At 58.5% G+C, this 98292-nt stretch carries 93 protein-coding genes, 5 tRNA genes and 1 pseudogene; 29 read left to right on the top strand and 70 right to left on the bottom strand.

The annotated features are described in order from the left end of the window. Positions 1-2: 2 nt before the first annotated feature. From ABEA08_RS17335 to recA, 9 genes are all read right to left on the bottom strand, one after another. Positions 3-76 (bottom strand) — tRNA-Arg (locus ABEA08_RS17335). Between the two features lie 72 nt (positions 77-148). Continuing rightward, positions 149-225, bottom strand: a tRNA-Arg gene (locus ABEA08_RS17330). 72 nt (positions 226-297) lie between these two features. Further along, positions 298-374, bottom strand: a tRNA-Arg gene (locus ABEA08_RS17325). A 12-nt stretch (positions 375-386) separates the two neighbouring features. After that, positions 387-476, bottom strand: a tRNA-Ser gene (locus ABEA08_RS17320). Positions 477-697: 221 nt separating this feature from the next. Beyond that, positions 698-895: a carbon storage regulator CsrA gene (gene csrA, locus ABEA08_RS17315; RefSeq protein ID WP_345336635.1), complete on the bottom strand. Its 198-nt coding sequence runs from the start codon at positions 893-895 to the stop codon at positions 698-700. Between the two features lie 101 nt (positions 896-996). Then, entirely contained in the window at positions 997-2217 is a 1221-nt protein-coding gene (locus ABEA08_RS17310; RefSeq protein ID WP_345336634.1) for an aspartate kinase, read from the bottom strand. A 267-nt stretch (positions 2218-2484) separates the two neighbouring features. After that, positions 2485-5106, bottom strand: a complete 2622-nt coding sequence (gene alaS / locus ABEA08_RS17305) for an alanine--tRNA ligase (protein WP_345336633.1) — start codon at positions 5104-5106, stop codon at positions 2485-2487. A gap of 130 nt (positions 5107-5236) precedes the next feature. Then, on the bottom strand, positions 5237-5698 hold the full coding sequence (locus ABEA08_RS17300; protein ID WP_345336632.1) for a regulatory protein RecX: 462 nt from the start codon (positions 5696-5698) through the stop codon (positions 5237-5239). Between the two features lie 4 nt (positions 5699-5702). Next, a complete protein-coding gene (gene recA / locus ABEA08_RS17295) occupies positions 5703-6740 on the bottom strand; it encodes a recombinase RecA (protein WP_345336631.1) in 1038 nt (345 codons plus the stop codon). Positions 6741-6889: 149 nt separating this feature from the next. On the opposite strand from recA, the gene mutS reads away from it, so the two are divergent. Continuing rightward, positions 6890-9469 (top strand): DNA mismatch repair protein MutS, encoded by a 2580-nt coding sequence (gene mutS, locus ABEA08_RS17290; RefSeq protein WP_425557382.1) that lies wholly within the window; start codon positions 6890-6892, stop codon positions 9467-9469. Between the two features lie 65 nt (positions 9470-9534). Here the strand turns inward: mutS and rpoS are convergent, their stop codons facing one another. From rpoS to rlmD, 13 genes and pseudogenes are all read right to left on the bottom strand, one after another. Then, complete coding sequence (rpoS, locus tag ABEA08_RS17285; protein WP_345336630.1) at positions 9535-10530, bottom strand: RNA polymerase sigma factor RpoS; 996 nt, start codon at positions 10528-10530, stop codon at positions 9535-9537. Between the two features lie 78 nt (positions 10531-10608). After that, entirely contained in the window at positions 10609-11511 is a 903-nt protein-coding gene (locus ABEA08_RS17280; RefSeq protein ID WP_345336629.1) for a peptidoglycan DD-metalloendopeptidase family protein, read from the bottom strand. Between the two features lie 19 nt (positions 11512-11530). Further along, complete coding sequence (locus ABEA08_RS17275; RefSeq protein ID WP_345336628.1) at positions 11531-12169, bottom strand: protein-L-isoaspartate(D-aspartate) O-methyltransferase; 639 nt, start codon at positions 12167-12169, stop codon at positions 11531-11533. Then, positions 12166-12912 carry a 5'/3'-nucleotidase SurE gene (gene surE, locus ABEA08_RS17270; protein ID WP_345336638.1) on the bottom strand — a complete coding sequence of 249 codons (747 nt, stop codon included), beginning with the start codon at positions 12910-12912 and terminating at the stop codon, positions 12166-12168. The genes ABEA08_RS17275 and surE overlap by 4 nt, the downstream gene beginning before the upstream one ends. 213 nt (positions 12913-13125) lie before the next feature. Further along, positions 13126-14115, bottom strand: a pseudogene (truD, locus tag ABEA08_RS17265) (tRNA pseudouridine(13) synthase TruD); the annotation flags it as partial. After that, on the bottom strand, positions 14108-14584 hold the full coding sequence (gene ispF, locus ABEA08_RS17260; RefSeq protein ID WP_345336627.1) for a 2-C-methyl-D-erythritol 2,4-cyclodiphosphate synthase: 477 nt from the start codon (positions 14582-14584) through the stop codon (positions 14108-14110). The pseudogene truD and the gene ispF, both read right to left, overlap by 8 nt. An 11-nt stretch (positions 14585-14595) precedes the next feature. Continuing rightward, complete coding sequence (ispD, locus tag ABEA08_RS17255; RefSeq protein ID WP_345336626.1) at positions 14596-15279, bottom strand: 2-C-methyl-D-erythritol 4-phosphate cytidylyltransferase; 684 nt, start codon at positions 15277-15279, stop codon at positions 14596-14598. Between the two features lie 18 nt (positions 15280-15297). Further along, positions 15298-15582, bottom strand: coding sequence for a cell division protein FtsB (gene ftsB / locus ABEA08_RS17250; RefSeq protein ID WP_345336625.1), 285 nt, complete (start codon positions 15580-15582; stop codon positions 15298-15300). Positions 15583-15758: 176 nt separating this feature from the next. Further along, positions 15759-17054, bottom strand: a complete 1296-nt coding sequence (gene eno, locus ABEA08_RS17245) for a phosphopyruvate hydratase (protein ID WP_345336624.1) — start codon at positions 17052-17054, stop codon at positions 15759-15761. A gap of 70 nt (positions 17055-17124) precedes the next feature. Continuing rightward, entirely contained in the window at positions 17125-18762 is a 1638-nt protein-coding gene (gene pyrG / locus ABEA08_RS17240) for a CTP synthase (RefSeq protein WP_345336623.1), read from the bottom strand. Positions 18763-18893: 131 nt separating this feature from the next. Further along, positions 18894-19703: a nucleoside triphosphate pyrophosphohydrolase gene (gene mazG / locus ABEA08_RS17235; RefSeq protein ID WP_345336622.1), complete on the bottom strand. Its 810-nt coding sequence runs from the start codon at positions 19701-19703 to the stop codon at positions 18894-18896. 1 nt (position 19704) lies between these two features. Continuing rightward, positions 19705-21906 (bottom strand): GTP diphosphokinase, encoded by a 2202-nt coding sequence (relA, locus tag ABEA08_RS17230; RefSeq protein ID WP_345336621.1) that lies wholly within the window; start codon positions 21904-21906, stop codon positions 19705-19707. Between the two features lie 33 nt (positions 21907-21939). Continuing rightward, positions 21940-23277 (bottom strand): 23S rRNA (uracil(1939)-C(5))-methyltransferase RlmD, encoded by a 1338-nt coding sequence (gene rlmD, locus ABEA08_RS17225; RefSeq protein WP_345336620.1) that lies wholly within the window; start codon positions 23275-23277, stop codon positions 21940-21942. 77 nt (positions 23278-23354) lie between these two features. On the opposite strand from rlmD, the gene barA reads away from it, so the two are divergent. Then, positions 23355-26075 carry a two-component sensor histidine kinase BarA gene (gene barA, locus ABEA08_RS17220; protein ID WP_345336618.1) on the top strand — a complete coding sequence of 907 codons (2721 nt, stop codon included), beginning with the start codon at positions 23355-23357 and terminating at the stop codon, positions 26073-26075. An 11-nt stretch (positions 26076-26086) separates the two neighbouring features. Next, positions 26087-26695, top strand: a complete 609-nt coding sequence (locus tag ABEA08_RS17215; RefSeq protein WP_345336617.1) for a YjaG family protein — start codon at positions 26087-26089, stop codon at positions 26693-26695. A gap of 96 nt (positions 26696-26791) precedes the next feature. Here ABEA08_RS17215 and ABEA08_RS17210 read toward each other — a convergent pair whose 3' ends face one another. Next, positions 26792-28048 (bottom strand): amino acid permease, encoded by a 1257-nt coding sequence (locus ABEA08_RS17210; protein ID WP_345336616.1) that lies wholly within the window; start codon positions 28046-28048, stop codon positions 26792-26794. A gap of 33 nt (positions 28049-28081) precedes the next feature. Further along, a complete protein-coding gene (gene trpR, locus ABEA08_RS17205) occupies positions 28082-28459 on the bottom strand; it encodes a trp operon repressor (RefSeq protein ID WP_345336615.1) in 378 nt (125 codons plus the stop codon). 103 nt (positions 28460-28562) lie between these two features. Between trpR and ABEA08_RS17200 the strand changes: the two genes are divergently transcribed. Both ABEA08_RS17200 and ABEA08_RS17195 read left to right on the top strand, forming a co-directional pair. Further along, positions 28563-29012, top strand: a complete 450-nt coding sequence (locus ABEA08_RS17200) for a c-type cytochrome (RefSeq protein WP_345336614.1) — start codon at positions 28563-28565, stop codon at positions 29010-29012. Between the two features lie 78 nt (positions 29013-29090). Continuing rightward, on the top strand, positions 29091-29843 hold the full coding sequence (locus ABEA08_RS17195) for a phosphatase (RefSeq protein ID WP_345336613.1): 753 nt from the start codon (positions 29091-29093) through the stop codon (positions 29841-29843). A gap of 31 nt (positions 29844-29874) precedes the next feature. Here the strand turns inward: ABEA08_RS17195 and ABEA08_RS17190 are convergent, their stop codons facing one another. Then, positions 29875-30516, bottom strand: a complete 642-nt coding sequence (locus tag ABEA08_RS17190; protein ID WP_345336612.1) for a cytochrome b/b6 domain-containing protein — start codon at positions 30514-30516, stop codon at positions 29875-29877. A gap of 217 nt (positions 30517-30733) precedes the next feature. On the opposite strand from ABEA08_RS17190, the gene hpf reads away from it, so the two are divergent. The 5 genes from hpf (at position 30734) to ABEA08_RS17165 (ending at position 36513) form a co-directional block, all read left to right on the top strand. Then, positions 30734-31072, top strand: a complete 339-nt coding sequence (gene hpf, locus ABEA08_RS17185; protein WP_345336611.1) for a ribosome hibernation-promoting factor, HPF/YfiA family — start codon at positions 30734-30736, stop codon at positions 31070-31072. A gap of 248 nt (positions 31073-31320) precedes the next feature. Beyond that, entirely contained in the window at positions 31321-33210 is a 1890-nt protein-coding gene (locus ABEA08_RS17180) for a chorismate mutase (protein WP_345336610.1), read from the top strand. Positions 33211-33420: 210 nt separating this feature from the next. After that, the gene (locus tag ABEA08_RS17175) at positions 33421-35400 is read left to right on the top strand and encodes an SDR family oxidoreductase (RefSeq protein WP_345336609.1); all 1980 of its coding nucleotides are present in this window, start codon (positions 33421-33423) and stop codon (positions 35398-35400) included. Positions 35401-35412: 12 nt separating this feature from the next. Beyond that, the gene (locus ABEA08_RS17170; RefSeq protein WP_345336608.1) at positions 35413-35910 is read left to right on the top strand and encodes a DUF2505 domain-containing protein; all 498 of its coding nucleotides are present in this window, start codon (positions 35413-35415) and stop codon (positions 35908-35910) included. Further along, on the top strand, positions 35911-36513 hold the full coding sequence (locus ABEA08_RS17165) for a TetR/AcrR family transcriptional regulator (protein ID WP_345336607.1): 603 nt from the start codon (positions 35911-35913) through the stop codon (positions 36511-36513). Between the two features lie 12 nt (positions 36514-36525). On the opposite strand, the gene ABEA08_RS17160 is transcribed toward ABEA08_RS17165, so the two are convergent. The 12 genes from ABEA08_RS17160 to ffh all read right to left on the bottom strand — a co-directional run bounded on the left by ABEA08_RS17160 (position 36526) and on the right by ffh (position 46137). Next, positions 36526-37434: an alpha/beta hydrolase gene (locus ABEA08_RS17160; RefSeq protein ID WP_345336606.1), complete on the bottom strand. Its 909-nt coding sequence runs from the start codon at positions 37432-37434 to the stop codon at positions 36526-36528. Between the two features lie 25 nt (positions 37435-37459). Further along, on the bottom strand, positions 37460-38872 hold the full coding sequence (locus ABEA08_RS17155) for a wax ester/triacylglycerol synthase family O-acyltransferase (protein WP_345336605.1): 1413 nt from the start codon (positions 38870-38872) through the stop codon (positions 37460-37462). Between the two features lie 32 nt (positions 38873-38904). Further along, the gene (locus tag ABEA08_RS17150; protein ID WP_345336604.1) at positions 38905-39273 is read right to left on the bottom strand and encodes a phasin family protein; all 369 of its coding nucleotides are present in this window, start codon (positions 39271-39273) and stop codon (positions 38905-38907) included. 37 nt (positions 39274-39310) lie between these two features. After that, positions 39311-39739 (bottom strand): phasin-related domain-containing protein, encoded by a 429-nt coding sequence (locus ABEA08_RS17145; protein ID WP_345336603.1) that lies wholly within the window; start codon positions 39737-39739, stop codon positions 39311-39313. A 137-nt stretch (positions 39740-39876) separates the two neighbouring features. Next, positions 39877-40155, bottom strand: coding sequence for a polyhydroxyalkanoic acid system family protein (locus ABEA08_RS17140; RefSeq protein WP_345336602.1), 279 nt, complete (start codon positions 40153-40155; stop codon positions 39877-39879). 36 nt (positions 40156-40191) lie between these two features. Then, positions 40192-41328, bottom strand: coding sequence for a bifunctional chorismate mutase/prephenate dehydrogenase (tyrA, locus tag ABEA08_RS17135; RefSeq protein ID WP_345336600.1), 1137 nt, complete (start codon positions 41326-41328; stop codon positions 40192-40194). Next, the gene (locus ABEA08_RS17130; RefSeq protein ID WP_345336599.1) at positions 41328-42404 is read right to left on the bottom strand and encodes a 3-deoxy-7-phosphoheptulonate synthase; all 1077 of its coding nucleotides are present in this window, start codon (positions 42402-42404) and stop codon (positions 41328-41330) included. The genes tyrA and ABEA08_RS17130 overlap by 1 nt, the downstream gene beginning before the upstream one ends. 249 nt (positions 42405-42653) lie before the next feature. After that, positions 42654-43001, bottom strand: coding sequence for a 50S ribosomal protein L19 (rplS, locus tag ABEA08_RS17125; protein ID WP_345336598.1), 348 nt, complete (start codon positions 42999-43001; stop codon positions 42654-42656). Positions 43002-43032: 31 nt separating this feature from the next. Then, positions 43033-43779, bottom strand: a complete 747-nt coding sequence (gene trmD, locus ABEA08_RS17120; RefSeq protein WP_345336597.1) for a tRNA (guanosine(37)-N1)-methyltransferase TrmD — start codon at positions 43777-43779, stop codon at positions 43033-43035. Between the two features lie 16 nt (positions 43780-43795). Further along, positions 43796-44326, bottom strand: a complete 531-nt coding sequence (gene rimM / locus ABEA08_RS17115) for a ribosome maturation factor RimM (protein ID WP_345336596.1) — start codon at positions 44324-44326, stop codon at positions 43796-43798. 23 nt (positions 44327-44349) lie between these two features. Next, entirely contained in the window at positions 44350-44601 is a 252-nt protein-coding gene (rpsP, locus tag ABEA08_RS17110; protein WP_345336595.1) for a 30S ribosomal protein S16, read from the bottom strand. Between the two features lie 168 nt (positions 44602-44769). Continuing rightward, complete coding sequence (gene ffh, locus ABEA08_RS17105) at positions 44770-46137, bottom strand: signal recognition particle protein (protein ID WP_345336594.1); 1368 nt, start codon at positions 46135-46137, stop codon at positions 44770-44772. Between the two features lie 191 nt (positions 46138-46328). Between ffh and ABEA08_RS17100 the strand changes: the two genes are divergently transcribed. The 3 genes from ABEA08_RS17100 (at position 46329) to ABEA08_RS17090 (ending at position 48903) form a co-directional block, all read left to right on the top strand. Next, complete coding sequence (locus ABEA08_RS17100) at positions 46329-47117, top strand: cytochrome C assembly family protein (protein ID WP_345336593.1); 789 nt, start codon at positions 46329-46331, stop codon at positions 47115-47117. A gap of 84 nt (positions 47118-47201) precedes the next feature. Further along, complete coding sequence (locus tag ABEA08_RS17095; RefSeq protein ID WP_345336592.1) at positions 47202-48470, top strand: HlyC/CorC family transporter; 1269 nt, start codon at positions 47202-47204, stop codon at positions 48468-48470. A gap of 43 nt (positions 48471-48513) precedes the next feature. After that, the gene (locus ABEA08_RS17090) at positions 48514-48903 is read left to right on the top strand and encodes a hypothetical protein (RefSeq protein ID WP_345336591.1); all 390 of its coding nucleotides are present in this window, start codon (positions 48514-48516) and stop codon (positions 48901-48903) included. Between the two features lie 93 nt (positions 48904-48996). Here the strand turns inward: ABEA08_RS17090 and acpS are convergent, their stop codons facing one another. The 11 genes from acpS to rpoE form a co-directional block, all read right to left on the bottom strand. After that, positions 48997-49389, bottom strand: a complete 393-nt coding sequence (gene acpS, locus ABEA08_RS17085; protein WP_345336590.1) for a holo-ACP synthase — start codon at positions 49387-49389, stop codon at positions 48997-48999. Next, positions 49389-50123, bottom strand: coding sequence for a pyridoxine 5'-phosphate synthase (gene pdxJ / locus ABEA08_RS17080; protein WP_345336589.1), 735 nt, complete (start codon positions 50121-50123; stop codon positions 49389-49391). Before pdxJ ends, acpS begins: the two co-directional genes overlap by 1 nt. Continuing rightward, the gene (gene recO / locus ABEA08_RS17075; protein WP_345336588.1) at positions 50101-50820 is read right to left on the bottom strand and encodes a DNA repair protein RecO; all 720 of its coding nucleotides are present in this window, start codon (positions 50818-50820) and stop codon (positions 50101-50103) included. Before recO ends, pdxJ begins: the two co-directional genes overlap by 23 nt. Further along, complete coding sequence (gene era / locus ABEA08_RS17070) at positions 50807-51712, bottom strand: GTPase Era (RefSeq protein ID WP_345336587.1); 906 nt, start codon at positions 51710-51712, stop codon at positions 50807-50809. The genes recO and era overlap by 14 nt, the downstream gene beginning before the upstream one ends. Next, positions 51709-52383 (bottom strand): ribonuclease III, encoded by a 675-nt coding sequence (gene rnc, locus ABEA08_RS17065; RefSeq protein WP_345336637.1) that lies wholly within the window; start codon positions 52381-52383, stop codon positions 51709-51711. The genes era and rnc overlap by 4 nt, the downstream gene beginning before the upstream one ends. Continuing rightward, a complete protein-coding gene (lepB, locus tag ABEA08_RS17060; RefSeq protein ID WP_345336585.1) occupies positions 52383-53312 on the bottom strand; it encodes a signal peptidase I in 930 nt (309 codons plus the stop codon). Before lepB ends, rnc begins: the two co-directional genes overlap by 1 nt. Before the next feature lie 6 nt (positions 53313-53318). After that, entirely contained in the window at positions 53319-55109 is a 1791-nt protein-coding gene (lepA, locus tag ABEA08_RS17055; protein WP_345336584.1) for a translation elongation factor 4, read from the bottom strand. Positions 55110-55319: 210 nt separating this feature from the next. Further along, positions 55320-55757: a SoxR reducing system RseC family protein gene (locus ABEA08_RS17050; protein WP_345336582.1), complete on the bottom strand. Its 438-nt coding sequence runs from the start codon at positions 55755-55757 to the stop codon at positions 55320-55322. A 7-nt stretch (positions 55758-55764) separates the two neighbouring features. Next, positions 55765-56706 carry a MucB/RseB C-terminal domain-containing protein gene (locus tag ABEA08_RS17045; RefSeq protein WP_345336581.1) on the bottom strand — a complete coding sequence of 314 codons (942 nt, stop codon included), beginning with the start codon at positions 56704-56706 and terminating at the stop codon, positions 55765-55767. A gap of 3 nt (positions 56707-56709) precedes the next feature. Next, positions 56710-57288: a sigma-E factor negative regulatory protein gene (locus tag ABEA08_RS17040; protein WP_345336580.1), complete on the bottom strand. Its 579-nt coding sequence runs from the start codon at positions 57286-57288 to the stop codon at positions 56710-56712. A 22-nt stretch (positions 57289-57310) separates the two neighbouring features. Further along, positions 57311-57889, bottom strand: a complete 579-nt coding sequence (gene rpoE, locus ABEA08_RS17035; RefSeq protein ID WP_345336579.1) for an RNA polymerase sigma factor RpoE — start codon at positions 57887-57889, stop codon at positions 57311-57313. Between the two features lie 199 nt (positions 57890-58088). Here rpoE and nadB point away from each other — a divergent pair, with 199 nt between their 5' ends. Beyond that, positions 58089-59699 carry an L-aspartate oxidase gene (gene nadB, locus ABEA08_RS17030; protein WP_345336578.1) on the top strand — a complete coding sequence of 537 codons (1611 nt, stop codon included), beginning with the start codon at positions 58089-58091 and terminating at the stop codon, positions 59697-59699. Here the strand turns inward: nadB and ABEA08_RS17025 are convergent. From ABEA08_RS17025 to nhaA, 6 genes are all read right to left on the bottom strand, one after another. Beyond that, positions 59648-60100 carry a protein YgfX gene (locus ABEA08_RS17025; protein ID WP_345336577.1) on the bottom strand — a complete coding sequence of 151 codons (453 nt, stop codon included), beginning with the start codon at positions 60098-60100 and terminating at the stop codon, positions 59648-59650. The two genes, nadB and ABEA08_RS17025, sit on opposite strands and share 52 nt — an antisense overlap. Further along, a complete protein-coding gene (locus tag ABEA08_RS17020) occupies positions 60081-60350 on the bottom strand; it encodes an FAD assembly factor SdhE (protein ID WP_345336576.1) in 270 nt (89 codons plus the stop codon). Before ABEA08_RS17020 ends, ABEA08_RS17025 begins: the two co-directional genes overlap by 20 nt. Before the next feature lie 30 nt (positions 60351-60380). Next, positions 60381-61574 carry a Bcr/CflA family multidrug efflux MFS transporter gene (locus ABEA08_RS17015; protein ID WP_345336575.1) on the bottom strand — a complete coding sequence of 398 codons (1194 nt, stop codon included), beginning with the start codon at positions 61572-61574 and terminating at the stop codon, positions 60381-60383. Positions 61575-61641: 67 nt separating this feature from the next. Further along, positions 61642-62553, bottom strand: coding sequence for a transcriptional activator NhaR (gene nhaR, locus ABEA08_RS17010; RefSeq protein WP_345336574.1), 912 nt, complete (start codon positions 62551-62553; stop codon positions 61642-61644). 11 nt (positions 62554-62564) lie between these two features. Then, complete coding sequence (locus tag ABEA08_RS17005) at positions 62565-62945, bottom strand: hypothetical protein (RefSeq protein WP_345336573.1); 381 nt, start codon at positions 62943-62945, stop codon at positions 62565-62567. A 23-nt stretch (positions 62946-62968) separates the two neighbouring features. Continuing rightward, complete coding sequence (gene nhaA, locus ABEA08_RS17000; RefSeq protein ID WP_345336572.1) at positions 62969-64138, bottom strand: Na+/H+ antiporter NhaA; 1170 nt, start codon at positions 64136-64138, stop codon at positions 62969-62971. A gap of 452 nt (positions 64139-64590) precedes the next feature. Between nhaA and ABEA08_RS16995 the strand changes: the two genes are divergently transcribed. Next, positions 64591-65442, top strand: coding sequence for a thymidylate synthase (locus tag ABEA08_RS16995; RefSeq protein ID WP_345336571.1), 852 nt, complete (start codon positions 64591-64593; stop codon positions 65440-65442). A gap of 64 nt (positions 65443-65506) precedes the next feature. Here the strand turns inward: ABEA08_RS16995 and lgt are convergent, their stop codons facing one another. The 3 genes from lgt to rppH all read right to left on the bottom strand — a co-directional run bounded on the left by lgt (position 65507) and on the right by rppH (position 69150). Then, positions 65507-66289 (bottom strand): prolipoprotein diacylglyceryl transferase, encoded by a 783-nt coding sequence (lgt, locus tag ABEA08_RS16990; protein WP_345336570.1) that lies wholly within the window; start codon positions 66287-66289, stop codon positions 65507-65509. A gap of 75 nt (positions 66290-66364) precedes the next feature. Next, the gene (gene ptsP / locus ABEA08_RS16985) at positions 66365-68614 is read right to left on the bottom strand and encodes a phosphoenolpyruvate--protein phosphotransferase (protein WP_345336569.1); all 2250 of its coding nucleotides are present in this window, start codon (positions 68612-68614) and stop codon (positions 66365-66367) included. Then, positions 68611-69150: an RNA pyrophosphohydrolase gene (rppH, locus tag ABEA08_RS16980; protein ID WP_345336568.1), complete on the bottom strand. Its 540-nt coding sequence runs from the start codon at positions 69148-69150 to the stop codon at positions 68611-68613. Before rppH ends, ptsP begins: the two co-directional genes overlap by 4 nt. A 651-nt stretch (positions 69151-69801) precedes the next feature. Here rppH and mutH point away from each other — a divergent pair. Next, a complete protein-coding gene (gene mutH / locus ABEA08_RS16975) occupies positions 69802-70470 on the top strand; it encodes a DNA mismatch repair endonuclease MutH (RefSeq protein WP_345336567.1) in 669 nt (222 codons plus the stop codon). A 185-nt stretch (positions 70471-70655) separates the two neighbouring features. Then, positions 70656-71702 (top strand): adenylate/guanylate cyclase domain-containing protein, encoded by a 1047-nt coding sequence (locus ABEA08_RS16970; protein WP_345336566.1) that lies wholly within the window; start codon positions 70656-70658, stop codon positions 71700-71702. On the opposite strand, the gene ABEA08_RS16965 is transcribed toward ABEA08_RS16970, so the two are convergent. Beyond that, positions 71650-72555 (bottom strand): hydrogen peroxide-inducible genes activator, encoded by a 906-nt coding sequence (locus tag ABEA08_RS16965; protein ID WP_345336565.1) that lies wholly within the window; start codon positions 72553-72555, stop codon positions 71650-71652. The two genes, ABEA08_RS16970 and ABEA08_RS16965, sit on opposite strands and share 53 nt — an antisense overlap. Before the next feature lie 83 nt (positions 72556-72638). Next, complete coding sequence (gene yfbR, locus ABEA08_RS16960) at positions 72639-73256, bottom strand: 5'-deoxynucleotidase (protein WP_345336564.1); 618 nt, start codon at positions 73254-73256, stop codon at positions 72639-72641. Between the two features lie 97 nt (positions 73257-73353). Between yfbR and ABEA08_RS16955 the strand changes: the two genes are divergently transcribed. Beyond that, positions 73354-74856, top strand: a complete 1503-nt coding sequence (locus tag ABEA08_RS16955; RefSeq protein WP_345336563.1) for a GGDEF domain-containing protein — start codon at positions 73354-73356, stop codon at positions 74854-74856. Here ABEA08_RS16955 and ABEA08_RS16950 read toward each other — a convergent pair. Continuing rightward, positions 74840-76195, bottom strand: coding sequence for a histidine kinase (locus ABEA08_RS16950; RefSeq protein ID WP_345336562.1), 1356 nt, complete (start codon positions 76193-76195; stop codon positions 74840-74842). The two genes, ABEA08_RS16955 and ABEA08_RS16950, sit on opposite strands and share 17 nt — an antisense overlap. 198 nt (positions 76196-76393) lie before the next feature. On the opposite strand from ABEA08_RS16950, the gene ABEA08_RS16945 reads away from it, so the two are divergent. The 6 genes from ABEA08_RS16945 (at position 76394) to ABEA08_RS16920 (ending at position 81304) form a co-directional block, all read left to right on the top strand. After that, positions 76394-76924, top strand: a complete 531-nt coding sequence (locus ABEA08_RS16945; RefSeq protein WP_425557379.1) for an RNA polymerase sigma factor — start codon at positions 76394-76396, stop codon at positions 76922-76924. Continuing rightward, positions 76924-77397, top strand: a complete 474-nt coding sequence (locus ABEA08_RS16940; RefSeq protein WP_345336561.1) for a hypothetical protein — start codon at positions 76924-76926, stop codon at positions 77395-77397. Before ABEA08_RS16945 ends, ABEA08_RS16940 begins: the two co-directional genes overlap by 1 nt. 9 nt (positions 77398-77406) lie before the next feature. Continuing rightward, entirely contained in the window at positions 77407-78351 is a 945-nt protein-coding gene (locus ABEA08_RS16935; RefSeq protein WP_345336560.1) for a DUF4097 family beta strand repeat-containing protein, read from the top strand. Between the two features lie 68 nt (positions 78352-78419). After that, a complete protein-coding gene (gene queG / locus ABEA08_RS16930; protein WP_345336559.1) occupies positions 78420-79550 on the top strand; it encodes a tRNA epoxyqueuosine(34) reductase QueG in 1131 nt (376 codons plus the stop codon). Positions 79551-79913: 363 nt separating this feature from the next. After that, a complete protein-coding gene (locus ABEA08_RS16925; protein ID WP_345336558.1) occupies positions 79914-80318 on the top strand; it encodes a (deoxy)nucleoside triphosphate pyrophosphohydrolase in 405 nt (134 codons plus the stop codon). An 86-nt stretch (positions 80319-80404) separates the two neighbouring features. Continuing rightward, positions 80405-81304, top strand: coding sequence for a 1,4-dihydroxy-2-naphthoyl-CoA synthase (locus tag ABEA08_RS16920; RefSeq protein WP_345336557.1), 900 nt, complete (start codon positions 80405-80407; stop codon positions 81302-81304). Positions 81305-81346: 42 nt separating this feature from the next. On the opposite strand, the gene ABEA08_RS16915 is transcribed toward ABEA08_RS16920, so the two are convergent. The 5 genes from ABEA08_RS16915 to ABEA08_RS16895 all read right to left on the bottom strand — a co-directional run bounded on the left by ABEA08_RS16915 (position 81347) and on the right by ABEA08_RS16895 (position 87138). After that, a complete protein-coding gene (locus ABEA08_RS16915) occupies positions 81347-82492 on the bottom strand; it encodes a PilT/PilU family type 4a pilus ATPase (protein ID WP_345336556.1) in 1146 nt (381 codons plus the stop codon). A 113-nt stretch (positions 82493-82605) separates the two neighbouring features. Continuing rightward, a complete protein-coding gene (locus tag ABEA08_RS16910; RefSeq protein ID WP_345336555.1) occupies positions 82606-83310 on the bottom strand; it encodes a hypothetical protein in 705 nt (234 codons plus the stop codon). A gap of 215 nt (positions 83311-83525) precedes the next feature. Then, positions 83526-83599, bottom strand: a tRNA-Gly gene (locus ABEA08_RS16905). Between the two features lie 92 nt (positions 83600-83691). Continuing rightward, positions 83692-85857 carry a S46 family peptidase gene (locus ABEA08_RS16900; protein WP_345336554.1) on the bottom strand — a complete coding sequence of 722 codons (2166 nt, stop codon included), beginning with the start codon at positions 85855-85857 and terminating at the stop codon, positions 83692-83694. 90 nt (positions 85858-85947) lie between these two features. Further along, positions 85948-87138: an aromatic amino acid transport family protein gene (locus ABEA08_RS16895; protein ID WP_345336553.1), complete on the bottom strand. Its 1191-nt coding sequence runs from the start codon at positions 87136-87138 to the stop codon at positions 85948-85950. A gap of 404 nt (positions 87139-87542) precedes the next feature. Here ABEA08_RS16895 and ABEA08_RS16890 point away from each other — a divergent pair, with 404 nt between their 5' ends. Next, positions 87543-88169 carry an esterase/lipase family protein gene (locus ABEA08_RS16890; protein WP_345336552.1) on the top strand — a complete coding sequence of 209 codons (627 nt, stop codon included), beginning with the start codon at positions 87543-87545 and terminating at the stop codon, positions 88167-88169. Here ABEA08_RS16890 and ABEA08_RS16885 read toward each other — a convergent pair. Beyond that, positions 88148-88387, bottom strand: a complete 240-nt coding sequence (locus ABEA08_RS16885; protein ID WP_345336551.1) for a YgjV family protein — start codon at positions 88385-88387, stop codon at positions 88148-88150. The genes ABEA08_RS16890 and ABEA08_RS16885 overlap by 22 nt on opposite strands. A 129-nt stretch (positions 88388-88516) precedes the next feature. Here ABEA08_RS16885 and ABEA08_RS16880 point away from each other — a divergent pair, with 129 nt between their 5' ends. Then, positions 88517-89308 carry an NRDE family protein gene (locus ABEA08_RS16880; RefSeq protein ID WP_345336550.1) on the top strand — a complete coding sequence of 264 codons (792 nt, stop codon included), beginning with the start codon at positions 88517-88519 and terminating at the stop codon, positions 89306-89308. Here the strand turns inward: ABEA08_RS16880 and ABEA08_RS16875 are convergent. The 4 genes from ABEA08_RS16875 to ABEA08_RS16860 all read right to left on the bottom strand — a co-directional run bounded on the left by ABEA08_RS16875 (position 89301) and on the right by ABEA08_RS16860 (position 93384). Beyond that, positions 89301-89771, bottom strand: coding sequence for a YbjN domain-containing protein (locus tag ABEA08_RS16875; protein ID WP_345336549.1), 471 nt, complete (start codon positions 89769-89771; stop codon positions 89301-89303). The genes ABEA08_RS16880 and ABEA08_RS16875 overlap by 8 nt on opposite strands. Positions 89772-89854: 83 nt before the next feature. Continuing rightward, positions 89855-90544 carry a pseudouridine synthase gene (locus tag ABEA08_RS16870; RefSeq protein WP_345336548.1) on the bottom strand — a complete coding sequence of 230 codons (690 nt, stop codon included), beginning with the start codon at positions 90542-90544 and terminating at the stop codon, positions 89855-89857. A gap of 154 nt (positions 90545-90698) precedes the next feature. Next, the gene (locus tag ABEA08_RS16865; protein ID WP_345336547.1) at positions 90699-92009 is read right to left on the bottom strand and encodes a sensor histidine kinase; all 1311 of its coding nucleotides are present in this window, start codon (positions 92007-92009) and stop codon (positions 90699-90701) included. Further along, the gene (locus ABEA08_RS16860) at positions 91999-93384 is read right to left on the bottom strand and encodes a sigma-54-dependent transcriptional regulator (protein WP_345336546.1); all 1386 of its coding nucleotides are present in this window, start codon (positions 93382-93384) and stop codon (positions 91999-92001) included. Before ABEA08_RS16860 ends, ABEA08_RS16865 begins: the two co-directional genes overlap by 11 nt. Before the next feature lie 220 nt (positions 93385-93604). Between ABEA08_RS16860 and ABEA08_RS16855 the strand changes: the two genes are divergently transcribed. The 3 genes from ABEA08_RS16855 to ABEA08_RS16845 are packed head-to-tail and all read left to right on the top strand — an operon-like array spanning position 93605 to position 97991. Continuing rightward, complete coding sequence (locus ABEA08_RS16855; RefSeq protein ID WP_345336545.1) at positions 93605-94894, top strand: efflux RND transporter periplasmic adaptor subunit; 1290 nt, start codon at positions 93605-93607, stop codon at positions 94892-94894. A 12-nt stretch (positions 94895-94906) separates the two neighbouring features. After that, positions 94907-95599: an ABC transporter ATP-binding protein gene (locus ABEA08_RS16850; RefSeq protein WP_345336544.1), complete on the top strand. Its 693-nt coding sequence runs from the start codon at positions 94907-94909 to the stop codon at positions 95597-95599. Then, positions 95592-97991, top strand: coding sequence for an FtsX-like permease family protein (locus tag ABEA08_RS16845; RefSeq protein ID WP_345336543.1), 2400 nt, complete (start codon positions 95592-95594; stop codon positions 97989-97991). The genes ABEA08_RS16850 and ABEA08_RS16845 overlap by 8 nt, the downstream gene beginning before the upstream one ends. Positions 97992-98292 lie beyond the last annotated feature (301 nt).

The following is a 98292-nucleotide window of genomic DNA, read 5'->3' as shown; positions in this document are numbered from 1 at the left end:
GGCGCGTCCGGGAGGATTCGAACCTCCGACCGCCTGGTTCGTAGCCAGGTACTCTATCCAGCTGAGCTACGGACGCGCAGGCTTAACAGTTTAGCTCGGTTAAACGAGCCGCTGATACACAGCGATATCTCTTTTTACAAAGAGAAGATGGCGCGTCCGGGAGGATTCGAACCTCCGACCGCCTGGTTCGTAGCCAGGTACTCTATCCAGCTGAGCTACGGACGCGCAGAAACTTGCTTTTGGGGGCTTCATCCGTTGAAGACTAAGAGGCCGCGCTAGGCGCGGCCTCTCAAAATATGGCGCATCCGGGAGGATTCGAACCTCCGACCGCTCGGTTCGTAGCCGAGTACTCTATCCAGCTGAGCTACGGATGCACAGGGAAACAATGGCGGTGAGGGAGGGATTCGAACCCTCGATAGGTTTTAGCCTATACGCCCTTAGCAGGGGCGCGCCTTCAGCCACTCGGCCACCTCACCGTTGTTTCGGGGCGTATATTAAGGCCTGGCAGAAATATGTCAAACCCTTTTCTAAGCCCAGTTCACTGTCCGCACGGTTTTTCGCCGATCCGCAGAACAAAACAACACTCAAGAGGGAAGCTGTTGGATATCTAGCCACTTTTTCTTATTTGAGCCGCGATCGCTAAGGCTTCAAAAGGTCGGGGCAAAAAAAACCGACGCAAATGCGCCGGTCTTTCGGATCAGAAGTTGCCACTCGGGGCATTACCGCCTTCTTTCTCCGCTTGGATCCGCATATAGATCTCTTCACGGTGAACGGAAACCTCTTTTGGTGCATTAACGCCAATGCGCACCTGGTTACCTTTCACACCCAAAACAGTCACGGTGACTTCGTCACCGATCATCAAAGTTTCGCCCACACGGCGAGTCAAAATCAGCATTCGTTGCTCCTCTCTCTCTAACTCATTCCGCAGCGGCGGTAGAATCTTTTAGCGGTATTATAAAGTTAGACCAGATTAAATCTATAGCCACCCGTGAGGATTTACTCACCTTTGGCTAAATCAAAAGCGTTATGGAGACTGCGCACAGCCAGTTCCAAGTATTTTTCGTCCAGCGCAACGGAGATCTTGATCTCCGAAGTCGAGATCAGCTGGACGCTGATCCCCTCCTGTCCTAACGTCTGGAACATACGGCTGGCCACTCCAGTATGGTTCTTCATTCCCACCCCGACAACAGAGACTTTACATAAGTCTTCGTTTGTTCGGAGCGAATTCACCCCCAAGGTCTTCACCACAGGGGCCAATAGAGCACTGGCCTGAGCGAGATCCTGCCGCGACACGGTAAAGGTAAAATCCGCTTTACCCGCCCCGGTCGTGGTATGGACGATCATATCAACATCGATGCCCGCGTCGCTGATCGGCGTCAGGATCTGGGCCGCCACATTGGCCTCATCCGGTACGCCGACCAACGTAAGACTGGCCTCATCGCGGCGAAACGCCACGCCGGAAACCAAAGGTGCATCCATCGCCGGATCCTCATAGGTGATCAAAGTACCGCTGCCATCCTGAAAACTGGATAACACACGCAGAGGCACATTGTAGCGTCCAGCGTACTCCACCGAACGGATCTGCAACACCTTAGCCCCCAGACTCGACAGCTCCAGCATCTCCTCAAAGGTGATGCTGTCCATCTTGCGGGCACGAGGCTCGACGCGTGGATCCGTGGTGTAGACCCCGTCCACATCGGTGTAGATCTGACACTCATCAGCCTGGAGCGCGGCCGCCAATGCCACTGCTGTGGTATCCGAGCCGCCCCGACCCAACGTCGTCAAAGCCCCGGCATCGCAGCGGCCCTGAAAACCGGCCACCACGGGCACGATCCCTTGCGCCAGCAGGTCGATGAGGCGCTCGGCCTCAACCGTCTGGATCCGCGCCCGGCTATGACGGCCATCGGTCACCACACCCGCCTGATCGCCCAGCATTGCCTGCGCAGCGATCCCGCGCTTATGCAATGCCATCGCCATCAACGAGATGGAGATCTGCTCTCCGGTCGCCAGTAGCATATCCAATTCACGGCTGGCCGGCTCCGCCGACACCTGCTTGGCCAGGCCCAGCAGGCGGTTGGTTTCACCGGCCATGGCAGACAGCACCACAACGAGCCGATCGCCCCTACGCACGGCACGGGCGATCTTATCGGCCACCGCCTCGATCCGCTCAAATGAGCCAACCGAGGTGCCACCATATTTTTGAACCAATAGTGCCACTTAGGCTCCTTATACCAATCGCACTCAGCATGGGCTCAGCCCGCACCAGTACAGGCTCTCGCCGTGATGGTGAAGGAATGTAAGACCCCTTTCGAACGATCACAACAACGAGCAGCTGTCGGTGCGGACTTGCCGAAGGGCTGACGAATACCGGCTGTAGACTGCGTTGGCCAAACTCACTGTAGCGCGACTAGAGCTTCGCTTGGCTGCCTTCTCTAAAACCGGTTTTCATTCAGCTGAATGCACAGATACTGAGTTTGATTGGTATCACAACTGTTCGGTCAGCCAGTCTTTGGCAGACGCCAAGGCAGCAGGCAGAGCAGCGACATCGGTACCACCGGCCATCGCCATATCCGGACGGCCGCCACCTTTGCCACCCACCTGCTGGGCGACGCGGTTGACCAACTCACCGGCTTTGACTTTGCCGGTCACGTCTTTGGTGACACCGGCGATCAAGCCGACCTTACCACCAGCCACATTCCCCAGCAGCACAATGCCACTGCCCAGCTGGTTTTTCAGATCGTCCACCATGCCGCGCAGGGCTTTGCTGTCCGCGTTCTCTAGCTGGCTGATCAAGACCTTCACGCCACCGATCTCTTGCGCCTGATCGATCAGGTTCGCACTGGCGGCGGAGGCCAACTTTTGTTTCAGCTGCTCCAGCTCTTTCTCAAGCTGACGATTGCGATCAAGCAACCCTTTCACCTTAGAGGCGACCGAAGCCACGTCACCTTTAACCAATGAGGCGGTTTGCTGCAGCTGAGACTCTTGTTGGTTGGTGTGTGCTAACGCACCGACACCAGTCACCGCTTCAATACGGCGCACGCCAGCGGCGATCCCGGCCTCAGAGACGATCTTCATAAAGCCGATGTCACCGGTGCGCTTGGCGTGAATACCACCACACAGCTCAATGGAGTAATCCCCCATCGCCAACACCCGGACTTCATCGTCATACTTCTCACCAAACAGCGCCATGGCCCCCCGGGTCTTCGCCGCTTCGATGTCCATCAACTCGGTATCGACGCTGTGGTTAGCGCGGATCTGCTCGTTGACCTGAGCTTCAACCGTTGCCAGCTCTTCTGCGGTCACGCCCTCTAAGTGAGAGAAGTCAAAACGCAGACGATCGGCCATGACCAGCGAGCCTTTCTGATTGACGTGATCACCCAACACGTTGCGCAGCGCAGCGTGCAGCAGGTGCGTCGCCGAGTGATTGAGGCGAATGGCATCACGGCGCTCGGCATCCACTTGCGCTTGCGCCGCGTCCCCGATGGCAACCGCCCCCGAAACCAGCTTACCTTTGTGCGCGAACGCTTGGCCGATCTTGCTGGTGTCGACCACCAGGAAGCGACCGGCGTCCGTAACGATCTCGCCGGTATCACCGGTTTGACCGCCGGACTCGGCGTAGAATGGGGTTTGATCCAGGATCAACAGCGCCTCACGATCGTCGGCCAACTGCTCGGTCGCTTCGCCGTCGACATAGATCCCGACGATGCTGCCAGTGCCGCTTGTCGCGTCGTAGCCGGTAAATTGGGTTTCGCTGTCAATGGTCAGGACCTTGGAGTAATCAACGCCAAAGTTACCCGCCTCGCGGGCGCGCTGGCGCTGGGCTTCCATCTGCACCTCAAAGCCCGCTTCATCGATGGTAAAGCCGCGCTCGCGCGCCACATCGTTGGTCAGATCCGCAGGGAAACCAAAGGTATCGTACAGCTTGAAGACGGTCTCGCCATCCAGCTCTTTTCCGTCCAGATTGTCCAGAGCCTCGCCCAACAAGGCGATACCGCGATCCAGGGTGCGGGCGAAGTTCTCTTCTTCGATCTTCAGCACCTTCTCGACCATGGCTTGCTGCTTTTTCAGCTCTTCGCCGGCGCAACCCATGGTCTCGGCCAACTCGCCCACCAACTTGTAGAAGAAGGTGTCGGTCGCGCCCATTTTACGACCATGACGGATCGCGCGGCGGATAATACGGCGCAGCACGTAGCCACGGCCTTCGTTGGAGGGCATCACCCCGTCGACGATCAAAAAGGCGCAGGAGCGGATGTGATCCGCCACGACGCGCAAGGATTTGTTGTCCAGATCGGTGGCACCGGTTGCGTCCGCTGCGGCCTTGATCAGGCGCTGGAAGATGTCGATGTCGTAATTGGAATGACCGCCTTGCATGATCGCCGCAATGCGCTCAATGCCCATGCCGGTATCCACCGCAGGCTTTGGCAGCGGCTCCATGGTACCGTCGGCGAAACGGTTGAACTGCATGAACACGATGTTCCAGATCTCGATGAAACGATCGCCATCCTCTTCCGGCGTCCCAGGACGACCGCCCCAGATATGTTCACCGTGATCGTAGAAGATCTCGGTACACGGCCCGCACGGGCCGGTGTCGCCCATGGTCCAGAAGTTATCCGACGCGTACGGCGCACCTTTGTTATCGCCGATGCGGATCAGGTTCTCTTCTGGAACCCCCATCTCTTTGGTCCAGATCTCGAACGCTTCATCATCGGTTTCATAGATGGTGACGCACAGCTTCTCTTTTGGCAGCTGCAGTACTTCGGTCAAGAAGGTCCAGGCATACTTAATGGCGTCTTGCTTGAAATAATCGCCAAAGCTGAAGTTACCCAGCATTTCGAAGAAGGTGTGGTGACGGGCAGTGAAGCCCACGTTTTCCAGATCGTTGTGCTTACCACCGGCTCGAACACAGCGCTGTGCGGTCGCGGCGCGGGTGTAGCTGCGCTGCTCGGCCCCGAGGAAACAGTCCTTAAACTGATTCATCCCGGCATTGGTAAACAGCAGGGTCGGGTCGTTGTGAGGTACCAGCGAGCTGGACGCCACACGTTCGTGGCCCTCAGAACGGAAATACTCCAAAAACGCTTCTCGGAGTTCAGCGGTGGTCATGTGCATACGGTCATCCTGAATAACTGACGATTGCCGCACGCAAAGGTGGGCGGCTAAACCGGCAATTATATCCGCAACCCCCCCCCGCAAACCAGAGCTAGCCTGCATTCAGGCCAATTTGTCGAGCCAGATCCGGTTAATCGTCCCCATTGGGCTGCAAGGCGTAACGGATCTGTTCGTACTCAAAACCGCGATAAGCCAAAAAACGCTGCATTTTCTGGCGTAGCTTAGGATCGCAGGCGGGGAGATCACCAAACTTGCGCTGGCGGGCCAGACGGCACAACGCAAACCAATCCAGCTCTGGTTGTGCCAAAGCCTGACGGATCAACGCATCGTCCAGTTGCCGCTCATGCAACTCAGCCCTAAGCCGCAGCGGGCCTTTGCCGCTTTGACTGCGATAGCGCACATACCCCTCGGCAAAGCGCGCCTCATCTTGATAGCCCAGCGCCTGAACCCGCGCCAGTGTCCGCTGGATCTCCTCATGCAAAAAGCCGCGGTGCTGAAGCTTACGCTCCAGCTCACCACGGCTATGATCACGGCGGGACAACAGTCCCACCGCAGCGGCCAGTGCACTCTGGCCTTGACCCGGTTTGCTCACCCGCTCAGGACGGCTCTGGCGCGTCTTCCTTCTCTTGCTCAGCTTGTGGCTCGGCCTTCACCAACAGCTGAGCCCGCAACAGCCCTTCGATCTCGTTGGAGATCTCAACGTTCTCTTTCAGGAAGCGGATGGAGTTGGCCTTACCTTGACCGATCTTCTCACCCTTATAGCTGTACCAAGCACCGGACTTCTCGACCAGCTTCTGTTTCACGCCCCAGTCGATCAGCTCGCCCTCTTTCGAGGTGCCCTGACCATACAGGATCTGGAACTCAGACTGCTTAAACGGTGGGGCCACCTTGTTCTTAACGACCTTCACCCGGGTTTCGTTACCCACCACTTCGTCACCATCTTTAATGGCACCGATACGGCGGATATCCAAACGAACAGAGGCATAGAACTTCAGGGCGTTACCCCCCGTGGTGGTTTCCGGCGAACCGAACATCACACCGATCTTCATACGAATTTGGTTAATGAAGATACACAGGGTGTTGGAGCGCTTGATGTTACCGGTCAGCTTACGCAGCGCCTGAGACATCAAACGGGCCTGCAGACCCACGTGGGAGTCGCCCATCTCGCCTTCAATTTCCGCTTTCGGCGTTAGTGCCGCCACGGAATCGACGATCACCACGTCCACCGCGCCAGAACGCACCAGCATGTCGCAGATCTCCAGCGCCTGCTCACCGGTATCCGGCTGAGACACCAGCAACTCATCCACATTCACACCCAGCTTCTCAGCGTAAACCGGATCCAGCGCGTGTTCGGCATCAACGAAGGCACAGGTCTTGCCCTGCTTTTGCGCTTCCGCCACTACCTGCAAGGTCATGGTGGTTTTACCGGAAGATTCCGGACCGTAGATCTCAACGATACGACCGTACGGCAAGCCGCCTATGCCCAGCGCAATGTCCAAGCCCAGCGAGCCGGTAGACACCGATTCGATGTCCATGGTCGTCGCATCGCCCAGGCGCATGATGGACCCTTTACCAAATTGTTTCTCAATCTGACCAAGCGCAGCACTGAGTGCGCGTTTTTTATTTTCGTCCATTCCAAGCTCCGAGTTGGCGATACGGTGAAGTTCAATGGGGCTAGTATACTGTACAATCATACAGTATCAACCCTGTATGGAAAATTCGCGTCAGGCCCGTGCGCGATCCCCGCTTTGCGGTATCATATGGGGTTTGCCAAAACCAACAAATGGGAGACCTTGTGTCCAAGCTCAAGAGCACTGATCTCGAACAGCACACGCCGATGATGCGTCAATACCTCACCATCAAAGCCCAGCACCCCGAAGTGCTGCTGTTTTATCGGATGGGCGATTTCTACGAGCTGTTCTTTGACGACGCCAAGAAAGCCTCTGAACTGCTGGACATCTCCCTGACCGCGCGCGGCCACGCCGCCGGCGATCCCATTCCAATGGCGGGCGTTCCTTACCATGCCGTCGAAGGCTACTTGGCCCGTCTGGTACAGCGCGGCGAATCCGCCGCCATCTGTGAGCAGATCGGCGATCCCGCCACCAGCAAGGGGCCGGTCGAACGTCAGGTTGTGCGCATCGTCACCCCAGGCACGGTCACCGACGAAGCGCTGCTGGAAGAGCGGCGCGATAACCTGCTGGCGGCCGTCTATGAGCTGCGCGGTCAATACGGCTACGCCACTCTGGACATCGCCTCCGGTCGCTTTGTCGTCAATGAGCTGGCGGATGATGAAGCCCTGTCAGCCGAGCTGCAGCGCACCCACCCCGCCGAGCTGCTCTATCCCGAGCTGTTCCCCCGCATGGATCTGATCGAAGCCTTCAAGGGGCTGCGTCGCCGGCCGGAGTGGGAATTCGAATTGGGCACCGCCCGCCAACTGCTGAACAACCAATTTGGCACCCGAGATCTGTCCGGCTTTGGGGTCGAACACGCCGAGCGCGCGATCTGCGCCGCGGGCTGTCTGATGCAATACGTCAAAGACACCCAACGCACGGCCCTGCCCCATATTCGCAGTGTCATCCGTGAGCAAGACGGCCACCACATCGTGCTGGACGCGGCCACCCGACGCAATCTGGAGCTGACCCATAACCTGTCCGGTGGGATCGACAACACCCTGGCTCAGGTGCTGGATCACAGCGCCACCGCCATGGGCTCCCGCCTGCTGAAGCGCTGGTTGCATCAACCCTTGACCCAGCGCAGCGTGCTGGAAGAGCGACTCGATACGGTTGCCGCCATCAAGGAGCTCGGCCTGTTCGGCGAGTTGGCCGAGGCGCTCAAGCCCATCGGCGATATGGAGCGCGTCCTGGCCCGCTTGGCCCTGCGCAGCGCCCGCCCGCGGGATCTCAGCCGTTTGCGGATCGCGCTGGCACAACTGCCGACGCTGCAAGATCTGATGCAGGAGCTGAGCGGGCGAAAGATCAACAACCTCGCCAATCGGATCAGCACCTTCCCCGAACAGCTCACGCTGCTGCAACGGGCGATCTGCGACAACCCGCCGGTGGTGATCCGCGATGGCGGCGTGCTCGCCGAGGGCTATAACGCTGAGCTGGATGAGCTGCGTGCACTGTCCAAAGGGGCGACCGATTACCTGGTGAAGCTCGAGCAGCGCGAACGCGAGCGCAGCGGCATTGCCACCTTGAAGGTGGGCTACAACAAGGTGCATGGCTACTTTATTGAGGTCAGCCGAGCCCAATCCGCATTGGTCCCGGCCGACTATGTCCGCCGCCAGACCCTGAAGAACACCGAACGCTACATCATCGCTGAGCTCAAAGAGCACGAAGACAAGGTGCTGACCAGTCAGGGCAGAGCCTTGGCACTGGAGAAGCGGCTGTACGAAGAGCTGTTCGATCTGCTGTTCCCGGCGCTGGCCGCGCTGCAGGAATCCGCTTTTGCCTGCGCCGAGCTGGACGTGTTGCAAACGCTGGCAGAGCGGGCCGACACCCTGAATTACTGCCGGCCGCAGTTGACCGAGCAGCCGGGGATCAGTGTCGATGGCGGCCGTCACCCTGTGGTCGAGCAGGTGCTGAAGGATCCCTTTATCGCTAACCCGGTTCAGCTGTCCCCCAGCCGACGCATGCTGATCGTCACCGGCCCCAATATGGGGGGTAAGTCGACCTATATGCGGCAGACCGCCTTGATCGCCCTGCTGGGCCACATCGGCAGCTTTGTGCCCGCAGAGCATGCGGTACTGGGCCCGATCGATCGGATCTTTACTCGGATCGGGGCATCGGACGATCTGGCCTCCGGCCGCTCGACCTTTATGGTCGAGATGACCGAAACCGCCAATATCCTCAATAATGCCACCGCCAACTCGCTGGTGTTGATGGATGAGATCGGACGCGGCACGTCCACCTATGACGGTTTGTCCCTCGCGTGGGCGGCGGCCGAGCATCTGGCCACCCAGATCCAGGCGCAGACGCTGTTCGCCACCCATTATTTTGAACTGACCCAGCTACCGGAGCGCCTCGAAGGCGTGGTCAATGTGCACCTCGATGCGGTCGAGCACGGCGATACCATCGCCTTTATGCACGCCGTCCAAGAGGGGCCAGCCAGTCGCAGTTACGGCTTGCAGGTCGCCGCGTTAGCCGGGGTGCCGAAAACCGTCGTCCACGCCGCCAAACTGCGTCTGGCACAATTGGAACAACAGGATAGCCAGACCGTGCTCAGTGCCCAGCCCACCGCCAACCCGCTGCCGCTGCTGCCGGAGCCCCACCCGGTGCTCGACCGCTTGGACAGCTGCCAGCTGGACGATCTCAGCCCGCGTCAGGCGCTGGATCTGCTCTATCAACTGAAAGCCCAGCTCTGATCCCTAAGCTGCACATATAGCAACGCCGCCTCTCGGGCGGCGTTGTTACTTGGCACTGGCGTCGTTCAGGCTTTAAACAGCGCCTCTATCGACAACCCCTGTGAGCCGATAAGCTCACGTAAACGCCGTAGGGCCTCCACCTGGATCTGCCTGACCCGCTCTCGGGTTAAGCCGATCTCACGCCCGACATCCTCTAGCGTCGACGGCTCATAGCCCAACAAGCCAAACCGGCGCGCCAACACTTCGCGCTGCTTGCCATTGAGTTCATCCAACCAGCGCACCACGGACTCTTTGATATCATCATCCTGCGCCTGGACTTCGGGGCACACCCGATCGTCATCGGCGATCACATCCAACAGCGCCTTGTCGGAATCCCCGCCGATCGGGGTATCGACCGAGCTGATCTTCTCGTTAAGTTTGAGCATCCGGCTGACGTCCTCAACCGGCTTATCCAGCTTCTCGGCGATCTCTTCTGCGGTCGGCTCATGATCGAGGCTGTGAGCCAACTCCCGCGCCGTGCGCAGATAGACATTTAACTCTTTCACCACATGGATGGGCAGACGAATGGTGCGGGTCTGATTCATGATGGCCCGCTCAATGGTCTGACGGATCCACCAAGTGGCGTAGGTTGAAAAGCGGAAGCCGCGCTCAGGATCGAACTTTTCGACGGCTCGGATCAGGCCCAGATTGCCCTCTTCGATCAGATCCAATAACGCCAATCCACGATTGTTGTAGCGACGGGCGATCTTAACCACAAGACGCAGGTTGCTCTCGATCATGCGATTGCGCGATTTTGCACAGTCCTTTTGTGCACGGCGGGCATAGTAGACCTCCTCTTCGGCGGTCAGGAGGGGCGAAAATCCAATTTCGCTGAGGTAGAGCTGCGTCGCATCCAGGTTCTTTTGCAGATCATCCTGGACCAGTTGGTCGATGTTGGAAGCGTTGTCTTTGGCTTCCGGTTCATTACGAGCTTCGATTTCACGAGAGGCACTTGCGGCCCCTGCATTACCGCTTAAATCAACTGCAGCCGTATCTTCAAACGCGTTGCTTTTCAGATTCATAGGCGGATCTCCCAGTTGTTCCCAAACCATCATTCGGTATTCACGGCGTATCCTCCCTGAGCTGACAACCGTCTCCCCTTATCGGCGGGGCAAATAACGCATGGGGTCGACTGACTTGCCTTGATAGCGGATCTCAAAATGAAGCATGGCGCGATCTGCATCGCTTTTACCCACTTCCGCGATCTTCTCTCCGGCACTGACCTGTTGCTTTTCTTTCACCAGGATCCGCTTGTTGTGGGCATAGGCACTGAGGTAATCATCACTGTGTTTCACGATGATCAATTTTCCGTAGCCCCGCAACGCGCTTCCGGCGTAAACCACTCTTCCTGTGGCGGCACTGACCACCGGCGTTCCCTCCGCCGCGGCAATGTCCAAACCCTTGTTTCCCTGCTCAGCGGACGAAAAGCCTCGGATCACTTGTCCGCTTGTTGGCCATTGCCAGCGAGAAACCTTGGTGGGTAGAGCAGCTGTTTGCTGTGTTTGTGCCGCCGCCTGCTTGTTAACAGTTTGTGACGACATAGCCCCAGCATAACGAGGCTGCGGAGTGGGATCAACCACTGTTTTTACTTGGCGAGTTGGGGTCGAAACAGTGGCTTTCACTTCAGAGGGCGCATTCACACTGGGCTTGGTGGATTTTTGACCGGCACTGGCAGAGGAAACGGGCGTCGTAGATTTTTTCTTTGACGCCGCCAGTTGCAGGATCTGTCCCGGATAGATGGTGTAGCTCTGATCCAGTTGGTTTCGCCGCGCTAGGGAACGAAAATCCTGATCCGCCGCCCAGGCGATCGAATACAGGGTATCCCCTCGCTTGACGGTATAGCTTGGCCCCGAAATGCTGCCCGGAGCGCGCTCGCGATAACTGCTGCCCGTGTGCAGGCTGCTGACCGGTGCAGGCGCTTGCTGCAAGCTGCAGCCAACCACCAAGACCACCGACAGCGTGGCCATAAACGCACGCAAACCACGAGCCGACATCCGTTTCATCCACACTCCCATCAAAGGTTTACTCTGTCGCCCCTTGCACCAGGGGAACAAAACGCACCGCTTCCACATCTTGACTGGTAAAGCGGTCTCCGCTGCGCTGGATCACTCGCAGCACTTGCTCCTGCTCGCCGACGGGGATCACTAGGCGACCGCCATCCATCAATTGTTGAAGCAAGGCGGTGGGCACGTCGCTGGCAGCCGCTGTCACCAAGATCCCGGCAAAGGGCGCCTTGCTCGGCCAGCCTTGCCAACCATCGCCATACTTGAAGGCGATGTTATGCAGATCCAACTGCTTAAGGCGACGGCGCGCCAGGATCTGCAAGCTCTTGATCCGCTCAACCGTGCACAGCTGGGGCACGAGACTGGCCAGCACCGCCGCCTGATAACCGGAGCCGGTTCCCAGCTCCAGCACCGGTCCCGTCGGCAAGCCGTCCAGCAACAGTTCAGTCATCCGCGCGACGATGTAAGGCTGAGAGATGGTCTGCCCTGCGCCGATCGGCAAGGCGGTATTCTCCCAGGCACGCGCCCCCAGTGCGCCTTCCACAAAGAGCTGACGCGGGATCCGACCGATCACCTCCAGCACACGCGGATCGCGGATCCCGCCTTGATGTAACTGCTGCACTAACCGGCTGCCATAGCCCTGCATCACCGTACTCATAATTGCCCAACCCAAGTCTGCAGGCTGGCTAACTGCTCATGCGCCGTCAAGTCCACTTTCAGTGGCGTCACCGAGACATAACCGTTCGCCACGGCGTGAAAGTCCGTGCCTTCGCCGCTGTCCTGCTCCTGACCCGGGGGACCCAGCCAAAAAATGGTACGGCCAGCCGGATCCTTGGTGCACACCATGCCTTCCGCCTTGTGCCGGTTGCCCAACCGCGTAACCCGGGTCCCCTTGATCTGCGCCAGCGGCAGATCCGGCACATTGATGTTCAGGATCATGTCTTTCGGCAACGGCCGTTGCTGCAAGCCTTCGACGATCTGCCGGGTGACCGCCGCGGCGGTGTCATAGTGTTGCAGTTCACGCCCGACTAGGGATACCGCTATGGTTGGCAGACCTAGGTGACGCCCCTCCATCGCCGCGGCTACGGTGCCCGAGTAGATGGTGTCATCCCCCAAGTTTGCGCCGGCATTGATCCCAGAGACCACCAGATCCGGCTCGCCGTCCATCAGCTCGCGGATCGCCAGATGTACGCAATCGGTCGGGGTGCCGTTTACCTGGATATAGCCGTTGTCGAGCGTCTGGATCCGCAGCGGATTGGTCAGGGTCAACGAATTGGAGGCACCGGAGCAGTTGCGATCCGGTGCTACCGTTGTGGTGCGAGCGATCGGGCTTAACGCATCCGACAGCGCCTTGATCCCCGGTGCATGCACACCATCGTCGTTGCTGATCAGGATCGTCATCGGCACCGGGGCCGGCACCACAGCCACGTCCTGCGCCTCGAGCTTGATGCTCGGCGCCGCTGCTGGAGCAACCGACGGCGTTGGCTCAATCGACTCCGGCGCCGCCACGGCGGCAGGCTCGCGTTCTGCGGGAGTCTGCGTTGTGCTTGGCGTTGTGCTTGGCGTCGTCAGCACGATGGCCTGCGCATCCCGATAGTCCACCAACTCTCGTAAAATGCTGGTGGCAAAAGCGCCCGCCGGCAGCATAAAGTCCAGCCACAATAGGCCATCCTGCTGCCAGTGCTTCAGCCCCTCCGGCTTGAGCAACAGGCGACGGCGCTCGGGTTGCATCCGCGCCGATGCCAAGCCTTCGATCAGGACCGGCCACTGCGCCGCCACCTGGCCCTCAAACTCGCCAGCTTCTCCCTGGCTGCCACCGCCGCCATCGCCAAACAAAGGGGCCGACAACTCGATATCGCGCTGGGCGAGGCGCCCCAGGTTGGTTTCATCCCACTGCTCGGCGACGAAAAAGCTGTTGGTGCCGGCGAGCATCACCGCCTCACCGTCCAAAGGCGTCAAGCCGTGTTGGCTTAAGCGGGCCGAAACCGCGTGATTGAACAGGAAACTGCGTGCAGCAGACAGATACAGACTGCGTTTGTTGCGATCCTTGACCCGCCGGCCGGTGAACATCTCCGCCGCACGGTTGACGTTTTGACCGCCATGACCAAAGCGTTGCTCGCCATAGTAATTCGGCACGCCCTGCGCGATCTGAGCCAGACGCCCTTCGAGCGCTGCCACATCCTCAATTCCTGCCACCGCGATGCGGAAACGATTGCCCAATAACGCACCGGGACGCAGCTTTTTCAGGGTTCGGTCCGCCTCAAGGATGGTGAGCTGCTCGGAGTTGAGCTTGGACCACTCAGGGTTCAGTTTACCGGGGATCCGCACACACAGCCACTGGCGGGTCACGCCATGCTTATCCTTCAACCCTGCCCAGGACACATCTTTCTCTGGCACGTTGGCGAATTGCGCCAACATTCGGGCCACCTGATGGGTGGTCAGGCCGCGCTTTTCAACGTGGATAAGGTGATTTTCCCCCTCGCCGTCAGGCCGGAAAGGCAGGACTTCACTGACCTGAAAGTGTTCCGGCTCGGAGCGGATCTGGCCCGATTGTTCCGGTTTGCCATACAGATAGTGCCAAGCAGCTAAACGGTAATCAGTCATGTTGCAGTAACACCACCGCTTCGGTGGCGATCCCCTCTTTGCGGCCGGTGAAACCCAGCTTTTCGGTGGTGGTGGCTTTGACGTTGATCTGGGCCAGCTCGGCCCCTAGATCCGCCGCCAGATTGTGGCGCATCGCCTCGATGTGAGGTGCCATTTTCGGTGCCTGGGCGATGATGGTCACATCCAGATTGCCCAGACGGTAGCCTTTGGCTTTGACCTGCTCGAAGCAGTGGCGCAACAGCACTCGGCTGTCCGCGCCCTTAAAAGCGGGATCCGTATCGGGGAAATGATGGCCGATATCCCCGAGGGCGACGGCGCCGAGTAGGGCGTCACTGACGGCATGCAACACCACATCCCCGTCGGAATGGGCCAGCAGCCCCTGCTCATAGGGAACGGCCACGCCGCCTAAGATCACCGGGCCTACGCCGCCAAATTTGTGTACATCGAAACCGTGTCCGATCCGTATCATTACCGCTTCCTTCAAGCTAAAAACAGTTCCGCCAGACGCAGATCGTCTGGGTGGGTCACTTTAATGTTATCCGGCCGACCACTGACCAGTTTCGGCCGCCAGCCCTGTCGCTCCATCGCCGAGGCCTCATCGGTGATCTCGGCACCGGCTTGCTCGGCCTCGCACAACGCGTGATGCAGCGCCTGCGCCGGAAACAGCTGCGGCGTTAACGCGTGCCATAAGGCCGCACGTTCAACGGTATGATCGATCCGCTGCTGATCATCGGCGCGCTTCATGGTGTCCCGCACCGGCATCGCCAAGATCGCCCCCTGCGCCTCGCACTCGGCCAGCAAACGGTCGATGTCGCCAGCGGTTAGGCAAGGCCGGGCCGCATCGTGTACCAATGCCCAGGCATCCGGCTGCGGGATCTCAGCCAGCGCTAGGCGTACCGAGTCCGCCCGCTCCTGCCCACCGGTTACCACGGTCAGCCGAGGATCCTGCGCCTCTGGCAGATCGGCGAAATAGCCGTCTTCCGGCCCGATCGCCACGATCACCCGAGCGATGCGCGGGTGGCACAACAGGCGAGACAGAGTATGAGACAGAATGGGGCGCCCTTGCAGGGGCAGATATTGTTTGGGGATGTGCCCCCCCATACGTTTACCAACACCGGCGGCAGGCACCACCGCGATCACGGCAGCTTGAGACTCAAGCGGCATGCAACTCTCCAGATCAGGTTAAGATTGTGAGGGGCGGCGGATCACACGATAAAATTGCTCGTCCGGGCGCACCATGCCCAGCTCATGACGGGCGCGCTCTTCAACCGCGTCCAGCCCGACCCGTAGATCGTCGATCTCACTGCGCAGCAGAGCGTTGCGCTCTACCAACTCAGCATTCCCTTCCTGTTGGCGCAGGATCTGCTGCTGCAACCGGGAGACTTCGCTCAAGCTGTTGTCGCCCAGCCAAAGCCGGTACTGCATAACGCAGAGCAAAAAAGTTAATACCAGCAGGATGATCCGCATGCCTTCACCTCATTTGGGATTGGGGAGATCTTGGCGCATACATCGAAAAAAGAAAAGCCAAAGGCGGGGCATTTGCCGAAATAGTTATCCGCCAAGGCCAATGTATTGGCCAAGATCACACCTCGGTGCCCACAAAAAAGCCGCCCGAAGGCGGCTTGTTCAAGGCTCAGCGAAAATTACGCTTGGCCTTTTACCTCGGCACGGCCGCGGTAAGGGGCTTTTTCGCCCAGCTGCTCTTCGATACGCAGCAACTGGTTGTACTTAGCAACACGGTCAGAGCGGCACAGGGAGCCGGTCTTGATCTGGCCAGCCGCAGTACCTACCGCCAGATCGGCGATGGTGGCGTCTTCGGTTTCACCGGAGCGGTGAGAGATCACGGCAGTGAAGCCCGCGTCTTTGGCCATCTTGATCGCTTCCAGAGTCTCGGTCAGAGAGCCGATCTGGTTGAACTTGATCAGGATGGAGTTACCGATGTTGTTTTCGATACCACGGGTCAGGATCTTGGTGTTGGTTACGAACAGATCGTCACCGACCAGCTGGATCTTGTCACCCAGGATCTGGGTCTGGTATGCCCAACCGTCCCAATCGGACTCGTCCAGGCCATCTTCGATAGAGATGATTGGGTAGTCTTGGGTCAGCTGCGCCAGGTAGTCGGAGAAACCGTTCGCGTCGAAAGACTTGTTCTCACCGGACAGAACGTATTTGCCTTCTTTGTAGAACTCAGAAGCCGCACAGTCCATCGCCAGAGTCACGTCGGTGCCCAGCACGTAGCCAGCCGCTTCAACCGCTTCTTTGATCACGGCCAGCGCGTCAGCGTTAGAAGCCAGATCCGGAGCGAAGCCACCTTCGTCGCCAACAGCAGTGTTCAGGCCTTTCGCGGACAGAACCTTCTTCAGCGCGTGGAAGATCTCAGCGCCCATGCGCAGACCTTCACGGAAGTTAGGCGCAGAAACTGGCTGGATCATGAACTCTTGGATATCAACGTTGTTGTCCGCGTGCTCACCACCGTTGATGATGTTCATCATTGGCAGAGGCATGGAGTAAACGCCTGGGGTGCCGTTCAGCTCAGCGATGTGAGCGTACAAAGGCATGCCTTTAGCCGCAGCCGCTGCTTTGGCCGCTGCCAGAGAAACTGCCAAGATGGCGTTGGCGCCCAGCTTGTCTTTGTTCTCGGTGCCGTCCAGATCGATCATGATCTGATCCAGGTTCTTCTGGTTCAGCGCGTCTTGGCCGATCAGCGCTGGCGCGATCAGATCACGTACGTTAGCAACCGCTTTCAGTACGCCTTTGCCCAGGTAGCGAGCCTTGTCGCCATCACGCAGTTCCAGCGCTTCGCGGGTACCGGTGGATGCGCCAGAAGGAGCACACGCCATACCAACGAAACCACCTTCCAGGTGAACTTCAGCTTCAACGGTTGGGTTACCGCGGGAGTCCATGACTTCGCGACCCAGTACTTTTACGATGTTAGCCATCATTATTTCCTCAGTTTTTTATAAACATAAAAAAGCCGGACCCAGCAACGGTCCGGCTTTCCGAATTCGATTACTTCAACTCACCCTTGTTAAAGTCACCAGCGGCTTTAATGAAGCCTTCGAACAGTGGGTGACCATCGCGTGGGGTGGAAGTGAACTCCGGGTGGAACTGGCCCGCAACGAAGAATGGGTGGGTTGGGATCTCAATCATCTCAACCAGCTTCTTGTCAGCGGACAGGCCAGAGAACACCAGACCGGCCTTTTCCAAGGTGTCACGGTAGTGGTTGTTCACTTCATAGCGGTGACGGTGGCGCTCGACACAGGTGTCGCTGCCGTACAGGGCGTGTGCCTTGGTGCCTTTGACCAGGTGACACAGCTGGCTGCCCAGACGCATGGTGCCGCCCAGATCGGAGCTCTCGGTGCGCTCTTCCACATTGCCTTCTGAGTCCAGCCATTCGGTGATCAAACCCACCAGCTGGTGCTCAGCGGTCTTATCAAACTCGGAAGAGTGCGCGCCTTTCAGACCCGCGACGTTACGACCGAACTCAATCAACGCGACCTGCATGCCTAAGCAGATCCCGAAGTAAGGCAGGTTGTTCTCACGGGCATAACGGGCGGCTTGGATCTTGCCTTCCACGCCACGCTCGCCGAAACCACCCGGCACCAAAATACCATCAACCCCTTCCAGCGCTTCAGCGCCTTTGGTTTCTACGTCCTGGGAGTCGATGTACTTGATGTTGACCTGCAGACGGTTCTTCAGACCCGCATGCTTGAGCGCTTCGTTGACGGACTTGTACGCGTCCGGCAGCTCCACGTATTTACCGACCATACCAATAGTGACTTCCGCAGTGGGGTTGGCCTCTTGGTAGATCACGTTTTCCCATTCGGCCAGATCCGCTTCGCCACACTTGAGGCCAAAACGCTGCACGAAGGTTTCATCCAGACCCTGAGATTTCAGCAGGGCGGGGATCTTGTAGATGCTGTCGACGTCTTTCATCGAGATCACCGCACGTTCCTGCACGTTACAGAACAGGGCGATCTTCTTGCGCTCGTTGGCCGGAATGGCGCGATCAGAGCGACACACCAACACGTCAGGCTGGATCCCGATGGACAGCAGCTCTTTCACAGAGTGCTGAGTGGGTTTGGTCTTCACTTCACCGGCCGCGGCCAGGTAAGGCACCAGAGTCAGGTGCATGAACATGGCGCGTTCGCGGCCCAGTTCAACCGCCAACTGACGCAGGGCTTCCAGGAACGGCAAGGACTCGATGTCGCCCACGGTACCGCCCACTTCGACGATGGCCACGTCATGACCTTCGGCACCCGCCAGCACACGCTCTTTGATGGCGTTGGTGATGTGCGGGATCACCTGAATGGTGGCGCCCAGGTAGTCACCACGACGCTCTTTACGCAGAACATCGGAGTAGATACGACCCGTGGTGAAGTTGTTGCGCTTGCTCATCTTAGTGCGGATGAAGCGCTCATAGTGGCCCAGGTCCAGATCGGTTTCGGCACCGTCTTCGGTTACGAATACTTCACCGTGCTGAGTCGGGCTCATGGTGCCTGGATCCAAGTTGATGTAGGGATCCAATTTCATCATGGTGACGTTGAGGCCGCGGGCCTCGAGCAATGCGGCCACGGAAGCGGCGGCAATACCTTTACCCAACGAGGAAACCACCCCGCCCGTAACGAAGATATAGTTAGTAGTCATGCTGAACCTGAGAGTTTTTGGGGTTTTAATCGCGCTGAAATTATCGTCTAAAACGGACAAATTGGCGACTAAATAGGACGGGAGCACATTCTAACAAAGCCGCTCCGTTGGAACAATCTAAGAAATCCGATTCAACTGTCCTTTTCTTGCAACTTTACATCCTGCCAAAAGGCTTCCAACTGCTCAAGCCCTGCTTGGTTGACCGGGATCTCATGTTGACAACAAAGTTGCTCCACACCCCTAAAACGTTGTTCAAACTTATAATTTGCTCGGCGTAAGGCCTGTTCCGGATCGACTTTCAGGTGGCGGGCCAGGTTGGTCACCGCAAACAGCAGATCCCCCAACTCCTCTTCCACCCGTTTGTGATCCGGATCGGCAGCCAGCGCCTCCACCATGACCTCATCCAACTCCTCCGTCACCTTAGCCGCCACCGGGCCCAGACTGTCCCAGTCAAACCCCACGGCCGCGACCCGTTTCTGGATCTTGGCGCTGCGCGACAACGCCGGCAGCGCCAGCGGCAGATCATCCAATGCGCTGTGCAGATCCTTGGCCGCCCGCTCCTGCGCCTTGGTTGCCTCCCAGTGGCCGCTCTGCGCCGTGCTCGCACGGCTCACCTCGTCGGCAAACAGCTGTGGGTGACGCCGCTCAAGCTTGGCGCAGATCCGCGCGGCGATCTGATGAAAATCGAATCGCCCCTCCTCCTCGCCCAGGCGGGCATAAAACACCACCTGATAGAGCAGATCGCCCAATTCATCCGGCAGCCCGTCCCAATCCCCCCGCTCGATGGCGTCCGCCACTTCATACGCCTCCTCCAAGGTATGGGGCACAATGGTGGCGTAGGTCTGCTGCCGATCCCAGGGACAGCCATCCTTGGGATCCCGCAGCCGGGCCATAATGGCAAGCAGACGCTCAAGCGGTTGTGCTGGCAACGACGCTGACACCCTAAACCCTCCGCGCTTCAATGACACCGCCGAGCTGATCAAGGCGAGCCAAGATCCGGCTAAGGGATTCCATGTTATACAGCTCCATCTTCAGCTCGATGGTGGCGGTCTGCTGTTTCACATCCGAGTTGCTGCGCATCTCCAACACATTGCTTTTCTCATTGGCCAGCACCGTGGTGATGTCGCGCAATAAGCCGGAGCGATCACTGGCCACCACCCGCACCGTGACGTTATAGCCACCGGAGTAGGTTTCGCCCCAGACCACGTCGACGCCACGCTCCGGATTGCGCTGGAGCAGATGGGCCAGCTGATCACACCCTTCACGGTGCACCGACACCCCTTTGCCCTGGGTGATGTAGCCATGGATGGCGTCACCAGGTAATGGCTGACAACAGTTGGCAATATGGCTGAGCAGGTTACCTACGCCATTGATCTCAATATGTCCTTTGTTTTTGTCCCGCGGCTTGTGCATCGCCGGCTTGGCCAACAGCTCTTCCACCGCCTGCTCTTCATCAAACTCCTCGCGGGACTGGCGGCTTTGCAGATGATTGATCACCTGAGTCAGGCGTACATCGCCGCCACCGATCGCCGCCAGCAGATCCTCACAGGTGTGCAGGTTAAAGCGCTCATGGGCGTTTTTGGCATCGCTGAGTTTCATGCCGACCTTGGCCAGCTCGGCTTCGAGCATGTCACGCCCAGCCGCGGCATTCTTATCCTTGTCCTGCGACTTAAACCAGGTCTGGATCTTGGCGCGGGCGCGGCTGGTGTGAATAAAACCGGCGTTGGGGTTAAGCCAATCCCGCTTGGGGTTAGGCTCTTTGCTGGTGAGGATCTCCACCCGCTGTCCCGTCTCAACATGGGTGGTAAAGGGCACAATGCGACCGTCGATCTTGGCGCCAATGCAGCGATGCCCCACTTGCGAGTGGATGTAATAGGCAAAATCCAACACAGTCGAGCCGGCGGGCAGATCGATCACATCCCCCCGCGGGGTAAAGACGTACACCCGATCCTCAAACACCTGGGAGCGGATCTCCTCCACCAGGTTGCCCGACTCGACCACGTCTTCCTGCCAGGCCAAGATCTTCCGCAGCCAGTTGATCTTCTCCTCGAAGCCCCCGGCTTTACCGCCGGTGCCCTCTTTGTATTTCCAATGCGCCGCCACCCCCAGCTCCGCATCCTCGTGCATCTGCCGGGTACGGATCTGGATCTCAACGGTTTTGCCATGAGGCCCCATCACCACGGTGTGGATCGACTGGTAGCCATTGGGTTTGGGCGTGGCAACGTAATCGTCAAACTCTTTTGGCAGGTGGCGCCACTGGGTGTGGACCGCACCGAGGGCGCCATAGCAATCCTGCAGCCGCTCAGCGATGATCCGCACCGCGCGCACATCAAACAGCTCGTCGAAGGTCAGATCCTTCTTCTGCATTTTGCGCCAGATACTGTAGATATGCTTAGGCCGGCCGTACACTTCGGCCCGAATGCCCTGCTCATCCAGATCGGCCTGCAAGCCGCTGACAAAGTTATCGATGTAGCTTTCCCGATCGATCCGCTTGCCGTCCAGCCAGCGGGCGATCTCTTTGTAGGTTTGCGGATGCAGATAACGAAACGCCAGATCCTCCAGCTCCCACTTGAGCTGGCCGATCCCCAATCGGTTGGCCAGCGGCGCGTAGATATCGCGCACCTCCCGGGCTAGTATCACCCGGGTCTCCTCGTCGGCGTTCTTCACCTCGCGCAGCAACACCACGGCTTCGGCCAGCTTGATCACCACCGCCCGCACATCTTCCACCATCGCCAGCAGCATGCGCCGCAGGTTATCCACCTGAGACTCACCCGGCGCCCGTTGGCTGCGCAGGGTGCGGATCGCATCCATCACCTCAACCGAATGCACCAGGGTCGACATCGCCGCCCCCTCGCTCTCCTCCAGCTGCTCAGCCGTCAGCAAACCGCACTCCAGAAAGGTGTAGAGCACGCTGGCGCGCAGAGTTTCCAGATCCATATTCAGCGGCAGCAAGATCTCCACCATCTCACGGGCGCGCAGCAGTCGCGCCTCATGCAGCGTACGGTCGTCGCTGGGCAGATCCTGGCAAAACTGATAGGTCGCCGCCAATGCTTGCCTTTGTGCATGGGGCAGGGCCAGGGTATCCAACCATTGACTGAGCGCCTGGGTCGGATCCCCGAAGTGAATATGACGAACGGAAACCATGTCCTACGATCCTCCTCTCCGCGAGATAGAGAGTTACAACTCCGATTTGGGCACAAATAGCGCCATCGATTCCAAATGGTGAGTATGCGGGAACATATCCACTAGGCCAAGCCGCTTTAGGTAATATCCCTGTTGTTCCAGCACCTTGCTGTCTTTGGCCAGGCTCAGGGGATCGCACGAGACGTACAGGATCCGCTTCGGTGCCAAGCTGTTCATCCACTTGAGCACACCAAACGCCCCCGCTCGGGCGGGATCCAGCAGCACCCAATCCACCGGTTTTAACCAGGCCTTGTCCGGCACATCGCCATTGAGATCGGCCGCATAGAAAGCGGTATTGTTCAGTCCGATCTGCTCGGCGCGGCGCCGGGCCCGCTCGACCATGCTGTCGATCCCCTCCACGCCGATCACCTCGCGGCTGTGGGCCGCCAAGGCAAAACTGAAATTGCCGCCACCACAGAACAGATCCAACCCGGCCTCATCCGGCTGCGGTGCCAGCCACTCAATGGCTTGATCGATCATTGCCCGGTTAACGCCATCGTTGATCTGAAAGAAGTCGCCCGGCAGAAATGCCGGAGCCGGACGCCCCTCCCCGATCGAATAGTGCATCGGCGCCGGGCACTGCCCCTGCAGATCCTTCACCCCCTGCTCATCTTGCAGGAGGATCGTCAGTGCATGTTGCCCCTCCAGCGTCACCAGACGCTCAAGCTCGGCAGGCTTGAGTGGCCGCAGGATCCGCAATACTGCGACCGGGCCTTCATCGGCCAGCAACAGATCGACATGGCCCACATGACGCGCCAACGCCATTCGGGCCAGAGCGTGCTTGAGCGGCGCGATCAGCTCACTGAGCGGGGCCGCCAGCACCGGGCACGCATCGATATCCACCAGCTCGTTACTGCTCTCCTGACGAAAGCCCATCACCAGCTGCCCCTGACGCATCCGCACGCCAATGCGGGCACGACGCCGGTAGTGCCAATCCGCCCCCATCAGCGGCGGTGCCAGCTCCGGCAAGGGCTGCGTCACGTGATGCTGCACCAAACGTTGTAAGGCCTCGCCCTTCATCTGGCGTTGCGCCTGCGGTGCCGCGTATTGCAATTGACAGCCACCGCACTGGGCAAAGTAGCGGCACGCTGGGCTTACCCGAGCCGGCGAGTCCGATAAGCGCTTGACTACTTTGGCCTGGCCAAATCGCGCCTTGTCTTTGAGCAACTGCACCTTGGCCCGCTCACCCGGCAGCAAGGCGCTGGTGAAGATCACCTTGCCCTGGTGATGACACACCGCCTTGGCCTGATGATCCAGCGACTCGGCGGTGACCTCGATAGCTTTGGGCAAGGTCTTAGTTTTCTTGGACTTTGGGGAATAAAACTGGGCCATATTCGCTCGGTTGATTACAATGATGGGATCGATCGTGGTGCGTACCCGCACCACCTAAGGAGTGTATTTTCCCACACATGAAAACGGCGACCAAATACAGTCTGCGCACTTGGGTCATGGTTTTGGCTCTGGCACCCACCATGTTAGTGGGCCTGCTGCTGGGCGGCTATTTTACCTCCAGTCGCTTTGCCGAGCTGGAAAATACCCTGCTCAAGCAGGGAACCAATATCATAGAGCCCTTAGCGATCGCCTGCGAGTATGGCCTGCAGTTCACCAATCGAGAATACACCAAACGGCTGATCGATCAGGTCCAGCGTCATAATGCCGGGCTGATCCAAACCATTGCCGTATTCGACAATCAAAACCAGGTCCTGGTCAGTAGCCGCTATCAGCGCGAGTTCGAGCTGATCCGCAAACCGGACAACCTCGACTTTGAGCAGGGGATCCAACTGGAGCACTTCGGCGACGCCTTGGTGCTGCGCGCGCCAGTGATCCAAGAAAGCCTGCCCTCCGGCGCCGCTCATGGCCCCCGCACCGAGCTGGGCTATGTCGCCATTCAACTGAACAAACACGAAGCCCTGCTGGAGCAATATCGCGCCGCGGTGGCCGCCTTTATCATTGTGCTGATCGGGGTTCAGCTTAATCTGCTGTTTACCTTCCGTCTGCTCAAGAACGTCACCCAGCCCATCACCGAGATGGTGCGGGCGGTGGCGAAGATCCGCGAAGGCAAGCTGGACACCCGCCTGCATGGCGATCTGATCGGCGAGCTTGACTCGCTCAAGCGCGGGATCAACGCCATGGCCGCCTCCTTGGCGGAATACCACGATGAGATGCAGCAAAACATCGATCAGGCCACCTCCGATCTGCGCGAGACCTTAGAGCAGATCGAGATCCAAAACGTCGAGCTGGATATCGCCAAAAAGCGCGCGTTGGAGGCCAGCCGGATCAAATCTGAATTCCTCGCCAACATGAGCCATGAGCTGCGGACCCCGCTCAATGGCGTGATCGGCTTTACCCGCCAGTTGTTAAAGACGCCGCTGCACGACAACCAGCGGGACTACCTGCAAACCATCGAGCGCAGTGCCACCAACCTGCTGTCGATCATCAACGACATCCTCGACTTTTCCAAACTGGAAGCGGGCAAAATGGTGCTGGACAATGTGCCGTTTGGGCTGCGTGAAGCGCTGGATGAAACCCTGCAGTTGATCAGCGCCGCTGGCTACGACAAAGGGCTGGAGATCGTGGTCTCGACCAGCCCGCAGATCCCCGATCACCTCTCCGGCGACGTCATGCGGATCCAGCAGGTGCTCACCAACCTGATCGGCAATGCCATCAAGTTTACCGAGCACGGCTCGGTCTGCCTCAATCTCGAGTTGGCGGACGAAACCAGCGACAAGATCACCCTGCGCGGTGAGGTCAGTGACACCGGGATCGGCATTGCCGATGATAAGAAGTCCTCCCTGTTCCAAGCCTTTGGTCAAGCCGACAGCTCGGTCACCCGCCGTTTTGGTGGCACTGGCCTGGGTCTGGTGATCACCAAGCGACTGGTCAATCAGATGGGCGGCCAGATCGGCTTTTCCTCGCACCCCGATCAAGGCTCCACCTTCTGGTTCACCCTGGAACTCGAAAAGAGCGCCTTTGCCCCCGGAGATCATTTCTCCCACGACGCATTGAATGGCGTCGCGATCGCGCTGATCGAGCCGCGCTATACCAGCCGGCAGGCCTTAGTCAGCCAACTGCAACAATGGCAGATGCGCCCGGTATCCCTGGATAGTATCGAGCAACTGTCCGCCGCAACGCAGGAGCACGGTGCCTTCCCGCATCTGCTGATCAGCGCCCATACCCTCAGCCAGCCGGAACAATTGCTCCCCTTGCCCCAAGTCAACTGTGTCGTCATGGTGGAAAACTCACCGCCGAGCTGGCTGATGGATCTGGCCCGCACCGGCGCAATAAAACTGGTCAAACTCCCGCTGAGTGAACGGCGTCTGCACGACAGCCTCAGCAAGCGTCCCGCCGAGCTGCAACCCGCCACGCTGCCGCCGCCCAAACCCGAGGTGCCGAGTCCCCAACCGTCGATCCAACCCTTGACGGTGCTGGCGGTCGATGACAACCCGGCCAACCTGAAGTTGATCGCCACCCTGCTGGCCGAGCACGTTGCCCATGTCGACACCGTCGCCGGTGGTCAAGCCGCCATCGAGCACTGTCAGCGGCGCCAATATGACGCCATCTTTATGGACATTCAGATGCCGATGGTCGACGGCCTGCAAGCCACACAGAGCATCCGGTTAGATTCACTCAACCGCCATACGCCGATCATCGCCGTGACGGCCCACACCGTCAGCGACGAGCTGGCCCGGATCCTCGCCGCGGGCATGGACGATTGCCTCACCAAGCCGATCGACGAACAGGCGCTGGCGCAGATGCTGGCCCGATGGGTGGTGCAGCAAGGTGACAATGGCGGTCTGGTCGATTGGCCAATGGCCCTCAGCCAGGCTGGCGGCAATCCGCAGCTGGCCAGAGAGATGTTGACTATGCTGGTAGACAGTATCCCGGAAACGCGCGAGGCACTGGATCAAGCACTGGCATTAGGTGAAAATGACGCCCTTCTGCGCTGTGTGCATAAACTCCATGGGGCAACCTGCTACTCTGGAGTACCGACATTGCAAGAACTCTGCGCCCAGATCGAAACCGCCCTTAAGCGAGGCAGCAATATCGACGATCTGGAACCTGAGCTGTTGGATCTGCAGGACCAACTCAATCAAGTAGCCAACGCCGCCCGACCCTATTTGGCGGCATGACAGGAATATCGATGACAGCCAAATCCGGTTTCTTTAACCGCATCAAAGAACTCAGCAGCAACCAGAAGATCTTGTTTGCGGTCGCGTTATCCGAACGCATGCTGCCTAACTACCAGCTGTTTGCCCAGATCACCGAGCAGGAAGACAGCCAGAAAGCCAGCACCATTCAGGACATGTTGTGGCAGTCGTTGTACACGCCCAACTTCAAGCTCAACTACGACCGGATGTTGGATCAACTGGAAGCCTTGATGCCTGACCATGGCGATCACGACTTCTATGGCGTCTATCCGGCCACCGATGCGCTGATGGCCCTTTCCACCATCCTGACCGCGCTACAACAGAAGATCGATGCTGATCTGATCAACGTCTCTAAGCTTTCCAGCAGCACCGTCGCCGCCTTCATCGAAGCCAGCGATCTGCCGGACGATCTGAACAGCGAAAAAGCCTTGGATGACTACATCTTCGATCATCCGCTGATGGCGGACGAAAAAGCCATTCAGGAGCAACTGCTGGAGTGGGTGGAAGAGCAAGAGAAGACCGATCCGGAAGCGATCAAAGCGCTGCGCAAAGAATTGCGTGACAGTGGCGTCTCCAACATTGGCGTCAGCTTGGCGGAGTAAGCTTCGCCATCAACGACCGGCGTGCACCGACGCCAAACAAAAACGCCGCTGCGGGCTCAACCCGCAGCGGCGTTTTTCGTGCTTATGAGCGCGGACTTAACCGAACTCGGGCAGCAGCCCCGCTAGGTGCACGATCTCAACCAGAACCGCCAGCACACCAAAGCCCAGGACAAAATCCAGACGCAGCATGCCACCGGCCGTTTTGAAACCATTGTCGATCTGGCGCTTACGCAACACTCGAGCCATCAGCGCCGGCAACACCAGGACAAAGACAGAGGCAGCCAGTGCCGCAAAACCGATGGCGGTGATGAAGCCGTGTGGCATCGCCATGCACAACAGCAGCGCAGGCAAGAAGGTAATGGCCGCTGCCTTCAAGGTGCTGTGCAGCGAGTCGTCCAGCTTCAATACGTCTTTGATCAGATCTTGCAGACCCAGCGCCACGCCGATAAAGGAGCTGGCCAATGCCATATTACCAAACAGCATCAATGCCGCTTCCACGCCAACCACATCGGCAGATTGGCCTACCGCGCTGATCAAGGTGGCGACGTTGCCGCCTTGGGCGATCACCTCGGAGAATTGATCACGCGGCACATTGCCCATGATCGCCAACTGCCAAACCACGTACACCAGCATGGTCAGCATGGTGCCGCACAGCAGCGCCAGACGGACGCGACCGGCGTCTTTCTTATAGTGCTTGACCAGGGATGGTACGGTGCCGTGGAAACCAAAGCTGGTCACCAGCACCGGGATCGCGATCCAGATGTAGGGCAGCGACTCGGTCAAACCGACGGCAGGAAACAAGACATCCGCCGAGGCGTTACCCGCCAGCAAGGAGGTCGAGCTGAAGAAGGTCAACACCATACCGCCGAGCATGATGGTGGACACGCGATCCACCGCGCGGGAGCCGGCGATCACCACACTGGCCAGCACGACGGTAAAGAGCAGTGCCGAGCCGATGTGGCCCACTTCCATACCCAGGGCATTGCCCAATGTCTGGCCCACCACAGAGCTGCCACCTGAGATGTAGGCGTAGGTCAGGATAAAGCAGACAAAGGCCACGGTACCGGTCGCCAACAGCTTACCGATCGGCCCCAGTGTGTCCTGGGCGATCGTGGCGTAGCTGGCGCCCTCTTTGTAATTGAGGCTGGCTTCGGTCAAGTACAAGCTGGAGCTGTAGGCGCAAAACCACACCAACACCATCATCGCCATCGACACAGCAAACCACATGCCGGCGCTGTACACCGGCAAGGCAAACATACCAGCACCAATGGAGGTACCGGCGACAATCATGGCGCCGCCCAGAATTCCGGGCATCTTTTTGCTCTGGTGAGCGGTGGCTGCGATCTCAGACATCTGTCTACTCCGAGGATTTTATTGTTGTTTTGATTAAGAAACCTGAAGCATCCGGCTCAGCGCCAGACGCGCTTCGTCGCTCATCGACTTCAGGTTATTTGAGGCACGAGTGATGGTGGCAATACTGACCCCCAACTCGACAGACATCTGGCGCTGACTCATCTCCCCCTGCAGCAACGCCTTAAAGACGGCGAGCCGACCGGCCACGGCGTGGCGCTCATCATGACTCAGCAGCATGCTGAGTAAGCCATCCAAGTTTTCTGCTGAGTTTTCGTTGGCGATCAGGGCAAGCAAGTTGTTCCAGCGTGGATCCATCGTGATGTTTCTCTGTAATGCCGTAATGGCTGCGCAGTACACCACTACATCGATACAAGCGCCATCACGCCAAGAGAAATTTGCGAGCGTCGTCACAACCCAACCGAGAACGTGAACTGCTCGCCCCCGCATTCTGTTTATTTTACAATCGTTCACTCCGGCTCATCGGAGACACAACACCAACCAAGGAAGGAAGACAATGAAGAAAGCTGCAGTGTTGCTTACCAGCTTATTGATGATGGGCGCCGTACAGGCCAAGGGCGCATTCGACGTCAGTGAAGATGCCATCGCCTATCGCCAGGCGGCCTTTGGCCTGATCAAAGAAAACTTTGCCGATATGGGTGCCATGCTGAAGAACAAGAAGCCGATGGATGCGGCGATCTTTGCCGAGCGCGCCCAACATCTGGCGATGCTCTCGGCGATCCCGTTTAACGGCTTTATCGCCGGCTCCGATCAGGGCAAAACCGACGCGCTGGCAAAGATCTGGCAAGATCGCAGTGAGTTTGACGCCAAAGCCGAACAATTCGTCGCGGCCACCGCCGAGCTGGCGCAGATCAGCGCCAGCGGCGATCCCAAAGCCATGGCGAAGGCCTTCGGTGCGGTCGGGAAAAACTGCAAAGGCTGCCATCAGCAGTATAAAGCGGACTGAGCCAACCTCATCAGGCTGCCGTTCACTTACGGCGCGACGGTGACATAATGGGGGCCACAACCCAAGGAAGTGAGCCCCATGCAGATCCTGACGGACACCCACAGTCACACCATCGCCAGCACCCACGCATACAGCACAGTACAAGAGCTGCTTGAGGCCGCCAAAGCGCGCGGCCTGCAAGCCTTTTGCCTGACCGATCACGCCCCGCCCATGCCAGATGCGCCGCACTTCTGGCACTTTCTCAATCGCCGGGTTATCCCGCCTGTGATCGACAATGTCGCGATATTACGCGGTATGGAAGCCAACATTGAAGCCGACGGGATCCACGTTCCGGAGCGGATCTTAGCCGGTCTCGACATGCTGATAGCCAGCTTTCATGAACCGGTCTTTGCCCCGTCGGATCGGCTCAGCCACACCAAGGCGATGATCGCCGCGATCAGCAGCGGTCATTGTCAGATCATTGGCCACCCCGGCAACCCGAAGTACCCCATTGAGATCGACGAAGTGATCTTGGCGGCCAAGGCACACAACGTGCTGCTGGAGATCAACAACAGCTCATTTGGCCACTCACGTGCCGGTAGCGCTCCCCATTGCCTCAAGCTGCTGGAGCGGATCGCACATCACGATTGGAAGGTGAGCTTTGGCTCCGATGCGCACATCAGTTACGACATCGGTCGGTTTGAGCACTGCATTGCCGCCGCCCTACAGGTGGGATTCGCGCCTGAGCATGTGGTCAATGCCACGCCTCAGCGCCTCTTGCGTTTTCTGGCTGAGCACAACAAATCGGTCGCAAGCGACTTGGCGGGGTGGCTAAGTCAGCTGCCCGACTGAGCTGCCCGACTGAGCCGCGCTCTGCCGCCCGTTACCACAGCGGCAGGATCAAGCCCCAGAGCACCGCCGCCAGCATGCCGCCCAACAGCAACAGAGCTGGCCAGGCTTGACGCAATAATACCTGGCCCTCAACACCTTGGTGGTAACCGGTCAGCATGGCGGGAACCAAACGGATCCCTTTGCAACGGTAGAGGATGATGGCCAGTAAGTGGCAGCCGATCGCCACCTTGATCCAAGTAAAATTCAGGTGGTGCAGCGAGGTTAGGCTGGCCGCGGCCTCGGCACTGATCGCGCCGTACAACGGCCCTTCGGTCAGAATGTCATCGCTGGCAAACAGGCCGGTGATCAACTGCAGACTGAGCAGCGCAAACATCAACAGCACCATATAGCCGCCGGCGGGATTGTGACCCAATTCTGGCTGACGCTGGCTGCGCCACTGCCGCACGTATTGCACCACAGCGCCCGGTGGGCGAAACAAAGGCCGCAAACGCGCCGTTTCACTGCCAAAGAGTCCCCAACTCAAGCGCGTAACCAGCACCGCCAATAGCAGGTAAGCACAGGTCTGATGCCACTCCATCGCCCCAAGCTCTGCACTCAACCAACAACCAACAACCAGCACGACCAGAGACCAGTGACTCAAGCGCACAACCCGATCCCAAACCTGTGTTTTCATCCTGAAATGGCCCCTAAACGGCTCGGCTTATCTCCACCAATATCACGCCAAAACTCGCCAAAAACAACCTTTTCTCACCGCTTTTTTGGCCAAAGACTCACTTACGTTCAAGCTTTGTTCAAACACGCATTTTCGTGATCGAAATCACTTCTTTCTCCCCCGAAGCAGCGCTAATCTGAAGCTGAAGTTAACAAAAGGTCAATAAAGGGGAACCTGCATGCGTATAGAGATCACCAGTAAATCCGTTGCCATCACCACCCCCATGCAAAACCGCGTTAAAGCCTGCTTGGATAAACTCATCCGCCACAATGTCGACATCATCAAGCCGCACGTGATCATCACGATGGAGGGCAAGGCGTTCCAGATCGAAGCCAAGGTCAACACCAACGTCGGTCAGCTGTTTGCCAGTGGGCAACACGAAGATCTCTATGTTGCCATCAATCAGATGGGACAGAAGTTAGAGCGTCAACTGAACAAGGTCACCCACAAAGAAGCCGCGCGTCGGCACGATCACACCAACGTCTTGAGCGTTCGCGAAGAGGAAGCCGTTGCGTGAGCCGCGACTGATCGGATCAGCACCCGCCAACGCTGGCGGGTGTTTTTTTATGCTTGCACCCCAAAAGGCAAGACAGTAGTGTTGTTGCACTATGACAATATTGAATGCCGTGTTTATGTTTCTGTTTCGCTTCCCCGTTCCCGGAGGCGGCATTCGCGTGTAAAGCATTCTGCAACACCGAAAAGCCTCCCAACCCCGGGGGGCTTTTTTGTCGTTGCAACTTAGGTATGAGCAAGAAGGATCGGACCATGACTCAGGAACACCCACTGGACCCCATACGGCGACAGATCACCGCACTGGATCGGCAGCTGCTTGAGCTGCTGGCCCAACGCAGGGAGCTGAGCCTCGATGTCGCCCGCACCAAGGCCGATGTGACCAAACCGGTGCGCGACAGCGATCGGGAAAGCGCGCTGTTGACCCGGCTGGTCAGCGAAGGCCGCCAGCTGGGCCTGGATGGCCAATACGTCTCCCGCCTGTTTCACGCCATCATTGAAGACTCGGTGTTGCGCCAACAGGCCTGGTTCCAATCGCAACACAATCCGGCCGTCACAGAGCGGATCAACGTGGCCTATCTCGGCGCCAAAGGCTCCTACAGCTACTTGGCCAGCCACAGCTACTTCGAACGACGCGCCCTCGAGCTGAACGAGCTGGGGCAAAGCAGCTTCAACGCCATTTTGGACACGGTCGAGCAAGGCCAAGCCGACTACGGCGTGATCCCCATCGAGAACACCTCCTCCGGCTCCATCAACGAGGTGTTCGATCTGCTCCAGCACACCAACCTGCACATCGTTGGCGAAACCACCGAGTCCATTCCCCATTGCGTCTTGCTGCCCGAGGGGGGCGCGCTAAGCGAGATCAAAACCGTCTTTGCCCATCCCCAGGTTCATGCGCAGTGCAGCCGTTACCTGGCCGAGCTCAATGTCCATCAGGAGTATTGCGCCAGCAGCGCGGAGGCGATGAGCAAGGCGGCGCAAACGCCCAACAGCGCCGCAATAGCCAGTGAACGTGGGGGCGCACTGTACGGTCTCCACGTCGCCAAACGGGATCTGGCCAACCAGCCCCGGAATGAAACCCGCTTTTTGGTGCTGGCACGCAAGCCGGTCGATGTCCCGCCGCAGGTGCCGGCCAAGACCACGCTGCTGATGGCCACAGGCCAGCAGCCCGGCGCTTTGGTTGAGGCACTCAGCGTGCTGCGCGATAACGGCGTCAACATGACCAAACTTGAGTCTCGGCCCATCCACGGCAACCCCTGGGAAGAGATGTTCTATCTGGATGTGCAAGCCAATCTGCACAGCCAACCGATGCAGCAAGCGCTGCGCGATCTGACCCGCCTGACCCGCTTTGTCAAAGTCCTCGGCTGCTACCCGTGTGAAACCGTGCTGCCGACCGAGCTGGACAGTCATGCCTTGGCGCACGATCCCCGCCTAAGCGACGAGACACCGCTGCATTCGCGCACTCACAAAGCCCGAACCAGCCCTATCCGGATCGGGCATCAGCAACTGGGAGACGGCAGCTTCCGGATCCTGGCCGGGCCGGCCCATCACTCGATGGAAGCCAACGAGATCGCCCGCACGGTCAAGGAGTACGCCGGAGCGGCGCTCTGGGGTAGCCACGATCAAGACGAGGCCAGCCTGCGCACCCACGCGAAACTGTGCCAACAGCTGGGCCTGCCGTTAGTTGGCGAGTTGACCGCGGCCGAGCGGCGCCCGCTGCTGTCGGAATATTGTGATCTGCTGCTGCTCGGTCCCGGCGCGCTCAACGAGCCCGCTTTGCTCGCCGCCGCAGGGCAAGATCAACGTCCGGTGATCCTGATCCGGCCTGAGCAGGCTGACGGACAAGCATTGCTGGACGCCGCCGAGATCATTCTGCAACAAGGCAATCAACAGGTGATCCTGTGTGAGCCGGGTCAGCGCGAGGGCGATCGACCCCGACTGGATCTGGCGATGGTGGCCTGGCTCAAACAGCACAGTCATCTGCCGGTGCTATTGGCACCGGACTGTGACAGCCAACATTTGGCGCTCGATCTGGCGTTGATCCAAGCGGCTAAAACCGCCGGAGCCGACGGCTTACTGCTCGCTATCCAGCCCCAGTTCGACGCGGCCGCATTGGCCCAACTGATGGCTGCCTTGTACCGTTAGCCACTCAGCCCTGCGACTGCGGGGCTTTTTTTGCCAAATACCACTAACCCTAACTCATTGTCAACAATGGATATATTTCAAACATTAGCCGGAATTTCTTGATCCAACACAAGCTTGCTTCGAATAGTTTTTGTACTCTATGATTCCATTGGTCACAATGTCCGAACTGGACTGACCAGTGTTCAACCAAGGCTGCATGGAGGCAGACACATGGGGTATTTGATCACCGGGGCGACCGGCTTTATCGGTCGTTTCTTTCTCGCCAAATTGGCAAAGCGGCAAGGCCCGTTGTATTGCGTGGTCCGCAGCGACCGAGCAGAAGCTAGGCTAGCTGCGTTAGGCCAGCAGTTAGAGATCGAGCCGAGTCGGTTGATCCCGATCCGCGGCGATCTGCTCTCACCCGGCCTAGGGATCGGCCCGGCGGATCTCGATCGTCTGCACGGCCAGATCGCGCACTTCTTCCACCTCGCCGCCATCTACGATCTCAATGCCAGCGCCGAGGTGCAGATCGCCGCCAATGTGGAAGGCACCAAGCACGCGTTAGCCGCCGCCGAGCAAATTAATGCCGGCTGCTTCCACCATGTCAGCTCGATTGCTGCAGCCGGTCTATACCGCGGCTCCTTCAGCGAATCCATGTTTGAAGAAGCCGAACACATGGAAAACCCCTACTTCCTGACCAAACACCTAGCGGAAAAAGCGGTGCGCGACAGCTGTGCCGTGCCATTTCGGATCTACCGTCCCGGCATTGTGGTGGGCGATTCGCAAAGCGGTGAAGCCGATCGCGTCGACGGCCCCTATATGGTGTTCAAGATGCTGCAGAAGTTGCGGGACAACCTGCCCAAGTGGCTGCCACTTCTCGGCCCGGAAGGCGGTCGCCTCAACATCGTGCCGGTCGATTTCGTCACCGAGGCGATGGACTACCTGGCCCACTGTGACGATCTCGATGGCCGCTGCTTTCACCTGACCGATCCCCAGCCACTGCGCAGCGGCGAGGTGATCAACCTGTTCGCCGAAGCCGCCCACGCACCGCAGATGGCGCTGCGCCTCAACACCCGCTTGCTTGATCTGATCCCCCGTCACCTGCTGCAGATGGCATTGCACTATCCGCCCGCGCGCCGAATCGGCTCGGCGGTGCTGGAGGAGTACGGCTTACCGGAAGCGGCACTGAAGCTGCTCAACTACCCCACCCGCTTCGATTGCCGAGAAACCCAAGCGCTGCTGCAACGCGGCGGGATCCAATGTCCCCGACTGCAAGACTACGCCCCGGTGATCTGGGATTACTGGGAGCGCAACCTAGACCCTGAGCTGGATCTCAATCAATGCCTGTGTGACCGACTCCGGGGCCAAACCGTGCTGTTGACCGGCGCCAGCTCCGGCATTGGCCTGGCCTCTGCCCTGAAACTCGCCCGGTGTGGCACCAAGATCCTGATGGTGGCCCGTGAAGGCGATGCGCTCGAGCTGGCCTGTCAACAGGCGCGTGAGCTAGGTGCAGACGCCTATGGCTACACCGCCGATCTCACTGTTGATGCCGATGTCGATGCCCTGCTGCAATGGGCACATGAAGAGCATGGCGGCGTCGATGTGCTGATCAACAACGCCGGCCGCTCCATCCGCCGAGCCGTCACCGACTCCAAGGAGCGATTCCACGACTTCGAACGCACCATGGCGATCAACTACTTTGGCGCCTTGCGGCTCACCTTGGGCGTACTGGAACACATGGAGAAACAGCGCCGGGGTCAGATCCTCAATATCAGCTCCATCGGCGTGCTCACCAACTCGCCGCGCTTTTCCGCCTACGTTGCCTCCAAGGCGGCGCTGGATGCCTTCAGTCGCTGCGCCGCCTCGGAATACTCCGATATGGGGGTCCGCTTCACCACCATCAATATGCCACTGGTGAAGACGCCAATGATCGCCCCAACCAAGCTCTATAACGATGTGCCGACGCTGACCCCGGACGACGCCGCCGATCTAGTGCTCAAAGGGGTGCTCCACCAGCCGAAGCGGATAGCGACCCGACTCGGGATCCTCGGTGCCGTGCTGCACGCGACCACGCCCAAGTTTGCTGAGATCATCATGAACGCGGCCTACCGCATGTTCCCCGACAGCGCCACGCGCAGCGAATCCACCACACTGGCGCGCCGGCAAGAGCAGATCAACTTCGCCGCGCTGTTGCGTGGGATCTATTTCTAGAGAGAGCCGGAGATGAAGCTGACCCTCAAACACGACTACCCTTGCCCTGTCGAGCAACTGCTGACCCACTTTATCCAAGCGGATGCGGTCAAGGAGAAGTATCAAGCGATCGGCGCCACTAAGGTACGCCTGCGTCAAAGCCAACAACAGGACGACCAGTATCAGCTGGCCACCAGCCGCGAAGTGCAAAGCCAGATCCCCGCAGCACTGCGCTCACTGGTGGGCGAGCGCAATCTTATCGAGCAATCCGAGCAATGGCAGTTGGAGGAGGGCGGCCCCTACCGCTGCCAACTCTCCATTACCCTGCCCGGCGTGCCGATCAGGATCCGCGGCCAGATGCAGATCGAAGCCGTTGGCGACGGTTGCTGCAATCGGGTTGAGTTGGAGTTTAAATGCGCGCTGCCCTTTGTCGGCAGCAAGCTGGAGCGGTTTGCCTGTGAGGACAGCCAGCGCATGGCCGAGCAGGAGCGCCAGTACCTGCTTGAGCAATGCCAAACGCAGGTAGAATAGATGGGCACCCGCGAGCGGATCCTCGATGCCAGCCTGACTCTGTTTAACGACAGCGGTACGGCGCGGATCACCAGCGTCGACATTGCCGAGCAGTTGGGGATCAGCCCGGGTAACCTGTATTACCACTTCAAGGGCAAAGAGGAGATCCTCACGGCCCTCATGGCCGAATGCGAGCTGGCACTCAATCGGCTGATCCTGCGGATCCGCACCGAAGAGATGGCACCGGATGAATACGATCCGCTGCTGCACTCGGTACTGCGGATCTGCCACCATTTTCGCTTCCTGTTTCGCGATCAGGAAGCCTTTCGCTTCGCCAGTGGCCGGATCCCGGCCAAATGGCTGCGCCTTATCCGTCAACTGCGCCAGTTTAGCCAGGCCCTGCTCGATGGCATGGAGCAGTTGCAACCCCTAGGGCTCTCCACCCAATTACGCCATGCGCTGGCCGACAGCCTGATGCTGACCACCCTCGGCAGCCTCAGCTATGATCAGATCTTGGATAAGGAAGCGGATCAGGAAACTCGGATCCGCAATGGCGTCACCCGGTTGGCCGTACTCTTGGCCCCCTACCAACACCCTGCCGTAGCCAAACTCGACCCGGATTAACCCGCTCGTCGGCTAAGACTGCAACTGAAAACGGATAAATGCGGCGGTGCGCGCCAGCGCCTCCTGCGCCTCGGGCAGTTGATAGAACAGCGGGAACACATGAGGCATCCCCGGCCAGACGGTCAGGTCCACCGAGCATTGCGCTCGGCGCAAGCGCGACGCCAATCGCACCGAATCATCCTGCAGGATCTCAAGCGCCCCAACATGGATCATCATCGGCGGCATGCCCGCCATATCGGTATAGATCGGCGAGACCAGCGGATCACACGGATGGTGCCCATTGAGGTAGGCATTACGCATCAACAGCAAGGTGCCCAGATCGAAAAACGGGTCGTCATGCCGCAGCAAAAACGCCGACTCTCCATTGATGGTCATATCGGTGGCCGGTGAGAGCAGCACGGCGGCCAACGGCATCGCCAGCCCCGCGTCCCGCACCTGCATCAAAGTGGTGAGCACCAAGTTGCCACCGGCAGAGTCACCCGCCAGGACGATCCGCTCCGGCTTACAGCCCTGTTTGAGCAGGTCTTGATAGACGGCGAAACAATCATGCACCGCCGCCGGGAATGGAAATTCCGGCGCCAACCGATAATCCACCATCAGCGCCCGCGCCTGAGACATCTCTCCCAAACGCGCCAGCATGGCACTGTGACTTTCCGGCGTACGAATGCAAAACCCCCCGCCATGACAGTAGAGGATCACCGCATCACTGGCCGGCTGGCCCGTGGTCACCCAATCACAGCTAACGCCACCGATCCGATCTGGGATGCACTCCAGTCCGGGCGGTGGCAGGATGTAGTTGCCCAAGCGCTCCAGCTCAGCCAACGCTCGACGTAAGCTGTATACATCCTCGCAGCGGGCCAAGCGCGATCGCATCACTCGGAATAACAGCTTATTTAACGCCTTGGAACGCCAGCTAGGCATGCTCTCCTCCTTTGGCTCTCACTCCTTAAGCTGAGCGAGCCTGGATCACCTGAGCGACCGTTTGTAGGGTTTCCATCTCCAGTTCCGTCAAGGCTTCCTTCAAGTGCTCGGCGATCGCCTCAAACCCCGGCAGGGAACGACGGCAACAGATCAAACCAAAATGCATCTCACCGGCGTAACTGAGCAGGGTGACGTTCAGGGTCTGACCCGGCAGCAACAGCGACAGCGGGAAGATCTGCTCCACCTCTGCCCCCATAAAGTAAAGCTTCTGCTTACTGCCATGCACATTCGAGATCAGCATATTGGTCGCAGGGGGCAGATAGTGGTGCAAGCCGAGTCGGCCTGCGGCCAGCGACAGCCCATTGACCACAATGGAGTACTGGAAATACGCGTCTGGAGACAGGTCCAGCGCCTCCTGCTTGATCCCCAAGGTACCGTCCCGAATGGCGTGCAACCGCTCGAGCGGCAGCGCATCGCTCTGTCCCAACTCAACCAAACCCAGACTGATCTTATTGCAGCTATGACTGATCTCGCCATCCTGGCGCAGATTGATCGGCATCAAAGCCACCAGAGGTTTCTCTCCCTGCCAGTTATGCAGTTGCAGGTAGCGCTGCAGGGCCATGTCACACACGGTCAGCATCACATCATTGGTGGTGCTGCCGGTGAGTTTGGCCAGACGAGAAAAGCGCCGCAGAGGCAAACGACAAAGGGCGACAGTGCGCGCTTTATCGGGACTGACATTAAACGGCGTTCGGGGCGCGGTGAAGGGAACCTTCAACCGAGTCGGGGCCAGATCGGCCACATTGAGCGCCAACTTACCCGCCAGCTTGGCCAAGCCAACGCTGGCGTGGAACTGCCTGCGCCACAATTTGGGGTCGAGCAATGACGACAGTAGCGAATCCCGCGCCTGGCGCGCCGTTGCATCGTCTTGGGCATCGCCTTGCCAAAATAGCACCCCCTCCCCTTGCGGATCCGGGCTGCAACTGCGGGCAAACAGCTCATTGGCACGCACCCCATCCGCCAAGGCGTGGTGGAGCTTGAACAAGATGGCCACCTGGCCGTTTTGTAGGCCATCGATCACCCACAGCTCCCACAAGGGACGACTGCGATCCAAACGGTAGCTATGGATCCGACCCGCCAGCTCCAACAGCTGGTGACGATCGCCAGGCTCTGGAAGATGAGAGTGGCGGATATGGTAATCCATCTCAACGGAGTCGGTCGGCTGCCAATGCGGCAGCCGAGTTAAGCCCCACTGCAAGACTCGGTTAAACGGCGCCTGAACCGGACCGCTCGCTTTGAGCTTGGCCACCAAATGGCTACCAAACTCTTCTCGGGCCTGTTGAGGCGGTTCCAGCAGCACCAATCCACTGATGTGCAAAGGTGTGGTATCGCTTTCAAACAGGACAAAACCCAGATCCAGCAGTGATAGTTTGGCCATTGCGCCTCCTCATATGCCGCGTTGCGGCGAGCCTATTCCTTGGCTTTGGCATCCTTGGCCAACACAGCCACGGCGTCCGTGAGCTGATCGATCTTATCATTCAAGCCGTCTATCCGCTGCGGATCAATGCCGCTCAACCGGCTAAACAGAGCCTGAACACGCTGCTCAACCCCACGATTGGCATTACCTACCTGCCGATCAATCGTATTGCGGGTTTCAGCCTCAACGGCTCGGCCCTCTTCGACCAAGGTATCGAACAGCGACGTGCTGTGCTGCTCCAGCTGCTTCGCCTCTTCTAGGCTCTTGCCATACACCCCTAAGCCTGCCAACCAGATATTGCGTCCCAACTGCTCACTGTCTTCGAGCCAGTTTTGGGCTTTTTCTCTCAGTTCGGTGTTCATACTCACCTCCTTGGCGATCTTCACCGTCTAATCGGGATCAGCTCTCTTTCTCAGCCACTTTGCGGGTCCGCCGTACTGCCGGCTTCTTCACTTCTGGTGCCTTCGCTTCAACCGGCTCAGCTTTGGCCTGCGCCAACTGCTCAACCACAGCGGTCAGTTGATCCAATTTCGCATCCAGCTCATCGAGCTGACGAGGATCCAATCCGGTGATCCGCTGCATACGGCTATTGAGCTGCTGCTCCACCGCAACCTGAGTCTGCTCCTGCGCATCCTTCAGCCGATTTTTGGTTTGATGTTCCATCTCCCGCCCACGCTCAACCAGCTCATCAAGCCAGCTGCGTGACTTGTTGGATAGCTGATTCAGCTCTTTGGTCCCTTTGGCGTACGCGCCCAGCCCAGCGAGCCAGATCTTACGCGCCATCGCTTCCTCTTGTTCCGCACGGGTATTGAATTCATGGTTTGACATAACGACCTCCTATCTTCACAACGGGTATACACTGCACTTCCTTGATTTCAGTGTATGGAGATCGGTTAGAAAGGGCTTTCTAACTGTGGTCACAATTGCGCCAGATCAAAAAAGACCGACGCTAGGCCGGTCCCTTTTCAGTCGCTGAGCAGCTCATCCAGCCTCTGGTGGATCGCCTGCTCGATGCCGCAAGAGAGGGGGCCCAGCAGCAGGCCCAACTCCAGCGTCAGGATCAACCTATCGGCCTGTGGCAGCAGCCGTCCGTGCGCCCCGCGGCGACGAAACACCAACTCCGAGCCCACCCAATGACAGCGCAGCGCATACTCTCGCGTCAGCGATTCGGCCACATCGTCGACCAATCCGCGCAGCTGGTGCTGCTCCAACTGGTGCGTGCGCTCAATATGGATCTTTGCCATTCTCCGCCTGCCTAAAACCGAGTGATGAGGAGTAACTTAGACGCTACGGCTGTCATTAGCCACCATCAACATATTGGCGCTCTCACTGCGAAACTGCTCGGCGAAGTCACCAAACCACTCTGCTACCTCGGCAAAGCTGTCACAAAAGCCCGCTTTATCCCCCGCTTCCAACAGCGCCAGTGCCTCTTGGTAACGCTGCAGATAATGACGTGCGCGCGCTAACGCGTCTGGCTGGGCAAAGATAATGTCGGCGTACAGGCTGGGATCCTGAGCAAACAAGCGCCCGACCATCGCCAACTCCAACCGGTAGATCGGCGAGCTGAACTGCAGCAGCTGTTCGATATCCGCATGCTCGCGCTTCAAGTGGAGGCCGTAGACGAAGGCGGTAAAGTGTCGCATCGCCTGCACCAACTGCATCGCCTGATCGTGCTCAGACGCTGGCGCCTCATGCAGACGGGCCCCCCAGATCTGGATCTGCTCCAGCAACCACTGATATTTGGCTTCCGCACGGCCGTGACAAACCACCACCACCTGCTTGGCCAGACTGCTGACGTCCGGCCCGAACATAGGGTGTAGACCCAAGACCGGACCGGGGTGCACCCGCAACATGGCGGCCAAGGGACCCTGCTTGATCGAGGTCAGATCCACCAGCAAACAATCCACAGGCAGCGGCGGCAAACGCTCGATCACCTCGCAGGTGGCCTCAATGGGAACCGAGATCACCACGGCACCGGCGTCGGCCAGCAGCTGTGGTGCTCGCGCCCAATCCGCCTTGTCGAGGATCCGCACCTCGTAGCCGGATAAGCCAAACAGATTAGCGAATACTTGGCCCAGCTTACCCGCGCCACCGACGATCACCACCGGCCCTAATGTCGGATGGATCCGCTTAAAACCCACATCATTCTCTGAGATGTAGGACTCGCGCATCATCCGCCGCAACAGATCCTCGATCAGCTGCGGCGGAATGCCCATCGCCTCCGCTTCGGCGCGGCGCTTGGCCAACATACTGGCCTCGCGCTTGGGCGCGTAGATCGGCACCCCATCCTTATGCTTGATGGCGCCCACCTCGGCCACCAGATCCAGCCGACGACGTAACAGCTGCAACAGCTCCTGATCGACCGCATCGATCTTAACCCGCAGACCGTCCAATGCCTTACTGCTTGGCTCCGCCATCAAGCCTCCTTAAATCGGTTCGACAGCTTCGGCGCCAGCGCCTGAGCACCAACCCGCAGCAGCGACTCAGTGGTGGCCCAGTCGATGCATTTGTCGGTGATGGACAAACCGTACTCCAACTGCTCCCATGGCAGATCGCTGCTCTGGTTGCCCTCTTTCAGGTGGCTCTCCAACATCAGGCCGATGATCGAGGTATTGCCATCCATGATCTGATGGAACACGTTCTGCGCCACCAGAGGCTGGCGCGCGTGATCCTTGCTGGAATTGCCGTGGCTGCAATCCACCACCAGGCGGGCATTGAGTCCATGCTGATGCAGCGCATCTTCCGACAAAGCCACATTGACCGAATCGTAGTTTGGCTGTTTACCGCCACGCAGGATCACATGGCCATCCGGATTGCCCTGTGTGGTCAACAGCGCCACCTGACCATTGGGGTTGATCCCCATAAAGCGGTGGCTATGAGACGCGGCTTGCAGCGCATTGATCGCCACATCCAGCTTGCCATCAGTGCCGTTCTTAAAGCCCACCGGCATCGACAGCCCGGACGCCATCTCCCGATGGGTTTGTGACTCAGTTGTGCGGGCGCCGATCGCCGACCAGGAGAACAACTCGCCCAGATACTGTGGGCTGATGGGATCGAGCGCCTCGGTGGCCACCGGCAACTCCAGCTCGGCCAGCCAGATCAACAATTCACGCGCCTGCCTCAAGCCTTTTTCCACATCGAAGGAGCCGTTCATGTCCGGATCATTGATCAGCCCTTTCCACCCAACGGTGGTACGCGGCTTCTCAAAGTAAACCCGCATCAAGATGTAAAACTGATCGCCCAGCTCATCATGCAGCTTCTTCAGCTTAACCGCGTATTCCTTGGCCGATTCGATGTCGTGGATCGAGCAGGGTCCGGCGATCACCAGCAAGCGGCTGTCGCGTTTGTGAACGATATCGGCGACCTGACGGCGCGCATCCAGAATATATCGATAGGCGCTATCCGACAGCGGCAGAGCCTGTTTCAACTCGGCAGGGCTGGTCAATACGCGTTCTGAATCGATATGGATGTTATTTATGCTGTCCTTGTGCACTGTCGGCCTCATTTACTTCACATCACGCCGCCTTATCGCGGTCTGCTTCACAGCTTGCCAACCATGGCAACTTATGTAAACAGCCATTTGGCGAATGAAAGAGGATTAACCGCTTATAAACAACATTTTAGCCAAAGAGAGAAGGCTGATAGGCAGGGGGGACAAGGGGATGTTGCGGGGCCAACAACGAACAAGCCCGCCATTAAGGCGGGCTTGTAAGACTGAGTCTAATCTCGAAATAAATCGATCTTAGTTCAGACGCTCACGGATACGTGCAGACTTACCACTGCGCTCACGCAAGTAGTACAGTTTCGCACGACGTACGCGACCGCGACGCTTAACGGCAATGCTTTCTACCAGTGGAGAGTGGGTCTGGAACGCACGCTCTACACCTTCACCATTAGAGATCTTACGTACAGTGAATGCACTGTGCAGGCCACGGTTACGCTTAGCGATAACCACACCTTCAAATGCCTGCAGACGAGTCTTCTCGCCTTCAGTTACACGTACTTGAACAACGACAGTGTCACCAGGGCCAAAGGCTGGTACGTCGCTTTTCAACTGCTCGTCTTCGAGCTGCTTAATGATATTGCTCATAATATTCTCGTCCTAGAATTAACTGAAAACTCTAACGTTTCACCGTTTTATCGGTTACAAACTCGGCAAGCAATTTCGCCTGCTCGTCAGTCAGAGCTAGGTTATTCAATAGTTCCGGCCGACGTTCCCAAGTGCGTCCTAAAGACTGCTTGAGGCGCCACTTCCGGATCAATTCATGGTTGCCGCTCAGCAACACTTCCGGTACTGCCTGTCCATCCAGAACCTCTGGACGGGTATAGTGGGGACAGTCCAGCAAGCCATCCGAAAAGGAGTCTTGCTCTGCCGAAGCCGCTTTGCCTAACACGCCGGGTACCAAACGGGACACAGCATCGATCAGGTTCATCGCCGGCAGCTCACCGCCACTGAGGACATAGTCACCAACGGACCACTCCTCATCCACTTCAGCTTCAATGATGCGCTCATCAACACCTTCGTATCGACCACACACCAAGACCACACGTTCATAGGTTGCCAGTTGTTCAACACCCGGTTGAGTCAACTTGCGCCCTTGAGGCGACAGGTAAATCACCTTAGCCCCCTCCCCCGCTTCTGCTTTCGCAGCACGGATGGCATCCCGTAATGGTTGAACCATCATCAACATACCCGGTCCGCCGCCGTAAGGGCGATCGTCCACGGTACGATGTCGATCATGGGTGAAATCGCGAGGATCCCACGTTTGTACCTGAAGCAAGCCGTTTTTCACGGCCCGACCGGTTACCCCGAAGTCTGTGATAGCACGGAACATCTCAGGAAAAAGGGTTACAACCCCCAGCCACATAGATAGCTCCTTGTCGTCAGAAACTTGGATCCCAATCGACTTTAATTTGTTTACCTTGCAAGTCCACCTCAAGGACGAACTGCTCGGTGACAAACGGGATCAAACGCTCTCGTTTGCCAAAGGCATCTTTACTCATGGCTTTCACTTCCAGCACATCATTGGAGCCCGTTTCCAGAATACCGGTCACTTCGCCCATGTTGTAGCCTTGCGTGTTCACCACCGAACACCCCACCAAGTCACGCCAGTAGAACTCGTCCTCTGGCAGCTCGTTGAGCTGTTCTGCTTTAATGGCAATCTCACAATTAACGTACTGTTCGCACTGGTTGCGATCGGCGATCCCTTCCAGCAAACAAACAACGCCTTTGCCGTGTTGGCGCCAGTTGGCCACCTTCACTTCTTGCCATTGCCCTTGTACCTGCAGGTACCAGGGGGAGTAATCGAAAATACCTTCTTGTGCGTCGGTAAAGGCATTGACCTTCAACCAACCGCGGATCCCGTAAGCTGAGCCGAGTCGGCCAACCACGATCATTTCCTGAGTGTTGGTCATCTGAGTGCCTTACCTAAGCCTGATTAAGCAGCCGCTTTACGCGCGTCTTTGATCAGGGTAGCAACACGGTCAGATACAGACGCACCTTGACCAACCCAGTGCTCAACACGGGCCAGGTCCAGACGCAGCTTTTCAGCTTGACCAGTTGCGATTGGGTTAAAGAAACCCACTTTTTCAATGAAACGGCCGTCACGGGCGTTACGGCTGTCCGCAACTACAACAGAGTAGAAAGGACGCTTTTTTGCGCCGCCACGAGCCAAACGAATGGTAACCATACGGTGTACATCCTCTAATGGTGTTCAATAAAACAGGGGCCAAAAAATGGCCCCAAGGTAGAAAGCCCGCCGATTTTACCTGAACTCGCGCTCAATGCAACCGGTCGGGCTATAAAGTGGCCACTGGCAGCGCTAAGTTTAGCGGCAGTCTGCCAGTTCAGGCGGGATTTAACGCGGGAATTTCATCCCCGGCGGCATCATACCGCCCATGCTGCGCATCATTTTCTTCATCCCGCCCCCTTTCATCTTCTTCATCATCTTCTGCATCTGGGTGAACTGCTTCAGTAGCTTGTTCACTTCCTGGATGTTGGTACCGGCCCCCGCAGCGATCCGTTTCTTGCGACTGCCTTTGATAATGTCAGGACGCGCGCGCTCTTTGGGCGTCATCGAGTTGATGATCGCTTCCATCCGCTTGGTCATCTTACCGTCTTGCACTTGCGCCAGTGCTTCCGGTGGCAACTGGCCCACACCTGGCAACTTCTCCAGCATGCCCATCATGCCGCCCATGTTGTCCATCTGCTGCAGCTGATCGCGGAAATCGGTCAGATCGAAGCCCTTACCGGTCTTCATCTTGGTTGCCAGCTTCTCCGCCTGCTTGCGGTCGACCTTAGCTTCCACCTCTTCGATCAGGGAAAGTACATCGCCCATGCCGAGGATCCGGGACGCGATCCGATCCGGATGGAACGGCTCCAGTGCGTCGGTTTTCTCACCCACACCCAGGAACTTGATCGGCTTGCCGGTGATGTGGCGGATAGAGAGCGCGGCACCGCCACGGGCATCACCGTCCACCTTGGTCAGGATCACCCCGGTCAGCGGCAACGCCTCGTTAAAAGCCTTGGCGGTGTTGGCCGCATCTTGGCCCGTCATGGCATCAACGGTAAACAGGGTTTCGATCGGGGTGATGGCCGCATGCAAGGCGATGATCTCGTCCATCATCTCACCGTCAACGTGGAGACGACCGGCGGTATCCACGATCACCACATCGATAAACTGCTTCTTCGCCTCGGCGATGGCCGCGTTGGCGATATCCACCGGCTTCTGCTCGATGGTCGACGGGAAGAAGGTCACCTCCACCTCGCCGGCGAGGGTCTCCAACTGCTTGATCGCCGCCGGACGGTAGACGTCGGCACTGACCACCATCACCGATTTTTTCTGGCGCTCTTTTAAGTGCTTGGCCAGCTTAGCCACCGAGGTGGTTTTACCCGCCCCTTGCAAGCCAGCCATCATGATCACCGCCGGAGGCTGGGTCGCCAGGTTCAGCGCTTCATTGGCCTCCCCCATCGCCGCTTCCAGCTCGGTGCGCACGATCTTAACGAACGCCTGGCCCGGTGACAGACTCTTGCTGACCTCGGTGCCGACGGCGCGCTCCCGCACCTTCTTGATGAACTCGCGCACCACCGGCAGGGCGACGTCCGCCTCCAACAGCGCCATGCGCACTTCGCGCAAGGTGTCTTTGATGTTGTCTTCGGTCAGCCGACCGCGACCGCTGATGTTTTTCAGCGTTTGATTTAAACGCTCGGAGAGATTCTGGAACATCGCCTGTGCTGTACCACTCAATAGGAATAAGCCGCCATTATAGCGATGGCAGGGAAATAAACTCAATCCAGCGCAGATCACATCTGTGGCCATTGCCCCGATGCGCAAAGGGTTAACCCCATGATAAGCTGTTGCTAACAGAGTTTGGGTTTAGGCAACGGCCTGAACAAATTAATGCGAAAAGGGATCACATGGAGTTATTCGCAGTCGCGGCGATCTTAGGATACGTCATCGCTTTCGCCCTCTTGGCGTCCCGCCTATTACACCCCCAGGGGCCCCAACGGAAGCCGATCACCGTCATCGCCACTCTGGCGCTGTTGGCCCACGCCGTCGCGCTGACGGATGCCATCATGGTAAAAGAAGGGCAAAACTTCAGCCTGACCAACACCCTATCCCTGCTGATCTGGTTTATTACTGCGGCCATCACCGTCATGATGCCACGCCTCAAGGTGTTGATCGCCGCGCCGGCGGTGTACGCCGGGGCGATCTTAGCGGTCGCCGCCCTCTGGCTGCTGCCGCCCAGCTACATCACCCATTTCGAAGCCGAGCCGGCGATATTGATCCACGTCTTCCTCGCCATGCTCGCCTACGCGGTCATGCTGCTGGCTGCCCTCTACGCGCTGCAGTTGGCCGGGATCGACCGTCGCCTCAAAGATCGCCAATTGATGCTCAATACCGCCCTGCCCCCCTTAATGACGGTCGAGAAACAACTGTATCACTTCATCTGGGTTGGCTTTGTTCTGCTCAGTGCCGGTCTGCTGACAGGCTGGGTGTTTCTCGACAACTTTCTCGGTGACGGCAAGGGCCATAAGGCCATCCTGTCGATGCTGGCCTGGGGCCTGTACGGCACCATGCTATTGCAACATCATACCCGAGGGGTACGGATCCGCACCGCCGTGGCCTACAGCCTGAGTGGCGCCGCCATTTTAACCTTGGCTTACTTCGGTAGTCGGGTCGTGAAAGAGCTGATCCTCAACTAATTCCCCTCTCGCGCTCCGCAGTTCTTGACACTCGGGGCGCTTCGCCGTTTCATGTGAAGCTCATAGGCCTTTTGAGAAACCCCGTTGGACGCCATCTCCACCAACAGCTTACTGCTGATCCTGACAACCCTGATCATTATCTCCGCCTTTTTCTCCGGTACGGAAACCGCCATGATGTCGCTCAACCGCTATCGGTTGCGACACCTGGCCCAACACGGCCACAGCGGGGCCCAGCGGGCTGAGCGTCTGCTCCAGCGCCCGGATAGATTGATCGGCCTGATCCTGATCGGCAATAACGTGGTCAACATCGCAGCCGCCTCATTAGCCACCATCATCTGCCAGCGTTGGTTCGGCGATTGGGGTCCCGCAGTGGCCACCGGTGCGCTCACCTTTATCGTCCTGATCTTCGCCGAGGTAACCCCAAAAACCTTCGCCGCTCGTTACCCGGAGAAGCTGGCCTACCCCAACAGCATCGTGCTGCGACCGCTGATGAGCCTCTGCTACCCCTTCGTCTTTTTCATTAACCTGATCAGCAACGGCTTACTGCGACTGATGGGGGTCAGGCACAGCAGCGGCAATGACGATCACCTTTCGCCTGAAGAACTACGCTCTGTGGTGCATGAGGCTGGCGGTATGATCCCGCGCCGGCACCGCGAGATGCTGGTCTCCATTTTGGATCTGGAAAAGGTCACGGTCGAGGACATCATGATCCCCCGGGCCGAGCTGTACGCCATCGACATCAACGACGATTATCGCGCCATTATCCGTCAGCTGACCCACAGCCCACACACCCGAGTGCTGCTCTATCGCGACAACATCGACGATGTGGTGGGTTTTGTTCATCTGAGCGACGTGCTGCGTCTGCTCACCAAAGAGCATCAAAAAGACACCGATAAAGGCACCTTGCTGCGCGCGGTGAGAGAGATCTACTTCATCCCCGAAGGCACCCCTCTCAATGTGCAGCTGCTCAAGTTCCAACGGGCCAAAGAGCGCATTGGCTTGGTGGTCGATGAGTATGGTGACATCCAGGGACTGGTCACACTCGAAGACATCCTCGAAGAGATCGTCGGCGACTTCACCACCGGGCTGCAAACCCCGCCCAGCGAAGACATTACCCGCGAAGCCGACGGGAATCTGTTGGTGGATGCCAGCATCACCCTGCGTGACTTCAATCGAGAGACCGCCTGGAGCCTGCCAACCGACGGCCCCAAGACCCTGAACGGCTTAATCTTGGAGCAGTTGGAGGAGATCCCCGCCCCGGGCACTCGCCTGAACGTCGCGGGCCATAACCTTGAGGTCGTCGAGGTGGCCGAAAACATGGTCAAGTTTGTGCGGATCCAGCCCACCGGTTAAAACCGCTGCTACACTTAACCTCCGGCATCAACGGAGGCATGCTATGTCCTGGCAGGGAAGTGTGTGGGCACCCATCGCGAGCTTGTGCTTGGCGGCATTGTCGATACCCGCCTATGGCAACGAACCCGCTTCGCACGGTCGAACCGATCCCTTTGCTTGGAACCTAACCAGTCAACCCGGCATGCCTGAGCCAGCCCGCTTAGTGCCACTGCTTCAATTTGGCAGTGAACGCCGCAACTGGTTTATCGGCACGCAACTCGCCCCCGTCGCCCGCTATCAGCCCCGGCCCTCCGCTGCAACGCGCTGGCAAGCCCGCTTTGGCGGTGGCCTCGTCCAAGGCCGCGCCACCTTTGTGCTCGATCTCAGCCACAACGAAGGCTTGGCACTGACCGATCAACTTGCCCTGGCCCTGACCGCTAAGTATCAATTTTAATTTATACCAGTCACACTCCCATCATCCGATCGGCACCATTGAAAAAGCCGCACGGTAGGTGCGGCTTGTCGGGTCAACGTAGGCACTCGGCGGTTAACGCTCCAGGATCACCGTGGCCATCGCGTAGTGTCGCTCATCAGACAGGCTCACGTGACAATGCTGGCCACCGAGTTGACGCAAACGCTCCAACGCTCCGTCACTCAACTGCAACTGGGGCGCGCCCCACGCGTCATGGCACAACTCGATATGCTGGAACGACACACCGCGACCAATGCCGGTGCCAAGGGCCTTGGCCGCCGCCTCTTTGACCGCAAAGCGCTTGGCCAGAAGCCGGGCCGGATCGCTGTGAGTCAGCCAGGCCTCCAGCTCATCCGGGGTCAGGATCCGAGCGGCAAAGCGTTCCGCCTTCTCCTCGCCCATACGCTCAAGTCGCTCGCTAAACCGGGCGATCTCAACGATGTCGGTACCCAACCCTAGGATCGCCATCAGATCCCCTGACGGGCCTGCTGCATTAATTGCTTCATCTCACGCACCGCCGGCGCCAACCCCTCCAACGCGGCTCGGGCGATGATGGCGTGGCCGATGTTCAGCTCATAAAACTCCGGGATGGCGGCGATCGGCTTGACGTTGTGATAGTGCAGGCCGTGACCGGCATTGACGATCAAGCCCTTGCCAGCGGCATAACGCGCACCTTCGGCGATACGCGCCAGCTCCGCCGCTTGCTCGGCGTCACTCTCGGCGTCAGCGTAAGCGCCGGTGTGGATCTCAATATAAGGCGCACCAGCGGCCACCGCCGCATCAATTTGGACTGGATCCGCATCGATAAACAGCGACACCTTGATGCTCTGCGCCGCCAGACGTGACACCGCCTGGGTGATCTTAGCCAACTGACCGGCCACATCCAGACCGCCCTCGGTGGTCAGCTCTTCGCGCTTCTCCGGCACCAGGCAGACGTAGGTCGGTTTGATACGCTCGGCGATGGCCAGCATCTCGTCGGTTACGGCCATCTCCAGATTCATGCGGGTCTTCAAGGTTTGCGCCAGCACCTCAACATCCCGATCGACAATATGACGGCGATCCTCACGTAAGTGGATCGTGATGCCATCCGCGCCGGCCATCTCGGCAATGGCGGCGGCATGAACGGGATCCGGGTAGTTGGTCCCCCGCGCCTGGCGCAGGGTCGCGATATGGTCGATGTTAACGCCCAGAAGAATGCTCATGTCGTCCTCGTTGTTTTTGGAATAGCGTCCTGCTGTGCAGCGGCTTGTTACCAAGCAGTGGCCGCAGCACGGTTCGGATCAGATGTTTTGCTTGTCGCAACTGCTCGGGCGTTGCTAAGGCCTGCTTTTGCCAAGCCAGCAACATCTCACCACAGTAGCCGACACCGGCGATCGGCAGCATACCGACGCCGGTGCGCCAAGCGTAATGTTGCTGGGCAACAATATCAATGCCCTGCGCATCCTGCCATAACGGCGGCAGGTGGCCCTGGCTCTGCAACAACCGCAGCTCAAAATGGCGCAGGCAGCGCTGCAACTCCTGCTCGGCGGCTAGCGCCATCAACGCCTGATGATAGGATTCAAACAGCCCCTCCAACGCCTGCCCTTCCGACAACAGACGTTGGCACAGCTCGTTGATATAGAGCCCGCCGAACAGCGCATCACCGGTAATGGGCAAAGGCAGGCTGGGGGCATCGAGCTGGCTGAGAGTGCGCAAAGAGGAGTGACCGGACAGGCCGACCAGCAACGGGCGGAAGGGTTGTAACTGAGATCTCTTGGCTTGGCCGGTGCGGCCGCCAACACGAGCCACGGCCGCAATGCGGCCGTGATCCTCGCAGAGGAGATCCAGTAGCAGACTGGTTTCCCGGTAAGGCCGGGCGTGGAGCAGGTAGGCTCGACTGAGCGGCTCAGTCGTCGCCATAACCCAGGCTTCGCAGTGCCCGTTCGTCGTCGGCCCAGCCCGACTTCACCTTGACCCAAGTCTCCAGGTACACCTTGGTGTCGAACATCTCTTGCATGTCCAGGCGCGCCTGCTGACCAATGGTTTTGATCTTCTCGCCCTTATTGCCGATCACCATGCGCTTCTGGCCTTCACGCTCAACCAAGATCAAGGCATTGATGTGATAGGTGCCCTTTTCATCCATGGCAAACTGCTCGATCTCGACATTCAGCGAGTAGGGCAGTTCATCACCGAGGAAACGGATCAGCTTTTCGCGCAGGATCTCAGCCGCCATAAAGCGGGAGCTGCGATCGGTGACATAGTCTTCCGGGAAGTAGTGGATGCACTCAGGGAGCAGCTCCTGCGCCATCTTAACAATGGTCTGCGGATCGTCCCCTTTGCCCGCCGACATCGGAATGATGGCATCAAAATCAAATTGGCTTTGCAGCCACTGCAGATGCGGCATCAGCTCGGCCCGGTCTTTGACCTGATCGATCTTATTGACCACCAGAATGGTCTTCCGACCGCCGGAGCCACGCTTGATCTTATTGAGCACCATCTGATCGTCTTCGGTCCACTTGGTGCCTTCGACCATCATCACCACCATCTCAACGTCACCGATGGAGCTGGCCGCCGCCCGGTTCATCAGTCGGTTGATGGTGCGCTTTTCCTCTTTGTGCAGCCCAGGGGTATCGACGAAGATGGTCTGGTGAGACCCTTCGGTGTGGATCCCCATGATGCGATGCCGAGTGGTCTGCGGCTTGCGTGACGTAATGCTCACCTTCTGACCCAGGATCCGGTTCAGCAGGGTGGATTTGCCCACATTGGGGCGCCCAACGATGGCAACAAAGCCGCAATAGGTGGTATCGGTCATGGGATCAGTAACTCCAGTGTCTGGGCGGCGGCTTCCTGCTCAGCCTTACGGCGCGAGCCGCCACGGCCGATCACAGCATCAGCCAGATCTTCCACCTGACAGCTCACGGTAAAGGTTTGGTCGTGGGCATCCCCTTCCACGGCAATCACGGTATAGGTTGGCAGCGCTTTCTTGCGCCCCTGCAGATACTCCTGCAATCGGGTCTTAGGATCTTTCTGCCGGCTGCCCGGCTTGATCGCATCGAGTCGGTCTTTGTACAATCCGAGGATCAACTGTTTGGCCTGCTCCACCCCGCCGTCGAGGAACACGGCGCCGATGATCGCTTCAACCGCATCCGCCAGGATCGACTCACGGCGAAAACCGCCGGACTTAAGCTCGCCCGGGCCTAAGCGGATCACCTCGGACAACACCAACTCGCGGCCGATCTCGGCTAGGGTCACGCCCTTCACCAAGGTCGCCCGCATCCGGGTCATATCGCCTTCACTGACCTTCGGGAAGCGCAAGTACAGATCTTCCGCAACCACCATCGACAGCACCGCGTCGCCCAGATACTCAAGGCGTTCATTATGCTGGCCCGCCGCACTGCGGTGGGTTAGGGCCAGCTTCAGCAAATTCAAATCCTTGAATTGATAGTCCAGCGCATCCTGCAAACGTTTGAGGTTCGCCTGAATCACTCAAGGCCTCCGATCCGGTTAAAACGAACGCCGGTTGGGATCCAACCGGGCAACAGGCTGTCATGCCCACGTTCAAATTCAAAAGACATCCAGATAAATACCGCTTTGCCCACCAACAACTCCTCGTCGATAAAGCCCCAGAAACGGCCATCAGCGCTGTTGTCTCGGTTATCGCCGATCGCGAAGTACTGGCCTTCCGGTACAACCCATTCACCGGTCTTAGTGCCGCTTTGCGGATAAAAATACTGGTTCATGGCCGGCTTGCTCGGATCGATCAAGATATCGTGGGTTACGTCGCCCAGCACCTCCCGGTAACGGAGTAACTCGACGCCCCCATCGACGAACTCGCCTCGATTGACCTGAGCACGTGACAGCTTCTGCATCGGCTGACACTCAGTACCACTGACGCAAGCCGGCTGAATGTAGAGCTCTTTATTACTGTAGATCACCCGATCGCCCGGCAGGCCGACGATCCGCTTGATGTAATCAATGCGCGGATCCTGTGGGTATTTAAACACCGCCACATCGCCCCGCTTCGGCTGGCCGGTTTCGACCAGCGTCTTGCGCAGAACCGGATCTTTGATGCCGTAGGCAAACTTCTCCACCAGGATAAAGTCGCCGACCAGCAAGGTTGGCATCATCGAGCCCGACGGGATCTGGAACGGCTCGTAGATAAACGAGCGCAACACCAGAACCACGGCCAACACCGGAAAGACCGAATGACAGTTTTCCGCAAACCACCCTTCCCGCATCAGTTCGGTGCGTTGTTCATCACGCTTGGCTTCGGGCAACTGCAAGCCAGCGTTGGCATCGAAGGCCTCGACCGCAGCCAAACGCTTAGGCCGCAGCAGAAAATGATCAAACGCCCAGACCAATCCGGTGATCAGGGTCAACAGCACCAACAGGTGCGAGAACAAGGTTGCCATGCAGTATTAGTCTCCGACTTTCAAAATGGCCAAGAAGGCTTCCTGGGGCACTTCTACGTTGCCCACCTGCTTCATCCGTTTCTTACCTTCTTTTTGCTTCTGCAGCAGCTTTTTCTTACGGCTTACATCACCGCCGTAACACTTAGCGGTCACGTCTTTACGCAGCGCCTTCACGTTCGAGCGAGCAATAATGTGGTTACCAATGGAGGCCTGGATCGCGATGTCGAACATCTGCCGTGGGATAAGCTCTCGCATCTTCTCCACCAGCTGACGGCCTCGGAACTGGGCGTTGTCTTTGTGGGTGATCATTGCCAGCGCATCGACGCGATCGCCGTTGATCAGCACATCCACCCGCACCATGTCCTCTTCTTGGAAGCGAACAAAGCTGTAATCCAGCGACGCGTATCCGCGGCTGGTGGATTTGAGACGGTCGAAGAAGTCCAACACCACTTCCGCCATCGGCAGTTCATACTTCACCGCCACCTGCTTACCGTGGTAAGTCATGTCCTTCTGCACACCGCGCTTTTCAATACACAGAGTGATCACGTTGCCCAAGTACTCTTGCGGCACCAAAATATTGGCTTCCACAATCGGCTCAGCAATGGTCTCGATGTTGTTCACAGCCGGCAAGCCCGAAGGGTTATCCACCATCAGCTCTTCGCCGGACGTCGTCTTAACCTTGTAGATAACCGTTGGTGCCGTGGTGATCAGATCCAGATTGTATTCGCGCTCTAGACGCTCCTGAATGATCTCCATGTGCAGCATGCCCAGGAAGCCACAACGGAAGCCGAAACCCAGTGCCGCCGAGGTTTCTGGCTCGTAAAACAGCGAAGCATCGTTGAGCGACAGCTTGGCCAGCGCATCACGGAAGGCTTCATAGTCTTCCGAGGAGATCGGGAACAGTCCGGCGTAAACCTGTGGCTTAACCTTCTGGAAGCCCGGCAGCGCTTCGGTCGCACCGTGCTTGTTGTGGGTGATGGTATCGCCCACTGGCGCACCGTGGATCTCTTTGATCCCACAGACCACCCAGCCCACTTCACCGGTCTTCAGCTCCTGAGTGTCGATCTGCTTCGGGGTAAAGATCCCCAAACGGTCGACGCCCCAAACCTGGCCGGTGCTCATGATCTTGATCTTATCGTTCTTCTTTAGTTTGCCGTTTTTAATGCGAACCAAAGAAACCACGCCCAGGTAGTTGTCAAACCAGGAATCAATGATGGACGCCTGCAGTGGCGCCTCGGGATCGCCTTCCGGCGCCGGAACATCACGGACGATGCACTCAAGCACATCTTCGATGCCAATGCCGGTTTTGGCGGAGCAGCGCACCGCTTCCATCGCATCGATGCCGACGATGTCTTCGATCTCTTCGGCAACGCGATCCGGATCCGCCTGGGGCAGATCGATCTTGTTGAGGATAGGCAAAACTTCCAGATCCATCTCGATGGCGGTGTAGCAGTTGGCCAATGTCTGGGCTTCGACCCCCTGACCAGCGTCCACCACCAGCAGCGCACCTTCACAGGACGCCAAAGAGCGGGAAACTTCGTAGCTGAAGTCAACGTGACCTGGGGTATCAATGAAGTTCAGCTGGTAGGTTTCACCATCCTGAGCTTTGTAGTCCAGGGTCACACTCTGGGCCTTAATGGTGATGCCACGCTCACGCTCAATATCCATGGAGTCCAGAACCTGGGCTTCCATTTCGCGCTCGGACAAGCCGCCGCAGTGCTGGATCAAACGATCGGACAAGGTCGACTTGCCGTGATCGATGTGTGCAATGATCGAAAAATTACGGATATGCTTCATCGGTGCCGCTACTTCGCAAAAAAACTGAACCAAAGGATCAAGGACAAGGCGCCTTGGGCGACTGCCATTAACCGCTAATTTATCTGACAAAAGCCAATTCGAAGCTGAATTCGAATTGGCTTTATTCTTCAAGTCGGGGCTATAAAGGATGCAGCGCCCGCCTAAATCTAGTGTAAGGGGAGCGATTTTAGCGGATTTTTGCCCGCTGGGCTATGAACCCGAGATCGGCAGGCCCAAATCTCCGAGGATGGTCAAAGGCCGCGGTTGATAACGCGCCCAACGCCTGGCCAACGCAAACCCCGCCGCGCCGCCGGTCAAACAGGACAGGATGGTGAGTGGCTCACCGACCGACAACAGGTGCGCCAGTACCGCAGCCCCGATCCCGCCCAGTAACGGAAGCAGGTAGACCGCCGCGGATAATCGCAGCAGATCCTGCTCGGCGATGCCGATCCGCAATTGGGTTCCTGCCGGGTATGCCTCCTCAGAGGGCAAGGTCAATCGATTCTGTTTCGGCGTCCACGCCTTGGCAACAATGCCGGTGCCACAATCGTCGCCCTGCTCACAGTGACCGCAGGCACTCTGATTGCGCCAGCTGATAGTGAGCAAGCCGCGTTCCCAGCGCTCTACCCGTGCGATCGCTTCGATCATCATCGCCTCACTTCGCCGGGTAGATGTTCTCGGCCACATTGGCCAAGGTTTCCACCGGCAACTTACCCACCACGACCACTTCGACCTCGCCATGCACCGCGCTGGCCAAGGCCAGACCATTGCCCGCCGTCACATTCCCCGGCAGGGTCACGCGCCCCGCCAGACCAATGTAGACCGAAAACTCCGCCAAGCCATCACTCAAGGCCAGATACTCCACCGGCTCATTCAGCCCCAACAACATATGTTGATCATAGTGCTGAACCTCAAAACCTGCCGGTAACCAGCCAAAGCGCCAACGCTGCTGCAATTGACGCTCCGGCGCTTCCATCACCTCGGGCCAGGTCCGCTCACGCAGCTCAATCAATAACGGCGAGGCTTGCTCAAACTGATGCAGCTCGATCACCAGCAACTGCTCAAGCAGGCTGTTTTCCTGATCAACCAGATCAACCCGCAATGGCAGTGCACTCTCCACGTCCAGCCACACCCGATATTGGAAGCGATAGGGATCGCCGGAGACGATGCGGATCAGCTGTGCGGTGCGTCCGGCGACGCGATTGCGTCCGCCTTCGACGAAGCGATAATGCGGCTCCAGCTTGGCGATCCCACCGGCAAACACGCCGGGTAACATCCCAGGGATCCGATCGCTGCGTACTCCATAGGGTTGCACGTCGTGCTCAATGAACACCACTTTATCATCCAAGCGGATGGCACTTTTGATCGGGCCGTTGAGGTGTTCCAACAACGCCACCTGGGCTTCATCGAACACACCATGGTGATAACGCATTGCGCGGATCTGATCCCGCTGCATCTGCACTAAAGAGAGTTGGAAGTTATGGTGATTGAGGGCGAGCTCCATCCGCTCCAGCCATTGGCGGGCAGCGCTGGAATCGGCCGCCTGGACGATGGGAGCCATCGTCAAAGCGACCAAGATCAGGATACGACGTAACAAATTTTATCTGTCCTGTGACTGAGCGGGGGCGTCCACAACGATACCATTTAACCGCTGCTGAAGCAGGTGATCACGCAAGAACGCATTGGCACGCAAGTGCTGCTCATGCGCCTCCCGCTCGGCGTCACGCTGAGGCTCCTGTACCCCCATGCCTGGCACCGAATAGCTGGCCGGCGTTGGCGCACCAAGCAGTGGCGTGGTCTGCAGCACCGGGATCGGGCTGGTCAGTGACTGCTCCGCCCCATACTGCTGCACCCCAACAACGGCGACCGCCGCCACCCCTGCTGCAATGGCGTACTGACCGAAGCGCTGACCCAAGCTCACCACCTGAGCCGGCAGCGCAAAACGGCGCTTACTCGGCTTCGGTGCCAAGATCGTCGGCTCCTGCTCCAGCTGCATCGCCACCTTATCGGCAATGTCGAACTGCAGCGTGGCGGGCAGTTCACCGCGCATCGCATCCCCGATCAGATGATAACGGTGCCATTGCTGCTGCAGCTCGGGCTCCGCACAGATCCGGTCCAAAATGTCGCCATGCTCCTGGCCATCCACACACGCCGACAACTGTTCCTGTCTCTCTGTCACCATACTCACCTTAACGTTTCAGTTACCGCTCCATCAGCGGTTGGATCTTCTTATCGATGGCTTCTCGAGCCCGGAAGATCCGGGAGCGAACAGTGCCCACAGGGCAGTCCATCACCGACGCGATCTCTTCGTAACTCATGCCTTCCAGCTCACGAAGGGTGATCGCCACTTTCAACTCCTCAGGCAAGCTTTCAATGGTGCTGAACACCGCTTGCTTGATCTCGTCGGACAACACCTGACGCTCAGGCGATGCCACATCACGCAGCGCATCCGCACCGTCGTAAAATTCCGCTTCTTCCGCGTCGACATCATTGGCCGGGGGACGACGCCCCTGCGACACCAGATGATTCTTGGCGGTGTTCACTGCGATCCGATACAGCCAGGTATAAAACGCACTGTCGCCACGAAAATTGGGCAACGAGCGATAGGCTTTAATAAACGCCTCCTGGGCCACATCAGCCACATCACCAGGGTTCTTCACATAACGGCCGATCAGATTGGCCACCTTGTGTTGATACTTCACGACAAGCAGATTAAACGCCTGCTTATCGCCCTGCTGAACGCGCTCGACCAGTTGCTGATCACTTATCGGCTCACTCACTCGAGAGCTCTCTCCTACTGACTAACCTACTGATTTTCCGTTCACTCGTATCAAGCGCACTAAATCAGACTACGGTAACTGGGAAAAGTTCGTAAAAAAATATGACTTGGCTCACAACCCCTTGCTCACAATAGGGATTGGGAGTTTGGGCCGTTCAGGAGTACCATACGCGAACCCAATCTGAATGACATGATAACGGATGAATCAAGGGCTTGAACACCACGTTGATGTATTAGTCATTGGCAGTGGTGCCGCCGGGTTGACCCTGGCGCTGAAACTGGCAAAACACGCGAAGGTGATGGTGATCGCCAAGAGCCAACTCAAAGATGGCTCCACCTACTATGCCCAAGGCGGGATCGCAGCCGTGTTTGATGAGCACGACACCATCGACTCCCACGTCGAGGATACGCTGGTGGCCGGTGCCGGTCTGTGTGATCGCGCCGCAGTCCAGTTTACCGCCCAAGAGGCCCGTGCCGCGCTCGAATGGCTGATCCGTAAAGGGGCCGACTTTGACACCGAAACCGACGAAGCCGGCCAAAGCCGCTACCACTTGACGCGAGAGGGGGGCCACAGCCACCGCCGCATCTTGCATGCCGCCGACGCAACCGGCAAAGAGGTGCAACAAACGCTGCAGCAGCAAGCGCGACAACACCCCAACATTCAGGTACTCGAAGGCTACAACGCGGTGGATCTGATCACCTCCACCAAGCTGGGTCACGCCGGCGACAACCGAGTGCTCGGGGCCTATATCTGGAATCGCAAGGCCGAGGCGGTTGAAACCGTACACGCCCCCTACGTGGTCTTGGCCACAGGCGGTGCCTCCAAGGTCTATCAGTACACCTCCAACCCTGATGTCGCCTCCGGCGATGGCATCGCCATGGCTTGGCGCGCCGGTTGTCCGGTGGCCAATATGGAATTCAACCAGTTCCATCCCACCTGCCTGTATCACCCCCAAGCCAAAAACTTCCTACTGACCGAGGCGTTGCGTGGCGAAGGTGCCGTCCTGCGCCGCCCCGATGGCAGCCGCTTTATGCCGGAGATCCACGATCGCGCCGAGTTGGCGCCGCGGGATGTGGTCGCTCGCGCCATCGATTACGAGATGAAGCGCCTCGGTGCCGACTGCATGTACCTCGACATCAGCCACAAGCCCGCGGACTTTATCCATAAGCATTTTCCCACCATCTACCAGCGCTGCCTGGAGCTGGGGATCGACATCACCGCCGAGCCGATCCCCGTGGTGCCTGCCGCCCACTATACCTGTGGCGGCGTGATGACCGATCTGGACGGGGCCACCCGTTTGCCTGGCCTCTATGCCATCGGCGAAGTGGCCTACACCGGCCTGCATGGTGCCAACCGCATGGCCAGTAACTCCTTGCTGGAATGCTTGGTGTTTGCCCGCGCCGCCGCGCGCCACATCGAAAGCGAGTTTGTTCATCGTTCGCCGCTTCCCAAGGTGGCACTGCCGCCGTGGGATGACAGCCGGGTGGTGAACTCGGATGAGCAGGTGGTGATCGCGCACAACTGGCATGAGCTGCGGTTGTTTATGTGGGATTACGTCGGCATCGTTCGCACCGATAAGCGACTGCAGCGCGCCCTGCGTCGGGTTGAGATGCTCAAAGCGGAGATCCAGCAGTACTACGCCGACTTCCAGATCAGCAACGACTTACTCGAGCTGCGCAATCTGGTGCAGGTGGCGGAGCTTATCATCCGCAGCGCCATGGCGCGCAAGGAGAGTCGCGGCCTGCACTTTACGTTGGATCACCCAGAGACGTTGTCCGAGCCACAGCCCACGATGTTGTCACCGGACTGAGCCGCAAGCACCAGACGACACAGCCTACGCCAGTGGGCTGTGTCGTAACTGTCTTGATGGCACCAGTACCAGTGTCGTCGCCCGCCCTGATACCAACACAGCAGTGCTAGGCCCGGCAATAACCGGCTTTGACGCGCCAGCGGCCAGTCCTGCTTTGCGCCGTGCCAGCGCAGCGAGCCCGCCTCGCTCAGCAGAAATCCGGGGGTCGGCGGCAAGATGCGTGCCCGCCACAACGGCCTCAGCAGGCCAAGCGCGATCCCGCCCCGCAGCCAGTCAAACCATTCCGGTAAGCGTTCAGGCCACAGGCCAAGCGAGCACAACAATAAGAACCAGCCCAACAATCGAAAACGCCGGGCGTGGTAGGAAGGAAGGGGGGTAAAACTATGAAGCGTGACGCTCAAGGTTGCTCGCGAGGATCCGACCAATCAAAGCCGCCAAGCGCGGATCCTGGCAGATCTCATGCCCCATAAACCACGCAAACAATTCAGGATCATCACAGGCCAAAAGCCGCACAAAGTCCTCTTGCTCTATCGCGCTGAGCGCGGCGTGCTCGTGCTCGACAAACGGCTCAAGCAACACATCCAACTCCAGCATGCCGCGTCGACATGCCCATTTTAGCCGTCTGACTTGGTCATTGTGCCCTGTGGTCATCTTCTCTCCTTGAGATCCTACTGCGATCGCTTATGACCCGTTGAGTCTATCACGCTTAATCCGCAGATAGATCCCTGCAGAACAAAGAGAACAGCTCGCCATGGCCAGCACCAAAGGTAAAGGCGTGCCACTGTGAGCCAGGCTCATCAATAACCCGGCAAACGCCCCACCGGCGAAGCGCAAACAGCCCCCTAAGGCGGCAACTGAGCCGCTCAGATGGGGGATCAGATCCAGCGACAAACCGGTAGAGTTCGCCGAGATCAAACCGATAGGACCAAAGATCATCATCACCGGGATCACGATCGCCAGCACCGATTCGAAGGCCAAAACATGCAGCAATAACAACAAGATGGATCCTAGCGCGGACAGGCTAAGACCGTATTGCAGCATGCGGACCCGACCAAGGCGTGCCACATACCGCGCATTCAGGCTGGTGCAAAACATCATGGTGAGCACGTTCACGCCAAACAGATAACCAAAATGTTCCGGCGCGATCCCGAAATACTCGATGTAGACAAAAGATGCCCCCGTGACAAAGGAGAACAGTGCACACGAGGCGAAGATCCCCACCAACAGATAAGCCATGCACTCACGGTGTTTGAGGATCTGGCCATAACCCCTTAGCGCCGAGCGCAGGCCCAAAGGCGGACGCGCTTGCTGCGACAGGGTCTCGCCGATCACCCGCCAGAGCGCAAACACCAGCAGCAGACCCAACAAAGCCAGTAAAAAAAACAGACTGCGCCAGCCCGCCACCAACAACAGATAGCCACCAAGCAAAGGCGCAATCAAAGGAGCAAGCGCCATCACCAACATGGTAAAGCTGACGGCGCGAGCAAACTCGTCACCGGCAAACAGATCACGCATCATTCCCATCAGCACCACAGAGCCTGCCGCGCCCCCCAGCGCCTGCAGCACCCGGAACAACAACAGCTGATCCAGGCTTTGCGCCATAGCGCAGCCCAAGCTGCCAAAGACGAACAAGCCCATGCCAAACATCAGAATGGGCATTCGACCGATGCTGTCGGTGATCGGGCCGTAAAACAATTGGCCAAAGGAGAAGCCCAGCAAGTAGACGCTGACGCTGTACTGCACCAGTTCAACCGGTACCGCGAAGCTTTGTGCCAAGGTTGGAATGGCAGGGAGGTACATATCAATGGCCAGCGGCGTTAAGCCAGCCAATGCCCCAAGCAGGGCAATCACAACAGAATAGGAAGGACGGGTCACGGAACAGCTCTCACCGGATAGATGAGAACTAGGATCCCATTGTTAACGACAACTCTGCAAGCCGCAATTAATCTAACGCGATGCTCGCCGCTTCAGCGCCACTAAAAAATTCGGTGAAATCTGCATCGAGCAAGCGCCGCACCGCCGGGTGCTGGATCATGCGCTCAGCAAACATCACATGGTACTCCTCGTGCACCTCATCGGTTTGGCCGATCAGCACAAACCCGCGCCCCAGGATCTCTTCCCGGTACAGCGTCGGCACCACAAACACACCATTGCTCAGATGAGCAAACGCCTTCATCATCGCCGCGTCGTCAAACTCCCCCATGATATTGGGTACCAAGCCGATCTCATCGAACCAACGCAGCAATTGCTGACCCAATGCCGTCTTACGGTGTGGGATCAGTAATTTGGCGTCCTTTAGATTGGCGGGAAACTCACCATCCAAAGTCTTGGTGGAGACGAAACTGATGCCGCACTGGCCCAATTTCTTGCTGAGGATCTCAGGGTACTTCAACGATTCCGAGTCACTGCCCGACAACACAATATCCAGCTTATGCTGAGATAAGCGCTCGATCAGATCCTCATCGCTCGATTCAAAACAGTTTAGGTGGATCGAGCCATCATCCGGCACCACCGACAGCAACAGTCGGCTCGCTAAAGACTTGGATAAGGCATCCGATGTGCCCACCTCAAACAGGATGGAACTGTCCTGATTGTAATTGAGCAGATCCAGCATCTCGTAAGATAAGCTGTACATCTTATCGGCGTATCGAAACACCAATTCACCCAACTCCGAGGTGACCAATTGCCGCCCCTGACGCTTAAACAGCTTGCCACCAAGCCGCTGCTCCAGTTGACGGATCTGGCCCGTCACGGTTTGCGGAGTCAAAAAAAGGGCCTCGGCCGCCTTAGCCACCGAACCCTTTTTGCGCACCATCCAGAAATAATACAGATGGTTATAATTTAGATGAGCCATGCAATACCCAATTATCGGCAGTGCATTAGTTGGGCTAACGCCTGCTGCAGTTCAGACTGCGTCGTGATCATCCCTTGTTCAACCCATTCATCCAACGCCAACACCAACTGATCTCGCTGCGGCAGACGCTGCTCACAGTAGGCCGCGTTGGCCTGCTTGAAACGCCTTCCACTGCGAAACTTCAGTGCACGCTCAGACACAGAATCGGTTGTCAGGGGCGCCGGTTGTATCAACCCACGCATCGCCAACGCACCATCGATCAACCCTTCCAAATAGGTCAGGCACTCGTCGCTGCGAGGCGAATCCTGACATTGAGCCAAGTTGATATCATTCGCCCATGCTGGCGACAATGTCGCCAGCATCAAAAGCAATCCCTTTGCTTTCTTCTTCATGAACCCTCACATTTTATCGCGACTTACTTTGACTCAGGCAGGATCGCCTTAAGGTAAAAGTAACCGATCAGGGCGGCAACCGTCGAACCCATCAAGATCCCCAAGCGGGACAAATCACCGTAGACAACAGCATCAACAGGGAATGACAGAGAGGCAATAAACATCGCCATGGTAAAGCCGATCGCACACAGCATGGAAACACCAAACAGGTGTTTGAACCCAATGCCTTCAGGCAGAGTCGCCAGCTTCATCTTCACAGCCATCCAAGAGAAGCCCATGATACCCAGAGGCTTACCAATGAGCAGACCCAATGCAATGCCCAAAGGCAGTGCCGAAGCCACATCACCAATAGACATGCCCGACAAGCTAACACCCGCGTTAGCGAAGGCGAAGATCGGCAGGATCATGAACGAGCTCCAAGGGTGCAAGCCATGCTCGAGATGCTCGCTTGGGCAATGACCGTGCTCATCCTTCTTAAGAGGGATGGTAAAGGCCAAAATAACGCCTGCCAGCGTCGCGTGGACACCAGACTTCAGTACCGCAACCCACAGCACCAGGCCGATCAGCATGTATGGGCCCAGATCGCGTACACCGCGACGGTTCATCAAAGACAGCGCGACGATAGCCGCAGCCGCAACTGCCAAACTGGCCGCTGACAAGGAGTCGCTGTAGAACAAGGCAATGATCACGATCGCCAGCAGATCATCGATGATGGCCAGGGCCAGCAGGAAGATCTTCAAGGCTGCCGGTACACGGCTGCCCAGCAGGGCCAATACACCCAAAGCAAACGCGATGTCGGTTGCCGCAGGGATCGCCCAGCCATTGGCCGCAATAGGATCTGCGTGGTTAAACGCCAGGTAAACCAGCGCAGGGGCCGCCATACCGCCGATAGCAGCGAAGGTTGGCAGCGCCGCCTTACTACGGCTAGACAGAGCGCCTTGCAGCAACTCACGCTTAACTTCCAAACCAATCAGCAAGAAGAAGAACGCCATCAGCAGATCGTTGATCCACAGCAGGGCGGTTTTATCGATATCCAATGCACCGATACGTACCTGTACAGGCGCATTCAAAAACGCATCGTACAGGCCAGCCAATGGCGAGTTAGCCAGAACCATGGCAAAGGCCACGGCGATCATCAGCAGGATGCCGCCGGAGGACTCCTGGCTCAGAAAGTTTTTAATTGCGTGCTTCATACACTTCTCCAAGAATTAACAGACGGAGTGTAGTCACATACGAACCGATGGGAAAATCGTTTCTTTCGCAAATATAGCTCGGTATTTTCGAGTTGTGAAGCTTGTCACGCTTTCTAATTCCTCTGGTGGAAATAAACGCATAACCACAAACCATATGAAAGCCACTGATAACAAACAAAAAACAATCTATTCCAAGAATAAATCAGTAACTATTTACCCAGCCCAAAGCCATAAAACCGCACTTACGAAGCGGTAACATCACCCTGAATCACACTCAATACTTGCTAAGCGTGGCCCGCTGCCAAGCGTAAAACCGGGGGCTGCTCTGGCCGGAGCCGCCCGACTTCCCCCTCTGCTCATAAATCTGACTCCAATCTCGCTTCGTTTGCGAATTGCCATCCTAGGTTGGCCTGATACCATGTCGCCATTGTGACTGAGGAGAAAGCATTGTAATGAGGCAGTATCTAGATCTGTGCCAACGCATCGTCGATGAGGGTGTGTGGGTGGATAACCAACGAACCGGTAAGCGCTGTCTTACCGTGATCAATGCGGATCTGACCTACGACGTCGGCAACAATCAATTTCCCTTAGTGACCACCCGCAAGAGCTTTTGGCGCTCGGCCATCGCCGAGATCTTGGGCTACCTGCGTGGCTACGACAACGCGGCGGATTTTCGCCAACTTGGCACCAAGACCTGGGACGCCAATGCCAACGACAACGCCGCCTGGCTGGCCAATCCCCGGCGCAAAGGCGAAGACGACATGGGGCTGATCTACGGCGCACTCGGTCGCGCCTTTCCCAAGCCTGAAGGCGGCAGTGTCGATCTGCTGCGCCAGATCATTGATGATCTCAGCAAAGGGATCGACAACCGCGGCGAGATCCTGACCTTCTACCATCCTGGGGCATTCGAGCTGGGTTGCCTGCGGCCCTGCATGTATAGCCACCACTTCTCGCTGCTGGGCGACACGCTGTACCTCAATAGCACCCAACGCAGCTGTGATGTGCCGCTGGGGCTGAATTTCAACATGGTACAGGTCTACGTTCTGCTGGCGCTAGTCGCCCAGATCACCGGCCACAAAGCCGGTCAGGCGTACCACAAGATCGTCAACGCCCACATCTACGAAGATCAGCTCGCGCCGATGCGTGACATTCAGTTAACGCGCACGCCCTATACGTCGCCCAAGCTGATCATCAACCCCAAGATCCAGTCACTGGAAGACATCGAAACCTGGGTAACCCTGGACGATTTTGCCGTGGAAGACTACCAGCACCACGATCCCATTAAGTACCCGTTCTCGGTCTGAGCCCGGCAGCAAGATCCAAAAAAGCCAGCTTTCGCTGGCTTTTTTGTTACTCGACAACCGACGGTCACTTCACTCGGGGACGAGCCATCAGATAGAGGCCAAACGCCAGCATGGGCACGGTCAACAACTGACCCATGGTCAAGCCCAGATAGAGGCTCATGTGGGCGTCCGGCTCACGCACAAACTCGACAATGAAGCGCGACACCCCATAGCCGATCAGGAACAGTCCAGCGACGGCGCCGGGCTTGCGATCCCCTTTGGCGAACCACCACAACACCCAAAACAGCACCACCCCCTCCAAGAAGCCTTCATACAACTGTGACGGATGACGCGGCAGAGCGCCCGCGCCCGGAAACACAAAGGCCCAAGGCACATCCGTGGTACGTCCCCATAACTCACCATTGATAAAGTTTCCGAGTCGACCTAGGCCCAATCCGATCGGCACAACCGGCGCCACCAGATCGGCCACTTGCCAGTAAGTCCGCTGCTGACGCCAGGCGACATACCCCATCGCCACAATCACCCCGATCAGGCCGCCGTGGAACGACATGCCGCCATCGGTGATCCGGAACAGATAGAGTGGATCGGCCACCAGCCATTGCCAGCCGTAAAACAGCACGTAACCCAAGCGCCCACCGAGCACCACACCCAAGAAGCTATAGAACAACAGATCGGAGACCTGATCTCGGGTCCAGCCCGAATTCGGCTTGTCGGCATGACGGTTGAGTAACCACATGGCCGCAAGAAAACCAAGCAGGTACATCATCCCATACCAGCGCAGTGCCAACGGGCCGATCTCAACGATGATGGGATCGATCTGAGGAAAGGAAAACCAAGTTTCAGCCATGGAGCGTCTTAAGTCCGTAATGTTGAGCGGGAATTGCACCCTAGCATAGAGAGAATGGCCATCAACGGCAATGGCTTATGCCTGGGGTTGCGGTCCGGAATGAAACGGCACCAGCTTAGCCAACTGCCCCTGCTGTAAGCAATCCGTCAGCAAGGCACGAACCGCTGCGCCATCGTTCGCCGACAGCAGCGCCAGGCGCAATGGCCCTAAGGTCGACAGATCCAGGTGTCGCACCAGATAATGCACCACGCCCAGTGCATTGGCATTCATGCTCAAGTGGCGATAGCCAAGCGCCAGCAACAGCAACGCCCCCGGCACCTCAGACGCCAGCTCCCCACACAAGCCAAAGCGAAGTGAGCCCGCTTGCCGCGCCACCATATCCAGCGCCGAGACCACCGCCGGATGAAAGGCATCGTATTGCTCGCCCACCTGCGCGTTGTTGCGATCGACCGCCAACAGATATTGGGTCAGATCGTTACTGCCAACCGAAACAAAGTCGAGCTCCGAGCGCCAGTTGCTCAATTGAAACACCGCCGCCGGCACCTCGACCATGATCCCCAGCGGCGGCCTGCGCACCGGCACCTTCAGCTCCTCGCTCAGCTCCTGCACAGCCTGAGCCAATAAACGCCGACACTGGCGGATCTCATCAAGCTGCGACACCATAGGCACCATGATCTGCAGATTCCCCAAGCCCTGATCAGCCTTGATCAAGGCACGCAGCTGCCCCAAAAACAGTTCGGGATGATCCAAAGTCAGGCGGACACCACGCCAGCCAAGAAACGGATTATCCTCACGCAACGGCAAATAAGGCAATGGCTTATCGCCCCCCACATCCAGGGTACGGATCACCACCGGCTTCGTCCCGGCTTGTTGCAGGATCTGCCGATAGAAGCGCTCCTGCTGCTGCTCGGTCGGAAACTGGCTGTACGACATAAACAGCGCCTCGGTACGAAACAGACCGATCCCCGCCACCCCTTGACGCTCAAGGGAGTCCTCTTCCGACTTCAGATCGGCATTGAGCTGCAACGCCACCGTTTGACCATCCAAACTGACGCAGGGCTGATCCAGCCGCAACTGCAGATCGGCCTGACGCCGCTCGCGATTGCGTTTTATCTGCTGATATTTCTGCAGCAATGGCGCTTCCGGCTCGAGCCAGAACTGGCCCGCCATGGCATCCAGCAGCAGAGGTTTGTCGGCTAACTGTTCCAGCCGAACGCCATCCACGGCCACCAGCGCCGGGATCCCCATCGCCCGCGCCAAGATCGCGGCGTGCGAGTTAACCCCGCCGCGCAGGCTGATGATCCCCGCCAGATATTGTGGCGGCACCTCGGCAAGCATGGTGGCGCTGATCTCCCGCGCGACCAAGATCACCGGCTGTTGCCAACGACTGCCCACATCCGCAGGCCGCGCCAACTGCTCCAACACCCGCTGCCCCAGATCGCGGATATCACTGGCCCGCTCCCGCAGGTACTCGTCCTCCATCGCCTCGAAGCGACCTATGGTCTCCAGCACCACCTTACATACCGCGGTCTCAGCGCTCCAGCCACGCTGACAGAGGCGCTGCAGCCCCTGCTGTAAGCCTTTGTCGGCCAACAACAACTGAAAGCTGTCGAAGATCTGCAGGATCTCATCTCCCAACTCCCGATCCAACCGCGTCGCCAACAGCTCCAACTCCGAGCTGGAGCGTGCCAAAGCCGCCTGCAGTCGAGGCCACTCCTGCTCGGGAAGGGTACTGCGTCGCGGCGACTGCTCAAGGCTGACTCTGGGGCGGGCGAGGCAACCCGGCGCCATGGCGATCCCCGGCGCCGCGCTTAACGCCGAGAAATGGCGCTGTCGCTGGGTTAAGGTTCGGGTCAAGGCGCGCTCGCGCAGCTCCGGTGCCAACTGTGACGCCAGAGTAATGACAAAAGACTCTTCTTCTTCGCTGAACTGACGGGCGATGCGTTGTTGCACCACCAGCACCCCCACCAAATTTCGTCGATGGATCAACGGCGCGGCCAGAAAGGCCAGAAAATCATCCTCCTGGGCCAAGGGGAGACGCTTAAAGGCAGGGTGGGTTGGCGCATCGGCCAGGTTAATGATCTCCTCACGCTGCGCCACCGTACCAACGATCCCCTCCCCCAACTGCAAACGCGCGCGGCCGACGGCATCGGGCGACAATCCCTCCGTCGCACACAGCACTAGGCCGCTATCATCCTGCAAGTACAGCGAGCAACAGTCGGTTTGCATCGCATCGCGGGTCAGCTTGACCAATTGGTCGACCGACTGCTCGACCGATTCGGCTTGCGAGACCCGCTGGACGATGTGGCGCAGAGTATGGATCATCGATTGCGACGCCGGCGCCGATGGCGCGTTGCGTCCTGCCTCCCTTTGCTGACTGGCTGTTGACCCCACAAAGCCGTCGGGATGAATTCCGTTAAGATCTTACGATAGACCTCACGTTTGAAGGACACCACTTGCCTCACCGGGTACCAATAACTGACCCAACGCCAGTCATCGAACTCCGGATGACCACAAGCGGCCAAATTGATGCGCGCTTCAGAGCCCTGAAGTTGCAACAGGAACCATTTCTGTTTCTGACCTATGCATACCGGTTTACTGTCTTGGCGCACCAAGCGCTTAGGTAAACGGTAGCGTAGCCAGGAGCGACTGCGGGCCAGGATCCGAACATCCTCTTTTTTCAGCCCGACTTCCTCATACAGCTCGCGATACATCGCTTGCTCAGGGCTTTCGCCTTCATTGACGCCACCTTGAGGAAATTGCCAGGAGTGTTGACCAAATCGTCTGGCCCACAGCACCTGACCCTGTCGGTTACAGATGATGATCCCAACATTGGCTCGAAAGCCGTCGTTATCGATCACAAGCTTATCCGATAAAATTCGTAACTAGTTGGGATTGTTCCATAAAGCCACAGCGGCAGCAAACACCCCATGGACAGTCCGTCGCTCAGAGTTATAAACAGAAGATATCCACTGTCTCTGTGGATAACCAAGTGCATAACTGTGAGAATTATTCAGATATGCCGCTATCTCCCCGTGACAGTGGCGCAACGCAGCCGACCACCACCAACAAAATCCAGCAAAAACATGATCTTACAAAACAGACAAAATCCCCCCCTCCATCCAACACTTAGATCGGTCAAATATACAACAGCCGGTTCTGTCGCGATAGATCCCATAACGATGCAAACTTTATCCACAAAAAGTGTGTTTTGCTTGCCATTACCTGACCAATGATCAGCTATATTGACGCAATATTGAAAGTTATCCCAACATCTTGTGGATTGTGCTGTGAATAAAGCAATGGAGCTTCCGGACAACCCCTTAGCTTTTGCCCCGCTCTTCGCTGAAACGCATAAATTTATCCTTATTTAACAGAGAAGTAGCTCGCACGCATGACTGTTGATAACCTGCACAGATGACACTGGTGCTTTTTTAAGCAACCCTTTGTGTTCCGGCCCGGCTCAACACGCCCGCCCTGATCTTTCATCAAGAAGCCTTTATACTGCGCCGATGCACATTCTCCCCCCCGAATCCATTGACCAGTTGCTTGAACGCGCTTACCACATCGCGGGCTGGCAACTGGGTGAGTTAGCGGACACCCTCGCGCTCGAAACCCCACAAAACTTTCGCCGCCACAAAGGCTGGACCGGTCAGTTATTGGAACATTGGCTCGGTGCCAGTGCTGGCTCACGGCCGGAGCCTGACTTCCCCCAGCTTGGTGTGGAACTCAAAACCATTCCCGTCGATGCACAAGGGGCACCGCTGGAGTCGACCTATATCTGTGTGTGTCCGCTGACCGGGCTGCGCGGGCTACGTTGGCAAGATTCGGTCGTCTTTCACAAGCTCAGTTGCGTCCTGTGGATCCCGATACAAGGCGATCGCGCCGTACCGCCGGCGCAGCGCCACATTGGCATGCCCTTGTTGTGGCAACCCGATCCCGACGAGATGGCCCTGCTGCAGCGCGACTGGGAGGAACTGACCGAGCAGGTCGCGCTCGGCCGGGTAGAGCAGATCACGGCACATCAAGGTGAAGTGCTGCAGTTACGCCCCAAAGCCGCCAATCGGCAGGTGCTAACGGACGCCATCGGCCCCGACGGCAGGACGATCCAGGCCCAACCGAGGGGGTTTTACTTGCGAAGCCGCTTTACCCACCGTATTCTACAGAAGCATTTTCTTTGATCTCTGTCAGCTTTCATTCCCGTTCCATAAACTCGGTCACTGGATGAACTGAGCCGAATTGATTATGATCCTGCGTCATTACGTCATACACCCCCCAGCCATAAGCGATACAGCAGTACCCTATCTTGCAAGCAGGTCATGAACTAAGAAAATTTGCCTTTGCCGTGGTCGCTTGGACCCTCGCAATGGCCGTATTTGTCGCCTTCCGGTATGCCCAAAACACGGAGGCGCCCGGCTGGGTGGTTACCAGCGCCGATACCTTCACCCTGAGCCTCTACCTTGGCACCATTCTCGGCTGCCTGCATTGGCTGTCCAACCTGATCAGTGCCACCAGTCCGATCCGGCGCATGAGTTACATGGTGATCGTCTCTTTTAAGGGACTGTTTTTGCTGATCGGCGCTATGCTGCTGATCAAGATCACCCTGTGGATCAACACTTGGACACCGGCGCCGCATCTCGATGTTGAATACAATCGACTCACCCAAAGTCTGCTGAACAGTCCCTCCACCCAATCCTTGGTTCTGTATCTGGTTTGGGTGCGCCTCTGTCTGGCCTTCCTTGAGCAGATGGTGTTATTGGTTGGCCAACGCAACCTGATCAATATGGGACTGGGTAAGTACCACAGGCCGCGGCAGGAACAACGGGTCTTCCTCTTTATCGACATGGTGGGCTCCACCGCCCATGCCGAGGCGCTGGGAGATTATCGCTTCAGCCGTCTGGTTCAAGATTGCTTCGATCTGCTGTCCAGCTGCGTGCAACAACAACGCGGCGAGATCTATCGCTATATTGGTGATGCGGTGATGATCAGTTGGAAGATCAAGCCCGGGCGGGAGATGGAGCGCAGCTTGGACCTCTATCATGAGTTTATCCAGATGCTGTATTGGAACCGCCACTATTTTCAGGAGCAATACGGCTTCCTGCCGCGCTTTAAAGGGGCGGTGCACGGCGGCAAAGTGATGGCGGCCGTGGTCGGAGTGAACAAGCAGGAGATCAGCTACTTCTCTGATGTGTTAAACACCCTAGCTCGGTTACAGGACCAATGCGGCCCCCTCAAGAAAAACCTGCTGATCTCCGGCCAGGTCCAGCAATGGCTGGGGGAAAACGGCAAGTATCAACTTGAGCCCATCGGCCCCATGCGGCTCAAAGGCAAGCAGCATGAGATCGATGTCTTTGCGGTGGTCAGTCCGCCTTCGTCGGTAACAGGGACTGGATCATTTGTCCCAAGGTCCTGAAGGTCCGCAAGCGGCTTGAGGTCTGACGCCACACTAAGCCTATCTCACGATAAGGCGCCTCCCCCGGCGGTTGATACACCTGCAGATCCGTCCCATTAAGGATCCCGGCATCGATCGCCATCTGTGGTAAAAAGGTGGTGCCCAGCTTGGAGTCCACCATCTGCACCAAGGTATGCAAACTGGTGGCAGCAAACGGGTTGATCTTCGTACTGTTCTGCATCTCACACGCACTGATAGCGTGGCCCGTGATGCAATGCTCACGCTGCAGCAAGAAGATGCTTTCATCCGGCATCTGCTCATACTCGATGGCGCCATCCATCGGCTGCTCTTTATGCGCCACCAACTTGAAGGGATCGATCCCCACCGACATGCTATGGAAGCCACTGGTGTCCACCGGCAGCGCCAGCAACAACAGATCCAGCTCACCGCTGCCCAGCGCCGCGATCAAATTCTCCGTGGTGTCTTCTCGCAGCAGCAAACTCATGCTTGGGAACTGCTGTCCCACCTCTTTCACCACCCGGTTCAGCAAGAACGGGGCAATGGTCGGAATGCAGCCCAAGCGAATGGTGCCGGCCATGGGCTCGCCCGCACAGCGGGCCAGATCCGTCATCTCCTGCACCTCCGCCAACAAGTGGCGGGAACGGCCGACCACCTCTTCGCCCAGCGCCGTAAACATAAAGGACTTATGATCGCGCTCGATCAATTGCCCGCCCAACTGCTCTTCTAGATTCTGGATCCCTGATGACAGCGTTGATTGACTCACGTGGCACGCTTTCGCCGCACGGTTAAAATTCTGCTCACGGTGCAGCTGCACCAAGTAATACAAATTCTTCAAGCTGGGAAGCTTGCTCATAATAGATCCGATTAAGAATGGGTAACTTACCCGTTTATCTCACATTCAACCTAGAGGCGTCTCGATCCAGATCACACTTTGCGCTAAACCGTGCGAGGCTCAAAGGCCGCCTCGACCAGATCATCAATGGTCATATGGAAAGCCGGTACGAAGTTCGCCATAAACCAAGCCACCTCCGGCATCCGCTCGATGTAAGGGTGTAATGCCGCCAGCACCTTGCGCTCAGTCCCCTCAAATTCGGTATTGCCCGCACGCAGTTCCGACAAAGCCTTGGTGTAGGCGGACAACAGATCGGCCGCTTTCACAAACTGCGCCGACTCGCCCTCAGATTCGTGCCCGATCAATGGCTCATAACTGGAGCGCAACGGCTGTGGGATGGTACCCAGCATCAATGTCGAGGCGATCGCCTCCATCTCCCGACACAGCGCCAACATCCGCGGCGCGGAGTATTTCACCCCACTGTTCACATCTTCGGTGAGCACCTCAGGCGCATCGTGGAATAGGGCCATCACCGCCAACTGGTTCTCATCCACCGCCGGCTCATCGGTAAAGATCCGATTGCGGATCACCCCTAAAGCATGCGCAAACAGAGCCACCTGAAAACTGTGCTCCGCCACGTTTTCGGCTCGCGTCGGGTTCGACTTCCCCCAACGGTGCACGTTCTGCATTCTTGACAGCAAAGCGAAAAAGACCGGTTGCATCATCCACCTCCATAGCGATCCAATCGTCAGCGTAAACTGGTTATGGCCAACGGTAAATGTTAAAAAGAAGATAGATACAGCGACCGCGGGATGATCTATGGACAGACATTCGCAAAGTTGGCGCCGCTGGCTAACCGTAGGGATAGCCAGTCTTGCGCTGACGCTCTTCATCATCCAGTTTTCCGATGTCACCCAACTGTCCTGGACCCAGCAGGAAGGGCTGTCGCTTGCCGTGTCCCAATCCAAAGTCGTCGAGCTGGGTTCGCAACAACAGGTTGCCCTGCTCAGCCATCAGTCGATCGAACTGACACTCCAACAGCAGCAACAGATCCTATGGCAACAAACCTGGCACTCCCGCTGGCGACAGCCCTGGCACACCTTGCTCTTTCAGGGCGAAGGCACCGCTGAGTTACATTGGCAAACGACTGAGCCACCGAGATTTTGGTGGCACGGCGCGCCCTTAGCCTTTTTCATGCTCGGCAGCACACTGACCTTACTCGGCATGCAAGCGCTGCTCTATCTGCTGTTTGCTCACCGCCACCTAGCACCGCAATTACTGCTCACCCTGCTGCTGTTTGCCGCGCTGTTGCTGCCCGTCGCCGGCGCCAGCGCCCTACTCGCAGCCGCCCTCCTGCTCCAACGCCCCCCACCGGCACGTTGGCAACAAAGCGTGTTATTGCTGCTCTGTCTGTTCGGCTGGCTCTGCCCCACGGCCGTGGCCTACCTCTGCCTAACGGGACTGGCCTTATACCTGCAGTGGCAACTGGTCAAGACGCCAGCATCGCTGAGCGCCAGAGTGAGCCTGCTCTGCTTGCTTTTGCTCACATTGGAGCCGCTCTTTCGGCTGCAACTCGCCCCCGCGCTGAGCGCACTCTTGCTGCTCAGCTGGCAACTGAGTCAATTGCTCTTTCCGGTGCGGCAACAACTCGAAAGCCAGCGGCGCACGCAGCAGCTCTATCTGAGCAGTAAACAAAGACACCTCAACCAACATCAGCAACGCCTGACCCAATTGCAGAGCGAACTTACTGAGCTATCTCAGCAAAATAGGCTACTAAAGGAAAAAAACTGGGTGGATGCGCTCACCGGATTGCGCAATAGGCTCTACTTCGATGAACAGCTCACGAGAGAAACGGCGCGCAGCGCTCGAGACCAGTCTCCGCTGGCACTGTTGATGATCGATCTCGACCACTTTAAACGCGTCAACGACAGCTATGGTCACCCGATCGGTGATGAGGTGCTACAAGAAGTGGCGCGGCGGCTCTATTACAGCCTGCGTAGGCCAGCCGACGCCCTATGTCGGATCGGCGGGGAAGAGTTTGCGGTGTTATTGCCCTCCACCAACGAGCAAGGCGCCTTGCATGTCGCCGAGGTGATCGGCACCCATATCGCCGCAAAACCCTTCCAGACCAGTCGGGGAGAGCTGCACATTACCGTGAGCATTGGCTGCGCCAGCCTGACCCATCAAACCGACGGTCAGTTACTGCACACGCAGGCAGATAATGCGCTCTATCTTGCCAAGCAGCGCGGTCGCAACCGGATCGAATGCGCCAGCCACGCCGCGGCACTCGCCGTCCCCACCACGACTAGTGCCCCTCATTGAACCGGGCAAAGGACAGGATCAGCCGATTACGCTGTCGTACGGCGTGATGCTCAGAGCGCAGCTCTATCCCATAGGCGTCCAGGATCTGAGGCACCAAGACCAACTCACTGTCGTGCCGAGCCAGCCTCAATAGTCGGCTGAGCGCCTCTTCAGACAGTGCCGGGCCCTGATCGGCCACCTCGATCCAGCCGCGTTGCCCTTCACAGCCACAGCTCAGTGAAAGCGTCTGGCCTGGGCGAGAGCGACGAATGGCCAGCTCCAGCAGCGCATCCAGCAGGATCTGCAGGGCGATCTCGGAAATGATCAGATCGCACCCTGTGGTCACTTCCGGCGGCGGGATGGACAATCGACGCTTGTGCAACAGAGGCGAGATCCGCTTCACCGCAGCCTGCAATTGCCGGTCCAAGACAAGACAAGCCACACCGGTCGACTGTGGCTCATTTAACTCCAGCCTCAGTTGGGATTGCTTTAACTCGCGGGCGATCTTCTGGGTCAAATGTCGGGCGCGAGTCTGACCCAACTCGCCTTCCGCTACCGCCGCCTCGAGCTGCTCAGCGCAACCAAACAGTTTATCCAATACCGCCCGAAACTGCGCTGACTGGTGCTGCCGCTGGGTGTCATGCTGTTGTTCTAGCTGCTGCAGGGTTTGCTGGATCTCGCGCAACTCCGTCGGGAGATGTTCGGGCTTGATCGCCGTCGATGCGGCTCCCTGCTTTAGCGCATCGACATAACGGCGCAGGGGGGCCAAGCCGAGAGACACCCCGAGCAAGGCCAACGCCAAGGTGAGCGCAAACCAAAGGAACACAAAGCGTTGGAGGAATTCAACAAAGCTAGCCCAGACCCGTTCCCGCGGCAGATGGGCCGGGTAGGCCAACTGAAACCAGATATCGGTTTGCACCGAGTAAGCAGAAAAGGTGCGCCATTGGCTATCACCAACCCATAGGAAATCAAAACCACTCTTTAGGCTGGTCAGAGGAGGGGCTTGATCGCAAGGCAGGTTAGTCAACGTCAGCTGACATTGCCCCCGCACCCAGACCTGACCCCAAATCAAGGGAACATTGGGATCGGAAAGGCCAGCCAGATGCCAGCCATACTGCTCAGGACGCCCCAAACGATTGAACATCGCCAGCATGGGCTGCAAGCCATCGCCGCTGTTGCCCGCATCGTGCCACACCTCTAGGCTGCCGATGGCGAATTGCGTACGCTGTGCGATGGTGCTATCGAGCATACGCGCCATGTTCTGCTGATTGATCCAGAAGCCCAACCCTGAGCCGATCATACTGCTGAGCAGCAGCAACATGACTAACCATCCAAAGATCTGCCGACGCATGGACTTCACTACTCAACACTCCCTTTGAGGCGGTGACGAAAAGTCGCACAGTTTGCCACCGCGCCTCACCAGCCACCAGAGAGCCGGATCACCTTTCCATGACTTGGTGATTAAAAAGCCCGACTGAGAGAAAAAATCACACCAGGTTAAACCTTTTTGCCAACATCCTCTGTCAAACTGGGCAACACACCACCATTGGGATCAATCGTGCTGCCAGCCCCCCAAGAGACAGACGAGCCGGACACCGAAGGGCTTTGGATCGCGCGCGCGCAACGCGGCGATACCGCTGCCTTCGAGCGGCTGTACCGACGTCACCACGGCCGGATCTTTGCGCTGTGCTATCGCCTGTGTGGTCAGGCGGGACAAGCGGAAGACGCCACCCAGGAGATCTTTATCCGCCTGTGGCAGAAGCTGCCTCAGTACCGTTTTGAGGCTCGATTCAGCACCTGGCTGCACCGGCTTGCGCTCAACCATGCCCTCAATCACCAGCATAAACAGCGCTGGTGGCGCCGCCTCTTGCCGCTTGATGGCCAACCCGAGTCCAGCGCTCCCGAACCCGCTCTGCAGCCGCTGGATCGGGCGCTGCCTCATTTGCCGCCCCGCCCCCGCCAAGTCTTCGTCCTGTACGCGATCGAGGGCTATCGCCATGCCGAGATCGGGGAGCTGCTTGGGATCAGCGAAGGCGCCAGCAAGGCCCACTACCACCGCGCTCGCCAACAACTGAAGGAGTTGCTGTAATGGATCTGGAACAGCTTGGCCAACACCTGCCAAAGACACTGACCCCTCAGCGTGATCTCTGGCCAGGGATCGCCCAGCGCATCGCGCCCGCCGCCGTCCCTACGCGCCGTCCCGCCCCTTGGCCACTGGCAGCGTGCCTGCTGCTGGGGTTCTTACTCGGTACGCTTTTCCCCCCGCAGAGCTGGCAAACGCCGGCGTCCCCCAGCTGGGACACCGAGCAGGTGCTTGCCATGCTAGAGCGGCAACATCAACGTCGGCAGGATCAGCTCAGCCATCGCTTACCCCGGCTGCACTCAGCCTCACACCGCGACATTGAAGTCCTACGCGGCGGCTCGCAAGAATTGCTGCAGGCGATCCGAATGCAGCCGGACAACCTCGCCCTGCTCGAGTTGCTGCTGTGGACCCAACAGCGTGAACTTGAATTGATGACGCAGCCTATCACTCACCCCACCCTCGGCTACCAGGCCCTATAGGAGCACCTAATGAAGACACGGATCCTGACCCTACTCCTGCTACTCAGCTCACTAAGCTCACTAAGCGCCTTGGCGCAATCGATCGATCAAACCCTGTCGTGGCCCGAGCCACGCCCCATCCTGATCGAGGTACCGCGCGGAGAGCTCACCCTCGTTGGCCGCGATAGCGACGCCGTGCAGATCCAGGGCCAGCTGGATAAGGAAGCCAGCGAGTTCCTGTTTGTCGAGCAAGCAGATCAGCTGCTGATCAAGGTGATCTTGCCGCAAAACTGGCAGAATCAGGACGCCGCAGATCACAGCAAGCTCACTATCCGACTGCCCTCTCGGGCCGAGGTGCGGCTCAAGTCCGTCAGCACCGATCTGACCGCATCGGCCCTCACTCGGCTCGAGTCCACCACCGTCAGCGGCGATCTCAGCCTCAATGACAGCCAAGGCGACTTCCGCTTGACCAGCGTGAGTGGCGACATTGAGCTCACCCAAGTCGGCTCTCAGATCTGGGCCGAAAGCGTCAGCGGCGACATTGAGGTTCAGGACGCCCAAGGCAAACTCAAACTCAAGAGTGTCAGCGGGGACATGACTCTGGCGCGGGTCAGTGGGATGTTTGAGCTGGAATCCGTTTCCGGCGAGATCACCGCAGAGATCGACGCACTCGAAGCGCTAAAAGGCCGCAGCGTCAGTGGTGATCTCACACTCGAGTGGCAAACCGCGCAACCCGAGTTTGTCCTAAGCGCCGACAGCGTCAGCGGCGATATTCAACTCAGCACCGCGCCAACGCCCCCCTATCGAGTGATGGCCAATACCGGGCCGGGCGGCAAGATCACCAATCGCTGGAGCCAGGAACAGCCCATCGTCAGCAAATACGGCCGCAATCAATCACTGCAGCTCAATCAAGCGCAGCCCGATCGGATCATCAAACTCAATACCGTGAGCGGCACGCTCGGTTTGTACAAGTAACGGCGAAACGGGCCGCGCCCAGCGTAAAGTCTTGGGAGCGGCCGCTGCTCTTTGCTACCCTTGCCGCCATGAACAACTCTACTCATGACTGGGCATTGATCGCCGAACAGATCAAAACCGACGCCCTCGCGGCCGGCTTCTGCGCCGTTGGCATTGCTGACCTCGATCTCACCGAGGAGCAGCCCCGCCTGCAAGACTGGCTCGACCGTAACTACCATGGTGGTATGGATTACATGGCGCGCAATATCGCGATGCGCAGCCAGCCGGATCAACTGCTGCCGGGCACCTTAAGGGTGATCACCGTCGCGCTGGATTACCTTCCCCCCAACGCGGAGTTTGCTCAAACGCTAAAGCAGCCGGATAAAGGCTACATCTCCCGCTATGCTGGCGGACGGGATTACCACAAGCTGATGCGCAATCGGCTCAAGAAGTTAGGGGATAGCATCAAAAGTGGCCTGCCAGAGCTGGCCTTTCGCCCCTTTGTCGATTCCGCGCCACTGCTCGAGCGCCCGCTAGCCCGCAATGCCGGGCTGGGTTGGGTTGGCAAACACTCACTGCTGCTCAATCGCAAGGCTGGCAGCTGGTTTTTTCTGGGCGAACTTTTGGTCAACCTGCCCTTGCCGGTGGATACCGCGCATGAAGGGGACTGCGGCAGCTGCACCGCCTGCCTCACCGCCTGCCCCACCGGCGCCATCGTGGAGCCCTACGTGGTCGATGGCCGCCGCTGCATCTCCTATCTGACCATCGAATCGGATGAGCCCATCCCCGTGGCCCTGCGCCCGGCGCTGGGAAACCGGATCTACGGCTGTGACGACTGCCAGTTGGTCTGCCCCTGGAACCGTGAAGCGCCCATCACCGCAGAGCCCGACTTTCACATTCGAGCCGCCTTGCAACAACCGGATCTGCTGACGCTGTGGCACTGGGATGAGGCACACTTTCTCAAACAAACCGAAGGCTCGCCCATTCGTCGGATCGGCTATCGTCGCTGGCAACGCAATCTGGCTGTCGCCTTGGGCAACGCGCCGGCGGATCCCGCCATCCAGCGCGCGCTTGAGCAAGGGTTAGGCCGGGTTGACGCCATGGTGGATGAGCACATCGAGTGGGCCCTGACGCAACAGCGCCTGGGCGTGTCAGCGAGCAGCCGCCGCCAACAACGCCTGATCCGAGTGGTCGAAAAAGGCTTGCCGCGGGATGCTTGAACTCGATGTCCGCGAGCAGCGGACACCTGGCCAGCTCGCTCTGTTTATCGGCGCGTGACAGGGTACGCTCCCTGCCTCAGCGCCCACGCACAGCCGGTCAAAAAAAACCCGGCGTCTGCCGGGCCGGGTGAAGGACACGCTCGAATCGACCCGATAGGTTGGGTGCATCGAGCCACGAACGTGCACCTGCACAAGATGGCACTTTGGCGATTGCGATTCAAACCCGCCAGCGCGAGCGAGCCGGTTGCAATCGCGTTGCCCCCGTCGTTCTGCCGCGCGTTATGACATGCTTAGGCGTTTGCAAAGTCGATCACTCGGCGCTGTCACGCATTTCATCGAACTTTATCACTTTTGGAGTAAAACATGACCCTCGAAGTGGTTGCCGCCTTGTTATGTGATCAAGGCCGCATTCTGTTAGCCCGGCGCCACCCTAACGCGAGTCAGGGCGGATACTGGGAGTTTCCCGGCGGCAAGATCGATCCCGGCGAATCCCCTCAGCAAGCCCTCGAGCGCGAGATCGCCGAAGAGCTCAGTGTCTCCATCCAAGTGCGCCATTATCTGGCCAGCAGCCTGCACCACTATGGCGACAAACAGGTTAACCTGCATGGCTACCTGTGCCACTGGCAGCCGCAACCCATCCAACTGACCGGCAGCCACGACCAATACCAATGGTTGCGCCCGGAGCAGATCGATCGCACCACACTGGCACCTGCCGATCTGCCACTGCTCGATGCCTTGCTGCAAAAGCACCGCAATGCATCGTTATAGATCAAGTAAATATCTGCGCTAGGTTGACGCGCCAGCGGCAACTACCTAGCCTTGCGCCCAGACCCATTTCATTCGCAGAGGCCCCCATGACTCAGACCGTCGCCGATCCGTTCCAATCCGAACTGTGGGAAACCGTTGCCGGTTTCGATTTTGAAGATATCACCTACCACCGCGCCAAAGATCAGGGCACGGTGCGCATCGCCTTTGACCGCCCGGACTGCCTGAACTCATTCCGTCCGAAGACTGTCGATGAGCTGTATACCGCGCTGGATCACGCCCGTCAGTGGTCTGATGTTGGCTGTGTGCTGATCACCGGCAACGGTCCCTCCAAGAAGGGGCAGTGGTCCTTCTCCGCCGGTGGCGATCAGCGCATTCGCGGCAAGGATGGCTACAAATACGAAGGCGAAGAGGGCACCGCCGACGTTGCCCGCATGGGTCGCCTGCACATCCTCGAAGTACAGCGCCTAATCCGCTTTATGCCCAAGGTGGTGATCGCCCTGGTGCCCGGCTGGGCGGTTGGCGGCGGCCACAGTCTGCATGTCGTCTGCGATCTGACCTTGGCCTCCAAGGAACACGCAGTGTTTAAGCAGACCGATCCCGATGTCGCCTCGTTTGATTCCGGCTACGGCTCCGCCTACCTGGCCAAGATGATCGGTCAGAAGCGTGCCCGTGAGATCTTCTTTTGCGGCTTTGACTACAGCGCCCAAGAAGCGTTTGAGATGGGCATGGTCAACAAGGTGGTGGAGCACGGCGAGCTGGAAACCGAAGCGCTGCGCTGGGCCAAAGAGATCAACAGCAAATCCCCGACCGCCATGCGCATGCTCAAGTACGGCTTTAACCTGCCGGACGACGGTCTGGTCGGCCAGCAACTGTTTGCCGGTGAAGCCACCCGCTTAGCCTACGGCACCGCCGAAGCGCAAGAGGGCCGCGATGCCTTCCTCGAAAAGCGCGATCAGGACTTCTCTCAGTTCCCGTGGCACTACTGAGCCGTCCCAACCAGCAGGCCCGCCAGTGCGGGCCTGCTGATGTTAGCCAGTCTCCTCCGCTTCATCCCCTTGCAACAACGGCTCTAGACTCAAGCCGGCGCCACCGCCGGACACCTCCTTCGTCAGCTCACCGCTGGCCAGCTTTAACTCCAACTTGACGTTGGTTGGCGAATCGGCAAATTTCATCGCCGTCTGCTCGCTGATCCGGCCCTGCTGGCACAACGTAAACAGGGCACGATCAAACGTCTGCATCCCCAGCTCAGCCGACTTGGCCATGATCCCCTTCAACTCGCCGGTTTCTCCCCGCTTGATCAGATCGCGGATGGTCAGGGTCCCCAGCATGATCTCCACAGCGGCACAGCGCTTGCCATCCAGCGTCGGTACTAATCGCTGCGACACAAACGCCTTAAGGTTATTCCCCAGATCGTTCAGCAGTTGCGTTCGACGCTCTTCGGGAAAGAAGTTGATGATCCGATCCAGCGCCTGATCGGCGTTATTGGCGTGCAAGGTGGAGATCGCCAGATGGCCAGTTTCGGCAAAGGCCAATGCATGCTCCATGGTTTCACGATCGCGGATCTCGCCAATGAGGATAACGTCCGGCGCCTGACGCAAGGTATTCTTCAGCGCGGCATGAAAACTGCGGGTATCGACCCCGACCTCGCGCTGGTTCACCAAACAGCCCCGATGCTCGTGCACGTACTCCACCGGATCCTCAATGGTAATGATATGACCTTCGCTGTTGCGGTTACGGTGATCGATCAATGACGCCAACGAGGTCGACTTGCCCGAGCCGGTGCCACCGATAAACAGCACCAGGCCACGCTGGGTCATGATCACCTCTTTGAGCACTTCGGGCAGCTGTAGCTGATCGAAGCTGGGGATCTCCATCTTGATATTGCGCGCCACGATCGCCAGCGCATTGCGCTGTTGGAAGATATTGATACGAAACCGGCCGATCCCCTCAAGGCTCAGCGCCAGGTTCATCTCCAGTTCACGCTCAAAGGCGGCCCATTGCTCATCGTCCATCAACGAGCGGGCGATACGATGCAGCGCGTCCGGGTGCATGCTCGGCGCATCCAACGCCCGCAGCTTACCCTGAAACTTGGCGCTGGGCGGCGCACCATGGGTCAGATACAGATCCGAGCCGTCCTCTTGCGCCAACTGCGCCAACATCTGCTGAAATTCCATCTCTCCACCCTATCCTTGCTTGCCAGAGTAGAAAGTGTGGTCGCTCATTGCCGCCGCGGCAAAAAAAAACAGGCAACCGCAGTCACCTGTTTTCATTCTCGATAAACGAAGGCTTAGCGCGCTTCGATGGCCGCATCAACCTGAGCGAGCAACACCTCAACCTCGGCGCAGTCTGGCTCAACCAGCCCCCCGTGGGTCTCCATCGCCTGCCAATAGGCGCTCAAGGTACGGAAACGTTGCGCCAGCTCGATGGTGCCAAAGTCCAACTGGGCCACCGGATGCTGTGGCGCGGACTGTTGCACCGCCTGGATCACGCTGGCATCAATGTCCCTCGGGTTCGCCATCAAGCCATCGTCAAAGGTGTGGAAACCGTTAATGCGGGAGCGTTGTGCTTCGGTCAGCAGCCCCAGATCTGGCCCCTCACCACGCAGGCGGTTGTCCTCCAGCAACAGGTTGATCTGCATCAACCCAAGCTGACGGGAAAACTCGTTGGCGGTAAACAGCGCTTGGCGATAGTCCTCTAGCGCTTCCGCCGCTCTGGCCTCGATCTCACGGCGCTCCTGGACATTCCGGGTCAGGCTATGACATTGATAATTCAGCAGCATGGCGCTGTAGGCGGACACCAGTGTGGCGTCATCCAGCTGATAGACGTAATCGTGCTCACTGGCCGACTTGACGTCATCCAACTGAGATTGGGCGTGCTGCCATTGAGGCGGCAACTCCTGCGCCACTTCCGCTGGCTGACACGCGGCGACGCCGGCCAGCAGTAACATGGCGCTTGCGCCGCGAAGCCATACCGATTGATTATTGTGACTCATATCGCCTGCTCTGATTACATAGGGGTGATTTGGGTTCAAAGTATATCGAGCCCACCGCGGACAAAATAATTGCCGCTCAAGGATCTGCGAGCGCGATCGCTGGGTCTTTACACTCCTGTCAGCCCCCTTGCCATTTACTGACACTTCCTCGCTTTCAATGCACAAGGGACTGAAACGCAAAAACCCCGAGCCAAAGGCTCGGGGTTTTCAAATTCTGGAGCGACCAGCGGGAATCGAACCCGCGTCATTAGCTTGGGAAGCTAAGGTAATGCCATTATACGATGGTCGCGACAGAGCTAACATACTGGCTGGAGGCTGCCCTTGGCAAGCCCCAGCCAACCGTTTGCCGCTTGTTTGACCAATTGGCCGGCAGAAGCCAGCTCAATCGACGATCACCATCTCTTTCAATAGATTATCGGCACCGTCCAACTCCTTCATGACCCACAGCATGTAGCGGCTGTCGACGTGAATGGAGCGGGCAAACTGCTTATTGAAGTCCCAATCGGCGATGATGCTTTCATAGACGCCATCAAACAGCAGCCCCACCAGCTCAGCACGACCATTCATGGTGGCCGAGCCCGAGTTGCCGCCGGTACTGTCGATATCCGACAAGAAGTTCACCGGCACCGAGCCGACGGCTTTGTCCGCGTACGGCCCATATTGACGCTGGCTGATCAAGGCCAACTGCTGGGCAGAGGCATCAAACGGCTCCACTCCGGTCGCCTTACGCTGCAAGCCTTCCAGTGTGGTAAACGGCGTTGCCACCAAGCCATCTTGCGGGCTATAGCCTTGCACCGTACCGTAGCTCAGTCGCAGGCTGGAGTTGGCATCGGCGTACACCGGCAGCCCCTGGCTTTGCTGATAGGCCATGATGGCGGCCATGTACTTGGGCCGGACCTTCAACAGTTCACCGTTGATGTCCTTGCTCTTCTTCTCCTTCTCCAGCACGTGAGGCGCATTCGCCACGGCAAAACGGATGAAGGGATCGGCGCTTTGCTCAAACGCGTCCGGCGCTTGCTCGAGCCACGCCAAGCGCGCATCGAGATCGCCCAGTTGGGTGGTGGCATACATGGCGTCCAACTTGGTCATCAGCCCCTGCGGATCCGACTCGCCGTTGAGGCCAAAGATCCGATCGATCACCGGCTGGCGCTCTGCTTGCGGTAACGCATCGTAGCGGCTGAGCAGGTGATGCAGGATCGCCTTATCCACCGCCGGATCATAGTTCCGCTCCATCCGCTTCAGGCCGGCGACGAAGTTCTCCATGTCCCGCTCTTGGTAGCCCTTCTTGCGCTCAAGATCCGGCTTCTGCTGCTCCAAGGCCAAGCGATATAACGTCGCCGCAGTGCTGGTCATGCGATTGTAACGGAAGTAACTGGAGATCAGATCCCGCTCCAGATGCTGCCACTGCTGATCGATCAGCCGATCCAGCTCCGCCTTGACGTTGCCATACTTCGCCGCCTGATCGCCCTCACCGCGTACCCACGTCCACAACGCGTCCTGACGGGCCTGTTTGGCCGGACCAAACCCGGTTTTGCCATAGCTTTCCACCATGCTTTGGAAGTTCTTGGCATAGTTGGCCAGCCCAGCCAGGGTGCTTTCGTACTTGATCCGCTCCGCCGAGCCCGGCTCAGAGCCGGTTTCAATGGTGGCGATCAACTCATTGCGCAGCTCCCGGGCCGCCGGATAGTAATGCTCAAAGTAATAGCCCACCTCCTCCGCCGTCCGGTAACGATCGGTCGAGCCCGGATAGCCCGCTACCATCACAAAGTCACCGTCGCCTAAGCCAGACGCAGACACCTTCAAAAAGCGCTCGGGCTGGTAGGGAACATTGTCGTCGCTGTAGGGCGCCGGTTTGCCATCCGGCCCAACATAGGCGCGGAAGAAGGCAAAATCGCCGGTATGGCGCGGCCACATCCAGTTGTCGATGTCACCGCCGTACTTGCCCACCGACATCGACGGGGTATAGACCAGACGGACATCCTGGATCTCCTGCTCGGTGATCAGGAAATAGCGCGCGCCGTGGTGGAAGTTTTTCACATCACAGCGCACCGCTTCGCGCTGCTCGCAATCGGCCACCAGCGCCTTTTTATTGCGCTCCACCGCGTCGAAATAGTCGGCGCCTTGCACTTTACGACCGATGGGATCGATCACCTTATCGGTCACCTCCACCATCGACTCGGTCACCCAGATCTTATAGCCGGGCACCGGCGGCTTCTCGTCGGCCAGGGTATCGGCCAAAAAGCCATGCTGGAGAATATTGTCCTGCGGGGTGGAGTGATATTGGACGGCACCGTAGCCGCAGTGATGGTTGGTGACCAGCAGCCCCTTGGGCGAGACAAACGAGGCCGAGCAGCCACCGAAGTTGATCACCGCATTCATAGGAAAGGCGCCCAGATCGGCCATGGTGTTGGCATCCAACTCCAGCCCGAGTTGTTTCATGTCGTCCGCCAGAGCAGGCAATTGATGGGGTTGCCACATCCCCTCAACCGCCAACGCTCCAGGGATCCCGGCCACCGCCAGGATCAGAGGGAGGATCCTTTTTGTCATTGTAAGCTCCGTGTCTATTGGGCGTACCGCCCTTCCGTCTGCGAACGTAACACGGAGCCAGACTCAAATTAACCCGAGAGACACATTTGATTACATTGCGGTGAGCAATTGCGCGCCGACCACGCCAAGTCCGGCGGTGACACTCAGCCCCAGTGCAGCGCGGCCTCCACCGACCTGGTAACCCGGATGGGTTCGGCGCAACTTAAGCGCCATGGCAGCCGGCAATACCACCATCAGGATCACCAAGGGGATCGCCGCAAAGCCCAACACCGCGACGAACCCTTCCGGCAGGTAGATGGCCAGTAATAAGGGCGGCACAAACGTCAGCACCCAGGTCTGACCGCGCCCGCACCAAGAGCGATCCCGACGACACAGCTCCGCCAGATACTCAAACAGGCTCAGGGTCACGCCGATAAAGGAGGTCAGCAGCGCCAGATCGGCAAACAGGGTCAGGATCTGGCCAAACCCGCGCTGGCCCGACGCCGCCGACAGCAGGGCGATCAATTCCGTCAGTCCATCGCCTTGCAGCAGGCCTTGCTGCGCCTCTGGTGCCGTGGTTCCCAGCGCCGCCAGCAACCACAAGGCGTAGCACAGCAGCGGCAGTGCCGAGCCGAGCAGAAACACCCGACGCAGCGCCCGGATCTCGCCATCGAGGTAGCGCACCAGCGGCGGAATGCCCGCATGAAAGCCAAATGAGGTGATCATCACCGGGATCGCCGCGATCAGCGCGCCCTGTCCCTGCGCGCGACTGGCCAGATCGGCCACCAGATTGACCGCGCTGATCTGCGGCAACAAGGCCAAAAGGATCGCCAGAAGGGCCAACAGTTTGAGTGCGAACAACAGCCGGATAGCGCCATCAATACCGCGCACACCCCAGGCCACCACGCCACCGAACAGCAGGGCAAACAAGCACGCCGACTGAGCCGCGCTGAGACTCAGCCAACTCGCCAGCTTTAGCGTCAACAAGGAGGCGCCGCCCGACAGGTAAGCCGCCGTCAAAGCATACAGCAGCGCCAACATGGCAAACAGGGCGATCCCCTGGCCGACACGGCCGAGCACTTGGCCAGTCATGCCGTGCAGATTGGTGCCCGCCCCCACCTTGAGGTTGACCTCGAGCATCAGCAAAGCACTGTAACCGGATAACAGCCACAGGGCGGTCATCATCCCGAGGGCGGGCCAAAAGCCAATGGCAGCGGTGGCGATGGGCAGAGCAAGCATGCCTGCCCCAATCGAGGTGCCCGCCACAATCAGGGTGGCACCGAAAACTTTATTGAGATCCATAGTCGTCTTTCGTTAATTAGGCTAACGGATGACGTCGGGACGGGGGATTGGGGAAGAGGAGAGAGAGTTGGTTGCGCGTCCGCCACCACACCACTTGCCAATTGATCCGCGACCTTCGGTCGGTTCAATTAGCCCTAATGGCATCGTGGGTGATCCTCCAGCGCTTAGGCCGGCACGCTCAACGATGCCATTAGGACTGGCAATACTGAGCGTAATAATACGTTACGCTAAACATGGTTACTCTCTATCAAGACCCAAGCAGATTAAGCGACAGTGCTGCAGCACGACAAGCGATCTCGCTCACACATTTTGCGATTGCACCACGAAGGCGCATCCGTCGTGGCGGGTGACAGTGCTCTCGCTTGGCTGTTAGTCTGCTTAGGACGCATTAATGGAGGTTTCCCATGGCCAAGGTGGTACTGCTACACGGACTGTATATGCACGGCGCCATCATGTGGCCGCTGGCGCGCAAGCTTGAGCAGCGCGGCTGGCAGGCCGAGTGCCTCAGCTACAACAGCCTGGCGATCGATCCCGACGCTCTGTTTTCCCGGGTACTGGAAAGCATCCCAGCGCAACAACCGGCCTATCTGGTCGGGCACAGCTTGGGGGGCGTCATGCTCTACCATCTGGCCCACCGCCACCCGCTGCCGCCCGGCAGCCGGATCGTCACGCTTGGCAGCCCACTGCAGGGCGCCATGTTGGCCAAGAAGATGGCCGGTTGGAATCTGGCCGGACTGATGGGCAATGCCGCCGAGCACGGCTTACTGCAGGATGAAACCCTCCGCTGGCACAGCGAAACGGCACTGGGCAGCCTCGCTGGCAACACCGGCTTCGGCATGGGCACCCTGCTCGGCGCCGGTGGCGCAGACAGCGATGGAACCGTGCTGATCAGTGAAACCCAGATCGACGGCATGCAGGATCACATCACCCTCCCTGCGACCCACACCAGTATGCTGCTATCCGAACCGGTGGCGCAGCAAACCGACCACTTCCTGCGCCATGGTGCCTTTCAGCGATCGGCCTGCTCGTAGCTGTAGATCTTATGCAGATAATAGATATTGATCAGCACAATGAATCCGTTGACCAAGGCGACCGGATAGGCAGAGATCGCCAAACCATAGGCCACAAACAACGCGGCGCCGCACAGGTTCCACCAGCGCAGCTTTTTTATCTCGGACATCATCAGTGAGATGGCCACAAGAAGGGAGGCCGCATACCCGACCCATTCCCAAATGACGGCTGCTTCCATCGTCGACTCCTACTGTTGGACACCGACTAAGCCTAGCAGGGGATCAGGATCGCCCCCCTGCCATTGCCCCCATCGCACAGGCCCTGCCGCTCGTCGGCTGGCCAAAGATCATCAAGCAAGGAGAGCAGCGTGTGTTTAGTCGCGTTTCAATGGCAACCTGATCAACCCATCCCGCTCTGGCTACTGGCGAATCGGGATGAGTTCTATGCGCGCCCCAGCGAGCCCGCACACCGCTGGCCCGGCACCGTGCCGATCTTTGCCGGACGCGACCAGCAAGCGGGCGGCACTTGGATGGGGGTAGGAGCGGGCGGGCGCTGGGGACTGCTGACCAATTACCGCGAGGTGCCGGCGCAAACCGGTGGCCCCAGCCGGGGCGATCTGATCTGTCACTATCTGGCAGGCAATCAAGACGCACGAGGATATCTGCAGCAGTTGCAGCCGCGAGCCCAGCGCTACGCCGGCTTCAACCTGCTGCTGGGCGACAGCAATGGACTGTGTTATTTCAGCAATCGCCAAGGCCAGATCCACTCGCTTAGCCCCGGCGTGTATGGCTTGTGCAATCACCTGCTCGACACCCCTTGGCCCAAGGTGCAACGGCTCAAACAGGGCCTGCAACGGGGGCTGGCTCAAGGCGAGTCGTTATCGGCCCTGCTGGCCTTATTGCGCGATCCGCAACCGGCGCCCGATCACGCCCTGCCAGAGACCGGCGTCGGACTGACGCTGGAGCGCCAACTGTCGCCGATCTTTATCCACACCCCGCAATATGGCACTCGGCTCAGTACCCTTTGGCGGCAAGATCAGCAAGGGCAATGGGATTGGCTGGAGCAGGCGTTCGATGGCGATGGCGCCATGGGCGCCCCACGACACCATCGCCTCAGTGCCGACTTGGCCACCAGACTCGCGCCGTGCTGCCCTAGTTGAGTTGCTCCATGGTGGATTCAAAGTCCTTCATCACGGTAAACCACCAATCCATGGTGTCTTTGAGGTTATCGCTGGAGACCCCGCGGTACAGATTGACGGCCATCTCCACCGAGGGATCGCCGACCTCGTCCAAGTAGGCTTTACCAAAGCGGGTTTGTTGATTCCATAGATTGATGGTTTCCACCGCGATATCGCTATCGCCGCGCTGCCATGACGAGCTGAACAACACCTCGCGGCAGTTTTTACCCTGTTCACAGCTGTAAAACAGGACGCCGTAGGCCGTGCCGCGATGGCGGCCAACGATCATCGGATCCCCTTGTGGATCGGCGTCGACCACCGCGTAACCGTACGCCCGCAGCAGCTCGACCAAACGGTCGGGATCAGACGCATCCAACAAAGGCTCCGCCGCCCTAAGGGGCAGAGCCGAACACAAAGCTAAGACGGGCAACACCTTCTTGTACATAGTTATCCCCTTGATCTTAGAGTAAACATGGAGAAGTCCCCCACACCACCTCGATCTTGAAGATTAGTACAGAACGGACCGGTTCAACGGAATGCGGCGATCTCCTGTGCCGTCAACTCACGCCATTCGCCTGGCGCCAGCAGCTCGTCCAGCTCGACGGGGCCAACCGCTTCGCGATGCAAGCCCACGACCCGGTTACCCAGCGCTGCGAACATGCGCTTGACCTGGTGGTACTTGCCTTCATGAATGGTCAACAGCACCTCGGTCTCGCTGATCCGCTCCAGCTGCGCCGGCCGGGTCAGCCCGTCGCCATGCAGCTCAATGCCCTCAGCCAGGCGCGCCTCGGCGTCAGCCACCAACGGCTCCGCCAGCCAGGTGCGGTATCGCTTACTGCACTCGCGCCGAGGGGAGGTGATGTTGTGACACCAGGTGCCGTCTTCGGACAGCAGCACCAACCCGGTCGTGTCCGCATCCAAACGTCCAGCGATCCGCAGATCCTCCCGCTTGGGCAGCTCGATCAAATTCAACACCGAGGGATACAGCTCATCCACGTTGGAGCAGAGGAACTCCGCCGGTTTGTGCAGCATCAGGTAGCGGGTGCCGATAAGGCCCAAGGTCTGGCCGCGCCAGCTCACTTGCGCTTGCTGTGGCACCTTAAAGCTAGGATCTTTGATCACCACGCCATCGCAAGTCACTTGCCCAGCCTTCAGCTCTCGCTTGGCCAGGGTTCGAGTCAGTTCAGTTGAACTAGTGAGGTATTTATCCAGACGCATTGGCGCTCCCACAGTTAAGATCAGCCGGCATTATCCGGTTTTTCCCCGCCGTGGATAGACCTTTGTCGTGACAAGCGCCAAACCTGGCCACCGGCGAGCTCTCTATAGCTTAGAAAACCCAAGCCCAGTGGGCGCGTGACGTCGTGCGCCGGCGTTAACGAAAACGCAGGGTGATCAGAAATCCCGGCTGGGGCGCGCGCCCATTGCCGGCGTAGATCTCACCGCCGTGCGCCTGCATGATCTGCCGTGCCAGGCTCAGGCCGATCCCGGAGCCGCCGGGTTTGGTGGAGAAAAACGGCACAAACAGGTTCGCCTCCGCCTCTGGCGCCACCCCGATCCCATTATCCTGCAGTTGCACCACCACCCGGCTCTCCGCATCGCGCAACGCCGTCAGCGTGATCTTAGGTTCGGGTTGCCCCCTCACCGCCTCAATGGCATTGCGCAGCAGGTTGATCAGCAGCTGATCTAACAAGGTGCGATCCGCAGTCAGAACCAGCCCCTCGGCGATCTCAAGCTCGGTGTCGATCCCCGCTAACTCGCCCTGCATCAGGCCGACGCCCTCACTGAGCCAATCCGCCACATTCAGCCGCTCTTGTTCCGGTTTGGGCACCTGAGCCAGCTGTTGGTAGTCGTTGATAAAGCGGCCCAAAGCGCGGGCGCGACGCTCGACGGTGGCCAACGCCTGGGCCAGATCCTCGCGCTCTTCTCTATCCAGCGCCGCGTCTGCGGACACCAAGGCTTGCGCGCTGCCCGCCAGCGAGGCGATGGGGGTGATGGAGTTGCGGATCTCATGGGTCAGCACCCGCACCATCTGCTGCCAGGCCCGCTGCTCCTGCGCAGCCAACTCGGCGGCGATGCTCTGCAGGGTGATCACCCGCAGCGACTGCCCCTGGATCTGGCAGCGACTCAAGCACGCCAGCAGCGGCCGGTGCTGCCACTGCAGCAGGGCGCGGGGACTGGGCTCAGCCTCCCCCAGCCAGCGACGCAGCGGCGCAGCCTCCGCCGCCAATCCGGCCAGATCAGCCGGGCTGTGCCCTCCCAACAAGGTGAGCCAGGCCCGATTGTGGCGCACGATATTGCCCTGCTGATCCAGCACCAGTACGGCGAGATCCAGATGCTGCAGGATGGCATCGAGAAACAGCCGCTGCTGCTCCTCCTTGGCCTGATGCCCCTCGTTGCGCCGTTTCAGCCGCGCGATCTGGCGCTGCACCGACATATCGCCGATCTCCGTCAGCGGCAGATCGCCCGCCAGTGCGGCGGCCAGCCACTGCTCATGACGCTGCCGGCCCCGCCCCGCTCGGCGCTGCATCTGCCACAACAGCAACAGCCCCAACCCCAGCAACAGCACCAACGGCATGACGTACTCCGTCGTCAGGGCCAAGGCGACACTGGCGCCGATCAGGCCAACCAGCCCCAGCTGCTCCAGCAGCAACGTCCTATCCACACGCGCCTTGTTAGAGTCCATATTTTTCCATCCTGCGGTACAGCGCGGCCCGGGTCAGCCCCAGCGCCTTGGCCGCCCGGCTGATGTTGCCCTGATGGCCGTGCAAGGCCTTTTCGATCGCCAACTGCTCCAGCGCGGCCAGATCCAGGCTGTCCAGATCCACCCCGGCGTTGGCCTGAGCGCTTGCCGCCCCCGCCACAGCGCTCAGCTCCAGCAGCGCTAGGTTGAGCGCCCCGGTGCCGGAGAGGATCACCAGTCGCTCCATGGCGTGGGCCAGCTCCCGCACATTGCCCGGCCAAGGGTAAGTCCGCAATTGGTCGATATCGGCGGCAGTCAGTGCCCGCTCGGGTCGCCCGTACTGCTGCTGATAGAGGCGCAAAAAGTGCTCAGCCAACAGCGGGATATCCTCCTGACGCTGGCGCAGTGGCGGAAGTGCGATCACCACAGTGTTGATCCGATAGAGCAGATCCTGACGGAAGCTGCCTGCCGCCACCCGCGCGTTGAGATCGTCATTGGTGGCGCACACCAGCCGAATGTCGGTGTCGATCACGCGATTGGCGCCCACCGGCTGGATCTGGCGGTTTTGAATGGCGGTGAGCAGCTGGCTTTGCTGCGCCAACGGCAGGTTGCCCAGCTCATCGAGAAACAGGGTGCCGCCGCGGGCCGCTTCAAACCGCCCGGTGCGATCCGACTTGGCGTCGGTAAAGGCCCCTTTAACATGACCAAACAGCTCGGAGCCCATCAGGCTGTCACTCAGGGTGCCCATGTCGACGTTGACCATGGGGCCACCCGCGCGGGCGGACTGGGCGTGGATCGCGTCCGCCACCACCGCCTTGCCGGTGCCACTCTCGCCGAGGATCAGCACATTGGCCTCGGTCGGCGCCACCATCTCGATGGTCTCCATGACTCGTTGCATCGCGGGACTGTGTCCCAGCAACCGACTCTGCATTGGCGCCGTGGGACGGGCAGGGGTAACGGCATGTGTCTCGGATACGCCAGAGGCGGGATCGGCGCTTTGCAGCGTCGCCAGCAGCCGGTCATTGTCCCAAGGCTTGGTGACAAAGTCCGCTGCGCCGGCTTTCATCGCCCGCACCGCCAGCTCTAACTCGCCATAGGCGGTCATCATCACCACGGCGGTGGCCGGATGGTCGCGGCGCAACTGAGCCAGTAGGGCCATGCCCTCCTCGCCGCTGGCCTGATCACGACGGAAGTTCATATCCAGCAGCACCAAGTCAAAGCCCTGCTCGGCCATCAGCGGCCCCAGTCGGGCGGGATCGTCCGTGGTCTTGACCTGACTGAAATGGCGCTTAAGCACCATGCGGGCGGCGATCAGGATATCCGGATTGTCGTCCACCACCAGTACTTTGCTGGGGCTGGGCGAAAGGCGGCGACTCATGTTGGCGTCTCTAAACGGGCTCAGTGACCTCTATCTTAATGCAACATATTGAATTTCCAACTGTTCGAATTCGAACACCTAAGTGTTCAGTTGCGAACACCTCAACCTCGCCGCCAAACGCCCTCCGCCATACACCATTGTTTTAATTGGCATTTTAAAATTGGCACACTATTGGCAGTTCTTTAGACAGACGCCCGGCACACACTGGCCGAGCCCCAAAATGAACGATAAGGACATCGCCCCCATGGACACGCAGATCGCCCGACCTTCTCTGGCCCGTCGCTTTGCCAAGCCCGCCATCGCCGCAGCCATCGTGATCCTGGCCTTGGCCAGCGCCCGCGCCTTTCAAAACGCCCCCGGCGGCAAGCGCCTGACTTTGCCAGCCAACAGCGTGCAACTGGCGACAGTCAGCCAGGACAGCCTGGCCCAATCCATTTCATTGCGCGGTACCGTAGTGCCACGGCGCACCATCTACCTAGATGCCATCGAAGGGGGCCGGGTCGAGCAACGCCTGGTGGAGCCGGGGATCATGGTCACTCAGGGCCAGCCGCTGGTGGTGCTGTCCAACTCCAGCCTGCAACTGAACGTAATGAGTCGGGAAGCGGATGTGGCCGAGCAGCTCAATAACCTGTCCAACACCCGCATGGCGATGGACACCGAGCGACTCAATATCCGCACTCAGTTGCTGGAGATCGATCATCAGATCCGCACCCTGAGCCGGCAGATCCGCCAGTACGAACAACTCAAAGCGTCGGATTTTATCTCGACCGAAGCGATGGAACAGATCCGCGATTCGCTCACCTACTACCAGACTCGGCGCGAGCTGGTGCTGGCCAAACAATCCCAGGATAAAGCGCTGCGCGAACAACAGATCCGCCAATTGGAGGAGAGCACGCAGATGCTCACCGCCAATCTCCAGATCGCCCGCCAGAACCTGGAGGGGCTAACCATCACCGCGCCCGCCGACGGCTTTCTCAGTTCACTCGAGGCGGAGCAAGGCGAGTCAAAAAGCCGCGGTGCGCGCTTAGGCCAGCTGGATCTGTCCGGTGACTTCAAGCTCAGCGCCCTAGTGGATGAGTTTTACCTGAGCCAGATCGCCACCGGCATGGGCGCCTGGGTCGAGATCGATGGCCAACGGCGCGAACTGGTGGTGAGCAAGATCTCCGGCCGGATCAGCAACAGTCAGTTTGAGATCGAGCTGGATTTTGTCGATGACAGCGCCGAGCAGGGTCTGCGCCGCGGCCAGACCCTATCGCTAGTCCTGATGATGGAAAGCGAAAGCTCCCACGCCCTCGTGCTGCCCAAAGGGGCCTTCACCCACCACACCGGCGGCCACTGGATCTTCGTTCTGGACGCCAATGGCAAAACCGCCACGCGCCGGGAGATCCGCCTCGGTCGGCAGAGCGGCAGTCACCTAGAAGTGCTCAGCGGACTGCAATCCGGCGACCAGGTGGTGATCTCCAGCTATCAGAACCTGCAAGATATTCAACAACTTCAACTTAGCCAGTAAAGGAACGGACTCATGATCAAACTGGACAACCTAAGCCGTCAATTTCGCACCGACAGCGTGCTGACCACCGCGCTCAACGGCATCAACCTGACCGTAAACCAAGGCGAGTTTGTCGCCATCATGGGGCCTTCGGGCTGCGGCAAATCCACCCTGCTCAATGTGCTGGGCATGCTGGACAGCCCCACCTCAGGAGCCTACTGGTTTGCGCAGAAGGACATCGCCAACGACAGCGAGAAAGCCCTGGCCAAACTGCGCAAACAAAACCTGGGTTTCGTGTTTCAAAGCTTTAATCTCATCGACGAGCTGACCGTCTATCAGAACGTCGAGCTGCCGCTGCTGTATCAAAACGTGCCCGGCCGCGAGCGCAAGCAGCGGGTCGAAGCCATCTTGGCGCAGATGCAGATCGCCCATCGGCGCGATCATCTGCCGCAGCAACTGTCCGGCGGTCAGCAGCAGCGGGTCGCCGTGGCCCGCGCGCTGATCATCCAGCCGGCCTTGATCCTCGCCGATGAGCCCACCGGCAATCTCGACTCACAAAACAGTGAGGCGGTGATGAACCTGTTGTGCGAGCTCAACCGCGCCGGCACCACCATCATCATGGTGACTCACTCAGACGAGGACGCCAGCTACGCCAGCCGCACCGTGCGCATGCGCGATGGCCAGATCGTCGCCGACACGCCAGCCGAGGTGAAGCAATATGCCTAATGCGACCCTCTCCATACTCAAGAATTACCTGACCACGGCAGTTCGCGCGCTGCTGAAACAAAAGCTGCATACTGGATTGAATCTGCTGGGGTTGTCTCTGGGGCTGACAGCAGCGCTGCTTATCGCCTTATGGGTGCGCTTTGAGCTGAGTTACGACCGCTTTCATCCCAATGTGGACAACTCCTATCGATTGGTGGTGAGCGATCCCCAAAGTGGTAAACGCAGTGCCAACTTCAGCGGGCCGGTGGCCGAGTTCTTACGTCAGCAGTCAGAGCTTAAGCACCTGCTGGCCATGCACCACTTTGGCAGCGCCCTGCAACGCGATAGCGAACGCTTTTTCGCGAGAGACTACTTTGTTGTTGATGAGTCGTTGTTATCGCTGTTTGCGATCACGGCGTTGCATGGCGATCTCCAGCAAACCTTTGATGAACCCAATCAGGTGGCTTTGTCACAACGTCAGGCCAATCGATTGTTTGGGGCGGAGCAAGTGGTGGGGGAAACCCTGTTGTGGGGCAACACCCCCTTGACGGTATCCGCGGTATTCGCCGATCTACCGGACAACACCCACTTGCCACTGCAAGGCTTTATCGGCTTTGAGACCTGGTGGCCACGTAATGGTCATGTCCTAGAGTCCCAGGACAACCAAAACCTCAACCTCTACCTGCAAACACCGAGTGGCACTGACGCCAAACAACTGGCTGAACTGCTCACCGAAAAGCTATACGATTTTGCTGGCCCGCAAGAGCCCAGTTTTACCCTGGAACTGCAACCCATCACCGATATCCACCTGCACTCCAATACGCCCTTTCCTCTGAAATCCGGCGGATCGGCCCAGGCGGTCTATACCGCCATCGGCCTTTCGCTGTGCGTGTTGCTGATCGCCACCTTTAACTTCGTGAACCTAAGCACCGCTCGTGCTGGCCTACGAGCCAAAGAGGTGGGCGTGCGCAAAGCCCTGGGTGCCAACCGTCGTCAGTTGATCAGCCAGTTTCTGTTTGAAGCACTGTTACTGACCGCAACGGCGGCTCTGTTGGCGTGCGTCTGGGCAGAGCTGGCGCTGCCCCATTTCAATCGTCTGATGAACAGCGCGCTGGATATCCACTACCTGGGCGATGTCGGCCCCCTTCTGCTCACCATGGTCTTAGCCGTCGGCTTGCTGGCTGGTGCCTACCCGGCACTGTATTTATCGTCGTTCAATAGCGCTCGCGTGCTGTCGGGCGATCTCACCTCCGGACACGGCGCACTGCGCACCCGCCGTTTGCTGATCGGCCTGCAAAGCGCCATCAGTATCGGCCTGATCGTCGCCAGCTTCGGTGTGATCGCCCAGCTTCTGCTGCTGCAAAGCCAACCCTTGGGTTACAGCAAGGAGCAACGTTTGGTGATCCGCGATCTGCCCAACGGACTGCTGCGAAGCGCAGATAACTTTGGCCGTGTATTGCACACCACCGAACTGGTATCTCATTGGACCTTGATGGACAAAGATCCGACACGGCAATTCAATATGCGCCGCTCAGCCAACAGTAATGGTGAGCAGATCGACGGCATCATCATGAAGATGGGCTACGACGATCTTGCCGCTGCCTTAGGCCTGGAACTGATCGCCGGGCGGGATTTCTCGGCCGAGTTTCGCGGCGATCGCTACGATCCCGATGCCAAGACCGTGGGCATTATCCTTAACCGCCAGGCCGCCTTAGCGGCAGGCTTTGCCGAGCCCCAAGACGCCCTTCATCAGGTGTGGCAGTTGGGTGAGCTTACCGGCACCATCGTGGGTGTGGTCGAAGACTACAAGGCTGGGCCAGATCTTGATGACACCATTCCGCTGTTTTTTACCCATAGCCACAGTGCTCTGGGCAGCGTTGATGCCGTGGTGCAACTGAAAGAAGCCATTTCACCGCAACAGCTGTCCGAATTGCGCCGCACCCTCCAGCGCCCGCTGCCAGCAGGATTTGATCTGGACATTCGCTTTTTGGACGCCATCTACCAGGCCCAATTTGATCAGCAGCGACGTCAGTTTGTCTTGCTGCTGTCGATGACCGCAGTGGCCCTTACTCTCACCGTTATTGGCCTATTCGGCCTGGCCGCTTTCAGCTGTGAGCGCCGCAGCAAGGAGATCGCCATGCGCAAGGTGCTCGGCAGCAGTTACGCCAGCATCGTCGCCTTGATCAACAAAGAGTTTGTCGCTCTGGTGGCGCTGGGCAGTTTGCTGGCCTGGCCCTTGGCCCATTGGGGCTTAAATCGGTGGCTGGAGCACTTCCTGCACCGAGTCGAGCTGGCGTGGTGGTGGTTCCCCGCGGCGACCGTCGTCGTACTGGCCATCACCGTCGCAACCGTCTCAGCACTGGCACTCAATACCGCTCGCCAGCGCCCGGCGCTGACGTTGCGGGATGAATAAAGCACGGCTAACCGTTTCGTCGGGCACGGTGAGCCGCGCAGCGGCGTAACCTGCCGCCAGAACGGTCGGCTATGAGGCCAAAGCCGGTGGCTTACGCTGCGAAGCCCCCTACGAAGCAAACGCGAATGCGGCGGAGTGTCGCCGCAATGCGGATAAACAACGGCGTTAACCTGAGCCCGACTCGGGTTAACGCCGCCTAAAAGAACAACAAGAACACAAATGTTCCTAACGCCGTATCAAGGAATAGATAGATGATTAAACTGGACAATCTAAGCCGTCAATTTCGCACCGACAGCGTGCT

The organism is Ferrimonas pelagia, assembly GCF_039543565.1.
In the GTDB taxonomy this organism is placed as follows: Bacteria; Pseudomonadota; Gammaproteobacteria; order Enterobacterales; family Shewanellaceae; genus Ferrimonas; species Ferrimonas pelagia.
Note: the sequence above shows the minus strand (reverse complement) of the source record. Positions and strands in the feature narration are given on the sequence as shown.

What these genes read in the sequence shown, in the direction of transcription:
- csrA (WP_345336635.1), bottom strand. Translation starts at nt 895, where the DNA reads ATGCTGATTTTGACTCGCCGTGTGGGCGAAACTTTGATGATCGGTGAC.
- alaS (WP_345336633.1), bottom strand. Translation starts at nt 5,106, where the DNA reads ATGCACATGACCACCGCTGAACTCCGAGAAGCGTTTTTGGAGTATTTC.
- recA (WP_345336631.1), bottom strand. Translation starts at nt 6,740, where the DNA reads ATGGACGAAAATAAAAAACGCGCACTCAGTGCTGCGCTTGGTCAGATT.
- mutS (WP_425557382.1), top strand. Translation starts at nt 6,890, where the DNA reads ATGGGAGACCTTGTGTCCAAGCTCAAGAGCACTGATCTCGAACAGCAC.
- rpoS (WP_345336630.1), bottom strand. Translation starts at nt 10,530, where the DNA reads ATGAATCTGAAAAGCAACGCGTTTGAAGATACGGCTGCAGTTGATTTA.
- ABEA08_RS17280 (WP_345336629.1), bottom strand. Translation starts at nt 11,511, where the DNA reads ATGAAACGGATGTCGGCTCGTGGTTTGCGTGCGTTTATGGCCACGCTG.
- ABEA08_RS17275 (WP_345336628.1), bottom strand. Translation starts at nt 12,169, where the DNA reads ATGAGTACGGTGATGCAGGGCTATGGCAGCCGGTTAGTGCAGCAGTTA.
- surE (WP_345336638.1), bottom strand. Translation starts at nt 12,912, where the DNA reads ATGACGATCCTGATCAGCAACGACGATGGTGTGCATGCACCGGGGATC.
- ispF (WP_345336627.1), bottom strand. Translation starts at nt 14,584, where the DNA reads ATGATACGGATCGGACACGGTTTCGATGTACACAAATTTGGCGGCGTA.
- ispD (WP_345336626.1), bottom strand. Translation starts at nt 15,279, where the DNA reads ATGCCGCTTGAGTCTCAAGCTGCCGTGATCGCGGTGGTGCCTGCCGCC.
- ftsB (WP_345336625.1), bottom strand. Translation starts at nt 15,582, where the DNA reads ATGCGGATCATCCTGCTGGTATTAACTTTTTTGCTCTGCGTTATGCAG.
- eno (WP_345336624.1), bottom strand. Translation starts at nt 17,054, where the DNA reads ATGGCTAACATCGTAAAAGTACTGGGTCGCGAAGTCATGGACTCCCGC.
- pyrG (WP_345336623.1), bottom strand. Translation starts at nt 18,762, where the DNA reads ATGACTACTAACTATATCTTCGTTACGGGCGGGGTGGTTTCCTCGTTG.
- relA (WP_345336621.1), bottom strand. Translation starts at nt 21,906, where the DNA reads ATGGTTTCCGTTCGTCATATTCACTTCGGGGATCCGACCCAGGCGCTC.
- rlmD (WP_345336620.1), bottom strand. Translation starts at nt 23,277, where the DNA reads ATGGCCCAGTTTTATTCCCCAAAGTCCAAGAAAACTAAGACCTTGCCC.
- barA (WP_345336618.1), top strand. Translation starts at nt 23,355, where the DNA reads ATGAAAACGGCGACCAAATACAGTCTGCGCACTTGGGTCATGGTTTTG.
- ABEA08_RS17215 (WP_345336617.1), top strand. Translation starts at nt 26,087, where the DNA reads ATGACAGCCAAATCCGGTTTCTTTAACCGCATCAAAGAACTCAGCAGC.
- ABEA08_RS17210 (WP_345336616.1), bottom strand. Translation starts at nt 28,048, where the DNA reads ATGTCTGAGATCGCAGCCACCGCTCACCAGAGCAAAAAGATGCCCGGA.
- ABEA08_RS17200 (WP_345336614.1), top strand. Translation starts at nt 28,563, where the DNA reads ATGAAGAAAGCTGCAGTGTTGCTTACCAGCTTATTGATGATGGGCGCC.
- ABEA08_RS17195 (WP_345336613.1), top strand. Translation starts at nt 29,091, where the DNA reads ATGCAGATCCTGACGGACACCCACAGTCACACCATCGCCAGCACCCAC.
- ABEA08_RS17190 (WP_345336612.1), bottom strand. Translation starts at nt 30,516, where the DNA reads ATGAAAACACAGGTTTGGGATCGGGTTGTGCGCTTGAGTCACTGGTCT.
- hpf (WP_345336611.1), top strand. Translation starts at nt 30,734, where the DNA reads ATGCGTATAGAGATCACCAGTAAATCCGTTGCCATCACCACCCCCATG.
- ABEA08_RS17180 (WP_345336610.1), top strand. Translation starts at nt 31,321, where the DNA reads ATGACTCAGGAACACCCACTGGACCCCATACGGCGACAGATCACCGCA.
- ABEA08_RS17175 (WP_345336609.1), top strand. Translation starts at nt 33,421, where the DNA reads ATGGGGTATTTGATCACCGGGGCGACCGGCTTTATCGGTCGTTTCTTT.
- ABEA08_RS17170 (WP_345336608.1), top strand. Translation starts at nt 35,413, where the DNA reads ATGAAGCTGACCCTCAAACACGACTACCCTTGCCCTGTCGAGCAACTG.
- ABEA08_RS17165 (WP_345336607.1), top strand. Translation starts at nt 35,911, where the DNA reads ATGGGCACCCGCGAGCGGATCCTCGATGCCAGCCTGACTCTGTTTAAC.
- ABEA08_RS17160 (WP_345336606.1), bottom strand. Translation starts at nt 37,434, where the DNA reads ATGCCTAGCTGGCGTTCCAAGGCGTTAAATAAGCTGTTATTCCGAGTG.
- ABEA08_RS17155 (WP_345336605.1), bottom strand. Translation starts at nt 38,872, where the DNA reads ATGGCCAAACTATCACTGCTGGATCTGGGTTTTGTCCTGTTTGAAAGC.
- ABEA08_RS17150 (WP_345336604.1), bottom strand. Translation starts at nt 39,273, where the DNA reads ATGAACACCGAACTGAGAGAAAAAGCCCAAAACTGGCTCGAAGACAGT.
- ABEA08_RS17145 (WP_345336603.1), bottom strand. Translation starts at nt 39,739, where the DNA reads ATGTCAAACCATGAATTCAATACCCGTGCGGAACAAGAGGAAGCGATG.
- ABEA08_RS17140 (WP_345336602.1), bottom strand. Translation starts at nt 40,155, where the DNA reads ATGGCAAAGATCCATATTGAGCGCACGCACCAGTTGGAGCAGCACCAG.
- tyrA (WP_345336600.1), bottom strand. Translation starts at nt 41,328, where the DNA reads ATGGCGGAGCCAAGCAGTAAGGCATTGGACGGTCTGCGGGTTAAGATC.
- rplS (WP_345336598.1), bottom strand. Translation starts at nt 43,001, where the DNA reads ATGAGCAATATCATTAAGCAGCTCGAAGACGAGCAGTTGAAAAGCGAC.
- trmD (WP_345336597.1), bottom strand. Translation starts at nt 43,779, where the DNA reads ATGTGGCTGGGGGTTGTAACCCTTTTTCCTGAGATGTTCCGTGCTATC.
- rimM (WP_345336596.1), bottom strand. Translation starts at nt 44,326, where the DNA reads ATGACCAACACTCAGGAAATGATCGTGGTTGGCCGACTCGGCTCAGCT.
- rpsP (WP_345336595.1), bottom strand. Translation starts at nt 44,601, where the DNA reads ATGGTTACCATTCGTTTGGCTCGTGGCGGCGCAAAAAAGCGTCCTTTC.
- ffh (WP_345336594.1), bottom strand. Translation starts at nt 46,137, where the DNA reads ATGTTCCAGAATCTCTCCGAGCGTTTAAATCAAACGCTGAAAAACATC.
- ABEA08_RS17100 (WP_345336593.1), top strand. Translation starts at nt 46,329, where the DNA reads ATGGAGTTATTCGCAGTCGCGGCGATCTTAGGATACGTCATCGCTTTC.
- ABEA08_RS17090 (WP_345336591.1), top strand. Translation starts at nt 48,514, where the DNA reads ATGTCCTGGCAGGGAAGTGTGTGGGCACCCATCGCGAGCTTGTGCTTG.
- acpS (WP_345336590.1), bottom strand. Translation starts at nt 49,389, where the DNA reads ATGGCGATCCTAGGGTTGGGTACCGACATCGTTGAGATCGCCCGGTTT.
- pdxJ (WP_345336589.1), bottom strand. Translation starts at nt 50,123, where the DNA reads ATGAGCATTCTTCTGGGCGTTAACATCGACCATATCGCGACCCTGCGC.
- recO (WP_345336588.1), bottom strand. Translation starts at nt 50,820, where the DNA reads ATGGCGACGACTGAGCCGCTCAGTCGAGCCTACCTGCTCCACGCCCGG.
- era (WP_345336587.1), bottom strand. Translation starts at nt 51,712, where the DNA reads ATGACCGATACCACCTATTGCGGCTTTGTTGCCATCGTTGGGCGCCCC.
- lepB (WP_345336585.1), bottom strand. Translation starts at nt 53,312, where the DNA reads ATGGCAACCTTGTTCTCGCACCTGTTGGTGCTGTTGACCCTGATCACC.
- lepA (WP_345336584.1), bottom strand. Translation starts at nt 55,109, where the DNA reads ATGAAGCATATCCGTAATTTTTCGATCATTGCACACATCGATCACGGC.
- ABEA08_RS17050 (WP_345336582.1), bottom strand. Translation starts at nt 55,757, where the DNA reads ATGATCGAAGCGATCGCACGGGTAGAGCGCTGGGAACGCGGCTTGCTC.
- nadB (WP_345336578.1), top strand. Translation starts at nt 58,089, where the DNA reads ATGAATCAAGGGCTTGAACACCACGTTGATGTATTAGTCATTGGCAGT.
- ABEA08_RS17020 (WP_345336576.1), bottom strand. Translation starts at nt 60,350, where the DNA reads ATGACCACAGGGCACAATGACCAAGTCAGACGGCTAAAATGGGCATGT.
- nhaR (WP_345336574.1), bottom strand. Translation starts at nt 62,553, where the DNA reads ATGGCTCATCTAAATTATAACCATCTGTATTATTTCTGGATGGTGCGC.
- ABEA08_RS17005 (WP_345336573.1), bottom strand. Translation starts at nt 62,945, where the DNA reads ATGAAGAAGAAAGCAAAGGGATTGCTTTTGATGCTGGCGACATTGTCG.
- nhaA (WP_345336572.1), bottom strand. Translation starts at nt 64,138, where the DNA reads ATGAAGCACGCAATTAAAAACTTTCTGAGCCAGGAGTCCTCCGGCGGC.
- ABEA08_RS16995 (WP_345336571.1), top strand. Translation starts at nt 64,591, where the DNA reads ATGAGGCAGTATCTAGATCTGTGCCAACGCATCGTCGATGAGGGTGTG.
- lgt (WP_345336570.1), bottom strand. Translation starts at nt 66,289, where the DNA reads ATGGCTGAAACTTGGTTTTCCTTTCCTCAGATCGATCCCATCATCGTT.
- ptsP (WP_345336569.1), bottom strand. Translation starts at nt 68,614, where the DNA reads ATGATCCATACTCTGCGCCACATCGTCCAGCGGGTCTCGCAAGCCGAA.
- mutH (WP_345336567.1), top strand. Translation starts at nt 69,802, where the DNA reads ATGCACATTCTCCCCCCCGAATCCATTGACCAGTTGCTTGAACGCGCT.
- ABEA08_RS16970 (WP_345336566.1), top strand. Translation starts at nt 70,656, where the DNA reads ATGGCCGTATTTGTCGCCTTCCGGTATGCCCAAAACACGGAGGCGCCC.
- ABEA08_RS16965 (WP_345336565.1), bottom strand. Translation starts at nt 72,555, where the DNA reads ATGAGCAAGCTTCCCAGCTTGAAGAATTTGTATTACTTGGTGCAGCTG.
- yfbR (WP_345336564.1), bottom strand. Translation starts at nt 73,256, where the DNA reads ATGCAACCGGTCTTTTTCGCTTTGCTGTCAAGAATGCAGAACGTGCAC.
- ABEA08_RS16955 (WP_345336563.1), top strand. Translation starts at nt 73,354, where the DNA reads ATGGACAGACATTCGCAAAGTTGGCGCCGCTGGCTAACCGTAGGGATA.
- ABEA08_RS16940 (WP_345336561.1), top strand. Translation starts at nt 76,924, where the DNA reads ATGGATCTGGAACAGCTTGGCCAACACCTGCCAAAGACACTGACCCCT.
- ABEA08_RS16935 (WP_345336560.1), top strand. Translation starts at nt 77,407, where the DNA reads ATGAAGACACGGATCCTGACCCTACTCCTGCTACTCAGCTCACTAAGC.
- queG (WP_345336559.1), top strand. Translation starts at nt 78,420, where the DNA reads ATGAACAACTCTACTCATGACTGGGCATTGATCGCCGAACAGATCAAA.
- ABEA08_RS16925 (WP_345336558.1), top strand. Translation starts at nt 79,914, where the DNA reads ATGACCCTCGAAGTGGTTGCCGCCTTGTTATGTGATCAAGGCCGCATT.
- ABEA08_RS16920 (WP_345336557.1), top strand. Translation starts at nt 80,405, where the DNA reads ATGACTCAGACCGTCGCCGATCCGTTCCAATCCGAACTGTGGGAAACC.
- ABEA08_RS16915 (WP_345336556.1), bottom strand. Translation starts at nt 82,492, where the DNA reads ATGGAATTTCAGCAGATGTTGGCGCAGTTGGCGCAAGAGGACGGCTCG.
- ABEA08_RS16910 (WP_345336555.1), bottom strand. Translation starts at nt 83,310, where the DNA reads ATGAGTCACAATAATCAATCGGTATGGCTTCGCGGCGCAAGCGCCATG.
- ABEA08_RS16900 (WP_345336554.1), bottom strand. Translation starts at nt 85,857, where the DNA reads ATGACAAAAAGGATCCTCCCTCTGATCCTGGCGGTGGCCGGGATCCCT.
- ABEA08_RS16895 (WP_345336553.1), bottom strand. Translation starts at nt 87,138, where the DNA reads ATGGATCTCAATAAAGTTTTCGGTGCCACCCTGATTGTGGCGGGCACC.
- ABEA08_RS16890 (WP_345336552.1), top strand. Translation starts at nt 87,543, where the DNA reads ATGGCCAAGGTGGTACTGCTACACGGACTGTATATGCACGGCGCCATC.
- ABEA08_RS16885 (WP_345336551.1), bottom strand. Translation starts at nt 88,387, where the DNA reads ATGGAAGCAGCCGTCATTTGGGAATGGGTCGGGTATGCGGCCTCCCTT.
- ABEA08_RS16875 (WP_345336549.1), bottom strand. Translation starts at nt 89,771, where the DNA reads ATGTACAAGAAGGTGTTGCCCGTCTTAGCTTTGTGTTCGGCTCTGCCC.
- ABEA08_RS16870 (WP_345336548.1), bottom strand. Translation starts at nt 90,544, where the DNA reads ATGCGTCTGGATAAATACCTCACTAGTTCAACTGAACTGACTCGAACC.
- ABEA08_RS16865 (WP_345336547.1), bottom strand. Translation starts at nt 92,009, where the DNA reads ATGGACTCTAACAAGGCGCGTGTGGATAGGACGTTGCTGCTGGAGCAG.
- ABEA08_RS16860 (WP_345336546.1), bottom strand. Translation starts at nt 93,384, where the DNA reads ATGAGTCGCCGCCTTTCGCCCAGCCCCAGCAAAGTACTGGTGGTGGAC.
- ABEA08_RS16855 (WP_345336545.1), top strand. Translation starts at nt 93,605, where the DNA reads ATGAACGATAAGGACATCGCCCCCATGGACACGCAGATCGCCCGACCT.
- ABEA08_RS16850 (WP_345336544.1), top strand. Translation starts at nt 94,907, where the DNA reads ATGATCAAACTGGACAACCTAAGCCGTCAATTTCGCACCGACAGCGTG.
- ABEA08_RS16845 (WP_345336543.1), top strand. Translation starts at nt 95,592, where the DNA reads ATGCCTAATGCGACCCTCTCCATACTCAAGAATTACCTGACCACGGCA.